Here is a 115,343-nt window from a genome sequence, read left to right as displayed (position 1 = left end):
AGATTTTCTGATGGACTTAGTTTACTTTTGGATGAGCCAAATTCTGTACTGATTGAAGTCGGAGCAGGGAAAACCTTGAGTACTTTTGCCCGTCGTAATAGTAATAAAAAGGGAGAACAAACAGTAGTAAATCTTGTGAGGCATCCTGAGGAAGCAGCACACGATGTGGAATATCTCCTAAATAGGATCGGTATACTGTGGTGCGCAGGTATAAATATTAACTGGAAACAATTATACTCAGGTCAAAGAAGAATGCGTGTTTCACTGCCTACATATCCATTTAATGCTCAAAAGTTCAGAATAGACGGGATGCCTATTGATGTTGCCGGTATTATGGATACATCTAAAAAGATGGATTTCTCAGATTGGTTTTACACACCGACCTGGAAAACATGTGAATTACAAAGCAATGTGAAAAAAATAAGTAAATCAAATTGGATGTTGTTTGCAGATAGATGTGGATTGATAAATGACATCGTAGATTGTTTACAAAGCGATGGCCATAATATCACTGTAGTTAGAATCGGTACAGAATTCAAGAAGCTGGATGATGGTGTATACACAATTGATCCAGAGCAGGCGAGCCATTATAAAGTGCTATTGAATGAGCTAAAGAAGTCTGATGGTATGCCGGAGCATATTGTACATGCTTGGAATGTTTGTGATAATAGAGGTGCAGACAGCAGTGCGTATTCTGAATTTTCAGATGTCAAACTGCCGTTTTTCAGCATAATGTATTTGACACAAGCCATTGGAGATATATGTGATTCCCAAAAGATCAGAATGCTCATTTTATCAAATAACATGCAAAGAGTAACAGAAGCAGAATGTATTTATCCGCAAAAGAGTATGATTATTGGTTTGTGCAAAAATATACCACAGGAATATATGAATATCTGCTGCCGAAGTATTGATACAGGTAAAGTTGAAAAAGCAAAACATTTAAGAACGAAGCTTGTTCAATTAGTATATGATGAAATAATATCAAAGGTAACTGATATACTTGTTGCTTACCGTGGAGGACTACGTTTCGTAGAGGCATATGACTGTATAGAAATGGATAGAAATAGTGTTGCCGATAAACGTTTGAAAGATAAAGGAGTTTATCTTATTACCGGTGGTACAGGGGGAATCGGATTAGTTATAGCAGAATATCTTGCAGAGAAAGTACAAGGGAAGCTTATATTGACCGGTAGAACTCCTATGCCGGATAAAAGTCTTTGGAAAAGCTGGCTAACCGAACATGATGAGCATGATGAAACCAGTCAGAAAATCCGAAAAATCCACAAGCTTGAGGAGCTTGGCTCAGAAATTCTGGTAGTTGCTGCTGATGTTGCGGATTATGAACAGATGAAGAGGGCACTTAAAGAGGCTGAGGAGAAAATCGGAGCTGTAAACGGCATAATACATGCTGCAGGTGTATCCGGTATTGGCCCTATACAATCAAAAACAAAGGAATCAGTATATAAGGTTTTTGAATCAAAAGTTATAGGTACATTGAATTTAAATAATTTGATGGCAGAACGGAAAATGGATTTCTTTATTATATGTTCTTCTATGGCATCTATAGTCAGTGCAGCGGGACAGTCCGATTATGCAAGTGCGAATGCTTTTATTGACGGTTTTGTAAAATACAAGAATCTGGAGGCTAATGAAACATTCACAGCGTGTATTAACTGGGATAGCTGGAGTGGCGCAGGTATGACTGTAAAGGCTGCGAAACAGTATGATTACCTCTCATTAGACAAGGAATTGGAGACAGCGATAAGCCCCGAGGAAGGAAAGCTGGCGTTTGAAAAGGTACTAGGCGGTTTAGAGACTCAGATACTTGTAACTACCAAGAGCCTATGGGCACAGATAGAAAAAATATATAGGTCATCTGACTTAGTGAGAATCATATCTGAGGGAGATCAAAACCCACAGGAACACTCAAGGCCTGAACTCAGTGTGGAATATGCTGCACCAACCAATGAAGCAGAGGAAAAACTGGCATGTATGTGGGCTGAGGTATTGGGAATTGGGCAGATAGGAATATATGATAATTTTAGCGAGCTTGGAGGAGACTCATTAACCGCTATCGCTCTTATGTCTAAAATACAAAAGGAATTCGCCGTTGATATTACAGAGATTTTTGAGTACCCAACTATTGCTGAATTGGCTAAAAGAATTTCGACAAATAGCAACAGCTTGAAATCAAGAATAGAAGAAGCAAAATTAGAGCTTCGTAATTATCATGAGCGTCAGGATTACACGATGGTAAGTTTGAAGACTGATTGGGACGAATATTTACAAAAATGCAATCATTATTCAAAAATTAATATTGAAGAGATCATGAACTATAAAAATGTTCTCTTGCTTGGTAGTACAGGGTATCTAGGCATTTACCTGTTAAAAGAGCTTTTAGATAATACATCTGCAAATATTTATACAGTCATAAGGGCAGAGAGCCTGAAAAAGGCTGTAAAAAGACTTAATGACAAAATGAGCTTCTACTTCGGAGATGATGTATTTGATAAGTATAAAAATAGAATCAAGGTTTTAAAGGGAGAGATATCTGAAGAAAACTTCGGATTAAATACTGAGGAGTATCATGAATTAACTAACACTGTAGATTGTGTGATTAATTCTGCGGCTAAGGTTGCACATTACGGAAAATATGAAGAGTTTTATAAGATAAATGTAGAAGCTGTAAGCAGAGTAATTGATTTTGCCCGGATTGGGTTGCAGAAGGATATACACCATATTTCTACAAAGGCGGTATCACTCGGAAAAATTGATGGTAAGGACAGTGCTATGTTTACAGAATATGATTTCGATTTAGGCCAAAGGATTAAAAATTATTATGTTGAGACCAAGAAAAAAGCTGAATTACTTATTGTCCAGGCCAGAAAAACCGGAATAAATGCTAATATTTACAGAGTAGGAGATATTGCGTTTGATTCACGCAATGGTAAGTTCCAGGAAAATATTGAGCAGAACTTTGTATATTTATTAATACGTTCACTTATATCAATAGGATATGCTCCCGAATTGGACATGGAATTCTTTGATTTTGCTTTCGTGGATTATGTAAGCAAAGCTGTAGTCATGTTGCTTACGAGAAAGATCTTGAAAAATGAGGTATTCCATATCGTCAATCCAATCAAGGTAAGCCTCAAGGAATTTTTAGATGCTGCTCCTCACATGGGTGTGGAATTGAGGGGTTTGGAGCTTAACAGATTCATGGATTATTTATTCGAGAATTATGACAATGATGAAATAAAAACTTATATAGAAGATTTTATTATACATTCGCATGTGTTGGAAAGTAAGGAGCATACCAGCTTTGTATTTGGAACAAAAAAGACAACTGACTTGCTGGGTAATATGGGCTTTGTATGGACAAAGCCAACACGAAATCAACTAAAAATGATGTTTGAATACGGGAAAAGAGTAGGATTTTTTAAATAATGAGTCTTTATTTTATATTTAATTAAGGAGGAAAAGAGAGAATGAAAACAAATTTGTATTACTTTTCAGGTACGGGGAATTCATTGGATATTGCCAGAAATCTGGCAAATGAGTTAGGAGACACCCAGATCAACGCTATTGCAAATGCCGTTAAGGGGGAAGGGGAAGAGATTGTAGGTGATATTATAGGAATTATATTTCCCGTCTATTGGTATGGAATGCCACTATTAGTTCTTGATTTTATTAAAAAAGTTAAAAGGGCTAAGTATATTTTCATTATAGCAACATACGGAGATGATTCCGGAAGCATATTAACTCAATCCAGAGACGTCTTAAAGAATTGCGGACTGAGTCTTGGGGCTGCATTTTTAATAAAAATGCCTGAGAATTATACTCCAATGTATCAACTGATTTCTGAGAAAGAACAAAAGGAGTTGTTTGAGGCAAAGGCCCAAGAAATTAAGCAAATATCGGAAATAATCAAGAAAAGGAAAGTAATAGAGGTAACACCAAAGTTCTTTGTGTATGATCTGTTTTATAAAATGGTATACAAAATATACTCACCAAAGTTTAAAAAATTAGATAAAAAGTTTTGGGTGGACAGTAATTGTAATAGCTGTAAAGTATGTATGAAGGTTTGTCCTGTATCAAATATTGACTGGGCCAATGAAAAGCCTAAATGGAAGAATGCTTGCCAGCAATGCTTTGCATGCTTTCATTGGTGCCCTAAAGAGGCGATACAATTTGGAGGAAAGACCAAGGGCAGAAAGAGATACAGGAATCCAAACGTTAAAATGGAGGATTTTTTTATACATGATTGATATTTTTCAAGTAAAATGAGATTTTCAGTGAAATAATCAGTTACATAAGGGCGGAGTGATTATTTATTATGGCATCAATTTTTAAATTATACAATGTGACAAAAGAGTATTTAATGGGTGAGGTTTCAGTAAAAGCACTGAATTCAGCGACCTTTGATATTCCTAAAGGTGAATTTGTTGTGGTTTTGGGACCAAGTGGATCTGGTAAAAGTACTTTGCTAAATATTCTTGGAGGAATGGATACCCCAACTTCCGGGAAGGTGCTTTTTGACGATGTGGATATTTCAGAATATGATGAAAAGCAACTTACATTATTCAGAAGGAATAAAATAGGATTTATATTCCAATTTTATAATCTCATGCCAAACCTTACGGCTAAAGAAAATGTAGAACTTGCTACTGAAATATCTGTAAATCCATTAGACATAGATGAGGTTTTAGAGCAGGTAGGGCTGGGGGGGAAAGGTAGGTATTTCCCTTCTCAAATGAGTGGAGGAGAGCAGCAGAGGGTCGCTATCGCCAGAGCTGTGGCAAAAAATCCGGATGTATTATTGTGTGATGAGCCCACCGGTGCTTTGGATTATGCTACAGGAATTAAGGTTCTGGACTTATTACAGAGCATTAACAGACAGACAAGGAAAACCATTATTATTATTACACATAATCAGCCTATTGCACAGATGGCGAATAAAGTGATAAAAATGCGAAGCGGAGAAGTGCTAAATATATCATCTAATAACAATCCTATTTCTTCGGATCAGATTGTGTGGTAAAGGAGGGTGTATGAGCAAACTAACTCGCATGTTGCTTAGGGATATAAAAAAATTCAAAGGACAGTTTTTAGCTGCAACTGCTGTTGTCTTTGTAGGCATTACATTATTCGCAGCAACATTTATGTCATATAAAAATTTAGAGAATTCAATGAATTTTTATTATGAAAAGGGAAACTTTTTAGATTATTATGCTGAAGCGCAAAGTATTACTGCAAATGAAGTTGAACAGGTTAAGAGAATCAAGGGTGTAAAAAATGCTGCCGGAAGGATTAGTACAGAAATTGGTGCGGACATTGGTGATAACAATAGAGTAACGCTTAGGCTTGTAGCACTCCCTGATGATAGGCAACCGGATATCAATAAGGTATTTCCTGTTTCAGGGGGATACTTAAGTCCTGATATACAAAATACATGTCTGATAAACAAAAAATTTGCAGAATTCCATAATTTAAAAAAAGGAGATACAATTAAGTGCGTAATAAATAAACATATACATGAGTATATAATACATGGAATTGATGAAAACCCAGAATTTATTTTCATAGTGAGATCAGAGGCTTCAGTCTTTCCGGTGAGAGGCGAATTTGGGATCATATATGTGAAAGAATCTACGGCAAGAAATGTACTTGGATATAATGATACTTTCAACCAGTTGCATGTCACATTCCAAGCCGGTGTTGATCAGAATATTTTGATAAATCAAATTGAAAAGATACTAGAACCTTGTGGGTTTAGCTATGGAGTTAAAAGAGAGGATCACCTTAGCCATAAGCTGCTGAGTGATGATATTGAAATTCTTAAGGAAGTAGGGTTCCTATTCCCGGTATTATTTCTTACCGTTGCAGCTATGATTATCTATGTAATGCAGAAGAAAATAATTTATACTCAAAGAACCTTGATAGGCGTTATGAAGGCATTTGGTTATAATAATGGGAGAATACTTAGGCATTATTTGAAGGTATCGGTGTTAATAGGGTTATTTGGCTCAATTCCAGCTATTTTTGCAGGATATTATCTTAGTATTGCAATAACGGTTCTATATAATGAGATGGTGAGAATACAGACATTATTTATTCAAATGTACTGGGAGGTTGTATCAATTGGTGCTGGATTTGCACTGCTATTCTGTATCCTTGCAGGATATAATTCTGTAAAAGGAATCTTGAAAATCCAGCCGGCGCAGGCTATGCGCTCAGAAGCACCTATCGTCGGGAGAAAAATATTTTTGGAGCGTATTGAAGTTTTTTGGAACAGTCTGTCTTTTGGGTGGAAAATGAGTGTAAGAAATATTCTAAGAAACCGCTCAAGAGCTTTGTTTACTGTGCTAGGCTTTGTATTAACTATTATGTTGTTTATGGTATCCAACTTCTTTACTGGCTCAGTAAATTATTTTTTAAATAAACATTTTTTTATAGATCAGAATTATGATTATAAGCTTGAATTCTCAATGCCGGCTTCTTACTATGATGTGATGGAATTAAGAACAGTTGATGGGGTAAAAAAAGTTGAGCCTTTGTTGGAAGTCGCTATAGACATTAGTAAGGGATGGCGAAAAGAAAAAGTTATCTTAACAGGAATTGGCCCAGACTATGATTATTTTAAGTTAACAGATGATGATGATAATGAAATAACATCGTCATGTTGTACGTTTTGCAGAAAGCGGGCGGGACAAGGCTTTAGGAAATACCTTTAAATTAAATTCATCTGATTTCCAGCCCTTTTCTTTGTAATACACTATTTTCTCTATGATGTCTTTAAGAAGGATATTTTTTTCTTTTGGCTCTTGCAGACCAGGGTATACATCTAAAACATTCTGTATTTCCTGGAATTGCCCGGCAACATTTTGTTGCTGTTGGAGTTTTTCCATTTCATCGTCGCACGCATTTATGGCAGTTTGGACTTCCGTTGTTCTCAGTGAGATATAGTTTGAGCGTTCCGCAAAAGTCGCGGAGTCATATACTCCTTGTTCCAATAAATCAAACGTCCGCAGCCTCTGTGTCTCAAGCGTCTTAAGCTCCTTCTCCAACAATGACTTATTGTTTTCGAGTGGCCTAAGGTCTGTTTTTTCTCTAACTGCCTCCTCTAGCGCGGATGTTTTGATACCAGACATATATTCCTGTAGTATTGCAATAACCGCATTTTCAACAGACTCGAATTTATTACTTTTTACACCACATTTGCTCTCGCACACTAAATGTGGGGCACTGTCCCCGTACGGCCTACGTTTCATTTTGCTACCGCATACCCCACATATTACAAGTCCAGCCAGAGGATTAACTATACCGTTTACAAGCTGGTAAGGAACATGGTACCGACTTGCCAGAATATCTTGGGCCTTATCGTATAATTCCTGTTCAACTATAGGCACGTGCTTCCCGTCAGACACGATCCAATCGCTCTTATTGCGAGTATAAGTATCCTTCTTTTTGTCAGGGGATTTTGATTTGCGAATGCATTTTTTCTTCCAGACTACTTTTCCTATATATACTGGATTTTTGAGAAAATTTGAAATAGTTGTCCTTTCCCATTTGCCCCCGGTATAAGACTTTATACCAAGCAAGTTAAGCTCTGATGCAATTTTACTACAGCCCATATGCTTATTGACATACCAGTCAAAAAGCATCCTGATAACCTCCGATTGCTCAGGGTTAGGAACTAAAGTTCTGGTGTTTTTATTTATCTTGGTTACATCATACCCGTATGGAGGCCTGGTTGCAATGTAATTACCCTCTTCAACAGAGCGAATTCTGCCCCCTTGCATACGTCGGTTAATCATTTTATATTCCTTGCGGCTCATGAATGCTTCAAATTCGCTGTACTCCTCGTCAAATTCATCGTTGAGGTCGTATGTTTTTTTGGGGGTTATTATCTTTACCCCGGCCCTTTTAAAGGTCTTGAGTATAATACCCTGCTCTTCCATATCGCCACGGCCTAGCCGCTGTATGTCCATAACAAGTACGGCCTCACACTGTTTTTGTTCGACATCCTTAAGAAGTTCCAACATTGCGGGGCGAAAAAATAATTCCTCTCCCGACACTAATTCCTCATGTATGTTTGCAACAAAGTAGCCGCGCTCTTTTACGATTTTTAATAAAGCCCTCCTGTGCCTTGCAAGCGTTTCACCTTCGCCGAGCTTTTTTTCCAATTCCTCGTCTGCACGGGATTTCCTCAAATAAATATCAATTTTCACTCACTCACTCACCTTATGTCGAATATAGTCGATTTATCTTGACAAAAGCAAATTTAAGTAATATTATAATAATATCTACGTTACATTTTTAAGGGGCGATTTCCTCCATTGGGTTGCCCCCTCTTTCTATCATCTGCTGGTTAATTACGTCCTTTACCGGATATTGACTTAGGCAGTTTTGGCTGATAAAAAGCCCACCAGCTTGCCGAAGATGCTACTACAGTTGCAATTAAAATTAGGAAGCTAGAACAAATAATTAGTGCATTAAGACGGTAGGCCATTTTACCTTTAACTTTGAACCCAAGCTCCTTTTTAAGTTTCACACAATCACCCCCAGTAAAAGTATACACCACACGCTCTGCCAAATCTATGTAAAGTCGGCTTTTTGAATAATTTTTTTTATATCATCTACTAGGCCGTCTGAAGCCCCTTCTGCTATAGCTTTGGACAATAGTGATTCGGCGTGGTTTTTTATGTCATCAGAAAAATGCGACAAGTATATTATGTTGTTGCAATATATGCGACGAGATATCTCATAAAGAAGTAATGCTGTAAGAAAAGGGATAGTAAAAAGTGCAATACATACTAAAAGTGCGTACACGGGAGGCGTACCCGCGAGTATTTTGTCGAACATAATAAACTTGCCAGCAATGATTACAAATATGGTATTAAAAGACAATATTGACACGGTAAGAACCTTGTTCTTTGTGCAACTCCATATTACATCAAAAACATCTACAGTTATAACGCCTTGCGTGGTCTTTATTTCATGGCCTCTCCATTTTACATATGCCATATATGCAAAAAAGTATTGCACTATTCTTTCAGGGATTGTCGCGAGCGCGGCCATCAATATGTTTGAATTTATGCTTGCTAGAGTTAGCCTTGATGAATATATTATAATATTTACGCATAGCAGTTCTGAGGATGCGAATAATACAGTCCCAAATAAAACTGACATAACCCCGTTTTTCCATGAAACTTTAGCCATCAAAGATATGATGACGGTATTAATTATAACACCCAGTATGATTATTATGCTACTGTCCATGCTGGGGAAAAGCCTTAATGTGTTCGAAATCAAGCTTGGTACTAATATAGCCCATAAAAATAACCCTCCCTTATTGTTGAAAAGATTATATGCTTTTAAAAATCTCACAAACATAAGCACCAAAAATATCTGCTCTGGCACAGAAATTATTGATATCCTTAAAATATAGTCTATCACATTCATTTTTTAAAACCTCCATTGTTATTAAAATCCAATCCTTGCAGGTCTATCGAAAACTTAACTCTTTTCAATAAATGCGTGGGGATTTCTTTAAATAAATTATAAGCAAACACTATGTAGGGCTTGCTTTCGGGCCGAGTCACCCAATCAATTATCTCGTTATCTATACTAGTGTCTATGCTAGTGTCTATATCATCTACGTTACCCATGCATTCTTTGCTGCTCACTGAGCTGCGGGAGAAAAATTCCCCCATGTCTATGCCAAAAGCGTTTACGATTTTTTGCATCGAATCCAAACTCGGAGTTTTTTTACCAGACTCAATATCAGATATTGCAGCCGCCGAAAGCTTTGCTCTTCTTGCTAATTCTGCTGGTTTCCAGCCTTTTTGTTCCCTTAATTGTATTATAAGTTTTCTTGCTTCTTCCAGAATATTTCACCTCCGTTCAGTGTTAACTACTGCTTATATTAATAATAGCAGATAACAAGAAAAAGTCAACGGATTTTTCACATAATGGAAAATAAAACACAAAAAACACCTTCGCCGGAGTTGAGAAAAAAGAAGTCATATAGTAGTATGTAAGCAGAGGCTTACACAGTTAATCAATACCAAAGAGGGGGGAGTCCGTAAAATGCAAGGAGGAGGCAAATATACTAGCACAGAAACATTTAAGAGGTTTGCGAATAGAAATGTTAGCGACTGCGACACATTTCGAGACAAATTGATGTGCGCCCGTGTTAACTACAGTAAAGGCAAAGGAGCAAAAAAAGGGCTAAGTCTTCGCGCGGCAGCAAAAAAAATAGGAGTTACGTCCGTATATTTAAGACAGATTGAAATGGGGGAGAGAAAGGTTCCTAACGCTGTAATTATACATAATATAGAAGCCCTGTATGGGTTTGAACAGGGATATCTTGCAAAACTGTTGTCAAGCGAACAAAAGGTAGACAACAAAGGGGCATAGGAATTAGTAAACAAGCTTTTGCAATATTAATATATTGTAATAGTTATGGCGAGGTGGTTGTATGACGTCTATTAAAAAACACATAGGGAAAATCGAGGTTGAGATTATCCCCCCTGACATCACTGAAGAGGAGAACGAGGAAAGACTACGCAAAATTGAATCTACTTTAGGAATTCTCACTAAAAGAAAAATCGCTCTAAGCTACAAGTAAAAATTTTAATCAGCAAAAAGACAAGCCCCGCACCACTATCGGCAAGGACACATGAAGATAGTACAGGGGGGTGAAGCGGGACTCAGGTCTGCACAAATTAATCATAACCCAAAACTAAAAAACGAAAGGAAGATGTAAGCATGAAATCTACTGGTATTGTAAGAAAAGTTGACGAGGTGGGCAGGGTGGTACTGCCCATAGAACTCAGGAGGGTACTCGACATTGCAGAGAAAGACGCGCTGGCAATCTACGTTGACGGTCCCGCGATTATTCTCAAGAAATATGAGCCTGCATGTATATTCTGCGGGGAAGCAAAGGAGGTAATAGATTTTAAGGGCAAAAACGTATGCCCCGGATGCATGAAAGAATTGAAACGGTAAGCAAAAGCAAGAAAGGAGGCCCCCAATGGCCAAAGGCGTGGCAAGACCATTCAAGTATTGCAAATGCGGAACGCTCTGCGCGACTGGTTACTGCTCCGAATGCAGGGCCAGAGACGCAACGGTAAAAACAATAGCAGCCCGTGAGCGCATGGACAGAGCTGCTGTAGGTAGCGGCTCCTCCAAGAAGTCAAACAAAAAATCCAAAATAAAAAAGGAGAGATAAATTTATGTTCACAGAGAAACATTTAAGCCAAATCAAAGACTCGCTCAAAACCGCAAACGACAAGCTGTGTGCGGAGGCTCTATTCATGAACGATGCCCACCGGGAATTCTACATAATGAATATCCAGAAAACCAACAGCTTTAGCGATCCATACCGCAAAGCCCTGTTTTACGCCCTCGGGCTCACAGCCGAAACCCGGAACAACATTAATAGTCTTTATGATTTTGCAGATAACGCCATTGACTTCGACGGACTTAATAGGCCGTGGCAAACCGGCACAAGCGCAAAGGTTACGAAATTAGCCTTTAACCTCTACAACGGATTTTGTGGAGACTTAGGGGGTGAGCCTATCGACTACCCGAGCGACTATACCCCATACAACCTGTTTGGCAACGAGTTAATGAACTGGATGTTCGAGGCCGTCAAGCTCCTGTACCCGTGCTACAACAACAGAGGCCCGCTTTATAGTGCGTCTTATTAAGGAGGCAGCATGTACAAGAAAAAGAAGCCCCCAAAAATGAGCTGCCCCATATGCGGCTCCACCCCGGACATTAACACTGAATGGGTCCACTGCCCCCAACACTCCGCGCCGGTATGTATGCACCATTGCTACTGGGGCAACTGCGAGTTTTACAACATGGCCGCATCCAAAGAGTTCAGCCTGACGCGCTGTACATACAGGAAGGACATGGAAAACTCTCAAGAAAAAACCGCAGCAGCAGCCCTTCCGGAAGCAAGAAAGGAGGTCCCGGCCAAGAAAATGGCATAAAAAAGCACATTACTAACAACCGACTCAAGGAAACAGTAATGCGCTCCTAACAACAAGGCTTTGTCTCTGCCTATAGCAATATTTTAACATACGGCAGAGGCAAAGTCAAAAAAATACCTATTTTTAAGGGGGCTTGAGGACTTGTAATAGGTATTATCTTATCAACCATACCCTCCAAATAAAATAGGCAAACAATTGTTCTTAGACAATTTAATAGAGAAGGATAAAGAATCCGAAGGGGACAATGCCCAATGCCGTATCGAGAAAAAAGAATCTATAGCGGACAAATGTTAGAAGTTGAAATATACCCAATATCCCCTAAGCAAAAAAAACAGCCTCGGGGGAAAAAAGAAAAAGCTTCTACCCTGAAGCAAAAAAACCTGAACGATAAGAACGCAAAAAAACATCTTATCAGGTTAATCAATACAAATTTTACGGATAAGGATCTGGCGGTGCATCTTACATATACAAGTGAGGAACTCCCCAGGTCCGAGGAAGAGGCAAGAAAAGACATAGCCAATTATATCCGGAGGGTAAAGCACTACCGCAAGAAAAACAATCTTCCTTCCCTGAAATACATAGCAGTATTTGAGTACAAGGAAAAAGCTTCAGGGGGAAGAGAAGGCAAGGAGCCCCCGGTCAGGATGCACCACCATGTAATAATGTCAAGCATGGACCGGGATGCAGCAGAGCAGCTTTGGGGGAAGGGCCGGGCGAATGCGGATAGGCTAAAGGCAGACGAATATGGATATGAAGGATTAGCCCGGTACATAACAAAAGATCCCCAAGGCTCAAAGAGGTGGGTACAGTCCAAAAACCTTGACCAGCCTACTGTTAAAATAAACAACCATAAATACAGCAAGCGCAAGGTTGAGGTATTGGCAAGGACTCCCGATGACAGGCAGCTCTTCGAAAGACTGTACCCTGGCTACATCCTCAATGACTGCATATCCCAAGTCAACGACATAACGGCAGGCACGCATCTATACATCAGGATGCGGAAATTACAGATTTAAAACTGATAGCCGCAACAAGCGAAGGAGGAAGCATGAAAATAGGGTTAATAGATGTTGACGGGCATAACTTCCCGAACCTACCAATTATGAAATTATCAGCTTGGCATAAAAGCCGGGGGGATACCGTTGAATGGTGGATGGCTCTCAACAAATATGACATTGTCTACAAAAGCAAGGTATTCGACTTCGCTCCTGATATAAATACGGTAATACAAGCAGATCAAATTATTGAAGGTGGTACCGGATATAACCTGAAAGGCAAGCTCCCGGAAGAGGTAGAGCATATTATGCCAGACTACTCCCTATACCCTATGTACAAAGAAGCATATGGATTTCTTACGCGCGGCTGTCCAAGAAACTGCGGCTTCTGCATTGTGTCTGAAAAAGAAGGATTATGCTCGAAGCAAGTAGCAGACCTTTCCGAGTTTTGGACGGGGCAAAAAACAATTAAGCTCCTCGATCCTAACCTCCTAGCCTGCACCGAGCATGAAAAACTATTGAAGCAGCTCATAAATAGCAGGGCAAAGATTGACTTTACACAGGGGCTGGACGCAAGGCTGCTAAATCCGGATAACGCAAAGCTGATAAGCGAAATAAAAATAAACATGCTCCACTTTGCATGGGACAGCGTGGAGGACAATATAACCCCGTATATGCTTTGGCATTTCAAGAAGCTTTCCGGGCTAAACGAGAGGAAACTCGGGGTTTACGTCCTTACCAACTACAACAGCACACTCGAAGAGGACTTATACAGGATATACCGGTTAAGGGAGCTGGGGTACGACCCATACGTAATGGTTTACAACAAGACTGAGGCACCTAAGCAAATTAGGCACCTGCAGCGGTGGGTCAACAATAAATGGGTTTGGAGAACCTGCGAACGATTCGAGGACTTCAATACAAAACTGGCATAGAGGGGAGGTCACTCATGATAAACGAAAAACAGCTAAAACAATCTTGGCGAGGCAAAGTCAACAATGCCCAAGGACTTTTATTTGAAAACAGCATAAAGGCAGCCTGCCAGACTTACCGGAACCGGGGCATTGCAGAAATAGACAAAACACCCGAGCCCTTCAGGGTAACAAAGAAACACCCAAACGGAGAATTTACAGGCCGGTTCACCGCCCCGGCACAGCCTGACTTCCAAGGGACACTTTCCGAGGGCCGGTCTATTGTATTTGAAGCCAAATACACCACAACGGACCGAATGAAAAGGGATGTACTGACAACCGAGCAAATGGACGTGCTGGAATACCACCGTAAGCTTGGAGCCCTTACTGCGGTCTGTGCAGGTATTCAAGACAGACACTATTTCATTCCCTGGACCAGATGGCGGGACATGAAGCTTCATTATGGCAGGCAATACGTAACGCAGGCGGATGTGGAAAAGTACCGGGTGAGATTTACAGGAGCAGTAATGTTTCTGGACTATATACACCCGCAATCCAACTAACGAAAGGAGAATATGCATGCGTAAAAAAAGATGGAGAGCATTTGAGCTAGATGACATGTGTACGGTGGCAGCGAGAAGCTGGCAGGAAGCGGCAGAGTGGTTCATGAAGGAATGCGGTCTGGAGCGGGATGATATCAACTACCCGCCACCCGAGGTAGACATGAAAAGGCAGTACATGTCGTACACAATAAGACTCATACCGACAAAAAGACGGAGAAGGGCCACAGCCTATACTCTGGTCCCTTATGAAGGCTACCCTTGTGTAGATATACCACTAAAGAGGGCCTTGAGGTACGAACTCCGGAAAAACAAACCCCAAAAACCATTTATTCTAGCGGTATACCCATAAAACCAAACCCCAAAAAAAATAAACGAAAGCGAGGCAAATAAAATGCGAACAACATCTATTATAAACCTTAAGGGAGGGGTAGCAAAAACAATCACAGCAGCAAACATGGCACACATACTTGCAACGGTACATAACAAAAAAGTCCTGCTTATAGACAACGATAAGCAGGGCAACTCCTCCAAGCTTTACAACCTGCACAGCTATGACAGACAGGGAGTAGCGGATATCCTGACTACCCGCAACCCCTGCATGGAAGAAATTATTATACCTACCCAATACGAAAACCTAAACCTCATCCCCTGTAACATGACCCTGCTTAAAGCAAACCTTCAGGTAATGCTTGACACGACACGTCCCCAGCAAACACGCTTTAAGACAGCTCTCCGCTCCATAGCGAGCAATTATGACTATTGCATTATAGACAATGCGCCCGACATCAACATCAGCACCATAAATGCCTTGGTAGCCTCCGACGACATAATAATCCCTATTAAAATAGACAAGTTCGCATTTGACGGGCTTGCAGAGCTTAAGGAGCAGATTGATAACACCAAGGAGGACTTAAACCCGGAGCTTAACCTTAAGGGCTGCTTGATTACCTCCTACCAAAACAACGATGTAAATCGGCAGGGGGAGGAGTGGCTTAAGAATCAAAAGGAATACCCCGTCTTTAACACCCATATACGTCGCACCGAGAAGGTGGATGAAAGCACCTTTGCGGCAATGCCTATATTGGAGTACTCAAAGCGGAGCGGCGCGGCCCTCGACTACATTAAGCTTGTCGAAGAATACCTAGGCAAATAAAGTTGTCCGAAAAGTTGTCCAATTCGGACACATTCGGACACAACAAAAAAGGGGGAAAGTATATGGGGAAATTTAACCTTAATCAATTATTAAGCAATGCTTCATTGAACGACAATATGGCACAAGCAGGTCAGACAGGCCGGGAGCCAAAGAAAGCAAATAAAAGTAAGCAGCCGGGAAGCGGGATTATTCCAATAAGCGTTTATGACCTTATACCTTCAGAAGATAACTTTTACTCAATGCGCCAGATAGACGAACTTAAAACGGCGATTGAGCTTGCCGGAGGAGTAAAGCAAAATCTCAACGTTACCCCGCTCCCGAACGGTAAATACAAAGTGCTTGCAGGACACCGCCGCCGCCTTGCCTCCCTCGCCCTTGTAGAAGAGGGGAAGCGGGAATATGAATTTATCCCCTGCAGCATTGAGTCATCGGAAGAGGACGCGGCACTGCAGAAAATTAGGGAAGAGCTTTTGATTATACTAACCAATTCGCAAAGAGAAAAAACGGACTGGGATAAGGTAGAGGAAGTAAGGCGATTAAGAAGTGTGCTGGAGCGGTATAAGGAAAAAGCAAAGCTTCCGGGCCGCGTCCGTGAAATTATAGCAGACACATTAAACACATCGTCTACTCAGGTCGGGAGAATGGACGCAATATCAAGCAATCTTTCCCCTGAGTTTAAAGAAGAGCTGAAGCAAAGCAATGTCAACATCTCCACCGCTTACGAACTCTCCGGCCTCCCAGAGGAAAAGCAGCAGCAGGCCTACCAAGAATACAAAGATAAAGGAAGCCTATCTATCCAAGCCGTCAAAGACATAAAGGCTCAGAAAGAAGGGAAGGAGAAGCAGCCCCGGCAGCAGCCCCAAGCCCAAGACCAACCACAGCCGCAGCAACCAACACCAAAAGAGCAGGCTCCGAAGCGGGAAGAGCAGCACCCGGAAGCGGTCCCTATACCTCAAAACCCAAAGCCGCTAAAAATATATGTCTGCTCCCCATACGGCGGGAAGGAAGAAAACTACCTTAAGGCAGTCGAATACTGCAAGCATGTAGCAGCACAAGGACATATACCCTTTGCAAGCCATGTCATGCTGCACGGCATATTAAATGACAATGGGGAGCGGGATAAAGGCATTACCGCAGGGTTTGAAATGGTTAAATTATCAGATGAAATATGGACCTTTGGGGAAACAATCACTCCCGGCATGGCGGCAGAAATTGACCTCGCGCAAAGGCTGGGAAAGCTGGTATATAAAAAATTTATTGAGGAGGATTAGACAATGGAAAGACTGGCTACTTTAGAAGGCACGGTTATTTTACCCTTAAGAGAATATGAGGCTTTAAAGCAGGAAGCTGAGAAATTGGAAGAGCTGCGAAGAGATATCTCCAAATGCTCAGAAGTTGAAGTTACTGGGACGGAGGATTCACTGGAAGGAACAACGACAGAAATAACAGTCGATAAAGCAAAAATACTTGCAATAGCCGCGGATTATTCCCTGTGGGGCCATTCTGACCTTGACTGGTTAGACACTGCAGATGCTGTGGTTACACTAAAAGAACCAGAAGAACCCAACAGAATAACGGAACTACTAAAGAACATAGCAGACCTGCAGGAAGCGGGAATGCTTAAAACTCTCGAAATGCTTGCTGTCGAAAACCCGAATTTAGACAGCATATCCGAGCTTAATGAAATCATAGCGGAGGAAATGTCTTATTGGGATGATGAGGGAGGGGGCTTATGATTGACTGCATAACCAGAAAAGATATGAAATTTGGCGGCTATTTCATACCTGCAAGGAGCAAAGGCGTGATAATAAATAAGCCGCAATACGATAAAGTTGTCCCCGGCCTGAACCTTTTAATATCGATCTCCCTGTACAACATGCGCACCGAGGAGGAGCGCAAAGAGGGAGTACCTCTGTCCCATGTAGAGAGGCGGAACGAACTTGAGAGCATGGACGGAAGCAGCAGCGCGAGGATGATCGGCATTGTCGTATGTGCAGACGGCAACCAGGTCTACATAGACGGAGGCCATAAATTCTACGAAGATGCCCACCTGACAGGGCGGCAAATTGAAAGAATTCTCGGTCAAATACCTCCGGGGCTACATACAGACGAATACAGGAAGGATTACAAAATCAGACATGTTATAGACTACATGGAAAACGACTTTGCGGAGTGGGTTGGCCTCAACTGTGAGTTTAAGCCCCTGACAAAGCAAGACATAGAAAACGGAGAGGGCTTTGACGGAGCTGCACCGGGAGACAGAGTACTATCAGACGCAGGGCTGGAGGCATTTTTCTCAAAGCAGCGCGAGCATCAGAACAAGCTTGAAGCGGCCACGGGGTTTACATATGGCTTCAAGGGCGGTCTTATTTGGGATTAAGGGGAGGAGATTAGAGATATGGAAAAACCGATCCTGTTTTCTACAAGCATGGTAAAAGCGATATTAGCCGGACGCAAGACGCTAACACGGAGAATTATCAAGCGAGTACCACCGGAAACACATAGGTTTGAGGAAATGGATGATGGGACCTTTGAGGCATACTGGGGAGGATACGCGCCAGACATACCGGCCTTTATAGATGGATGTACCCGAATGAAGTTTAGGCCTTATTGCCTTCCGGGGGATATCTTGTGGGTAAAGGAAACTTGGCATTACGAAACCCACATGCATGATCTGACTGCAGGTGAACCCGACCTGCCAAGCGGGAGATATTCACATCGGTATATCTACAGGGCCAGCAATCCGGTTTACCCGGTTGACGTCGGAGTTGCAGAGCATGGCTGGCGACCTTCCATCCATATGCCGCGTGAAGCAGCTCGGATATTACTCAAAGTTACTGACGTTAGCGCGGAACGCCTGCAGGACATAACAGAGGAGGAAGCAAGGCGTGAGGGAGCCGTAAAAACATACCCATATACCTGCCCGGTGACAGGAAAAACAGCGCATATGCAGGATGACAATGGCACTTTTCGGGATGGATTTGCTTGCATATGGGACAGTCTCAACGCAGCTCGCGGATTTGGATGGGACACAAACCCGTGGGTATGGGTTATTGAATTTGAGCGGGAAGGAGTGAAGTAACAATGTTCATACATTGCAGGAACTCGGACTGCATCAACTATCTTGAAGATAGCTGCATGATAAATCTTAACGGGGATGTTGTACATTTCAATGAATACGGAAACTGCGAAGACTTTGCGCAAGGTACCAACGATGCATACGAGCTAATGGAGGAAGCTGCACTTGAAGAGGCTAATCGGGAAGCGGGTGATAACAATGACTAAACTTGGACGCTGCCGATACTGCAGCGAAGCAATAATAGCCAACTATCCCGAAGATGCTACAGAGGAAGAAAAAACAGCACTGGCAACAAGCCTTTGCTCTTGTTCGTGGGCAAAAAGAGAAGTAGGACGGAAGCGGGAAATAGAGAGGGCAAAGGAGCGGGTACAGCAGCTCTTCGGGACAGATGCCAAGAAAGTGGGGTTTGAGCCTATAGCAAAAGAGGAAATACATAATCTCCTGAATGGGCTTATTGAATTAATCTCAAATGACATTATCAAGGGGGGGGCTATCCAGATAGACGGGATAACAAAGGCCAAGATATCAGTTTCGGCTAAAGGCAAAATCAACATCGAGCGGGTACAGACCACCAAGTATAAGCTTGAGGCCTGATTCAAAGCGCGGAGGTAAACATGGAAATTGAACTTTTTTACACAGAGGAAGAAAGAGAAGAACGAATATTCCAGTGGCTTGAGAGGCTGGATGTTATTGCGGAAAGCTACGGAAAGCCGACAGCAATAAACGTATACCGCAAGAGTCGGAGAATCACGGCGGTATTCAAGGAGGGGGCAGCGTAATGTACATAAGCTATGAAGATCTTACAATAGAACAAAACAAGGATCTGGATTACAAAATAGCTGAAGCAGTTAAAGCCATAGCAGCAGCACTAAAAGTATGCAGGCACAGGTGCGCTCTTGCCTTCAGCGGTGGCAAGGACAGCACGGTATTATGGCACATAATAAGGACGCACTTCCCTGAGACGGTTGATCGCCTTGTAGTCATATACGGAAACACCGGGATAGAGTATCCGGAATGCCTTAAGTTCTCACGCCAACTACCAAAGGACTGGAAGTGTAACTTCTGCGAAGCCACACCACTTAAAACAGAATGCCCGTGCTATAAATACAAAGCCCAGCAAGAGATCCTTCAGCATGTCATAAACCAAAAGCAACTTAACTGGATATTGAAAGAGGATGGGAAGCTTAAAAGCACGGCGACGCTGGAGGCCATGTGTCCGCCGCACCTGCAGGAGAAGTTTGAGCGGGAGCGGCTTATCTGGCCCGAAGGCACAACAAAATCATACTGGTGGTGTACTGATCAATACGGCTGGCCGCTATTAGGCAAAGCATTTTCAAGACTCAAAGCCCACCGCATAAATATAGACTGCTTCCTCCGGTATTCAAAAAGCCAGAGCGAGGACGCAAAGCTTCTTGCATACTATGAGATTCTTAGTGAGGTCAAAATCTCACAGGCCTGCTGCGATATCCTGAAAAAAGAGCCAAGCGAAAAAGTACAGGCAGACTATGACGTTGATGTAATATTCAAAGGTTTAATGGCGGCTGAATCCCGCTCCCGGCAGACAAATTTCATATCAAGAGGGTACCTGTTCAAATCCAGCAGGCCGCACCTTGAAAAGTCAGGCGATCCGTTCTGGCATTGTAATCCTATAAGCATTTGGACGGATGATGATATATGGAAATACATTCACCGGTTCAATGTGCCTTACTCAACTTTGTATGACATGGGCTGGACGGATGCAGACGGCAAATTTCACAAAATTAAGCGCAATGGCTGCATGGGATGTGGTACAGACCTCTTATTCCAAAATAACCATATGGCAATGTTACGCCGTACCCATCAAAAGCAATGGGAGGCCATAATGCGTAAGGGCATGGCGGCGGAGATACAGAAACTCCAAATAGCGAAAAGAAACGGTCAGCCCTCCCTCTTCGACGTACTACAGACAACGGAAGAGCTGCTTGATACAAGGCCCTGCATCTTTGACAGGGTAGATAGGCTGGTACTGAAGGATGACACTTGGATAGAAGCGGAGCCAGACTTTGATCCGGATTCGGATGAAATAGATATAGCATCCTAAAAATCGAGTCGGAAGGAGGAGTTTATATTAGTTATTTTGGACCATGCCCTGAATGTGAAGGGAGCCTTTACCTTGAAAGCATCGTGCCGGATTGGGATGATACAGGGGAGCATGAAAGCTATATCTTGAGATGCAGCATCTGCGACTATTCCGAGGATGCAGACTGGTACGATGGAGAATCCGAGGAATGATGTATTTCAAAGAACGGAAAAATATGAAAGGAGCTTTTAGATGATTGAATCTATAGACATAAACAAAATTTACCCGCATCCGAATAATCCCCGCAAAGACTTAGGGGATCTTTACGAGCTTGCGGAAAGCATAAAGGGTAAGGGCATACTGCAAAACTTAACGGTAGTTCCGCGTCCGGAAGCGGGTACCTATACCGCAATAATCGGACACCGCCGCCTTGCCGCAGCAAAGCTGGCAGGACTGACGGAAGTCCCCTGTGTCATAGCCGACATGGATGAAAAGGATCAGGTCGCGACGATGCTCCTTGAGAACATGCAGCGGAATGACCTTACAATTTGGGAGCAGGCCCAAGGCATGCAGTTAATGCTTGACCTCGGGGAAACGGTTAACGACATATCTCAAAAAACAGGGTTTTCCTACTCGACCGTCCGCCGCCGTGTCAAGCTGCTGGAACTGGACAGTGACAAGCTCAAGGCATCGGTCGAGCGAGGAGCTACCCTGATGGACTACGCGGAATTGGATAAGATCCAAGATGTTGACCTAAAAAATAAAGTCCTTGACAAAATCGGGACGCCCAATTTCAAATGGGAACTTCAGCAAGCAGTAGACGGAGAAAAAAGAGAAGCGAATATTGCACTAACAATATCCCAATTAGAAAAATTCGCAACACAGGTCAATAACAGCGCAGGGCTACAGCAGGTAAAAACCTATTACACCTCTGCCGGCAACAACCCCGAAGTTACTGCCCCCGATGATACCGACACCGTGGAATACTTTTTTGAGGCATCAAAACACGGTTACATCACGCTCTACAAAAAAGGATCACAGACAGCGGCCAGTGCATCCAGCACAGAAGCCGAGGATGAAAAATATGAGAATGAAAAATATAAAGAACGGCAACAGCGGAGTACTGCATTGGGCGAAATAACAAAGAGGGCATATCAGCTCAGACGGACTTTCGTCAAAGAAATTTCAAGCACAAAAGCAAAAAAGAACACGGCAATCATAATTGAATACCTGTTTAGGGCTATAATGCGGGACTGCATCGAGTATACTGAGGATTTCGGCGATATCCTTAACATTAAGGTTGAAACGGGGGAATATGGCGAATGGAGCTTTGAAAGCATTGCCGAACAGGTAAAGACTCAGCCGGAGCGCAGCCTGCTTATTGCCGTATACACAGCATTTGACTCTCCTCACTATAAATACTACAACTATTTTAATCAATACGAAGAGGATGAGGAGCTTAACACGGTCTATGACTTCCTCGAAAAATTCGGTTACGAATTATCCGATGAGGAGCGGGCCATGCGCGATGGAACCCACGAGCTGCTTGAGAAAAATGATAACACTGAGGGTGAGTAAATGGGATTGAAGCGTAACTGGACATACGAAGAGGAGGCCTACCTCTCGGATAACTGGGGACGCATGTCTGTACCCAGCCTTATGAAAAAACTGGACCGCTCACAGAACGCCATAATGATGCACGTCCAACGACTGGGGTTATCGGCCTTTTTAGAAAGCGGGGAATACATCACTTTAAATCAGCTCCTTCAGGCGGTGACTGGCTCTAAGGCCAGCTACTCATACAAGATGAAAAGCTGGGTAAAAAACAGAGGACTCCCTGTACATGATAAGCGCAATAATCAATGCACTTGGCGGGTTGTTTACATAGACGAGTTTTGGAAATGGGCCGAAAAAAATAGGGGCTTCATAGATTTTTCAAAAATGGAGCCTCTCATACTCGGCAAGGAACCAGCATGGGTAGCCGAACAGAGGAAGAGGGACTTTCAGGCCCATGCCATCCAAAGAAAAGATCCGTGGACTCCCGAGGAAGATGCTCGCCTGAAAGACTACCTCAAGCAATTCAAATATGGGCATGCGGAACTTTCAAGGATGCTGGGACGTTCATCCGGAGCAATCCAACGCCGGATATGCGACCTGAAGCTAAAAGAGAGGCCTTTAAAAGCAGATAATCACAAGTCGTGGGAAGATAAGCATTTTCAAACTCTTGCAGATATGATTCGTGCTGGTTGCAGCTATGGGGCAATAGGTGAAGCTCTCGGGAAATCAGAAAAGGCCGTCCGGGGCAGGGTATTTGACTTCTACCGCACCGAGGATACCGACAAGGTACGCAAGATGCTTGGTAATGGTCCTTGGGGAACCGGCAAGCCGGAGTTAACGACATTTGAAGCCAGACGGCGTGTCCCTGTAAAAAAGGATTTGGCGAGATTCGCTGAGTTGCTGCTAATCAGGCGTAACCAGCTTGGATATGAACCATACTGGCAGCGGCACATGTGTATGAAATGGCATGACATTAAAGGCTGCACCGCAGGCTGTGCAAATTGCGATGAATGTACTGAGTTTGAGAGAATTAAACCTCAATACTGTGTGCGTTGCGGAGGCACCTTTTTTGAGCAGGAGCAGAATAAAATTTGTGGGCCGTGCAGAATAGCCCGGAAAAAGCAGCACCAAAAGAAATGGCGTGCTTTGCACCAACAAAAACAACACTGAAGATGGAGGGTAACCATGAAAAAGAGGAACTGCAGAAAGACAGAGGCCGAGCGGCAGGCGCATGAAACGGCTGTTAAGCTCCGCAAAATGACCGATGGGCAGATATGCGAATTTATCAATGGCACCTTTGACAGCGGTGTACAGGAAGGAATACGCCAGAGCAGTAAAAAGGCAAGTGCTACGGTAGACACCGCTGTTCATGATGCAGCAATAGCCGCCAAAAAATATGAATACGAAGATATGATGCTGAGAATTAAAGACATAAAAGGTATTGGAGCTGCGACTATTGCCAAGATAACAGAAGCTTTCCGGGACAAGAGCGGGAAGCGGGAAAACGGAAGCGGGATCATAAAGGGGGAGATGTAATGGAGCGTACAAACAAAAACGAAAGTCCTTTAGATATAACTTGCCGACTTTATGTGGCATGCGAAAAACTTAAAGAGGCTCTGAAAGAATACAAAGACACCGGGCTGACTCCGGAAGAGATACGATATGTCAGAAACAATTATACATTAAACAAGTGGGAGAACGTGCCGGACGAAGAATTAAAAAAGATTCTTAGCAGGGCAATGCAAAGCAGCTACGGGGTGACGCTTGAGCAGGTGCAGGAACTTGCCAAAGCCAAAGAGGAAGGTAGGATCATACTGCTGCCGGTGCCGATTGGAGGGACTATCTTTGTGCCGTACAAATATAAAGATGTTGACGGCACAATTGAATCAGGCATCGAGGAAGCAAAGCTCTCCGGGTACGTCAAAGAGGGCGACAAGGAATTCTACACCACTTATGATGAACGCGGTTGTAATGATTATGAGCCAGGAAGCTTCTATCTGACAAGAGAAGAGGCGGAGCCAGCACTGGTAGACTTAGAAGCGGAAGAATACGGGAGCGAGGCAGAGGAAGGGAAGTGCCGAGTATGCGGTTGCACTTGGAATACGCCATGCGAAGGGGGCTGTTACTGGGTAGAAGACGATCTGTGCAGCAAGTGCGCGGAAGAAATGGAGGATATATGACTGGATATGAACAATTTGTATCGTCCTGCCCTAAACTTAAGCCGGGGAAAATTGCGAGACTTTGGGAGCTTAAAATAGACAGAAATATTGAAAATTTAACTGTCTTTTGCCGTGAATTTTTGGCGCAGAAAGGTTTTGAATTTACAGGTACAGCCAGAGAAGAAAACGGCGGAATTAATGCAGTTTTTAACAATTCTTTTATGTTTGCCGGGGCCTGTCAAGATGGCGAAAAACTGGCAATCCGCTTAATACAGTTATGATGCAGGTGGGCGGAAGAAATGGAGGCGAAAGGCATATGAAAGCAAACAGCAATACTCAGGGCGGAGATATTAGAATCCGCATGAAACAGAATGTCAGGCCAGAACTTATAATCTTTGCAAAGCCCGGAACTGTCCTCAAGGCAGGCATGATATATCAAGCAATATCAAACCGGCGCGGAGCGATAAGTGGACTTTGTGATAACGGGGAATATCCTGGTGTCAGGCCGGGGGAATTTGAATTTGTTGAAGCACCAGAATGGGTGCTAAAGATATGGAGTAAGCATGAGGAGGAAAGCCAATGAAAAACAAAAGCAGTACAAAGAAACCCAAAGAAAAAGAAATTGATCCTTCGCTGCTCCGACCCTTCACCATCGACACAGATATCTTAATCTTACAGCTAATGGTAGAGGATAAGGCAACACCCAAGCAAACAGCATTGTTCCTCGGGAGAGATGTAGAGCAGGTCGAGGAGCATATTAATTTCCTGCAGAGTAGCGGGAGAGCAAATATAATACATAAATACCTCATGGGTCACAAGGGGGTATATGCAAGAAGGTATGCCAAAATGAAGCGGGTTGAAAGGGCAAAGGCTACAGGATAAGGAGGCCGTATGGATAAGACAAAGGATTTACGACAGATTCATAGTTTAAAGAAAGAAATAGAGCTGCTTAAAAAACAAATAGACGGGTGCTGGGGAAGGGAATTAACAGATCCTGTTACCGACTCCGTAACCGGGTCTTATCCTGAATTCCCATATATAGAACACGTTATAAAAGTAACCGGAATGACGGACGGAGGGTATATCAAGAAAGTAAGCAGGCTCAAGAAACAATTAACCAGAAGGCTTGCGGAGCTTATGGATAAGGTTGAGGCTGCTAATGAGTACATAGCGGGGGTAGACGATAGTGAGGTAAGAATGATATTGCAATGCAGGTATATCAATGGGATGACATGGGAGCAGATAGAAGCGGAGCTTGGGATAAATTACAGGACAGCACAGCGTAAATTCAGTAATTGGCAGAAAAATAAAAAGTGTCGTTGATTGTCGCGGTATTCCTGTGTTATTATTAAGATGAAAATTCATGTTAAGTTCTCCTTTCGGCCTTCGGATAAAACTGAGGGCTTATTATTTTGGGTTTGAAACTTTAACTGTGGATTAATAACTTTAACTGTGGTATAGTAAACCATAATTTAGTTTGGAGGTTATATTATGCATAATTTAGCATTTAGAGCATGGGATAAGAAAAACAAGCGTATGTTTTATGCTGGTTCCTTAAGTGGTGTTGGCGATTTCTATATGGCACAACATAAAGATGATATAAATTTCTATGAGCGTTTTCTAATTGACTACGAATGGACCCGAAGCACTGGAATTGAGAGTTACAATCGTAAGACAATATTTGAGAACGACATAGTAAAAGATGATACAAACATATATGTAGTTCGGTTTGGCAACTATAAGGCAAATAACAATCGCATATATAACAATGAGGTAGCCTACGGATTCTACATTGAGTCTCTTTCCCATAAGGGGGTAATAGACCACGCTACAAGGATTGAATATTATGAGGTTATCGGTAATATCTACGAGAACCCAGAATTCTTGGAGGATAAATAAGCAATGAACCAACTTAACCTGCCAGAATTCAAATTAAGTTCTCCTTTCGGCCTTCGGATAAAACCGGGGGCTTATTATTTTTAACAATTATGAGAACTGTCCAGAATTAATAAACCTGAGACGGTTTTTTTATATTTAAAATTGGAGGCACATATGAAAATTAAAGATATTCAAAGCAGGGACTTTTACCCACCGCCGAGGCCACAAAAACCAGAAGATAAGACGGCATATGTATTTCGATACAGAAGCGGCCCATACATTATCGTGGCAGCGCATAACACCAAGGAAGTGCTTGCAGAATGTTACACGAAGCTTGGATTGAAGCGGAGGACTAAGAAGCTGGAAGCGGCAGGCTGGCACCTAGAAGCTGCATAAGAAGGATTGGGAACGATGTATACCATACATAGGCGTTCGGCACCACTTGTCAATCTAACTGGTAGGTACTTCCAGAGTTTGGGAAGCCTTGCGGTGCTGGCGAACCCCAAGAAAGGCCTAGATACAAACTCAAAAATTTAGTTTCGTTTCCGATCACTTTACATAAAAAAGGAGGTTTGCAACATGACTAAAATGCCCGGTAATATTGAGCTTATTGACATTTCTATGCTTAAACCGTATGAGAGAAATTCCCGCACTCATTCGGAAAGCCAATTGCAGAAGATTGCAGACTCAATAAAAGAATTTGGTTTCACTAACCCGGTGCTTATTGACAATGATAACAGCATAATCGCCGGACACGGCAGAGTGATAGCAGCAGGACTGCTTAAAATGGATAGGGTGCCGTGCATCCGGATTGGCTACATGACAAAAGCTCAGAAAAAAGCATACATAATAGCCGACAACAAACTTGCCGAGCAGGCCGGATGGGATGAAGAGTTACTTAGGATTGAACTGGGGGAATTAAACAGTTTGGATTATGATATTGGGGTAATTGGATTGTCCGAAGGAGAGATAAAAAAGCTTCTTGAACCTCCAGAGAAAAAAGAACCATCCTCCAACGTTAAGAAAAAGAAAAATGACTCGGTATTCATATGCCCACACTGCGGGAAAGAGATAGATGGAAAAATAACACTGACAGCGGGTGAGTGACTATGGCAAACGGAGCCCTATACAGTACCTCGGTAATTGCAAAGCTTTTTAATGTAACCGAACGGACTATTAACAACCTTACTAAGGATGGCATAATAACAAGAGCGGAGAGGGGCAAGTACGATCTTGTTCCTACTGTGCAGGCGTATGTTAAATACCTTCAGGAAAAGGCGTTCGGAAAAAACGTTGCATCGGGCGATTATCACAGCGAAAAGACGGCCCATGAAAGAATTAAACGTCAGATGGCAGAACTGACACTGGCGAAAATGAAAGCCGAGCTGCTTGATGCATATATTGTTGAACGGGTTATGTCGGAAATGAATGTGGGAATTCGGAACAAAATACTGTCTATACCGCAGAAACTAGCTCCAAAACTGACGAATATAGGGGAAAGCAGTGAGATATATGATGTATTAAACAATGAATTACGGGAGGTGCTTACGGAACTATCGGAGTATGACCCGGCGCAATTTATAGAGGGTGAGGGATTTGAGGTCGGAAACTAAGATACTTAGGCGAGCATATAAATTACTTGCCCCACCACCTGACTTAAAAATCAGCGAATGGGCAGAAGAAAACATGGTGTTATCCAGAGAGTATGCCGGAGAACCCGGCAAATACCATGTTGACAGGGCACCGTACCAGCGGGAAATGATGGACTCCGTATGCGACCCAAAAATTCAAAAGACTGTGTTTATGACATCCAGCCAGATAGGGAAAAACACTATAATAAATAACGTTATAGGGTACTACATTGATGTAGACCCTGGACCCATGATCATAGTTGAACCTACGCTGAATTTTGCAAAGGATTACTCCAAAAGAAGGCTTGCACCGATGATACGGGATGTTAAGGTGCTTTCTCAAAAAGTGTCCGATGAAAAAAGTCGTGACTCGGACAACACGATATTGATGAAAACCTTTCCCGGAGGTTTCCTGACACTGATTGGAGCAAATGCCCCCCGTGAGCTGGCAGGAAGGCCCATAAGAATAATACTGGCAGATGAAATTGACGGGTACTGCGACAGTGCCGGAAAAGAAGGAGATCCCCTGATGCTGATTGAAAAAAGGGCGATCACCTTCTGGAATAAGAAATTTATATATGTTTCGACCCCGCTCATAAAAGGGGCTTCCAGAATAGAAGAGGAATACGAAAAGGGCACCCAAGAGGAATGGAGAGTTGAATGTCCTCACTGCGGGGGCTTTTTTTATATTCTTTTTAAGGATATTCGGTTTAAATACAACAAGTACAAGCGCAAGAACAGGACCGTATATGAAGTACTGGAAGTAAAATGGCGTTGCCCTGCGTGCATGGAAGAATACCCAGAACACACAATGAAAAGGCAGCCTGCAAAGTGGGAGGCAAATAACCCTGAAGCGGAAGGGATAAGGAGCTTCAAAGTAAATGCGTTTTCTTCCCCGTGGTATAAGTGGAAGGACATAATAAAAGAATTCCTTGAATCTAAGGATGATCCTGAGAAACTGAAAGTGTTCACCAACACCGTACTGGGAGAGTCGTGGGAAGACATAGGGGACATTGAAGACGAGGACTTCCTGGTAAACCGCAGGGAGGAGTATGAGGCGGACTTGCCTGACGGGGTATTACTCCTGACATGCGGAGTTGATACCCAAATTGATAGGTTTGAATATGAAATTGTGGGGTGGGGAAGATTTGAGGAAAGCTGGGGAATAGAAAAAGGCCATATTTGGGGAAGTCCGGATGAAGAATCTACTCAGGAAAGGCTCATAGACAAAATAACTCAGGTATGGAGATTTGCCGATGGCAAGGGATTGACTGCAGCAATAACCTTCGTGGACTCGGGAGGGCCTTTCCCCAAGAAGATATATAAATTCTGCAAAAAAAATGAGAGCAAAAGAGTTTTTGCAATAAAAGGTAGAGGCAATGCGGGTGTACCGTTTACAGACCTTCCGAAAAGGACAAAGGCGGAAAAAGCTCTGCTATTTATTCTTGGAGTCGATGAAGGCAAGGCAAGCATAATGTACAGCCTTAAGATTCAGGAAGTGGGACCAAGGTATTGCCATTTCCCCAAGGACGAAAAGAGAGGATACAACAGAGAATATTTCAGGGGACTGCTCTCTGAAAAGATGGTGCCCCGTAAAAAGGACGGGAGAATAAAGTTAGCATGGGAGAAGGTGAGGACGGATGTCGGGAATGAGCCTCTTGACTGCAGGAACTATGCACTTGCGGCACAAAGATTCCTGAACGTGGACTTTGACGCGCTGGAAAAACGGTTAAAAGCCCTGCCGCCGAGAGTACAAAACACTGCAGGCAAACAGCAAAACAAGCCCCAAAAACGCTCTGGCTGCGTAAAAAAAGGGATGGAATTTTAAGAAAACTGTACAAATTTATAAAAAATTAATTAAAAAGTTGGTGATACATATGTCGGTTTGGACGCTGGAAGAGGCAAAAGCACACCTCAAGGTGTGGCTTGAGGCCGAAATCGCAGTTGCAACGGTGCAAAGCTACCAGATGGGGTCAAAAAGACTTGACAAGGCGGATCTTGCACAGATAAGAGAACAAGTAAAGTTCTGGAAGAATGAAATACGGGAAATTCAAAACAGGGGAAAACGTAAGGTTTTCAGGATTACACCCAGAGATTTATAAGGCAGGTGATGAAGATTGGATATTGCAAAGGTGAGGCTTGAGGAAGCCAAAGCAAAACAGCTTGAAGCTAGGGCAAGAATAGAACAGGCCAAGGCCAGCAGGGAATTGGCGAAAATCAAATCAGATATCTGGGGGACATTTAAAAATTCCGGATATTCTGAAGGTGGGGCCAGCAGGGTGAAAAAATCAATGAGGGGATGGACTGCAAACAGCAAAACCCCTCTTGAGGATATAGACTACAACCTTGACATGCTCCGGCAGCGATCCCGTGATTTATGGATGTCGGCACCGCTCGCCACATCAGCCATTAAGGCAAACAGGACTAATGTTGTCGGTCCGGGCCTGAAGCTTAAAAGTAGAATTGATTACGCATACCTTGGCCTAACAAAGGAACAGGCTGACGAATGGGAGACCAATACGGAGAGAGAATTTGAATTGTGGGGCGGGAAGGTGTGGTGTGACTCCGCACGCATGAATAACTTCAATGAACTTCAACAGCTTGGCCTTGTATCCTGGTTAATGAACGGTGACGGGTTTGCCCTTATAAAGCAGGAAGAACCTACGGTGTGGATGCCGTATGGACTTAGAATACACCTTATCGAAGCCGACAGGGTAAACAACCCTGACTATCAGACGGGAAGCAATGTAAAAGCCAAGAATGGGAACCGGATATATAACGGTGTTGAAATAGATGATAACGGGGCGGTAACTGCGTATTACATATGCAACCAATATCCCAATTCATACATAGGTACAAATAAGAGAGAATGGACAAGAGTGGAGAAATTCGGCAAGCTTACAGGCAATCCAAACATACTGCACCTTATGGAGCAGGAACGTTGCGAGCAGTACCGGGGAGTGCCGTATCTGGCTCCGGTAATAGAGGCTCTAAAGCAGATAAGCCGGTATACCGAGGCCGAAATAATGGCAGCGGTTGTGCAGGCATATTTCACTGTATTTATTAAAAAAGAGCTTCCTCAAAACGGTACGGAAATTGCGCTTGCAAACTCTATCCTCGAGGAAGATCTCGTTGATACAGATCCCAATTCTTATGAGATGGGAGCCGGGAGTGTAAATGTGCTTAACCCCGGAGAGGATGTTGAATTCGGAGATCCATCCCGGCCCTCTAGTGGGTTTGACGCATTTATGACCGCAATGGCGAAATACATAGGTGCGGCTCTGGAAATACCGTTTGAGCTGCTTACAAAATCGTTTATGGCTTCGTATTCAGCCAGTCGGGCGGCTCTTTTGGAGGCATGGAAGGGCTTTAGAATGCGCCGGACATGGTTTGCAAATGACTTTTGCCAGCCCGTATATGAAATATGGCTTGCGGAAGCTGTTGCGAGGGGAAGAATTGCAGCTCCCGGCTTTTTTAACGACCCGTCAAGAAGGGAGGCGTGGTGCAAAGCAGACTGGAACGGTCCGGCACCTGGGCAAATTGACCCTGTAAAAGAAGTTACAGCGGCGATTATGAGAATAAACGAGGGGATTTCCACTCGCGAGAAGGAAACCATTGAACTGACCGGGGGGGACTGGGATAAAAACATTATTCAGGTGTTGAGAGAAAACAGCCTGTTAAACCAGATGCGGGAAAACGGAGAGCAAAGCGGGGAAGGAAGAATGCAAACCGAAAACAGTTTATCCGCCGCGATAATAAACAAAATTGCGGAATACGTGGTTAAAGATATGATGAAAGGAGAAAAAGACGATGCCTAAATTTTGGAGCTTTAAAAATATTGCAGCTGACCAGGGAGAGGAAGAAATTGAATTAAGGATTGAAGGAGAAATCACTGATGATGACTACGCATGGCTTTACGAATGGTTTGGCATATCGGCTGCTTTGCCCAATGCATTCCGTGAAGAGCTTGCACAATATAAGGGTAAGAACATAACCGTATGGATCAATAGTTATGGAGGAAGTGTTTTTGCAGCAGCTGGTATGTATAACGCCTTAATGGAGCATAAAAAGACGGGAGCCAAAATCATAACCAAATCTGACAGCAAGGTAATGAGTGCAGCAACAATCCCGTATATGGTAGGCGATGAGAGATTTATGGGGCCTGTGGATATATTTATGATGCATAATCCGTTAACTGAGGTATACGGCTATGCCTCGGATTTGCGCAAAGCGGCGGATGTACTTGACGAAATCAAAGAGACCATCATAAACGCTTATCAGCTCGGCACTGGCAGATCCAGAGCGAAGATATCCGCTATGATGGATGATGAAACCTATATGAGTGCCAGAACAGCAGTAAAAGAAGGGTTTGCCACGGATATGCTTTATGGCGACAAGCAGCAAGCATCTCCGGCGGAGGAAGTAATGAATCTAGGTTATAGGCGCATACTTGCAATCCAGAATTCAGCCAATGAGTCAATTAAGAAATTTTTTGAGTTACCAGATGTAAAGCTTAGTGCAAAGCAGGAGGAAGCTCCCAAGCCGAACCCTGATGCAAATAAAACGAATAATTCAGAAGGGAATGATCTTATGCCTCCAAAAAACATTGAAGAGCTTAAAAACACATACCCCGACATGGTAAAACAGGTTGAGGATGCAGCCAGGGAGGAAGGCGCGAAAAACGAGAGACAAAGGATTCAGGACATTGAGAAAATAGCAAAAAATATGGTTCCCGAATTAGTCAACAAAGCAAAATTTGAGGAACCTATTGACGCGAGGGAACTGGCATTTAAAGCATTGCAGGATGATGCCGGGAAAGGGCAGCAGTACCTCAATAATGCCCTGAAGGATGCAAAAGATTCCGGAGCTGGTGACGTGACAGCGCAGCCAAATACACAGCAGACGGAGCAGGGGAAAAAGGAAGCGGAGGACAAGGCCGCAGAAGGTACGGCCAACGCCATAAACAAAAGGAGGGGAATTAAATAGTGGAAAACTTATATGGGAAAATAGGCCAAACAACGCCGGACAACCTGATTGCAGGGCATGAAATACCTATACTTACAACAGGAATTACCTTGGAAAAGAATCAGGGAACAATTCTGCGTGGCACGGTGCTTGGAACTGTTACAGCCACAGGAGCAGCAAAGCTGGTTGACAAATCCGCGTCCGACGGGACGGAGAAGGCAGACTGTATTTTAACGGACAATATTGACACCGGCGACGGAAGCGAGGCAGAGAACATTACAGCCGAGGCGTATATCACCGGGGTATTTAACAAGAATGCCCTTATTTTCGGCGAAACTGATACCGCAGCAGATCATGAACTTAGGCTCCGGGAGCTGGGTATTTACCTAAAAGAAAACATAGGATGGGAGGAATAATAAAATGCCCGATAACGTTATAAGCCTCTATAGTACCAGGACCATGCTTCAGGCAATAAACATAATGAAGCCGGTCCATACATTTTTAAGGGACACATTTTTCCCCGGCACACAGACTTTCCTGACGGAAAATGTTGACGTGGATTTTAAAAAAGGCAAAAGAAAAATGGCTCCGTTTGTTGCCCCTCGTGTTGGGGGAATTGTTGTAGACAGGCAGGGATTTGAAACCAGAACATTCAAGTTCTCAAGAGTTGCACCGCAGAGAATCCTCACAAAAGATGATTTGAATACCAGATCGATGGGGGAGGCTATTTACAGCACAAGGACACCCGATGAAAGAGCACAGGAGCTGCTTGCCGGGGACATTATTGAGCTTGACGATATGATTACGAGCAGGGAGGAATGGATGTGCAGGGAGCTGCTCTTTACGGGGAAAGTAACCATGAAGGAAATGACCGAAAACGGCAAGCACATCGACAAAGTGGTCGATTATAACTTTACAAACAAGGAAATCTTAACAGGCGGCGAACTGTGGACAGATCCCGGCTCCGATCCCATTGGATATCTGGGAGAAAAAAGGCTTGAGGTTATCCAGAAAACGGGGAAGGCTCCAACCATTTGCATCATGGCTTCCGATGTCAGCAAAACCTTTATTAATCATGAAAAGGTGCAGAAAATAATGAACCTTTTAAGGATAAACATTGGAGTCATAGAGCCTTCCGTGAAATCCCCTGCCCTAACCTACATAGGGAGAATATCCGAGCTGGACCTGGAGCTTTACAGCTACGATGAATGGTTTTTAGATGATGATGATACAGAGCAGCCTATGATACCGGAGAAAACCATATTACTGGGTACGACGGGCATGAACAAGCGTTACTACGGTGCCATTACCCAGATGGAAAACGGCACATTTGTTACTTATGAAGGTACAAGGATACCTAAGGTATGGTCGGATGAAGAAAACGAGGTAAGGAAAATAAGGCTGTCTTCAAGGCCGTTACCTGTACCGGAAGATATTGACTCTTGGTATGTAGCGGTTGTCAAATAGGGAGGGCATATGATAAAGGTTAAAAATTTTAAAGTCCGACACGATGGCAAAACCTATACAAAGGGCGAAACCATACCGGGCCTTTCCCAGAAGGAAGAGGCCCGGCTTGTATCTGAGGACTTCGCTGAATACATTCTGCATAACTGCGAAGAGGAAGATAATAGTCAAGCCGGAGACGACGATCCAAGCGAGCAGGGAGCAGAGGAAGCAAGGCAGGCGAACGTGGCAGAAAACAGTCAGGCCAAAGAAGAGAAGGAGGAAGAGGACGGAGTGGAGTATGCTAGGGAACAGGAAGCTGTCGACATACAGTTTAACCCTGATGAGTACATACAAATGGGGAATGAAGCCTCAAAAGACCGCCCCAAACCTGCCGGGAGTAATACACGGAATGCGGCGGCGAGAAGTGCCGCGCCTAAACCCAGTAAGCCCGCCAAAAAGCCTGTGGGAGGCAGTGGCTCTAAGCCCACTAAAAAAACCGGGAAGGTGATTGAATGTTAAACTTCAAGGATATACTCCGATCTGATTTGAAAGTTTTTTTTAATCCCGCCGAATTTTCGGAGCCGCACGAAATAAACGGCAGGACGCTCAACGTTGTAATTGACAATGATCGGCTTATGCAGCGCAGTAAAAAAGAGTTTGACGGAATAAGCATAGGAGAAATCCTGTACTATGTAGCCGCAGAGGAATATGGAGAACCTCCGGGAGTGGATGAAGTCCAGATTTTTGACCGTAAAAAGATGCAGGTCTTTGACGTGAGGGCGGATGCCGGGGTATATGAAATAATTCTCAGGAGGAACGAGTAATGCCTAGAGATAATATCCGCATCGACACGAGGCAGTTAAACAATATCGGAAGGCAATTAAGAGGACTGGAAAGAGAAATGCCCGGAGCTGCCGCCTCTGCATTAAACAGGACAGTGGACTACATAAATACACAGGTGGGGCGGATAGTAACACAAGAGTATTCAATTAAAACCACAACGGTAAAAAAGACAATAAAAAAACACAAGGCAAGAAGAGGGGAATTATCGGCAAAGCTTGTTTCACAAGGACACCTCCTGTCACTTGCCAATTTCCCGTTTTCCCCCAAAAGCCCCGGCACGAAAAGAAAAGTAAAAGTCAAGATAAAAAAGCAAGGAGGTAGAAAAACAGTAAATACCTCCCCGAGTGCATTCGTTCAAAACATGAACAATTCCCTTAACGTGTTCATGAGGGTGGGGGAGGAAAGGAAGCCCATAGTTGTACTGCGGACACTGTCAATTCCTCAAATGATAGGGAATGAAGATATTAATCGGCAAATACAGAGGGATGCACAGGCAAAGCTAAGTGAGCGTATAGAGCATGAAGTGCAAAGAAGGCTAAACAGGATAAGAGGGTGAAGCCATGACGGACAATATAATTATTGAAGCGTTACAAAAGTTCCTACAGGAAAGGGTGGCCAATAAAATTAAGCTGCAGACACCAGCCAAGAATATAGACACATATGATCTGGTGCATCCGGCTGTGCATGTTGGCTGGATACCGCCCAAGCTTCCGGAAAACATTAGTCCCGAGAGTCAGGTAACAGACATACCATGCATAATTGTTGGAATGGATGAGGGAGAGGATGACGGAGACAGCGCAAGCCTAAATATAAGGCTGTCCTTCGTGACTTTCAGTGAAGGGCTGGTAAAAGACGGGAAGCTTTATCCTAATTATGAGGGATACAAAGACCTAATAAACCTCATTGCCCTGGCTAGGAGGGAGCTTTCGGCTGCTGCTGTGATTGAAGACGTAACCAGCATACAACGTCCCTTTAAATGGGGGATGTACAAAGACCAGCCCGCACCTTACTGGTACGGGTGGATGACCTTTTCTGTAGCCTGTGCAGTTATGGGTTACATATCAGGTTTGACAGAACAATATGAGTAAAGGATGGTGAAATAATGGCATATTTACATGGAGTATATGGAGAGCAGATCCCTACTCAGGACAGTCTGCCGCCTTCCGGGGTGGCAACGCTCCCTGTGTATGTGGGGACTGCTCCTGGTGCAGGCGTAAGTGGCATCACAGTAATAAACAAACCTGTACTGGTTAACAGTTTTGATGATGCAAAAGGCATAGTGGGATATAGTGATGACTGGGAAACATACACCCTTTGCGAAGCGGTGTACGCACATTTCAGAAACAAATTAGGACCCATTGGCCCCATAATACTAATAAACGTACTTGACCCTGATATACACACCGAAGAAAATCCGGCAACCGAAACGGATATAGTTGGGGGAATAGATGCAGACGGCAAGAGGACAGGACTTGCATGTGTTGATCTGGTATATCAGGCATACAATATGATACCAACTATAATTGCAGCTCCGGGCTGGAGCCATAAGTCGGCGGTCGAGGCTGCTCTTTTAGAGAAATGCCAGAAGATAAACGGACACTGGGATGCGATATGTGTTACCGACATAGACAGCTCGGCGGCTAAAACTATAGGGGCGGCAAAAACGTGGAAACAAACTAATGCGTATACCTCCAAACTTGAGAAGGCATGCTGGCCTAAAGTGAAAAGCGGTAGCAATACCTTCTGGCTTTCCACAATGGCGGTTGTCAGAATGCAGCAGACTGATTATGCAAATGACAGTATACCCTATGAAAGTCCCTCAAATAAACCTATAGACATCACAGGGGCAATATTGAGCGATGGAAGCACTGTTGACTTTGATGAAATACAGGCAAACGACTTAAACAGCGAGGGCATTACAACGGTTACATACAGGTCTGGCACATGGGTTCTATGGGGACCGCATAATGGAAACTATAAAAGTGGCGCAGAGATTGACCCAAGGGATAAATTTGACTGCAACATCCGCATGATGGCATACCTGACAAACTCATTCCAACAGAATTACATGTCCGATGTTGACCAGCCCCTGAACAGGTCTAAGGTTGACACTATACTGAACGATGCTCAGGTATGGCTTAACGGCCTTGTCGGGGATGGCAAAATGCTGTATGGAAAAATTGACTTCAACGAGTCAAGCAACCCCATATCAAGCATTATCGAAGGCGATTTTGTATTTGATATACAGACCACCACCACGCCACCGGGCAAGAGCCTAACCTTCAGGGTTCAGTACACAACTCAGGGCATTGAAATGCTATACGGGGGGAGTGAAGGATAATGAAGATAAGCAACAAAACAATAGACTATAGGCTTAAAGCGGATGACCAGAACGGGACAATGCATCTGATAGACGATGCTGCTGATTTGCAGCTTCCCTCAATTGAAAAGCCGACCGACACCATAAAAGGAGCAGGTATACTTGGGGAAATAGACCTCCCTGCATACGGCCAGGTTGGGAGCATGACCTTCACAGTTAACAGCCGTGCAGACAGTGCAAAATATTCCATGCTGTCCAGACCGGGGCCGATAAAGTTTGAGGCCGTATGGGTTAATGATACCTTTGACTCAAGCGGTATGAGCATGAAAACGCAAAGCAACAAGGTTTTTATGACTGGGTTCAACAAAAAATATGACCCCGGCAAGGTTGAAGTTGGAGGGACTGCAGACGGGTCAAGTGAGTTTGAGATTGTATACTACAGAAAAATAGTCAATGGGATAGAAACCTTCTTAATTGACAAGCTCAACGGTAAGTATGTGGTGAATGGAAAAGATTATATGGAAAGCATAAGAGCAGCTCTTGCATAGGGCTGCTTTAAATATTTGGATGGAGGATGAGGACATGGAAATATTAAAGCTGTTAAAGCCCGTAATGATAAACGGCGTGGAGGTAAAAGATCTCAAGTATGATTTTGATAATATGACGGCACAGGACAAATTGAATGCAGGCAAGGCATACAAAAAAGCCGGGGGAGTAATAACCGTTCAGGAGCTGGATAGCGACTATCACCTGTACATATTTGCGGAGGCAGCAGCAAAAGCCAACGCGGATATCGATCAGACAGACATACTGTTGATAAGCGCGAGGGATGCCGCAAAAGCGGAAAAGCTGGTGCGGAGTTTTTTCTTCTTAGATTCGGAGGATACATTGCTGACAAGTATATCCGAAGAGCAGTAGCACAAGTAACGGCTAATACATCGTCCACCAGAAACGAATGCATGAACATGCCTCTGGTGGACTTTGTTGAATTCTATGAGGACTTGGCAGATGAGGCCGAAAAAACCAATAAGAAATACAAGAAAGACGGGTGAGTGTGTTGGCTGCAAACAGAAGGGAACTTGAAGCATTAATAATACTTGCGGGAAGGATCGATCCCTCCCTGCGTGATGCGCTAAGACGTGCGCAAGGGGATATGGACAGAACCTCATCAGGAATGTCCAGATTTGCAGCCGGCACAGCTAAAATTGTAGGTGGGGTGGTAAAGTCTGCGGCCTTATTGGGAGGAGCCATTACAATAGGGCTGGGTGCGGCGGCAAAGCAGGGAATAGCATTAGCCTCCAATCTGGAAGAGGTGCAAAACGTCGTTGACGTGACCTTTGGAAAGAGTGCCGGGCAGATTAACGAATGGTCAAAGCAGACTCTGAAGATCTTCGGGCTGTCGGAATTAGCGGCAAAGCAGTACACTGGAACATTGGGAGCAATGATGAAAAGCAGCGGACTGTCAGGAGACGCTGTTGTTACCATGTCGAAAAATTTAACGGGATTGTCAGGAGATCTCGCTTCATTCCATAATTTAGATACGGAAAAGGCCTTTGAGAAAATCAGGTCGGGGATATCAGGAGAAACCGAACCGCTTAAACAGCTCGGCATAAATATGTCCGTTGCAAACATGGAGGCGTTTGCATTATCTAAGGGCATAAAAACCTCATACCAGAACATGGATCAGGCATCGCAGACAGCGCTTAGATATGCATACCTAATGGATGTATCCAAGGATGCGCAGGGGGACTTTGCAAGGACGCAGGAGGGGTATGCAAACCAAACAAGGCTTTGGGAAGAAAATTTGAAGCAGGCATCGGGGGCGTTAATGAAGTCGTTTTTACCAGCTCTGACTGAGGCCAGAAAATCCGCAAACCAACATTTGGGGAAAATAATTTCAAAGCTGGACGAATTCAACGGTTATATAGAAAAGGGCGCAAAGCCAATGGAGGCGTTTGGAAATGTGTTTGACGGTATATTTGGGAAGGGTAAATTCGATGGAATACTTCAGGCGGTGAAGCCTGTATTTAAGGAGTTCCAAACAAACTTTATGTTTATAGCAAGTGAGGGCAAAAAGATATTTGATGAATTGTCCCCGTCAGTAATAGAACTTGCCAAAACTATCGGCCCCTTATTTGGAAAAGCTTTTAATGTAGTGACAAAAACCATTTACCCGGCAATAAGAAAAATACAATCCGGATTTGTCGAGTTCTTAATCCCTCAAATTAAAAAATCTGTAGATTTCATACGTACTACTGTCATGCCTCCTCTTACCAAGGTGTTTAATTTTATCGCTGATGTAGTTATTCCGAAAGTAGTTGATTCGGTGGAAAAGTGGATGCCAAAAATACAGGAAGTCATTGGAAAAGCCGTTGACTTTGTGATATTTTACGGCGGAATGCTTAAAGACCAGTTTGACATATACTGGCCTTACATTAAAGACACTGTTGTTACGGCCATAGACGTGATAAGTGGTGTTATTGACGGGCTATTAACAACCTTGTCAGGTGTCATCGACTTTGTAAAAGGCGTATTTTCGGGAGACTGGGAACTGGCATGGAAGGGGGTTGAGCAAATATTCGGCGGAATTGGCGATGCGCTGGATGCAATATTTAAAGGCGCAATAAACGGAATAATTAATGCTGCGAATTTCTTCATACGGAATTTTGGAAAGATACAGATTGATATACCAGAGTGGATTCCTGTTGTAGGTGGTAAGCACATAGGTTTTCAAATCCCTGAAATTCCAACCTTTGCTCGCGGGGGTTTTGCAAATCGGCCGTCGGTATTTGGAGAAGCAGGACTTGAGGCCGCCATACCTATTAAGTATAAGGACCCGAGGAGTCTATCACTCCTGAATCAGACCGCCAGAGCAATAGGAGTGGAGTCGGCAGGGAGCGGAAATCAGATACATTTTACCTATGCGCCGGTTATCAATGGAGGGAAGAAAGCTGAAATTGAGGCACTTTTAGATGCAGACAAAGAAAGGTTTAAGGCATGGCTTGAAGAGTTTTTCATGGATGAAGGGAGGGTGAAATTTGGCTGAGTATTACGAATACACAACGCTTCAGGGGGATACATTTGACATGGTTGCGTTGGATTTTTACAACGAAGAGTCTTATGCCTCCGTAATAATTCAGGCAAATCCAGCGCATTGCAAGACAATTATATTTGATGCAGGAGTAACGCTTAAAATACCCATTATCGAAGAAAAAGCACAGGAAACCCTGCCCCCGTGGAAGAGGTGATATGCATATGCGGGTAATATACGAAGGAAGGGACATAACGGGTGCTGTGCAAATTAGAAAGGCAGACATAACAGACAACGCCGGAGGAATTGCAGACAGCCTGGAGCTGAAGCTTGCAGACACAGAGGGTCTATGGAGCAAGTGGAAGCCACAGAAAGGCAATAAAATTGAAGTTATAGAGAAGGGCTTTTCTTCTGGACAGATGTTTATTGACTACATACAGCAGGACAGGGGAGGCATGAGGATGAAGGCTCTGCCGATTCCGTTGAATGCCAAGTCCAGTAATACAAAAGCATGGGAAAGCGTGAGGTTTCTGGAGCTGGCCTCCGAGATTTCCGGCAAGTACGGCTTTGAGCTTGAGGTCTACGGCTTGGAAAATTGGCTATACGAAAGAGTCGATCAGATTGACCGGACAGACTTTGAGTTTCTTGCATGGAGGTGCGTGCTTGAGGGATATGCCCTAAAGCTATGCGGCCAGAAGGTTGTTATATATAGTCAAAAGCAGTATGAGGCAAAGGAGCCGACCAGAACAGTAAATCTTGAAAAGTTTGACGGGGATTTTGATTTCAGTTCCGTTTCCATAGGACTATACAGCTCCTGCAACATTACATATGCTGCACAGACAGGCCCCATATCATATACCTTCAAACCTTCGGCGGCTTCGGTGGGTTCAGTGCTTAAGCCCAAAATGTATGTTAATAATCAAGCTGAGGCTGAGAGGTTTGCAAAAAACCTCTTAAGGGCAGAGAATAAAAAAGAACATACCGGAAGAATACAAATGGAACTGGACACGGGGCTCGCCGCCGGATGCAATATCAACATAGCCGGCATTGGGCTTGCTGACGGAAAATATTTTGTCGAGCAGGCTACGCACATGCTTGCAAGCGAAAAAACAATTTTGAAATTAAGAAGGCCATTGGAGGGATATTAATGGTACTAAAAGGCAGGATATCGACAGTTGATAATTATAATCGAAAGGCAAGGGTTGTATTTGAGGACCGGGATAATGGCATTACCCCCGAAATAACAATCGCACGTGATATCGGCAGCTTAAATATAAATGACATGGTAGCAGTAGTTGTTTTCTCTGATAATATGACTGACGGCCTGATAATATCAAGGTTTTAAGGGGGGCGGTTACACATGCCCATAGCGGTTTTTGCAAATAAATCATTTCAGGTAAGCAACCGTAAGCTGTACACTTTTAATGAATTTACCACGGGTGGGGCTTTGCAGACAGAAAAGCAGGATGTTGCAGGGAAGAAACCAAGCACATATATAAAGGGTTCTGATCTGGATACTATGAGCTTTAATGTGCCGCTTGATAATTCATTCGGAATGGATGTGCGGGAGGAATATGAAAGCTGGAAAACAATAAAAGATGCCAGAAAAGCGTACACCTTCATCTTGGGGAATAAGCCATTTGGGACAAATAAATGGCTGCTTACAAGTGTAGCTCTAAGCGATACTACCATTGACAAAAAAGGGAATATCATTAAAGGAAAATTGCAGCTCCAATTCGACGAATATGTGAGGGCGGGGAGTGCAAGTGCCTCAAAGTCATCAAGCAAGAAGAGCGCAAAAGGAGTGTCGGCGGGTGATAAAAGTATTCTGGATGCGCTGATAAGCGGGGAAGATAAGGCCGCACAAAAGCGTACAAATACCAATGCCTCGATAGCGGCTGCAGCAGGTATAAAAAAATAAGGGATTGATTTTATGCAGGTTACAATAGAAATGTCCGGAATACAGATAAACTGGACAGCTAAAGGAAATGAAAGGATTACACAGAACATAATCAACTTACTAAATACACGCAAATATGAAGTGGCATATGACCGTACTCTTGGATTGTCAGGTGCTTTTATAGACATGCCGCTGGATCGTGCAATTGCCGAGACGACAGCAGAAATATATGACCTGATATCATCAAGGGAGCCAAGGGCCGAATTGATAGAGGTGTTGCATACCGGGATAGATGAAGACGGTAATATGCAGTTTAAGGTGGTGGTTGAAATATGAGTAATATAAATTTTGTAACGGTGGATTCACAGAGCATTCAGAATCAGTTAATTACTGATTTTGAAGCGGCTCTCGGAGAAACGTTGTATCCGGCTGACGAACGCAGGCTCTTCCTGCTCCAGATGATCCCCGTCATTGTGGGGCTGAAAAACGATATAAACGAGACGGGTCGCAGCAACCTTTTAAGATATGCCACAGGTGACAAGCTGGATGAAATGGGAGAATTCTATTCCACTCAGCGTTTACCCGCCACGAAAGCAAAAGCAACCGTCAAGGTGACATTATCGGCCGCACAGGGAGCAAATGTTATAGTCCCTGAAGGCACAAGGGTAACGCCTGATGGGCAGTTATATTTTGCGGTCAGCAGCAGCCTGATCATACCAACGGGGACAATACAGGGTGAAGCTGTTATCGAGGCCACTGAGGGAGGAAAAGAGCATAATGGGTTTGCGCCTGGGCAGATAAAAACAATAGTCGATCCTATACCGTATGTGGCAAACATTATCAACACAAGCACAAGCAGCGGAGGGGCAGACGTTGAGGATGATAACAGCTACCGCGAAAGAATAAGGCTTGCGCCCGAAAGCTATTCTGTTGCTGGCCCCGAAGGTGCATATGTCTACTGGGCAAAAACAGCCAGCGTAAACATTGATGATGTTTCAGTCACATCCCCGTCCCCCGGAGTCGTAAAAATAGCGATACTTATGCAGAACGGAGAAATACCCTCACCTGAAGTAATAAGCGCGGTGGAGGCTGCGGTAAACTCCAAGGACAGAAGGCCGCTGACAGATAATGTTCAGGTGCTGGCACCTGAGGAGGTGGCCTATAATATAAACCTCACATATTACATCAGCCGGGAAAGACAGACTGAGGAAACAGTAATAAGGGATGCAATTGAAGGTAGTAACGGTGCGATAGTCCAATATCATAAATGGCAGTCGGGCAAACTGGGAAGGGAAATTAATCCGGATTATCTGAGGCAGCTTATGCTGAACGGGGGAGCTTACAGGATAGATATAACGAGCCCGGCTTGGACAGAGGTACAGGCGGGCGAGGTTGCGACGCAAGGCATTGCTACTATTAACTATGGAGGGCTTGTATGATTAACCTTGAAAACATAAATCTATTGGACTTGCAATCCTCACAAATGAAAAAAGACCCAACCACAATAGCCTTATGCGCTGCTCTTGCGCCGCATTTCCGACAGCTTGCAAAAGAGGTAAGGCTATGCCTGATATATTCCCGAATATATGAACTGGATGAAACTACACTGGATGAGCTAGCCTGGCAGATGCATATAGACTGGTATGATGCTAATGCAACGCTCCAGCAAAAAAGAGAGTTAGTAAAAACCGCAATCCTGATTCATAGAACCCGAGGAACGCCCTATGCAGTAGAAGAGCTGATTAAAACATATTTTGGTGACGGGTATATACAGGAATGGCCATTATACGGCGGGGAGCCGTACATGTTTAAGGTGGTAACCAGCAACCCATCTGTTACAGACTATCAGGCGGCGCAATTCAGGAAAGTCCTTGGATATGCAAAGAATATACGGTCGCACCTTGAAGAAATTATCATAGTATTGACCGGGGAAATGGAACTGTATTTCGGGAGTGCCGTACATACCGGAGACTATATCCAAATAAGGCAGGTGATGTGATATGAGCGTTTTTGGAGGTATGATTTCAACCAACCGGGGAAGGCTTTTGCAAGCTAAAGCGCAAACGGGGGTTGAGTTGCACTTCACACGAATAGCTGTAGGGGATGGGGCATTAGGAGGCACATCAATACTGGAATTAAATGCCCTGAAGAACGAAGTAAAATCCCTTGAAATTAAGAAGTTAAAAGTGCTGCCGGAAGGCAATGCGGTAGCCGGAACTGCCCTGCTAAACACTGATCTAGCCAGTGGGTTTTACTGGCGTGAATTGGGACTGTTTGCACAGGACCCGGATGCAGGGGAGGTATTGTACTGCTACGGTAACGCCGGAACTAATGCTGAATATATCCCTGCAGGCGGTGGACCGGATATAAAGGAAAAGATAATTGACATTATAACCATTATAGGTAATGCGTCCAATGTTACGGCTACTATAAACCAATCCCTTGTGTATGCAAGCCAGCAGGACATACAGCACCTGCAAACACAAATTGACAGCATAGACATAGCCGGGACGGCAATAACCGTTAACCAGTCCCAAGTACCGACAAGTCCGGGGAATGGAAATATATCAAATTTATTTAGCTGGATTGCAAATAGGATAAAGACAATAACAGGAAGGGATAACTGGTGGGAAGCCCCCGCAATAACATTAGAAGGCCTAGCAAATAAACAAAATTTAAATGCATTCCTTGACATTGATACCTCCGATCCGCGCTGGACCGGAAGTAAAAAGGCGGATGCAAACTGTTGGAACGGGTGGAGCATATACGCTAATACATCAACATCAGCAACCGTACAATTAGCACAGATTACTATAGATACATTGCGGTTTTGCGATTATGTATTGATAGTAACACTATGCTCTTCCAACATAACTTTTACAACAAACGCCATACAGGTTAGCGTACAAAAAAATGAGTCAGGCACATATACAACCATAGCAACAAGCACTTTTAAAGCGTCGGATTTTTCAGGCGCGTATAAATACAAAAGCTTCCGAATGAACCTTGACTACAAAGGCCCCAAAGCAACGAACAATCAACTTAGAATAGTTATGCAGTTGCTGCCTCAAACGTCCGTTTACGAAGTGCGTATGGAAAGCTTAATAATAATGCCGGTTGGCCTTGGAACTTATATATAGCGGGGAGGTGAATCAAGAATGTCTTTTGCAAAAGGAAATTTGCCCTCTGCGCAGGATTTTATAAGTCTGAAAGCAAGGGTAAAAACTGAAATGCAACGTCGCAACGGGTACGGAGATTTAAGCACTTATGCTGGAGCGGCATACGATTATGCAATTGCCCCTAAAAAGGGGGAGATCCCGAGAACTGAGCATTTTAATAGAATCCGGGACGTACAAGCAAGCATTTCTGATCCGGGCATGGGCAGCGTAAAGCCGGGAGCCATGCTTCAGGACATGACCATACTTGAGGCAAAACAAACAGTTTTTGAGGCAAAGTCAAGGAGCGCAACCTCTGGCAATGACTGCAGCGCAATGTGCAGCGGCATGTGTGTAACGGCCTGCACAACAACATGTACGGGCACATGCACTGGGAGCTGTACTAACACTTGCACGGGCACCTGTAGCGGGACCTGCTCCGGATGCAGCGGCACTTGCAGCGGAGGCTGTACAGGTTGCGGTAGTGGCTGTAGCGGAGGTTGTACTGGTTGCGGCAGCGGCTGCAGTGGTGGGTGCACCGGCTGCGGGAGTGGCTGCAGTGGAAGCTGCTCCGGGAGCTGTACCGGTGGATGCACCGGCTGTGGAACTGACTGCGGGAGCGGGTGCTTTTATAGTTGCAAAAATAGTTGTTCTGGCTGCGGCAGCGGTTGTAGTGGAGCAGTAATGTAAAGAAGGAGGATAAAAAATTATGGCAAGTATAAAAGACATTGAATTTATTTTACTTACGGCGGATGTGGCAACAGAGCTAGACAACAGCAGCAGCATATCCAAGGAAAAGATCCTTGAGTGCAAAACCTTTTTAGAGGGCACCAATTATAAGGGCGATATGCTAAAATATGCCCCTGAGTTGATACTGCTGCCCGTAAAGGACTATCTCAGGAATAAAGTTAAAGTCAATGCAATCACGAAACAGACAGCACTTGATACTTTTTCAGAGATAGCAAACAAGGTCCATGACAATTTATATCCTGTTAACACAACATTTATAGTAAGCTTCTTCGAGTACTCCCTTGAGGAGGACAAAACCCCAATCAATGAAGCTATTAACATGCTCGAAAAGTGTACAGCAGATGGGCCAATTAACAATATATATTACGAAATCGACTATAACAGGGTGTTGCTAAGAATGTATTTGTCCCTCATGACGGATGAATGCATGAGTGAAATAAAAAGGCTCTCGACAGAGCTTAAGAGGCTAATACCCTTACGGAGTCAAATCGACGCTGAATTGGGGGCGGAGGTATGAAAAGAATAGTACCTATACCCGGAGAAGTTATAAATTATATCCAGCGGCTGGACTATGAAGCACTTGGATATAGAAGCCTTATAAAATCCGTAGTACTTGGAGAAGAGCAAAAATTAAGCAATGCCTATTATGCCAATCTGATAGAAAAACATCAGGAGAAAATTACTGAATTTCAATTGGCTATGCAGGAGCTGCGGGAGGAATATACGCCAGAAGAATACAGAAGCATTATAACGGAAATGACAGTTGATTACAGCGGAGGGTGTCTGATATTCAGCCCTGCTGCTAAATGCAATAAAAATATTTGCAAGGAGAAAAACGATGGTACGCAGTAAAATACAAGGTTTCCAAGATATTTACCCTCTCATGTACCCTGAACTGCAATGCACAAATATAAGCGCAGTTGAAAACGTGACATTTATTGTTACATGGGATTGTTCGCTTCGGTGCAAATACTGCTATGAAGGGAACAAGGACACGCAACACAGGATGTCACTTGAAACAGCAAAAAGAGCAGTAGATTTCCTTTTTGAAGAGGACAGGAAACATGAATACATAGGCAGCAATCCCAATTCAGCAATCATATTGGAGTTTATTGGGGGAGAGCCACTTCTTGAAACAGACCTGATTGACAGCACCATAGAATATTTTAGACATAAGGCTTTACAGGAGCGTCATAGATGGGCACTGCACCACATGATATCCATATCCACCAATGGTGTAAATTACGAAACATCACGGGTGCAACGTTTTGTAGAGAAGTACAAAGAACGCCTGAGCATATCCATAAGTATAGACGGCAACAAGCAGCTCCATGATAGCTGCCGGGTATTTCCTAATGGCTCCGGCAGTTATGACGTGGTGGAAAGTGCCTTTAAACTGTACCTTAAGCAAAGCGGACACCGAACCACAAAGCTTACTATCGCACCGGATAATGTCATGCATTTGTCTGAAGCCTGCACTCACTTATACGAAATGGGGCTTCAAGACATTCTGAGCAATTGCGTTTATGAAAAAGGCTGGACCGTGGAACACGCAAGAACCCTGTACAAGGAAATGAAAAAGCTGGCCGATTATCTCCTTCAGGATAACAGGTATGAGAGGTATACCAATAGCCTGTTTGATGAACTTATCGGGCACCCAATGCCGGAGGAGGATAACCAAAACTGGTGCGGAGGTACCGGGAAAATGCTGGCTATAGATAATGAGGGCTTGGTGTATCCCTGCTTAAGATATACTCCATTGTCCTTACGGGCTGGGCTCAAGCCTATAGTTATTGGAGATATACATACAGGCATAGCCACAACCGCCAAGCATAAAGAGGATATAAATTGCCTTAAATGCATAACCCGCAAAAGCCAGTCAACGCAACAATGCTTTGCTTGCCCCATTGCTTCCGGGTGTGCGTGGTGCAGTGCGTACAACTACGAAGAGGCCGGTACCCCGAATAAGAGAGTAACCTACATATGCGTTATGCATCAGGCGCGGGTGCTTGCAAACATATATTACTGGAATAAATTATATAAACAACTGGACATGGATAAACAGTTTAAAAATCACGTACCGGAGCAATGGGCCATGGATATTGCGGGAAAGATGAATTTACAAAGCTAAAACAGGCATAAAGAGAGCTGCCTTTCTGATTTTTGGCAGCTCTCTTTATTATATGAAAGGAAGTGAGGGAGATGAGCGAATATGTAAGCAAAGAGGTTTGTACAGAAAAGCACAAATCGGCAGATGACAAGATGGAAACTGCGGAAAGGAGATTAAACGACCATGCAGGCAGGATAAAAACAATTGAACAGGCACTGGTATTATTGACGAAAATGGCAGAGGACACGAAGAAAAAGGACTTTTTTGATAAGGTTCTTATTTTTTGCGTACTGGTAATGGTAATTGTGGTTGGGGCCATTGTGTTAGGCCCTGAGATTACCGGTAAAATGTTAGGAGGAATTTAATATGAACTATCTTGAGCATCTTAAGGCTAATTGGAGGGTTGCGCTCCATGGTCTTAATGACTTTGCGGAGCATTTTTTGCATGGACTATTACCGTGCGTTAAAGGGGATCATACACAACCAAAAAAAGGAGGATAAAAGTACATGTTAGACATAATGATTGACGCAGGCCACGGCGGGAGTGATCCCGGAGCGGTAGGCCCGACAAGTTTAAAGGAAAAGGATATAACATTAAAGCTTGCCAATAAGGCAGGCGCATTACTTAAGCAGCAGGGTATAAGCATAGCTCATACCCGTACCACAGACGTATTTGTCGGGCTGTCAGACAGAGCAGTTATAGCCAACAGCGCAGCCGCAAAATATTTTTTGAGCATCCACATAAATAGCTCCGGCAGCTCCGCCTCTACCGGCACTGAGACATACGCGCTTGCTGCAGGCGGGGAGGGTGAGAAGCTTGCAAAAGCTATGCAGCAGAGCCTTGTTAAGAGCATAGGACTGACCGACAGAGGAGTGAAGTTTGCTAACTTTGCGGTACTCCGGGAAACAAAAATGCCCGCTGCACTCGTTGAGGTATGCTTTATAAACAATCCCAACGAAGAGGCACTTCTAAGGAATGAGGCCTTTTTAGACAAGGCTGCGCTGGGCATAGCAAAGGGAGCAGCAGCTTTTTTAGGCATAAGCTGGAAGGACGGAGGAGAACAAAAGAATCTCACCCCTATAATGGGAGCCTCCCAATTGCACACCTCGCAAATGATATCATATGCCGTAAAAGGCAACGGCAGCCCCAAGCTCCCCAACTGCCCATTAGAAGAGCTGGCGGGCCTTTTTGCCGAGGAGGCGGAAATTGAGGGCGTAAGGGCTGATGTGGCGTGGGCACAGAGCCTTAAGGAAACGGGATACTTCAAGTACGGGGGCATCGTGCTGCCGGAACAGAATAACTATGCCGGCATAGGAGCCTTAAACGGGAACAGGCAGGGGCAGGCTGCAAGCTTTGACAGCCCAAGGATAGGAGTAAGGGCACAGATACAGCACCTTAAGGCATATGCAAGCACGGAGGCTTTAAAGCAGGAGCTTGTAGATCCCAGATTCGGTCTGGTAAAAAGAGGCTCCGCAAGGTATGTTGAGTGGCTGGGGTATGAGGATAATCCCAACGGGGTAGGCTGGGCATACCCCGGAAGGGGCTACGGAGGGGGTATAATGAATATTTTAAATGCCATGTCAAATGAGCCCGTCACACCCGGAACATCTGAAAACAGCAACATCCCCGTATGGCAGAGGGAGGGCCTTGAAAAGCTTGTTGCAAAGGGAATTATCCAAACTCCCGGCTACTGGACGGACAAAATGGATCAGCCCATTACAGTGGGAGAGGTTATAGGGATACTTGGGAAAATGGTTGATTAGGAGGGCGATAATATGGAAGGAATTCAGGAAATCTTAACTCAAACAATGGTTAATATAGCACTGGCCTTGCTGTCTCTGCTGTTTGCCTATGTGGCGGCAGCGGTAAACAGGCTGACACAGAAAGCAAAAGCGGAGGTACAACAGCTCGAAAACGCAGAGCAAAGGATACTGCTACTGGATGCAATAGACGATGTTGAAACCCTCACAGCAAAAACAGTAGCACAGATAGAGCAGACAGCAGCAAAAGAGCTGAGGGAGGCCGTGAAGGACGGTAAGGTTGATAAGTCGGAGCTTACCGCACTGTCGGAGAGGGCATACACCGAAATAATGGCAGCCTTAACGCCTGAGTGCAAGTCCCTTATAGATAAGAACTTTGGAAGCTTCTCGGACTATCTTGCAAAAACCATTGAAGCAAAGGTGTTGGAGCTTAAAAATAGATGATTAAAAAAATAAAAAGGAAGTTGAAGCGAAAAATAAAACGTATAAAGATTAAAATTATAATCAATAAGCGGATTATTTTATGCAGGAATGTCAACAGCGAAAACTACCTCAGTTGCGTCAACTGCAGACGCTTTCAACGATGCCACAGAAAGTACCTTGAAAAAGTAAAATGGATTGTATAAAGCTTACATCAGTAAAATAAATAAAAAATAGGAGGATATAAAAACAATGAATAAGGTTGAATTAAGCGGAATTTTAAATTTTAAAGCAGAAGAGGACATTTTGACATCTACCATAGCAAATGTAGATGTTATAGGCACATTGGAGAGGTATGCTGGCCGAAAGGTTATACTAATCATAGAAGAGATGGAAGAGTAGTCCTTTAAAGCTTCTACGCTTTTAGAAGGGAACCTCAAAATGCACTTGACATGCAGCAGGATTATTCCTGCTTTTATTATGTAAATTTTAGAGAGCTTGCCGGATAGCCACCGGCCCCTCTCTTTTTTAATTTTAGAGAGGAGAATTAAAGTTAAAAGGCGCAATGTGCATAAGGTTGGATATCACATCCAGCCTTTGTTTTTTTACTCACGGGTATTTACACTTAAGTATTTGATATGGCCTGCAAAGATATTGTCGGTTTGGAAGGGCTGTATTTAAAAAAGGAACCCTGAAGCAAATTGGAGCATAGCCCCGGCTCATTCGTCGAAATTTTTAGCATTACCGCGCGCTACACAGTTACATTCAAAACACACAATCAAAGGAGATGCAGATAATGAATAGTTTTATTAGTTGGATAGGCGGTAAGAATTATCTTAAGAAACAAATAGTAAGCAGATTCCCGGACAGCATAGGCCGATATATAGAAGTATTCGGTGGAGCTGCTTGGGTACTTTTCTACAAGGACCGCCATGCAGAGATGGAGGTCTACAACGACTACAACAGTGACCTTGTTAACCTGTTCCGGTGTGTCAAATTTCACAGGCCCGAGCTGCAGCGTGAACTTTCAGGAACGCTAAATTCCCGGGAACTGTTTGAGGACTTTAAAGCGCAATACAAAATAAGAGGCATGACGGACATACAGAGAGCTGCCCGATTCTTCATGCTAATTAAAAGCAGCTATGGCAGCAATCAGAGACAGTTCGGCTGCGTAAAGAAAAACATACGCGTCATGTCAGAGTATCTGGAGAGGATCGAAGAGAGACTGTCCGGCGTAATTATTGAAAACAAAAGCTTTGAAAACCTGATTAAAGTATACGATAAGCCGGACGCGCTCCTGTACCTTGACCCACCTTATTATGGCACAGAGAAATATTATCAGGTACAGTTCGCGAAAGAGGACCATATGCGGCTAAATGCGGTACTTAAGAATGTAAAGGGCAAGTTCCTACTATCTTATAATGACTGTGAATACATAAGAGAGCTGTATCGGGATTTCGGAATAGAGGAAATACAGAGAAGCAACAACCTTGTTAGCCGGTACGAAAGCAATAAGGTATACAAGGAGTTACTGATAAGCAATTACTAACAATTGACACTTTGTAGAAATTAATGTAAAATACAGTATATAACTCACCGAACCACAACATACTATAATGTATTGAAATTTTTAAGTGACATTTATCTAGTGCTGAACCGTAACATTTAATGTAAAAAAATAAGCCTGCTGCTTTCTTGCGGTCAGGCTTATTTTTTTAGGACTATCCGCTCTAGCGCCGCAATGAGTTCTTGATTAAGATTTCAGCGGCCTTCGACTTGTCCTGAATCATCCTGAGGTAATCAAGAGCTTGTTCATACCTCCCGTTCTTAAGCGATTCTGAAACTCGGTCTACTCGGGACTTGATATATTCAGTTTCCCAAGTTTGGCTAAATTCTCTCATATCCATATTCATATTCATATCCTCACATTTTTTATTTTATTCTGCACCATGCCTCTGCCCTTTGCACAAGGGCTTCGGTTGGATAGTTGCTGTACGTATGCGCTATACAGGCATCGTACTCCACGCGGTCAAAGAGCATTTCCCTTTGTCTTTCTATTGCTTTTTGGAGCCGCGCCGAAAAGTCAGTCGAAAGCCCGACGTAGCGCATAACCTCAAGCACTCCTGTTGCTGCGTCCACAAGAAACACTGTTAGAGCAAAGCCAAGTCCCGGACTAAGTGGCTGAAACTCAAAGGCAGGGGAGAGGTGTACGCTATAAGGAGCATCCATATACCCCATTCCTGCAAATTTGAATAGCATGAAGATACACGGCTGCTTTTCGTAAAATCCCAGCTCAAACTTGCCTGCCCTAACAGACTCAATTTCCTTTTTGGACGGCTTCTGCAGGTACAATTCCAACGCTGCGCCTGAAGCCCCGAATGAAAACTTAGGTGCTTCAGGGTAGCTTGTTTTCCCGGGCCAAAACAATTGACCTACCTCAAACTTTTGCATAATCTCCTTAACCTCCTTAAAATACTCTTTCGCCCTTTTCTATCTTTTCTTTCATTATTTCAAGCGCCTTATCCACTAGGCGCGTCTTTGGTATACCCGTCGACTTTGCATACTCTGCCAAGAAATCATGTGATTCTTTCGACAGAGTAAGCGTAATATCCTTCCTGTTTTTCAAATCTTTCCTTCCCATTACAAAGCTCCTTTTTTATTTTTATTTACACGCTCAATTAGCACAGATAACCTTTTGGGGTTTAATTCTGTGCCAACAAATTTTTTCCCATTTTCATAAGCATGTAATCCAACGAGGCCACGTCCCATACAGAGATCCCCTATTATATTATAATCCTCATTAGCGCATACCCATTGGATTATGTTTTCCTCATCCATGTAATCCAGTTTAGGCGCGGACTTTTTGCGGCTACCGCGAATTACATAGCATATTTTGTCTTTGCTATGGTAATAGGTACTATTATAAAAAGTCACATGCTTGTAGATCCTTCTCATTTCTATAATAAAATCAGCAATATGTTGCTTTCCAACCTCCACATAGCATGTTTTCGGATCTACATCTACTATACACTCAAATAGCCGATGATAAAAACTTTCAAAGGTTTCAGATCTGAGAGGCTCATCTGCTTTTGAATAGAATGTATTTAAGTTTCCAAGATTCCAAGGGGGATCTGTGAACATCATATCGGCCTGATACATAAACTTAGGCAGGGGATCAAAAATATCATGAACCTTTACCATACTGCCGTCAGGGAACTTATATCCTTGCTCCGGTATCGGATATCTCAAGTACGCTCCTCCGTAGTCCCAATTAGGCATTTTCCTCTACCTCCTGCATTATCCAAGACTTTGAATAAATTTGATTTTTAAACAGCTCTGCTATTCCAGTAATTTGCTTGAGGCGGTACACTTCTTCCATTTCCATTCCAAGATGCTTAGAAATCTCTTCGTCAGATGCGCCCTGATTAATCAGGGCCTGAACCAAGTCTCCCATAAGCTCAACCTGATGAACTCCTCTAGCGCGATTAAACTGTACAGTTGCCTCCATCCTTTGTTGCGGAGTATGATCCTGCACTATGATCGGGATATATTCTGCATCAAGCCACATGTTTAAAATAGTATCCCGATGAAATCCGTCCTCTACAACAAATTTCCCGGTATCCTCATCCCAAGCCGTTACTACTGCGTAGCAAAAGCCGTTTCTTAATATGGATGTTTCAAGCAATTTCATATTATTATCCGGCACATGATTAGGGTTGTAATTGTTTGCGACAACAAGTTCCTTGGGCACCAGCATGGGACACATCACAGGGAGAGTAACTTCCCCCTTCTTTGTTTTGATTTTTGGAAAGTCAGGAACGGTAAAAACTCCATACTCTGTCTGATATTCTCTCACAACAATTCCCTCCATTTTTTTATTGTTTCTTCCCGCGGGTCAGGCCCATTATCAATCGGGAGGTTATTTTCATAATCATTAAGTATGAGCTGCCTGCACTGCTGCCTTGAAACATATTCATTATCAAATTGCCTTGAAAACCTCCTGATAAAGATAGGTTTTTTGCTCTCGTCCGGATATGTCTCAAGCAAGAAGTTCCTGTATCCCCTCCAAGATTTATAATTCTTAGGAAGCTTCCTGACCTTCAACATTGCATTTTCTTTGCCGTAAATATGTCCAACACTTATTCCCTGCACGCGCTTTAAAAGCTTATCATATGTCTTAGGTTCAAACTCTGGAAGCTCCACCAATGCCTTGAAGCTTTTTTCGTGGATTAAACTAGACACCCTTATTTCCTGCATCCCCATGCCTTTCTTGTACATATAGTCATATATTTTGGAATACCTAACTTTATTATCATATATAAACTTCCATATATCATGAAAGTTCCAGTCGTACAAGGGATAAAAGGTCACGTTGTTGTTTATCATCTTTGTGGCCCAGTAAATATCCTTATACCCTGGATTTTTAGATACTGCCCTCCACCTGTTGGGACTTTCTGTGGCACGTAATCCCACTAAGAACGCAGTACCTTGTCTGTAATTGTTAAAGTTCTCTATTGCATCGTAAAAGCCGAAACCCTTGTTTTTATCCCTTACGGTTTCCTTATCACGATCCCAAGGTTTGTGTTGTATGCTGTCTGGTTCCTTTGCGCGCATCCATATTTTATGTTTTCCTGCCTCCCAACACTTTAATTGCCCATCCTTAAATGATGTGGCATTAGTGAGATTGAACTCTATCTGAAACCATAATTTTATCGTATTCTCCGGGTACAGTCCCATAATCCAGCGTACCTGTTCTATGGTGCTTTGATAGACAACCTCTTCATCGAGAAAAAAGATACCTATTTTCCGGCCTCTTCTATGCGCTTCTTGAAGTGCTAAATACGCCAAAACAGTACTATCCTTGCCACCGGAAATAGAAACGCATATGTTTTCAAATTCATCAAAAATATATGCTATGCGTTCCCGCATGGAAATGTCTACAGTTTTATTTATATAAACTTGCTTTAGCATATATAGCATCCAGCCTCCCTTTCCACTGCATGAAGTCGCTTGTAATTACGCTGTCTATGGGCAGCGTTGTACTGATATATTTTACTTTGCCGCAGCCTGATACTTTAAGGAAATCGTTAAAGCTTAACCTCCTGTAATGCATATCAAGCACGATATAGTTGCCTTGTTTATCTATGTCTGCATATGTAAGCACGTTGTCCAGCTTAAACCGTTTATTCCTGGCCACATATATTTTATCCGGGGTAATTGCCGATTTCTTTAAGTCACCGGCAAGGAGCTGCAAGGTACGAGGTATAGTATCAGGGTCTTTCTGCCCCAATTCATCAAAAAGCTTCTCTTTCTTTTTCTCATACTTTTCCCGGTCTTTAGATGATACCTCAACATTAGCGCAGCTAAGGTATATCTTAAATGGTTTGGTTTTTATATCCTCTGTCTGCAGATATATATAGTCAAAAGAATTTCCGTGAAACTTTCCTTTATTCTCAAAATCAAAAAGGATCATCATATCATCTTTTGTGTCGATAATAGGGAAGAATTCAAATATAATCTTATGGGGAGTTTGATTAAGGTAGTGGTGAGCGCAATTATACGTCAAGTCGCTCCTGTTTTTAGTTCGCATACAGCCGTCCATGATTATCAGACTACTTTCCCCAATTTCCTCTAAAAGCCTATAGAAAAACTTGTACATGATTATATCCGAGTATTCGATATACTCAATTTCCTTATCCGTCCTATATTTGGGCTGAAAGTGCTTAAAATAGAAGCAATATATCTTCTTAATATTGTTTCTGGATAAATAATCGTCAAGTACAGACTGTTTCTCCCGTTTGTTCAATCCTATCCGTATCATAACCTTTCTCCTCTATTCCATCAATCCATTTTGATAGCCCCCGCCCGTTGCGAAGCTCATCCTTAAATGAATCTGACAGCGACTCCTTTCTCCATAAGTTCTTAAGTATTCGTGTGTCAATCTTGCTCCTTGCGCATATGTCAAATAAATTAACCTCTTTATCTTGGCCTATACGGTGTATCCTGTCCTCAGACTGTGACCGAGTAGCCCAGTTAAAGTCATTGGAATAGTATACAGAGTTATTGCAAAACTGAAGATTAAGGCCATATCCCCCACAGGTTTTATTTGCAAGAAGAAAATTTGCTGTATCTCTGAACCTTTCCAGCTGCTTATACCTGCTTTTTAACCCTATGCCGCCGTGGAACTCAGTTATAACTTCCGGGCTAAAAGCCTGTGTTAATACCTGCTTTATTTCATCTATTTCGTGCTTATACTTGCACCAAACGATGACCTTTTCGTTCTCGAAAGAATTCAAAACCTCAAGCAGCGTTTGTATTCTTGGATTATCATGAGGATTATCAAAAAAAGGTTTACTTATAAGGGGATTAATACGCAGTACATGCTTCCCGCTGCATATAAGCTGTAAGCCTGTAAACAGTTTATAAATCGTTGTACTATCAAACTCATCAACATTTGACAGTAGCATATCTTTAGTTTCCTCATAGTGCTGTGCCTGCTCCTGTGTTAGCGAAAAGCTTCTTTGCATATACCGCTTTTCAGGAAGTGCAAGGCATTCTTTTTTAGTAACCGTATAAGTATAAGGCTCTATTTTCCTAGACAAGTAGTCAACGTTAAGACACCTCCTTGGCCTCCCATATTCGTCGTATTCAATATGGTTTGCCGCAAAGCTCCAAAAACTATTATAACCCAAAATCCTTTTGTCTAAGATATACCACTGGGCAAATAAGTCAGCCTCGCTTTTACTAACCGGAGTGCCGTTTAATATTATCCTATATGGACACAACTCTGCAAGCCTTTCAATTCTGCGTGTTCGTTTGGCAAAATGATTCTTTGCCAAATCACTCTCGTCCACAACAAGATACGACTTTGTTTTTGCCGCCATATCCAGTAATTTGAAATAGAGACGATCCGACTGGGAAAGACTCTCTATCCCATATATATGAATTATACTTGCATCGCTGATGTGGCCAGAAATATTAAACTGCATATCCTCCTTAACCGAACAGGGGCATAACCATATAACGTTATTTATTTTACCTTTCAACAGCCTATTATATATAAGCTGCAACGCTATTCTTGTTTTGCCGGTACCTGGTTCCATATATAAAGCCCCCACCTTAATCGGACTAAGCTTTCCGACTGCCGGTACTTGGTGAGGGAGAAGTGTAGTATTAAATTCCATATTGGTTGCAAAATTTAGCGAGTATTACATTAGGCAACTCACCTTTTAACTCCTTGCATATCCTTTTTGCTCCATCTAAAATACTTTCTTCAGGAGGGATATACCCTTCTACAAGTACACTTAAAAAACTTGTTTCTTCTTCGTTCAAATCCTGAACAGACAAGTAATGTCCTTCTCCCTGAGAATGCAAATATATATTAACTGGATAAGGCCACGCGTTAGTTTTTATATCAAAATCAATCTCCATTATTCCTTCCCCTCCTCTGAATGATAGTTTGGGTATCCCCAGCCCAGTGCCTTAAAATATTCCTCATACTCCCAGCCCAGCTCTTCGGCTGCGCTAAAAATACAATCCCTATAATCCGGGCTAAATTCGGCTTGTGGTCCGTAAGTTTCCATCAGCTCCTTTTCCAACCCATTTATATAAGCTGCAAAAACTTCCATCCCCTGCTCTCCTAATTCCACTAACTCATCCTGTGTTTTATAATTCCTTTCCAATTCATCCATCATCTCAAAACAACTCCTTTTTATATCTTATCAAACGACTCCTGTAAGTCGCCGATTATATTTTCAAGTCTCAGCACACGTGAGCGGAGATGAGGGTTTTGTCTAGCATAATCAAAATCTTTTCGCAAACTTTCGATATCTTCATATCGTTGGGCAAGCTCATACTCCGCATCTTCGAGCTTCATCTTGGCTATTATCTTTTTTATGTTCGTGTGCCAGTAGTCCCTCCAAATGTATCCGTTCCCGGCATCTTCTGCATAATGTAGGATATACCCAACCCCCCCATTGACGTGCTTACAATCTCCATCGGACAGCAACTCGACAGCCACATGCCCATAGTTTTTGCTGTACTTGCAAAACAAGTTGTCGCTTAAGGCTTGGAGGACGGTTCTTTTATCCTCCACACTAAGAGTTTCTAACGTTTCAATCAATTCCGGCAACATATCTTTTGCCGTTTCTTTTAATAAATCACTCATAATACCCTCCACAGCCCGGAGCCTTAACGCTCCTGCGGCTTAATTATCCTTTAAGTCATCCAGCACGTCCGCGCTGGATGCAAGTATTTCCCTCAAGCCGTCCTTTGCCTCTGGCTCCGGAACCTTGACAGGCTCCACAACCTCCGCAGCAGCCATAACCCTTTTCTCGTTTTCAACAATCTCCAGCGCACCAGGAGAAAATTGAAAATCAAACAGCCTTGCAAATTCCTCGACCTCTGCATAATAGCGAGGCTTTATAACTACGCAAGGACTGGACCATGCAGACTGTGGCAGTTTTCGGGCAGTAGAATACAGTTTGTCATCCCTCCCGTCCCAAGATATAGCCAACCATCCCTGATAAGTGCCTTTGGTCTTGCAAGACACCCACCGCTTGCACTCAGGAAGGTAAGTACCGTTAACTGCCTTTTCCCGTGCCTCGGCATTATTGATCAAAACGGGAAATCCGGCATTCAAAATCTTATTGCCAATCTCTGCAGCCCTATCTATTGCGGTGCCGGTCTTATAACTCATGGTACGCCTCCGTGCTCCGCTCGACCAGTCATACCCCAGTCCCTTGCAAATGGCTATTATCCGGTCGTCCTTTTTTGAGATGACAGACACCCTGCTATCCTCGATCCTTACCTCAACATATGCCTCTTCAGTAGCATTCTCAGGACGCAGTATATGCTTCTCCTGAGCCTCTTTCTCTGCTTTCTTTTCTTTTTCCTCCTCAGCTTTTATTTCCGCCTCCATTTCCGGAGGCATCATGGCTGCGGCTATTACCATCAGTTCCCGGCCTGTACTGTCGCGGTGGTCTATCCACCACTTTGCTTCGGTTGTTTGAAACAACTTTTCATACGTTTCAATGCCCTTTTCGTTTAAGCGCGGAAGCATATCCGCAAGTATTTTGTACTTTTCAAGCCGGATTTTTAAAGCCCATGTTACCTGCTTTTCACTGCCTGTAAGCTGAGGCAAATTAGCCTTTTCGCTTGCTTTCTGTTCCTGCTGCTTCTTATATTCCTTATAGCAGTCTGGGCACATTCCAAACTTTGTTCCTTCCTTTTCTCTCCAATACTTTTTAGTGCTGGAAAGAGATGATGCTGTATATGTTTCGCGGCAATAAGTCTTGCCGCAGTCCTCGCAGATAAAACTCATATTCATAATTTTTACCTCCTCCTTATAACTTACTATATATAAATATTACCACTAAACACACTGTACGTCAAGTGTAAATAGTAAAAATATTTACATATAAGTTTATTTATTTTGGGAGTTTGTGCATAATATTTACAAATATATAGGAGGCAGCCACATGAAGATGTTAGGCAGACTGATAGCGGCAGGGGTTATATTAGCAATCATATTTATTCCGGGAGTGTCTCAGGCGCTTACAAATGCGGCAGGAGATATATTCTGGCATATAGGTAAGGCGTTTTCTGATATAGTCATGAATGCAATAAACAAATAAAAAATAGCGTCACAAATCCAAACTCATGTTGAAATATATTGGTAATGCATGTATAATAATGTGGAAAAATATTTCACATATGGGAGGTTAAAAATGACGGAGCAAACAAAAACAAAGAAGCCTATCACTAAAAAGTGGTGGTTTTGGGTAATCATTGTTGTGGTAGCTATAGGTGTAATTGCAAATTTGGGCGGGAACAAAGACAAGGATATGGCTGCATCTAATCCAACAGGCCGGGTTCAAGGTTCAACCAACCAAGAAACTTCTACTCCTCCAACTGAGGGGGACAAAGAAAAGCAGCAGCCGGAGCAAAAACCCGAGCAAACAATTGATGTTACTGTTACCGCTGAAGAACTGGCAAAGGCGTATGACGATAACGAAGTAAAAGGGAATCAGCTCTACAAGAATAAGCTTGCCGAGATAACTGGCAAAATTGACAGCATAGGGGAGGTATTGGGACAGACTTATATTGTGCTTAGTGCCGAGGAGGATTTTGCAGTAACTCAAGTGCAATGCAATTTTAAAGACAAGGACGAGATAGCTAAAATCGCGGAAATGAGCAAAGGGGACGAGGTTACTGTAGTAGGTACAATAGACGGCAAATCCCTCAATGTAAGCGTAAACAAGTGCAAATTTAAGTAAGGCAAGACGAAAGGCCCGGAGGTTATTCGGGCCTTTTACTTACGTACAACATGATGATGTTATTGAGATAACACCTTCTAAAGAAGGAATTTTAATCTCCAGTTTGGTAGCAAAAAAGCTGGATATAAAGGTCGGGGATACAGTTATTATTGAAACACCATTTGATAAAGTAAGGAAAGCTAAAAACCGGTTAATTGTTACAGGTATAGTAAAAAAATATATGGGAAATAACTGCTATTTACCTATTACCAGTATGGGGGATATCCTCAAAGAAGGGGTATACGCGACAGGTGCTGTAGTTAAAAGTGATACCGGTATGTTTGAAAAGGCTAAGAGAGAATTACTTAAAATTCGTGGAATTAAGATGCTACAAAGTCGTATAGAAGAATATGAAAATTCTCTGCAGATGTTTGATATTGTATATCTTTTTGTGGCCATTATGATTATATTTGGAAGTATTATGGGATTTGCGAGTATATTTAACTCAACTGTAATTAATATAATGGAAAGGCGAAGAGAACTGGCGTCTCTTAAAGTATTAGGATATACAAAGGCTGAGATTGAAAAGTTATTGATGAGGGAAAGTGTTATTCTGGGTGTTATATCATTAGCTCCGGGAGCTATCCTAGGCAGGTTGCTATGTGAATTATTTGCGGAGCAATTTAGTACTGATGTGTTAGTGATACCTGCTATCGTAAAAATTAGTACTTACATAATATCTTTTATAAGTATTTTTGTGTTCATCATTTTAGCTCAAAAGGCAAATGAAAAAAATATATTTGGTCTTGATATAGTAGAAGTATTAAAGAATAAAGAAGGATAACGGGAGGATTTATATGTCAAAAGTGAGACTTAAGGCAGTAATTACAATTAGTGCTGTAACTGTAATTATATTTGGTGTTATTTTCTTATACGGAGAATTAAATGCCGTGGGTGTAAACGTACATGTAGCAAGTCCGGGAGAATTGATGGAGTATGTTGAAGTCCGGGGTAAAGTTGAGCTGGATTCCAAAGAAAAAATATACAGCAAAGTTGACGGAAGGATTAAATCCGTATTGGTTAAGGAAGGAGAACGTGTTGGAACTGGTGACGAACTCGCACAAATAGATGTAGACGATCTCGAGCTATCCATAAAAAAAGCTCAAGCAGCGTATGAAGAAACTAACAGTAAGCTTGGAGAGCTAAGAAGAAGTATAGAATCTGAAGAGGTTACAATTGCAAAAGCTAAAATGGATCAGGCAGGGGTTGCAGTCAGGACAGCAAGGGAAAGCTACAATTATAAAGAAGATTTACTTCAGAAGACACGTGCTTTGTTAAAAGATGGCGCTGTATCACAGCAGGATGTTAAGCAGCTAGAGTTAGATTTTGAGACAAGCAAAAATTTGTTGGATGCTGCGGAACATGAGTATACTATTGCCGAACAGAATTATAAACTTTTAAGTAAAGGTATAAAGAAAGAAAGCATTGATTCTGTTCAAGCAGCTGTAGAACAGTCAAAGCTCCAAATTCAGGAACTTAGCAACCAGCTTGGGAGAGTTGATATAAGGCCAAATATAAATGGTGTCGTTATTCAAAAAAATATTGACGTAAATTCATCTGTTCAATCTGGATTTCTCCTCTTTGAGGTGGGAGATTACAATTCCGCATATATAAAGGCTAATGTTTTAACGGATGATGTGGGTAAAATTGAAATAGGACAAAAGGCTGTTATTAGCGGTGAGTTATTAAGCAAGAAGGAAATTGACGGGGTAGTTTATTATATTGCGCCAAAGGCCGAAACATCAGTATCCTCAATTGGTGTTGAACAGCAAAGGATCGAAATAAGAGTTAAATTTGATAATAGTAAATTTAATTTTAGGCCTGGATACGGTGTTGATGTTAAAGTTATTACGAGTGAAAAGCAATCAGTATTATATGTACCAAATAAATCCGTTTTTGATTCGGAAGGTAAAGATAGTGTATTTATTGTTAAAGGAAATGAACTTGAGCTGAAGAATGTCGAGAAAGGAATAGAGAATAAGGATTATATTGAAGTTGTTAACGGGATAAATGACGGGGAAAAGGTTGTTGCTGATCCAAACAGTACTTTGAAGCTTGGTACAAAGGTGAAAATTAAATGAGTTACCTTTTATTCAAGATTTAATTAAATGTAAGTATCTTCAACGCAAAAGCTTTGCCGCTATATATAATATTTTTATGAAAAATGCAAATATGCCTCCCGTTTTTTAATGAATCTTATCTTTTTGATTAAAATGCTGGACAGGCACCTTTTAAAAGTAGTAAAATAATTTTATCTTTAAGCAGCCGGGTTCACCCGGCTATTATTGTTAAAAATGCCATTATTAGCTTTAATTATAGAAAGTGAGGCCTTTTAAAATATGAAAAGTGATATTGTAAAAAAAGGGGTGGAGAGAGCCCCTCACAGGTCGCTTTTTAAGGCGATGGGTTATACCGATGAGGAGATAAGCAGACCTCTTATCGGAGTGGTAAACTCAAAAAGTGAAATCGTTCCCGGGCATATACATTTAGATAATATTGCAGAGGCTGTTAAAGCGGGAATAAGGATGGCGGGGGGTACTCCTGTCGAGTTTGGTGCAATAGGGGTTTGCGACGGTATAGCGATGGGGCATACCGGAATGAAATACTCCCTTGCCACAAGAGAGCTGATAGCTGATTCATGCGAGGCAATGGGCCTGGCACACAGCTTTGACGGTATGGTGTTCATACCCAACTGCGATAAAATCGTACCCGGAATGCTTATGGCCGCTGCAAGGATAAATGTTCCCGCAATAGTTATAAGCGGAGGGCCTATGCTGTCGGTACAGCGCAACGGAAGGCAGCTGGATTTTAACAGCATGATGGAGGCTGTGGGTGCTTTTAAGGCGGGTAAGATTACACAAGAGGAAATATGTGATTTGGAGGACCATGCCTGTCCGGGCTGCGGCTCCTGCTCGGGAATGTTTACCGCCAACTCAATGAACTGTCTTACGGAGGTTCTGGGGATGGGGCTGCCCGGCAACGGAACGATACCTGCCGTTTATGCCGAGAGAATAAGGCTTGCAAAGACTGCCGGCATGAAAATAATGGAGCTGGTTGAAAAGGATATAAAGCCCTCCGATATTCTCACGCATGAGGCTTTCCACAATGCACTGGCTGTTGATATGGCTCTTGGCTGCTCGACAAATTCCGTGCTGCATCTTCCTGCAATAGCAAACGAGGCGGGAGTAGAAATAAACCTTGATATTATAAACGAAATAAGCGGCAAGGTTCCCAACCTTTGCAAGCTTTCACCGGCAGGACCCCACCATGTTCAGGATCTCTATGCTGCAGGCGGTGTGCAGGCTGTAATAAAGGAATTGTGCAAAAAGGATTTGATTCATACCGGCCTGCTGACGGTGACGGGAAAAACAGTGGGTGAAAATATAGAAAAGGTAAGAGTTCTTGACAATGAGGTAATAAGGGATATAGACAGCCCGTACAGCCAAACGGGAGGAATTGCGGTGCTGAGAGGAAATATTGCCTCTGACGGAGCCGTGGTAAAGCGTTCTGCCGTTGCACAGGAAATGCTTGTGCACAGAGGCCCCGCCAGAGTATTTGACTGTGAGGATGAGGCAATAGATGCCATATATAACGGCAAAATTTCTAAGGGCGATGTAATTATAATACGCTACGAAGGGCCAAAGGGAGGCCCGGGGATGAGAGAAATGCTGGGGCCTACATCGGCAATTGCCGGAATGGGTCTTGACCGGGATGTGGCGCTCATAACCGACGGGCGTTTTTCAGGAGCGTCAAGGGGTGCGTCCATCGGGCATGTTTCTCCCGAGGCAATGGAGGGCGGAACTATAGCGGCTGTCAGAGAAGGAGATATAATAAGTATTGACATTCCTTCAGGAAAGCTGAATGTGGAGTTGCCGGAGGATGTTTTAAAGGAAAGAATGCTGGAATGGAAGGCTCCCCAGCCTAAAATAACCAAGGGTTATCTGGGCAGATATGCAAAGCTTGTAACATCGGCGAGTACGGGAGCAGTGCTTAAAAACAATTGACGAGGAACAGTTTGTATGGAGGTTGTATAAAATGAAGCTTAATGGATCGGATATATTTGTTGAGTGCTTGAAGGAGCAGGGTGTAGATACGGTGTTCGGCTTTCCCGGGGGTGCGGTGCTGAATATATATGATGCATTATATAAAGCCCGGGACGAGATAAGGCATGTCCTTACATCTCATGAGCAGGGTGCTGCTCATGCTGCGGACGGGTATGCGAGGGCTACCGGGAAAACAGGGGTGTGCATTGCAACCTCCGGGCCGGGAGCCACCAATCTTGTAACGGGGATTGCCACGGCTTATATGGATTCTGTGCCAATGGTGGCTTTTACGGGTCAGGTTGCCACTCCTCTTCTTGGGAAGGATTCCTTTCAGGAGGTGGACATAACTGGAATAACAATGCCTATAACAAAGCACAATTTTATAGTGAAGGATGTAACAAAGCTTGCGGATACAATAAGGAGAGCCTTTGCTATTGCCTGTGAGGGCCGCCCGGGGCCTGTGCTTGTGGATATATGCAAGGATGTGTCTGCTGCTTTTGCCGAGTTTGAGAGCAAGCCTCCCAAAAAGCCAAGAAGTGCTCCTTCAGGTGTTTCCGAAAAGGATATTGAACAGGCCGCCGAAGCTATAAACAATTCAAAGCAGCCGATAATCCTCTCAGGAGGGGGTGTTTCCATAGCGGGGGCAAGCCAGGAGGTGCTGGAGCTGTCGGGGAAGGCCGGCATACCTGTTGCTACTACCCTTATGGGCTTAGGCTCCTTTCCCGGAACACATGAGCTGTTTACGGGGCTTGTTGGAATGCACGGAAGCAGAACCTCAAACATGGCTGTGTCGGAAGCGGATTTGTTCATTGCGATAGGCGCAAGATTCAGCGACAGGGTCATAAGCAACGTGAAAAAATTTGCTCCCAATGCCGAGATAATGCATATTGACATAGATCCTGCGGAAATCGGCAAAAACATTGTTGTGCGATATCCTCTTACGGGAAACATAAAAAAGATATTAAAGGCCTTAAACGCCAAAGTGAAAAAAAGGGATTATTCGGCCTGGAACAAAAAGATAGATGAATGGAAGGTCAGCTATCCTTTGAAATATATCAAGGATGAGGTGCTGAGGCCGCATTATATAGTTGAAAGAATATATGAGCTGACAAAAGGTGAGTCCATAATAACAACAGAGGTAGGGCAGAACCAGCTTTGGGCCGCCCAGTTTTACAAATATACCGCTCCCAGGCAGTTCATTTCCTCAGGAGGGCTGGGTACGATGGGCTACGGGCTTGGGGCGTGCATAGGGGCTCAGATGGGAAGGCCGGATAAAAAGGTTATAAACATAGCTGGTGACGGAAGCTTCAGAATGAACTGCACTGAGATAGCAACCGCCGTGGAATACAAGCTGCCGATAATAATTGCCATATTAAATAACGGGGTACTTGGTATGGTGAGGCAGTGGCAGGATCTCTTTTACGAAAAACGGTATTCGGCGACAAGCATTGACAGGGGAACTGATTTTGTGGCTCTGGCTGAGGCCTTCGGTGCGAAAGGGATAAGGGTAACCAAGCCTGATGAGGTGGATGCTGCGCTGACAGAAGCACTGGCTTCAGAGGATACGCCCGTGCTGATAGATTTCCAGATTGACAAGGACGACAAGGTATTTCCCATTGTCCCTCCGGGAGCGCCTATTTACGAATTGATAGATTAATACGGATGAAATTTTCACTTAAAAGGCTCCGCGCGATTCAAGAAATTGAAGGCGCGGAGCTTTGATTATGCTCAGTTATATCTATATCTTTATGGTGCAAAAATATTTACATTTAGATACTATAAGTATATAATATACAAAACAATATATAATATTACATTTTATAAAGAAGGTAGATTGTGAATAAGATTTTAGCAGATTTCATTGACAAGTATGCACTTTATATGCTTCATAGAAAAAGAAGCTCTTTCTGGCAATTTAAAAACAGTATAGAAGAAACCGAATATTTCGATGTGTTCTACAGCAGCCCTGATCTACCTGATATAAAATTTCAAGAAAAAGATCAGCTTAATGGCTATAGCATGGGAAGATATAGCTTTAAAAGCCAGATGAGTACAGTTGACATATGTAACATAAATTCATCAGGGCTTTATTATAGGAGTAATGAAGGCAAAAACTCAGTTAATGTAATTTGCATAAATGGATGGAGATCTTCGAGCCACAAAAAATTGCAGAGCATATATCTGAAGGAATTTATGAAGCTAAACTACAACATATACTTTGTGACTTTACCTTATCATATGGAGCGGAACTCCAGCCATGCATTATATGACGGGGAATTTATGATAAGCGCCGATATAGACAGGACGTTACTTGCCATAAAGCAAGCTGTTTTGGATACCAGAGCCCTAATAAGATGGATAAAGGATAAAAATGGAGAAGTTATTTTAATCGGATTAAGCTTAGGTGGACTGATTTCAAACCTCATTGGTGTAACTGAAAGAAAAGTTGATAAGCTGGTTTCTATATTTTATGCAAATAATTTATCATATACCATATGGGATACAATTCCGGGAAGGTATATCAAAGCAGACTTTGAAAAGCACGGCTTTACATATGAAGAATTAAAAAGAAAATGGCAAATAATTAATCCCAGCAATTTTACACCTGTTATTCGTAAGGATAATATTCTTTTACTAACTGCCATATACGATAAATATGTACACAAAAAGGATTCAGATATTTTGTGGGAAGCATGGGGAAGGCCCCAAAGAGTATTAATGAATTGCGGCCACTCTGGAATAGTCCTGTGCAGAGAGAATATTCGTAACAGTTCTGTTTCTTTTATACGGGACTTAAGGAAATGAGATGAGCTTGTGCTATGATTTGGCTTGTATTAGCGTTATGGACAATATCAATTATTTTAATAATAACTGACTATAAAACAGAAACTACCCGGTGGGCAAGTGCAGTGGCGTTTTTTTCCGGGGTGGGGGGATTCGCTGTCATATGGGAAGAAAATATAATCCCATTTGTTTTAAAGTATAAGATGCCATAAATAACACAATGTTACAATATAAATTGACTTATGTTTGGGAAATAGTATAATTAGACATATCTTAAAAGTAATTCATATCACAAGGGAAATATTTAATATGGTTAAAATAAACTGGTTCGTGTGTCTTTGTGGGATTTTAATGTTCACTTTAATTGCGGCACTTAACACATATATAAACTATTTAGGGGAAATAGAAAGAGTATCGGAGGGCTTTTACAACAATTTTTCTGTCAGATTTAAGTCGGATAGCTTTTCTGATACTGAGGGACTAAGTAAACTAAAGGATTTATACGATAATGTGAATATGAAGAAATTTGTATTATATGATATAACGGATACTAATAATGGGCTAGGCGGTTTTGTAGGCGTATTGTCAAAAAATTATTCGGATTTTCCCAAATTGCAGGCTGGAAGGTATTTTAAGGAGGATGATTTTTTCCATGGCTCGCGGGTGGCTGTGATTGGAAGCAACTTTATCAATAGGGCATATTTCAATAATAATGAGAGGTACGTTGACTTGTTAGGAGCGACATATAAGGTAATCGGCATATTTCAGGCATATAAGGGTGCTTCGATAAACTCTGCGGTTTATTATAATTTAGATAGCAAAAACCCGGGCGGTAAAATATTTATTTTAGATGCCAGAGATGTCAAAAGCGTTGCTCGGCAAATTAGCATCATGGAAAACAGTATAAAACTACAGAAAATAAATGCTTCCTCTAACAGCATTAACCGTTTTTTTCATTATGACAGGTATACATATATCCTATTAGTTTTTATTATTATGTTTATACTTGCTTTAAGCAGTATAAAGGTCTATTTTGTACTTCGGCTGCAAAAAGATTTTATACTGGTTTTTAATCTGCTTGGCTTACGCATAAAAGAAATTTTATATAAATGCTTTTTGAATTTCTTTTGTTCAGAGGCCATATCCATATTAGCCTTTTTAATTCTCAATACTATGGTCATGCAGACGTTATCGTCAGGCATGTGGGAATATTACAGCATTTCCCAGACTCTGTTTTACGGGCTTATTATGATCATATTTACAATTTTACTTGAACTTACGCTTGTTTTGCATTTTTTGAAGAGAGACAAAGAGACAACGGGGGAAAAAATAAATGAAAAGAATGTTTATACTTAATTTTTGTTCAAATCCTGTAAAGTCTGTTCTTATGCTGATTTTTCTTATGATTTCCTTCAGTGTGCTGAATACGGCCATGTATATAAATGACAAATACGGTGAGATGACGCAGGAGCTTAGAAGTGATACAGCTTTAGTAGATGTTTGCATTGATATCTATAGCGGCTTTGGAGACCTGTATAAGGATGAAGGAGGCCTGAACAGGCTGAAGATGATGTACAAAAAACTTGCATCCTCCGATTTGTTCAGGTACTACGAAATATATACACAGTTTATGTATGTACTAAACTATGATGGTCCGCCGGAATTCAAATATGGGTATGATGCAGGATACGATGAGGATAACCTGTTGGATACTCCAAAAGGCAAAGTAAGAGCGTCAAGAATAAACTGTGTTCAGGTGAGCAAAAACTGTTTTGATATATACAATATGAAGCTTCTAAACGGAAGATATTTTTCAGATAAGGATTATTTATACACATCAGAGAAGCCGCTGCCTGTTATAATGGGGTATGAATACAGGGACTACTACAAAATAGGGGATGTGCTTAAAGGGGACTATATAGCAAAGAAGCTTGATCTGGAGATTGTGGGATTCCTTAAAAAGGACAGTCATATAAGGAAGGGCGAGGCGTTACTGTATCTTGACAGGTATATTGTCATGCCGATTTTTGAATGTACGGAAGAACCGTCAGACCTCGATGAAAGAGTATTTCAGGTAAGGCACTACGCTAATAAGACGAGCGGTTATCTCAAGCTTATGAAAGGTACTGTTATTGGAGAGGTTCCGGGAATTATAAACTCTATTAGCGCATCCTGCGGACTTGACAATTACTCTGTCTGGCATATTCCATATTCCTTGAAGGTTGACTTCCTTACCTTAAGCAATGAGTACATGGCGGCAGGACTCAAATATCTGGGCTATATCCTTATGGCTGTATTTTTTATTCTATTTATAATACTGTTTATAAAAAGTGTAAGAGCGCAGACAAAAATATTCGCGGCATATATTATTTCAGGTGCCTCACTGAAAAGCATACAGCATTATTTACTGCTTGAAATATCTATATTTATACTAACTGCCAATATAGTTGGAGTACTTGTCACGACAGCTATTTTCAGATTGCCTTACTATAGTATATATCTGCTTTTTGTCAGCATACTGCTGCTCGGGATAATTGCCTTAATAATTGTCAGGACGGCAAACAGCGGAAGTATATCACAGCTTTTATTGGAGGAAAATAAAAATGTTGATTAAATTAAGCGGAATTAAAAAAACATACTCGCACCGTCGCAGAAGCAGAAATGTGTTAACAGACGTGTCCATGGAAATATTACGGGGGGAAATGATCGCCGTTATGGGAGCAAGCGGAAGCGGGAAGTCAACACTTCTGAATATACTTGGAGGGCTTGATTTCCCCGACAGCGGTTCATATTGTTATAACGGCAAGGAAATTATGACCGGCAAGCAGGCCGACTTGAGGCTGTTCAGGAGGGAGCATATAGGTATTGTACCGCAAAGCCTCTTATTAATTAATCAGATAAGTGCTTATAAGAATATTGCCCTCCCTCTTGAGATACGAAAAGAAAAACATATCCGGGAGAAGATAGAATCAGTTTCAAAGATGCTGAGGATAGAGGAGCTTATTGGTAAAAAGCCGGGGAAGCTATCTGTAGGAGAATGCCAGAGGGTTGCAATAGCACGTGCAGTTATTGCACAACCTGAGTTAATTTTGGCAGATGAACCGACAAGCGCGTTGGATCAGGACTCGAGAGATATTGTAGCAGAACTTTTCAGCAGGCTGTGCAGCACCGGGACAACAATTATTATTGTGACGCATGATCATGGACTGGCAGAAAAATGCGGAAGGAGTCTGTCTCTTAAATGCGGTATTCTGCATTAATGAGACATGCTTGCATTTCCCCTTTATTTCCATTTATTTTAAATATCTTGACAGAAGTTTAAAAGTGTGATAAATTATTATTTGCTTCGCGTAGGTCTTTTTTTTATGTCTAAAATAAGAATAATTTAAATATCGGTATTTAGGACCGGAAGCTGGAGGTGTTAAGAAATGAGAGTGAAGATCACTTTGGCATGTGCCGATTGCAAGCAAAGGAATTACAGCACAAAGAAGAACAAAAAGAACGATCCCGACAGGCTGGAAATGAAGAAATACTGCAAATTTTGCCATAAGCATACTGCTCACAAAGAAACAAAATAATATGCTTTAGACTATAATATTCTTTATGGATTCATTGCTACTTTAAACATATGGTCAAAATGGTTATGTACGTGAGGACAATTAAGAATAAAAAAACGAGGATGTGTTAATATGGCAGAAGAGGTAAAGGTCTCTAAATTTGGGCTTATGCGCAAAAAAGCGGTAAGGTTCTTTAAAGAAGTAAGAAACGAGTTGAAAAAGGTTATCTGGCCAAGCAGGACACAGTTGATAAACAACACAGTTACTGTTTTAACGTGTTGCTTGATAGTGGGGCTTATGATCTGGATAGTGGATTTTGGCCTGACTCTGGCGGTAGATACGTTTTTAACAGGGAAATAAAGGAGGACATTGAGCTGGAATGATTATTGGTGATATGTCTGAGGATGCCAAATGGTATGTGGTGCATACATACTCAGGGTATGAAAACAAGGTTAAGGCTAACCTTGAAAAAATAGTTGAAAACAGAAGTATGCAGGAGTATGTACTTGATATTGTTGTTCCCATGGAGGAGCAGATTGAAATCAAGGACGGAAAAAAGAAGGCAACCTTAAAAAAGGTCTTCCCTGGATATGTACTGGTTAAAATGATAATGACGGATGAATCCTGGTATATAATAAGAAACACCCGAGGGGTTACCGGCTTTGTAGGGCCGGGCTCTAAGCCTGTTCCTCTGACTGAGGAGGAGGTTAAAATAATGGGTGTGGAGGAGTTTATGCCTACGGTGGATTATGCGGTGGGAGACAACGTAATGGTTATTTCCGGTCCGCTTGAGAATTTCCCCGGCATTGTGGAAGAAATAAACATGGAAAAGAAGAAGGTTCGTGTTTCAGTATCTATGTTCGGGAGGGAAACCCCTGTCGAGCTGGAGCTTGTGCAAATACGAAAGATGTAGGCCGCAAGGCGGGCGGAAGGGTAATGGATTAGTAAACTAACCCTTGTGCCTATTTATATAAATATTGGGAGGTGGATTATAATGGCAAAGAAAATTTCAGGCTATGTAAAGCTTCAGATTCCTGCGGGGAAGGCAACTCCGGCTCCACCGGTTGGACCAGCTTTAGGACAGCACGGCGTAAACATAATGGGATTTTGCAAGGAGTTTAACGAAAGAACTGCCAAGGATGCCGGTTTGATAATTCCGGTAGTTATTACGGTGTATGCGGACAGATCTTTTTCTTTTATAACAAAAACTCCGCCTGCAGCAGTTCTGCTTAAAAAGGCATGTAAAATTGAAAGCGGTTCAGGAAAGCCTAACAAAGAAAAGGTAGCTAAGATATCAAAGGCAGAGGTTATGAAGATAGCAGAGCTTAAAATGCCCGACTTAAACGCGGCAAGCATTGAGGCTGCGGCAAGCATGATAGCAGGTACCGCAAGAAGCATGGGAATAGTTGTTGAGGAGTAGGCGTAAGTTTGTTGGCTAAAGTTGTGTGGGAGGGATAAAATCCCGTATATTTTACCACGAAGGAGATGAATAAAATGTTTAGAGGAAAGAAATATGTTGAAAGTGCTAAGCTTGTTGAAAGCTTAAAATTATATGATCCCACTGAGGCTATGGAGCTTGTGCAGAAGACTGCAAAGGCAAAATTTGACGAAACCGTAGAGGTTCATCTCAAGATGGGTGTTGACTCAAGACATGCCGATCAGCAGGTCAGAGGTGCCGTTGTGCTCCCTCACGGTACAGGTAAAAAGGTGCGAGTGCTGGTGTTTGCAAAGGGAGATAAAGCAAAAGAGGCTGAGGTGGCAGGTGCAGAGTTTGTCGGAGCTGAGGACATGGTAGCCAAGATCCAGAATGAAAACTGGTTTGAGTATGACGTTGTTGTGGCAACCCCTGATATGATGGGTGTTGTGGGAAGACTCGGTAAGGTGCTGGGGCCCAAAGGACTTATGCCAAACCCCAAGGCCGGTACTGTTACTATGGATGTTGCAAAGGCTATTGCAGACATTAAAGCCGGTAAAATAGAATATAGGCTTGACAAGACAAATATTATACATTGCCCGGTAGGAAAGGTGTCCTTTGGAACCGAAAAGCTTCTGGACAATTTCCGTGTCCTGATTGATGCGGTAGTAAAGGCAAAGCCTGCTGCGGCAAAGGGCCAATATTTGAGAAGTGTTGTTGTAGCTTCTACAATGGGCCCCGGAGTAAAGATCAATCCTCAGAGGGTTGCGGAATAAAACTTTTGAAAAAAATCCTTTACAAACAAGAGGTTTTCATATAATATATTGCAGTATGCAATTGAATATTTGTATTAGTTGCCATAGACAGCAGGTTGAGTGCCAATCCGCATTCAATAACTGGTTACTTAGAGTTAACCGGCCTGCCGAGGTGAAGCTGGTTTTAGTATGAGTATAGCTACTACTATCCCTTCATATGTCTATGTGCGTATGAAGGGTTTTTTGATTTAATAAAGTGCTTTAATAAAGCTTTATTAAAGCTTTTAAGAAGGAGGTGACTTTTTTGCCAAGTGAAAAAATTCTTGAACAAAAAAAGGAAGTAGTCAGTGGATTATCAAAGAAAATCAAGGAAGCCAAGGCTATGGTATTTGCAGACTACAGAGGACTTACGGTGGAGCAGGATACCGAGCTTAGGAATGCTCTTAGAAAAGCAGGCGTTGAGTATAAGGTTGTTAAAAACACCCTGACCAGGTTTGCTGCAAAGGAAAATGGCCTGGAAGGTCTTGAACCTTTTTTAAAGGGACCTACCGCAATGGCTGTCAGCAATACCGACCCTGTAGCTCCCGCCAAGGTGCTGGCTGAGTATGTAAAGAAGTATGAAAAGCTGGAATTAAAGGTTGGAGTTGTTGAAGGAAAGATTATAGATGAAAAGGGCATTAATGCTCTTGCAGAGCTTCCTTCTAGGGAGGTTCTCATCGCTAAGGTTCTGGGCGGCTTTAATGCTCCGATATCGGGCTTGGTAAATGTTTTGAATGGAAACATCAGAGGTCTGGTGGTAGCGTTGAATGCGATAGCAGAGCAGAAGAATGCATAGGCAGGTATTTTTGATTGTTGCAAGGAAATAAAATTATAAAATTTAGATTATTATTGGAGGTATATTTAAATGGCTAGTGAAAAGGTTACTAAATTGATTGAAGACGTTAAGGCATTGACTGTATTGGAATTATCGGAGCTTGTAAAGGCTCTTGAAGAAGAATTCGGAGTATCCGCTGCGGCTCCCGTAGCTGTAGCGGCAGCACCTGCGGCAGGAGGAGCGGCAGCACCTGCTGAGGAAGAAAAGACTGAATTCAACGTAATCTTAAAGGAAGTTGGAGCAGACAAGATTAAGGTTATTAAGGTTGTTAGAGAAGTAACCGGTCTTGGATTAAAAGAGGCAAAGGACGTAGTAGACGGAGCGCCTAAGACAGTAAAGGAAAATGTTCCTAAGGAAGAGGCTGCTTCAATAGAAGCAAAGTTCAAGGAAGTAGGAGCAACAGTAGAGATTAAATAATTAAGGCATAAAAAACTCCCTTTGAATTCAAAGGGAGTTTTTTTATTAAAATAAAAATGTTGACAAGTTGAAATGCCTATGTTAAAATTATAAACTGCGTTATAATCTCAATATGTAATGTAAGACAAAACTAAATTTGCCAGCTTTATAAAAAATGAAAAGCAAAGTAATTTATCTAAAGAGATTATAACATATGAGAATAATTAAGACAATAATTGTTAATAATATTTTAATAGCTACATAATAATCTAAAATTAGTATATGTACTTTGAAAAATTTTATACAAAAACATATTATATAGGATGCAATAAAGATTTTACAAGCATAGAGGATATAATTGCTTACAGAAATTTTTAATAGCATCGAAAAGACGCCTTGTGGGGAAATGTCTCATGGGTATGTCATCAGGCGCTTTTCGAAAGATGTATTCCTTACGGGTCAAAAAAATTTCTTCCATCAAATTATATCCTCTATGTAAAATCCTTATTGCTAAGGATATTAATTAGAGAGCGGCAATTAGGACATATTCATCATACAGAGATATTGGACGGATTTCAATGGGCTTTTGTACATAAGATGTGGGTTAAATAACGCTTTTTTTATCTTTATAAAATAATGTAAGCTGCTAAATGAGTTTGAAGTTTATTTGAGGCTTTGCGGTAAATACTGCGGCAGGCTTTTTAAATTCAATCCTGAGAGAGGCCAAATTCATTTAAAAGTATTTTATTTAACTTTAGTCAAAAGCCTTAAAAATATAAAAAGAAATGCTTTAGCAAGAAATGCTTTAACAAAGAATGCTCTAACAAAAAATGCCTTGACACATTTTGATTAAATACTTCCGGAGCTTTTAAGCGTTTGTCTCAATAAGTCCGGAGGAGGACAGATTTAAGGAAGCTAGTTGAAGGTTTTACAGAAAAGTCATAACATATGAGGTGATATTTATGGTACATCCCGTGCGTGTAGGTAGAAATATTCGAATGAGCTATTCCAAAATCGATGAAGTGCTTGATATGCCTAATCTTATCGAGGTGCAGAAAAATTCCTACAAGTGGTTCCTTGAAGAGGGATTGAGAGAGGTCTTCAGGGATGTTTCTCCTATAACTGACTATACAGGAAATTTGATTTTAGAGATTATTGATTACTCTTTGGACGATAATCCTAAATACAGCGTTGAAGAGTGCAAGGAAAGGGATGCAACTTATTCCGCTCCGTTAAAGGCCAAGGTAAGGCTTATCAATAAGGAAACAGGCGAAGTAAAGGAGCAGGAAATATTCATGGGTGATTTCCCGCTGATGACCGACAACGGAACCTTTGTAATAAATGGTGCCGAAAGGGTTATTGTCAGCCAGCTGGTTAGATCTCCCGGAGTCTATTATTCAATGAAGTTTGATAGAATCGGTAAAAAGCTTTTTTCAAATACCGTTATACCTAACAGGGGTGCATGGCTGGAATATGAAAGTGATTCAAATGATGTACTGTCGGTAAGAATAGACAGGACCAGAAAGCTGCCGTTGACAGTAATCGTCAGGGCATTGGGCTATGGAACAGATCTTGAAATAACGCAATTGCTTGGAGAGGATGAGACTATCCTTGCCACAATTCAAAAGGACAATGCAAAGACAGAGGAAGAGGGACTGCTGGAAATATATAAAAGGCTTAGGCCGGGAGAGCCTCCTACAGTCGAAAGCGCGCGTTCCCTTTTAAACAGCCTGTTTTTTGATCCTAAAAGATATGATCTGGGAAGGTTCGGAGTATTTAAATTCAATAAGAAGCTTGCTCTGTCGGCGAGGATTAACGGCCACAGATCTGCTGAGAATATTGTAGATCCCCGTACGGGTGAAATCATTCATCAGGAAGGCGAGATTATTACCAGAGAAAAAGCGGCGCAAGTTCAAAATTCTGGTGTAAATTCGGTTTATCTTGATATAGAAGGAAAGAAAGTAAAGGTAATAGGAAATAAAAGAGTTGATTTAAAGGAGTTTGTTGACTTTGACTTGGGCGATTTCAAAATATCCGAGAAGGTAAGGCATGATGTCCTTGTCAAAATCCTTGAGGAGAATAACAGCCCGGAAGAAATAAAGACGGCTTTAAAAGAGAGAATTGATGAGCTCATACCAAAAAATATTACGGTAGACGATATAATTTCTTCCATTAACTATATAATCAATTTAAACTATGGCATAGGCACGGTAGACGATATAGACCACTTAGGCAACAGAAGGCTGCGTTCGGTGGGCGAGCTTTTGCAGAACCAGTTCAGAATAGGTCTTGCAAGAATGGAAAGAGTCGTAAGAGAAAGAATGACGATTCAGGATATCGACATAGTTACGCCTCAGGCATTAATTAATATAAGGCCGGTTGCAGCGGCGATCAAGGAGTTTTTTGGAAGCAGCCAGCTTTCACAGTTTATGGATCAGACTAATCCCCTTGCCGAGCTGACTCACAAGAGAAGGCTTAGCGCTCTTGGGCCGGGGGGCTTAAGCAGAGAAAGGGCGGGCTTTGAGGTTCGCGACGTGCATCACTCTCACTATGGGCGTATGTGCCCCATAGAGACACCTGAAGGTCCTAATATAGGACTTATAGGCTCTCTCAGCACCTATGCCAGAATAAATGAGTATGGCTTTATTGAAGCGCCCTACAGAAGGGTTGACAAGCATAATGGAGTGGTTACCGAGGAAATAATATACCTGACGGCAGATGAAGAGGATCAGTTTATGGTGGCTCAGGCAAACGAGCCACTTGATGAGGATGGAAGGTTTGCTTCCAAGAAGGTTCCCGCAAGATACAAGGAAGAAATACTTGAGGTGGAGTCAACAAAAATAGACTTTATGGATGTATCCCCCAAGCAGCTTGTTTCGGTAGCGACAGCTATGATACCATTCCTTGAGAACGATGACGCCAACAGGGCGTTGATGGGCTCCAACATGCAGCGTCAGGCTGTGCCTCTCATAAAGGCGGATTCCCCTATAATAGGCACAGGAATAGAATACAAGGCCTCGAGGGATTCGGGAGTGGTTGTTCTTGCTAAAAACCCGGGTACTGTAGAAAAGGTATCCGCCAATGAAATAACTATAAGGAAAAAGGATGGGAAAAAAGACACATATAAGCTTCTTAAGTACATGCGCTCAAATCAGGGAACGTGTATAAATCAAAGACCTATTGTCAAAAAGGACGAAATAGTCGATAAAGGAGATGTAATAGCCGACGGCCCTTCCACAGACAAGGGTGAGATAGCTCTGGGAAAAAACATACTGATAGGCTTTATGACATGGGAAGGGTATAATTACGAGGACGCTATCCTTATAAGTGAAAAGCTGGTGAGAGAAGATGTATTCACCTCAATACATATAGAGGAATATGAATCTGAGGCAAGAGACACCAAGCTGGGGCCTGAAGAAATTACCAGAGATATCCCCAACGTCAGTGAAGAGGCGTTGAAGGATCTCGATGACAGGGGAATTATAAGAATAGGTGCCGAGGTAAGATCGGGTGACATACTGGTTGGAAAGGTAACCCCCAAGGGAGAGACCGAGCTTACGGCAGAGGAGAGGCTGCTGAGGGCCATATTCGGCGAAAAGGCAAGAGAGGTAAGGGATACCTCCCTTCGCGTGCCAAATGGTGAGGCTGGTATAATTGTAGATGTAAAGGTGTTCACAAGAGAAAACGGAGATGAGCTGCCACCGGGAGTAAATCAGCTTGTAAGGGTGTATATAGCACAGAAAAGGAAGATTTCTGTGGGAGACAAGATGGCGGGAAGGCACGGAAACAAGGGTGTTATTTCAAGAATACTGCCCGAAGAGGATATGCCCTTCCTTCCTGACGGTACGCCGCTTGAGATAGTCTTAAACCCTCTTGGAGTTCCTTCGCGTATGAATATCGGACAGGTGCTGGAGGTTCATTTGGGCTATGCCGCAAAGGCTCTGGGCTGGAAAATTGCAACCCCTGTATTTGACGGAGCTACGGAAAATGATATAGTTGAGACTTTGAAAAAGGCAGGTCTGGACGCCGACGGAAAGACGGTGCTTTATGACGGAAGAACGGGAGAGCCGTTTGACAACAGGGTAACAGTAGGGTATATGTATATTCTCAAGCTTGCACACCTTGTTGACGACAAAATTCACGCCCGCTCCACAGGCCCGTATTCACTGGTTACCCAGCAGCCTTTAGGAGGTAAGGCGCAGTTTGGAGGACAGAGATTTGGAGAGATGGAGGTATGGGCTCTTGAGGCATACGGTGCTGCCTATACCTTGCAGGAGATTCTCACCGTTAAGTCCGATGATGTTGTCGGAAGGGTAAAAACCTATGAAGCGATTGTTAAAGGGGAAAATGTACCCGAGCCTGGTATACCCGAGTCATTTAAGGTTCTTATAAAGGAGCTTCAGAGTTTGGCATTGGATGTTAAGGTTTACTCTGAGGAGCAGGAGGAAATCACAATAAAGGAATCTGTGGAAGACGAGCTTGAGGAGCTTAACGTCAATATAGAGGGCCGTGAGGACGAGACTGCATTAAATGACTATGATGAGCTGGGCGATGAAATTCTTGAAGAAGAGATTGATATAGATGACTTTGACCTGGGAGATTTGAACACCGGAGAGAGTCTTGACGATGGACTTAGCGATGATATTTTTGCAGATGAGGATGATTTTGAAGACGATTTAAGTGATGATGAATTTTAATGAAGGGAGACAGAAGCCGTGTTTGAACTGAACAATTTTGATTCAATAAGAATTGGTTTGGCTTCTCCGGAAAAGATCAGGGAATGGTCAAAGGGTGAGGTTAAGAAGCCTGAAACTATTAACTATAGAACTTTAAAGCCTGAACGGGACGGCCTTTTTTGCGAAAGAATATTCGGGCCTCAAAAGGATTGGGAATGCCATTGCGGAAAGTATAAGAGAATAAGATATAAGGGGATAGTCTGCGATAGATGCGGAGTTGAGGTTACCCGCTCAAAGGTAAGGCGTGAAAGAATGGGGCATATAGAGCTGGCAGCTCCCGTATCCCATATATGGTACTTCAAGGGAATACCCAGCAGAATGGGGCTTATACTGGATATGTCCCCCAGGGCACTGGAAAAAATATTGTATTTTGCATCCTATGTAGTAATAGATCCGGGACAAACGCCTTTGTCGAAGAAGCAGATTCTCTCTGAGAAGGAGTACAGGGATAGTGTAGACAAGTTTGGACATAAGTTTAAAGCCGGAATGGGAGCGGAGGCAATAAAAGAGCTTCTTATGGAGATTGAGCTTGAGAATCTTTCAAGAGAGCTCAGAGCAGAGCTTAATGATGCCTCGGGACAAAAGAGGATAAGATCCATAAAGAGGCTTGAGGTTGTAGAGGCGTTCAGGCTGTCGGGAAACAGGCCGGAGTGGATGATTCTTGATGTTGTTCCCGTTATACCTCCCGAGCTTCGCCCTATGGTGCAGTTGGATGGAGGTCGGTTTGCCACTTCGGATTTAAATGACCTTTACAGAAGAGTTATAAACAGAAATAACCGTTTGAAGAGGCTTCTTGATCTGGGGGCTCCCGATATAATTGTGAGAAACGAAAAAAGAATGCTTCAGGAAGCTGTGGATGCTTTAATAGATAACGGCAGAAGAGGGAGACCGGTAACAGGCCCCGGAAACAGGCCGCTTAAATCCTTGTCGGACATGTTAAAGGGAAAGCAGGGGCGCTTCCGCCAGAACCTCTTAGGAAAGCGTGTTGACTATTCGGGGCGTTCGGTTATAGTTGTGGGTCCGGAGCTTAAGATATTTCAGTGCGGGCTTCCCAAGGAAATGGCGGTGGAGCTGTTTAAGCCCTTTGTAATGAAAAAGCTTGTAAACGACGGTCTTGCACACAATATTAAAAGTGCAAAGAGAATGGTTGAAAGAGTAAGAAATGAAGTGTGGGACGTACTGGAGGAGGTAATAAAGGAGCACCCTGTGCTTTTAAACCGTGCGCCTACCCTTCACAGACTGGGTATTCAGGCGTTTGAGCCGGTGCTGGTTGAGGGAAGGGCTCTAAAGCTTCATCCTCTGGTATGCTCTGCATATAATGCCGACTTTGACGGAGACCAGATGGCTGTTCATGTCCCTTTATCGGCCGAATCACAGTCAGAAGCCAGATTTCTTATGCTTTCGGCAAACAACCTGCTGGCGCCTAAGGATGGAAAGCCCATAACAGTGCCGACTCAGGACATGGTTTTGGGAAGCTACTATCTCACGATAGACAGAGACGGAATGCCGGGAGAAGGAAAGGTGTTTGCATCCATGGACGAAGCTCTTATGGCTTATGACAGCAAATGTGTGCATCTCCAGGCTAAAATAAAGATAAGAAAGACCAAAATAATTGACGGAAAGCCTGTTTCCAAAATTATAGACGCTACTGTGGGAAGACTTATATTTAACGAAGCAATACCTCAGGATTTAGGCTATATCGACAGATCCGATCCCGACAAGCTTTTTGATCTGGAGGTTGCATTCCTTGTGGGGAAAAAAGAGCTGGGAAAAATAATAGACAAGTGCATAAGGGTTCACGGCACAACTGAAACCGCTATTGTACTTGACAGGATAAAGTCCTTAGGCTTTAAATATTCCACAAGAGGGGCTATAACCATAAGTGTATCCGACATGGTTATTCCTGAAGTAAAGTCACGCTTCCTCAAGGAAACGGGAGACAAAATAGAAAATATCTCAAGGCAGTATAAGAGAGGGCTTATTTCGGACGAAGAGAGAAGAAACTCTGTTATAAGCGCGTGGACGGAAACGGTTGAAAATATTACTACGGCACTGATAAATAATTTGGATAAATTGAATCCGCTGTACATGATGTCCAACTCCGGTGCAAGGGGTAACATAAATCAGATTAAGCAGCTTGCCGGAATGAGAGGACTTATGGCGGATACCTCGGGTAAGACAATAGAGATTCCCATAAAATCCAATTTCCGCGAGGGCTTAAACGTATTAGAGTTTTTCATATCTACTCACGGCGCAAGAAAAGGGCTTGCAGATACAGCACTCAGAACGGCAGACTCAGGTTATCTTACCCGCCGCCTTGTTGATGTAAGCCAGGATGTGATAGTAAGAGAGCTTGACTGCGGCACAAGAAAGGGTATTGATGTATTTGATATAAAGGACGGAACCGAGGTAATTGAAGGACTTCATGAGAGGCTTATCGGAAGGTATACGTCTGAAAATATCCTTCATCCCGAAACGGGAGAGGTGCTTATTGAAGCCGGCAAAATGATAAAGGACAGGGAAGCGGAGAGGGTTGTAAAGGCCGGTATCAAAAAAATCAAAATCAGGTCGGTGCTTACCTGCCATTCTGAGTTTGGCGTATGCGCAAGGTGCTACGGGGCGAATTTGGCTACAGGAGAAGAATGCAACGTAGGAGAGGCAGTGGGAATTATAGCCGCTCAATCAATCGGTGAGCCGGGGACGCAGCTTACAATGAGAACCTTCCATACAGGAGGTGTTGCCGGAGACGATATCACTCAAGGTCTTCCCCGTGTAGAAGAGCTTTTTGAGGCAAGAAAGCCTAAGGGACTTGCAATAATATCAGAGCTTAACGGCACTGTAAAAATAAGCGAAACCAAAAAGAAGAGAGAGGTTATAGTGACCTCTGAGGACGGAGAAGCAAAGAACTATCTCATTCCTTACGGATCAAGGATAAAGGTTGTGGACGGAGATACTGTTGAAGCCGGAGATGAGCTGACGGAGGGCTCGGTAAATCCTCACGACATACTCAAAATAAAAGGTGTGAATGCCGTTCAGGCGTACCTTCTTCAGGAGGTTCAAAGGGTATACAGGCTGCAGGGGGTTGACATTAATGATAAGCATATAGAGGTTATCGTAAGACAGATGATGAGAAAAATTAAGGTAGACGATGCCGGAGATACCAATCTTCTTCCCGGAAGCCTGGTGGATATGTTTGATTTTGATGCTGAAAATGCAAAGATGGGAGCTGAAGGGCTTAGAACCGCGGCAGGCAAAAGAACCCTGCTGGGTATAACAAAGGCATCCCTTGCGACGGAATCCTTCCTGTCGGCGGCATCCTTCCAGGAAACAACAAGGGTATTGACCGAGGCCGCCATTAAGGGTAAAATAGATCCGCTGGTGGGATTAAAGGAAAATGTAATAATAGGCAAGCTGATACCTGCCGGTACGGGCATGAGCAGATATAAAGACATTAATATCAGTACTGTTATAGAATAATGATTAAGATTAAAAAGAGCTTGGCCCGTACAGCGGGCCGCTTTTTTTACTCTTGACAAATTTACGGTAGCGGTGATAAAATATTTCAGTGTGTAAATTTGGGTTTTGATATTTGTCCAAGCTGAATATTGTAAATAGACATAGTAAAATTGAGCATTGTATTTCTCTATACATTATTTGTTTCTGAATTTTTATTTCTTGTTGTGAATTTATGGAGGGTAAAGAGTGCTTGAGATTTTAAAAGGCAGTAATAAAACTATAGGAATAAAGCAGACATTAAGGGCGGTTGAGCTTGGAAAGGCTAAGACTGTTTTTATTGCGGATGATGCGGAAGAAAAGGTGGTAGCGGGCTTAAAAGAGCTATGCCTTGCAGGCTCGGTTGAAATAGTCTCTGTAGAAAGCATGAAGGTGCTGGGCAGGGCTTGCGGGATCGATGTCGGAGCGGCAGCGGTAGGGCTTCTTAAGGATGCCTGACAGGTTTTAAATAAGTTAATGAATTTAGTGCTTTTGCATTAAATTTTTTATAAAGCATATTTTTTTTAGAGAAAAGGAGGTGAAAAAAGGAATGCCGACGTTTAATCAGTTGGTTAGAAAGGGAAGAAAGGTAATTGAGCAAAAGTCCACTGCTCCTGCTTTGCAGAAGGGGTTTAATTCTCTTAGAAAGCAGTCTATAGATTTAAGCTCGCCCCAAAAGAGAGGTGTTTGCACTGTCGTTAAGACTACTACACCTAAGAAGCCGAACTCAGCCTTGAGAAAGGTTGCAAGGGTGCGCTTAACAAACTCAATAGAGGTGACTGCCTATATTCCGGGTATAGGACACAACCTTCAGGAGCACAGTGTGGTTCTGATAAGGGGAGGAAGGGTTAAGGATCTTCCCGGTGTAAGATACCACATAGTAAGGGGAACTCTTGATACCGCAGGTGTGGCAAAGAGAATGCAGAGCCGCTCTAAATACGGTGCAAAGAGGCCGAAGGCTGGTGCAGCCAAAAAGTAATCATATGACGTGTATAGCACGAAATATGCAGGCCTTGCATAAGGCGAATTTAATTTAAGGTGCTAAGTACGTTATTTAAATATAAATTATTTTTATAGCAAGTACAAAAGTGCCGTCGGTTGGCAAAAATTGCTTTGCTTTAATCGAGTACCTTATGGTGACGGTGGTGCAAAAGGAATCTTCCCATTTAAAGGGACATAGCCTTTGCAGCATTGAATATATCATGAAAAGGAGGGAAGAAAGGTGCCAAGAAAGGGATATATAGCAAAAAGAGATGTATTGCCCGATCCTATATACAATGACAAGGTTGTGACTAAGCTTGTCAATAATATAATGATGGACGGCAAAAAGGGTGTGGCTCAGAAGATATGCTACGATGCATTTGACATAATAAAAGAAAAAACAGGCAAGGATCCTCTCGAGGTGTTTGAACAGGCTATGAATAATATTATGCCTGTGCTTGAGGTAAAGGCCAGAAGAGTCGGTGGCGCGACATATCAGGTTCCAATGGAGGTAAGGCCTGAAAGAAGGCAGGCATTGGGCTTAAGATGGTTAACTTCTTATTCTCGCGCAAGAGGAGAAAGAACTATGAAGGAGAGACTTGCCGGAGAGATAATGGACGCTACCAACAACCTGGGCGGAGCCTACAAGAAGAAGGAAGATACTCACAAAATGGCCGAGGCTAATAAGGCCTTCGCACATTACAGGTGGTAAAATCCCGTGCGGATTTGATTAAATGATTAATTATTAACTGAAATACAAATAATATAGTCGGCTGCTTTATACTGGCCTGCTATACATTTAAATGAATTGGACTATCGTAAGTTTGAAAGGAGGGTAAGAATGCCCAGGCAATTTAGTTTGGATAATACAAGAAATATTGGTATAATGGCCCATATAGATGCCGGTAAGACAACAACTACTGAGCGTATCCTGTTTTATACGGGAAGGGTTCATAAGATAGGTGAAGTTCACGAAGGCGCAGCTACCATGGACTGGATGGAGCAGGAGCAGGAAAGGGGTATAACCATAACCTCTGCCGCTACGACAGCTCAATGGAAGGGCAATAGGATCAATATTATAGACACGCCGGGGCACGTTGACTTTACGGTTGAAGTTGAGAGATCTCTTCGCGTTCTCGATGGTTCAGTAACGCTTTTCTGTGCAAAGGGAGGGGTAGAGCCCCAGTCTGAAACGGTTTGGAGACAGGCCGATAAGTATGGTGTCCCCCGTATTGCATTTGTAAATAAAATGGATATTATGGGAGCAGATTTTTATAATTGTATAAACATGATGAAGGACAGGCTTCAAGCCAATGCTGTCCCCATTCAATTGCCTATTGGTAAGGAAGAATTTTACCAGGGAATAGTTGATCTTGTTACAATGAAGGCTCTTTTGTTTAAGGATGATCTGGGAAAGGTTATTGAGGAAGCCCCTATTCCTGACGACATGAAGGACGATGCTGAAAAGTATCGCAACATTTTAGTGGAAGCGGTTGCTGAGCAGGATGAAGAATTAATGATGAAATATCTCGAAGGCGAGGAGCTGACCGAGGAGGACATACGTGTAGGTATCAGAAAGGCTACAATAGACGTTAAGATTATACCGGTAACATGCGGTTCCGCATATAAGAATAAAGGTGTTCAGCAGCTGCTGGATGCTGTTATAGCTTATATGCCTTCTCCGCTGGACATACCTGCTATAAAGGGTGTTGCCATGGATGGAGAGGAGGAAATGGAAAGGCCTCCTGTGGATGACGGCCCGTTTGCGGCGCTGGCTTTCAAAATTATGGCTGACCCCTATGTCGGCAAGCTGTGCTTCTTTAGGGTTTATTCGGGTAAGCTTGGTGCAGGGTCATACGTGCTGAATTCCACAAAAAACAAGAGGGAAAGAATAGGGCGTATGCTTCAGATGCATGCAAATCACAGGGAGGAGCTTGACATGGTTTACTCCGGAGATATTGCTGCTGCCGTAGGCTTGAAGGATACCACTACAGGTGATACGCTGTGTGATGAAAGCAGCCCTGTAATACTTGAATCTATGGAATTCCCTGAGCCCGTTATATCCGTTGCCGTAGAGCCGAAAACAAAGGCGGGACAGGAGAAGATGGGCATTGCGCTGCAAAAGCTTGCAGAGGAAGATCCTACCTTCAGGGTTCATACAGATCAGGAGACAGGCCAGACTATTATTTCAGGGATGGGAGAGCTTCACCTTGAGATCATAGTTGACCGTATGCTGAGGGAGTTTAAGGTTGAGGCCAATGTTGGAAATCCTCAGGTTTCATATAAGGAAACCATCAGGAAGCCTGTAAAATCCGAAGGCAAGTTTGTAAGGCAGTCGGGAGGTAGAGGACAGTACGGGCATTGTGTACTTGAAATTGAGCCTAGGGAACCCGGTGCAGGATATGAATTCATCAATAAAATTGTTGGAGGAGCTGTTCCTAAGGAATATATAGGGCCTATTGACGCAGGTATACAGGATGCTATGAATAATGGTGTCCTTGGAGGCTATCAGGTGGTTGACGTAAAGGTTACACTTGTTGATGGTTCTTACCATGAGGTTGACTCATCTGAAATGGCGTTTAAAATTGCGGGTTCAATGGGCTTTAAGGAAGGCTGCCGCAAGGCAAGCCCCGTATTGCTTGAGCCTATAATGAAGGTTGATGTACAAGTGCCTGAGGAGTACATGGGTGATGTTATGGGAGACCTTAACTCAAGAAGAGGCAGGATTGAAGGCATGGAGGCAAGGTCAGGAGCACAGAATATCAGGGCTCATGTTCCAATGTCCGAGATGTTCGGATATGCTACCGTGCTTCGTTCAAGGACTCAGGGAAGAGGAACCTTCTCAATGCAGACAAGTCACTTTGAGGAAGTTCCCAAAAGCATTCAGGAAGGTGTGCTCAGCAATAAAGAGTCAAAGTAAGTGCATTATTAATATAATAATAAATTAGTCTACCATACCGAATATACTTATATGCTTATATAAGGGAGGGTATTGGGAGGCTCTAAAAAGGGAGGAGAATTTATAAATGGCAAAGGCTAAATTTGAAAGGAATAAACCCCACGTCAACATTGGGACGATAGGTCACGTTGACCATGGTAAGACTTCATTAACAGCAGCTATCACAAAGGTTCTTGGATTCTTGGGAAAGGCTGAGTATAAGGCATATGACCAGATTGACGCAGCTCCTGAGGAAAGAGAAAGAGGTATCACAATTTCAACAGCTCACGTTGAATATGAGACAGACTTAAGGCACTATGCTCACGTTGACTGCCCCGGCCACGCCGACTATGTTAAAAACATGATCACCGGTGCTGCTCAGATGGACGGAGCAATACTTGTTGTATCCGCTGCCGACGGCCCGATGCCCCAGACAAGAGAGCATATACTTCTCTCACGTCAGGTTGGCGTTCCCCACATAGTTGTATTCCTTAACAAATGCGATATGGTTGACGACGAGGAATTGATTGAGCTTGTTGAGATGGAATTAAGAGAGCTTTTGAGTGCTTATGAGTTTGACGGTGACAATATACCCATCATAAGAGGCTCGGCATTGGTTGCTCTTGAATCCACTTCAAAGGATGTTAACGCTCCTGAATACCAGCCTATAATGAACCTTATGACAGAGGTTGACAAATATATACCCACACCTGAAAGACCCGTTGACAAGCCGTTTATTATGCCTGTAGAGGATGTATTCTCAATCACCGGCCGTGGAACTGTTGCTACCGGAAGGGTTGAAAAGGGTACAATAAAGGTTGGAGAAGAGGTTGAAGTTGTAGGACTTATGGAGGCTCCCAGAAAGACCGTTGTTACTGGTGTTGAAATGTTCAGGAAGCTTCTTGATCAGGCCGTTGCAGGTGACAACATAGGTGCTCTTTTAAGAGGTATTCAGAGAAATGAAATCGAAAGAGGACAGGTTTTGGCTAAGCCGGGTTCAATCAAGCCTCACACTCATTTTAAGAGTCAGGTTTACGTTTTGACTAAAGAAGAGGGCGGAAGACATACTCCTTTCTTCAATGGCTACAGACCTCAGTTCTATTTCAGAACTACTGACGTTACAGGCGTTGCTGAGCTTCCTCAGGGTACTGAGATGTGTATGCCCGGCGACCACATTGCAATGACTATCAAGCTTATAACTCCTATAGCTATGGATGAAGGCTTGAGATTTGCTATCCGTGAAGGCGGAAGAACAGTAGGTTCGGGTACTGTTACCGAGATAATTGCCTAATAGCTGTACAGACCTTTAAAGACAAGGAGGTATATACCTCCTTGTCTTTTTAGATCGTAAAAACTTGTTTAAGTAATAGTTGTATGGGAATATATATTAGCAGGTTCTGAAAGGAGAGTGTAATATGCTTGAGATAAAAAAGAATGTTTACTGGGTAGGAATAAAGGATTGGGAGCTTAGGCGTTTTCACGGGCATGAGTTGTCTACGCACAGGGGCTCAAGCTACAATTCATACCTTATTAAGGATGATAAGACGGTGCTTGTGGATACTGTATGGAATCCTTACAAGGAGGAGTTTGTTGAAAATTTGCAGAAGCATACGCCGCTGGATAAGATAGACGCAATTGTCATAAACCATATTGAGCCCGACCATGGAGGAAGTCTCGGATATCTTATGGAGAGAATTCCTGATGTTCCCATATACTGTACTAAAAACGGTGCGGAGATTATAAAGAAGCATTTTCATAAGGCCTGGAATTTTAATATCGTTAAGACGGGCGATTCCTTGAGGCTGGGAGAGTATGAGCTGGTTTTTGTGGAAATGCAGATGCTTCACTGGCCCGACAGTATGCTTACTTATGTTAAGGGGGCGGCCCTTGCTCTTTCTAATGATGCATTCGGACAGCACTATTCGGCGGCCTCTATGTTCAATGATGAGATTGACTGCTGTGAGCTTTACCAGGAAGCCCTTAAATATTATGCCAATATACTTACGCCCTTCAGTGCTCTTGCAAAGAAAAAGATAGAGCAAATAAAGGCTATGGAGCTGCCGATAGAAATGATTGCCCCAAGCCATGGTGTTATATGGAGGGACAACCCCTTGCAGATAATAGAAAAGTATTATGAGTGGTCTAAGGATTATAATGAGGGAGCTGTTGTAATTATTTACGATACCATGTATGATGCTACCAAAGCTATGGCGGAGGCTATAGGAGAGGGCCTGCTGCAAAGCGGAATAAAGTTTAAGCTTTATCATGCCGCCACCTCGGACAGGAGCGATTTGATTACGGAGATATTCAAGGCAAAAGGCGTAATAGTGGGGAGTTGCACGGTAAACAATATTGTGTTGCGTGCAATAGCATCTCTTTTAGATGATATTAAGGGCCTCAAGTTTAAGAATAAGGTGGGTGCGGGCTTCGGAAGCTATGGATGGAGCGGAGAGGCACCTAAAATAATAGCCGCTAAGCTTGAAGAAGCGGGATTAAAGGTTGTACAGCCTCCTCTGGCCTTCAGATACACTCCTACGGAGGAAGAGCTGGCTCAGTGTGTGGAATTTGGGAGGAGCTTTGCAGAAAGCATAAAATAGACGTTTTACGATATAAACCCTTTTGTGCAGTCGGCAAAGGGGTTTTTAAATTGTCCTTAAAGCTATATAGGATGCGATAAAGATTTTACAAACATAGAGGATATAATTGCTTACAGAAATTTTTAATAGCAACGAAAAGACGCCTTGCGGGGAAATGTCTCACAGGTATGTCATCAGGCGCTTTTCTTAGAGGTATTCCTTACGGGTCAAAAAAATTTCTTCCATCAAGTTATATCCTCCATGTAAAATCTTTATCGCTACATATATAATAAATAATTCCTTTATATAAATTTCCATGTATGTTATTCTATAGATATAAGACGAGCGAAAGGCGGTGCTCTTATAATGAGGGGTAAGGCCAAGGAAATTATTGCCATATCAATAATATTAATAATCGCTGTGTCCTTAAGTATGCCTTCATATTTGAAGGAGAGAAAAACATACAAGGCGGCGGTTAAGAAGGAGAGTAAGGCAGAAGTTGGGGCAAAGCTTCAGCAAGCGGAGGAATGGATGGTGTCGTCTCCTGCGGAGCAGGGGATGGATAAGGATATTTTGGATAAAGCGGGTGAAATGGTTGGGAAAACAGCCGCCTACAGCCTTATTGTAATAAGGCACGGGAATATCGTAATGGAGAGATACTATAACGGCGCAGGAATGGATGATGCCAACAATGTATTTTCCGTAACTAAAAGCTTTATGTCGGCACTTGTGGGAATTGCTGCCGACAAGGGCTTTATAAAGAATATAGACCAAAGAATTTCGGAGTATATTCCCGAGTATTATCAAAATCAGAGGTATTCCGATAAGAAGCAAATTACCATAAGGCATTTGCTGACAATGACTCCCGGCTTTTGCGAGGATCTCGGCAAATGGATTGCAAGTGATGACTGGGTAAGGCATACGCTGGAGCTCTCCCTTAAGTATGAGCCGGGAGAGAGGTTTCAATATGCAAATTCGGCTTCACACCTGTTGTCGGTTATTTTGACGAAGGCCACTAAAACAAGCACGCTTGATTTTGCGGAGAAGCATCTTTTTAATCCCTTAAACATAGAAGGCATACGATGGGCCTCCGATCCGCAAGGGTACTATACGGGATATGCCAATATGCATATAAGACCAAGAGATATGGCTAAGTTTGGGCTTATGTATCTAAACGGAGGAATGTTTAACGGCAGGCAGGTAGTGCCGCGGAAATGGGTCGAGGAATCTACACGCAAGCAAGTGGAGACAGATCCTAAAAGGACGGCAAACACAACAGCAGGGTACGGCTTTAAATGGTGGACCGGTGAGGAGAACGGATATTATGTCTATGTAGCCTCGGGATACGGGGGACAAAACATATGCGTTATACCCGAGCTTGATATTGTGGCTGTGACAACCTCAATGCCGTATGGGGAGAGAGCCTTCAGTGATGAGGACAGAGCAAGGCTGATTAGAGAGTTTATAATACCCTCTGTTTTAAAAAAATAAAGACTGAATCGGGGGATAGCCGTATGGAGCTGGAGCAGGTCAGGGACTTAAGCAAGAGAATTAAGAATAATATTTCAAGGGTTATAGTGGGAAAGGATAATGTAATAGAGCTTGTGCTGGTTTGTCTTTTTTGCTCGGGGCATATTCTTTTGGAGGATGTTCCGGGAGTAGGAAAAACGGTGCTTGCCAAATGCCTGGCAAGATCTATAAAATGCAGCTTTAAAAGAATACAGTTTACACCCGACCTGCTGCCTTCGGATTTGACGGGAGTAAACTTTTTTAACCAGAAGCAGGGAGAGTTCGTTTTCAGAGCAGGCCCCATATTCTCAAACATAGTTTTGGCGGATGAAATAAACAGGGCAACGCCCAGAACCCAGTCCAGCCTTTTAGAGTGCATGGAAGAGGGGCAGGTTACCGTAGATGGTGACACCAGAGCATTAGAGAGCCCCTTTATGGTTATAGCAACACAGAACCCCATAGAGACTCAAGGTACATTTTCACTGCCGGAGGCCCAGCTTGACAGGTTTTATATGAGGCTTAGAATGGGCTATCCCTCCAGTGAAGAGGCAAAGGCTATTCTGGACAGATTTCAGCTTGGCAGCCCTGCAAAGGACATACCGCCTGTTGCGGACATTGAAGAGATTGTGGACGCACAAAATTCCTTCAGTGGGGTAATTGTTTCTGAGAATGTAAAGAATTATATAATCAATATAATTGAAATGACAAGAAACCATGATAAAATTTTATTAGGCGTTAGTCCAAGGGGAAGCCTGGCACTGATGAGAGCATCTCAGGTTATGGCAGTGCTTAAGGGACGTGATTTTGTCACACCTCATGATGTAAAAGAGGCTGCGGTACCTGTTCTTTCTCACAGGCTCATTTTGAAGGGACATGCTGCCTTAACGGCAAGATATTCTGCGGAGGATGCTGTTTCTGATATTCTGGGCAGCGTTTCCGTTCCTACGGAAGAACTGCCTGTCGGTTAAAAGGCACGAGATCAAAATGGAGAGCTGATATATGGAAGTTATAGCTTTAATAGCAATTGTTTTTATTGCCATAGGTCTTCAGAGACATATTTTTAACAGGTATGGTGCGTACAAGCTGGAATACCTCTGCACATTCAGTGCTTCGGAGGCCTATGAGGGGCAGGAGCTTTGTCTTGTGGAAACGTTATATAATAGAAAACTGCTTCCCGTGCCGTGGCTTAAGGTTGACATCCATTCATCAAAATGGCTGGATTTTGCAGGGACAAGGTCTGTTATAACGCAGGAGGACAGGAGGGTTACAAGCAGCTTTTTACTAAAAAGCCATCAAAAAATAACCAGGCATTGGAAGGTTATCTGTCTTAAAAGAGGAGTGTTCACTACAAAAAACGTAACACTTATATGGGGAGATCTTTTGGGAATGGGAAGCTCCTCCGAAGCGGTGGAGGTAAACGCTGTGCTGGTAGTGTACCCCGGCATAATTGATCTCAATTCGGTATTTATCCCGGTAAATTGCCTTCAGGGGGATGCGGTAATAAAGAGATGGATAATGGATGACCCATTTATAGTGTCTGGGACAAGAGAGTATACTGAAGCTGATTCTATGAACAGGATACACTGGCAGTCTTCCGCAAGACAGGGAAGGCTGATGGTAAGAAAAAATGATTTTACTTGCCGTATGGGGATTACAGCAATATTAAATATGCAATCGGGAGAATTTGAGCATGATACGGTACTCGACAAGGGCAAGATCGAGCTGGGAATCAAGACGGCTGCTACGCTGCTGGACAGTGCGCTTAAAATGGGGATGACGGCAAGGCTTGCTGTCAATGGCTGTATTGAAGGAGATGAGGGTACTGTATTTACTAAAGAGGCAGGAGGCAGAGAGCATATATTTCAGCTTTTAAAGCTTTTGGCAGGGCTAAGGCTGGAAAACAAAAAGGATTTTGAATCTTTTTTAGCGGAAAGCAGCGATGTGATTATGAACAATCAGATATTTATAATAACATGCTATATAAATGAGGAAATTTGCAGAATTTCAGACATTATGAGAAGAAATGGAAACAGAGTGCTTTTTTTAGTTCTGGATGAGTGGATTCAGGAGGACATAGTGCCACGGGGAGTAGATGCATATATTCTTGGAGGTGAGCGTTAAATGCAGAACCGCGTAAGAAGTACGCTGCTCCGGCTTGCGGAGCTTACAGGCTTGTATTCATTAGTATATCCGGGATTTATGCTGCTAAGACATGCCGTATTTGGAGCCGGAGGTGTTGTGGCAGAGCTCATATTCAGCCTCTGCGTGTTCTTTGCGGGAGTTTTTGCCGGAAGATATATCATAAGGGATAAATGTGCTTTTGCCCAAAGGCTGCTGAAAAATCCACTGATTGATTTTATATGGGAGGGCAACGCCGGCATAAGGGCGGCTACAACAATAGCGGCATATTCTACCTCTGTTGTCCCCGTGTGTGTCGTCTCTGCATTGTATTGGAATGCCGGAGCGGCCCGGACGATATTTGCATGTGTTTTTACACTGCTATTCTATTGCACCTGCATTAAGCTTAGCAATTACGAGCCGGGCAGCATATTGAGCAGGGCAAGCTTTTATCCCGGACTTATTCTAACGGCCTTTTATATATTTATCTGCACATATTTTAAGAGCTATGCGCTTTACGGCACATTGCTTTTCATATTTGCACTTATATTTATGATGATGTCCTTCATAGTACAAAATCAATCGGAGCTTGATTATGTGTTTATTAAAAAGACCTCTCATTCCGCTCCCGTACCTGATAAAATAAGGAGCTATAACCTTGCGGCAGTACTATTGTTTTTTGCCGCCGTCATTTTACTTATAAATCTTAAAGGAATTGTTGTGAGCATCATTAAAGCCTTGCAGCAAGTGATTGGATGGGTCGCTAGCGCCGTTTCGGATTTTTTGTCTATGATAATGCCTTACGGCACCCAACATCAAGACCCCGCACAACAAATGCAGTACCCTGCCTTTCCTGAAAGTGAAGCCCAAAACCCCATATGGGGATTAATAACGGATATAGTGCAGTATTTTGTTTTGCTTTATATTATATATAAGATTTCTCCGCATATGTTTTCCGCGCTGAAAAAAGCTGCGGCTTCATTCTCGGAATGGGTAAAAAGGCTTTTGAAGGTCAACTCCCAAAACGAGCCGCAAAGCAGGCAGGATTGCTATTATGATGAGATAGAGCCTATTGCGGAAGATGAGAGGAGTACATTGCGAAGGGCTGATAAAAGGCTGACAATAAACATAAAAAGGGACTTGAAAAAAATTAAAGACCCGGTTCGGAAGGTAAGATATATATATTATGCCATTCTTTGTACCATATTTAAGAAGAACAGGGCATTAAGCAAGAGCGATACAACCGAGGAAATATATGATAAAATAAAGGACTGTAAAGAAATGGTGCATTATGTAAGAGAGGCCACGGAAGTTTATGACAGGGTTCGCTATGGAATGCAGATACCTCAAAAGAATGAAACGGATTTGCTGGAGGATGGATTATACAGGCTGTTCGAAATTAAGAAATTGTAGGAATTGCCTGTGAGTATAAAAGCATGTGTTACCTGTTATTCCATATAAAACAATTGAAATTCAAGAGCTTAAAAGGTATAATTGTAACAATTATAGTCCGAGCATATGCTGCGGCAAAGCTTTTATATCTGGAATTTGCTTGCCGGGTGATTAAGGCGGTTTGTGCCGGAGATAATTTATACCGCATTGCTCTATAGATACGCAAATGTTTATTTGTAATAAAAACGAGGGGATGGTCAAATGTCAGAATCAAAAAAGATTATTAAGAAGCAGGTGCTTCCGCTCTTGCCTCTAAGGGGATTGACAGTATTTCCCTATATGACGCTGCCCTTTGATGTAGGCAGAGCAAAATCCATAAAGGCTTTGGAAGAGGCAATGATAAATAATCAGCTCATACTGCTTGTAACACAGAAGGATGCAAGAAATGATTCTCCGGTGGAGGATGATATATATACCGTAGGCACAATATCTAAGGTAAAACAAATGTTGAAGCTTCCCGGAGATACAATAAGGGTTCTTGTTGAGGGCATAAGCAGGGCTGAGATAGGTGAGTTTACGCAAACCGAGCCGTTTTTTATGGCGGAGGTTGTTGAAAAGATTTATAATTACGATCAGGACGACGATATCGAAATGGAGGCCTTAAAGAGAGAGGTAATATCTACCTTTGAGGATTATGTAAAATTAAGCAGCAAGACGCCGGCCGATATTATAATGTCTGTAAGTACCATTGAAAATCAGGGACAATTGGCGGATATAATTACGTCGAATCTGGTGTTGAAGGTGGAACAAAAACAGGATATATTAAATGAATTTAACCCCAAGGCGAGATTGGAAAAGCTTTTGGAGATATTGCTAAAGGAAATTGAAATACTTGAGGTTGAGAAGAACATAAGTGCAAAGGTCAGAAAGCAGATAGATAAAATGCAAAAGGAATACTATTTGCGCGAACAGCTTAAGGCTATACAAAACGAGCTTGGGGATAAGGACGGGATAGCCGGCGAGGTTGAGGAGTACAAGGAGAAGCTGGCAAAGGCAGACCTTCCCGAAGAGGCCGAAAAAAAAGTGATGAAGGAATTGGATCGCTTAATTAAAATGCCTCCGGGGTCTGCTGAGGGATCAGTCATAAGGACATATCTGGAATGGATTTTCGACCTTCCATGGAATAATAGCACAGAAGAAATTATTGATTTAGACAGGGCACAGGACATACTTGACGATGATCACTACGGCCTTGAAAAGGTAAAGGAGAGAATAGTAGAGTACCTTGCCATAAGAAAGATGAAAAATACTCTAAAGGGTCCTATTTTATGCCTTGTGGGGCCACCGGGAGTGGGAAAGACATCTATTGCAAAGTCGATAGCCAGGGCATTGAACAGGAACTATGTGAGGATGTCTCTGGGAGGAGTAAAGGATGAATCCGAAATCAGAGGGCACAGGCGCACATATGTAGGCTCCATGCCCGGAAGAATAATAGCGGCATTAAAGCAGGCGGGCTCTAAAAACCCTTTGATACTTCTTGATGAAATAGATAAAATGAGCAGTGATTTCAGGGGAGACCCTGCTTCAGCCATGCTGGAGGTTCTGGACGGCGAACAGAATTTTGCGTTCAGGGATCATTACATGGAGCTTGCTTTTGATCTTTCCGACGTTATGTTTTTAACCACCGCGAACACCCTTGACACAATACCACGGCCTCTTTTGGACAGGATGGAGATTATACACCTTACCAGCTATACCGAGGAGGAGAAGGTAAATATAGCAATGAAATACCTGGTTCCCAAGCAGATGAAGGCCCATGGCCTCAAAAAGAGCAATATGACTATAGATAGGCAGACGGCAAGGGATATTATAACCTTTTATACGAGGGAAGCGGGAGTCAGAAACCTTGAAAGGGAAATCGCGACAGTATGCAGAAAGGTTGTTAAAAGCCTGGTTTCTGAAAACAAGAAGTCGATGAAGGTATCGTCTAAAAATATAGAGAAGCTTCTCGGCACTAAAAAATACAGATATGATAAGGCCAATGAAGCAGACGAGGTCGGTATTGCCACAGGACTGGCATGGACACCTGTGGGAGGAGATACTCTCTTTATAGAAGTAAATCTGATGGAGGGAAGCGGCAAGCTCGATTTAACAGGCCAGCTGGGTGATGTTATGAAGGAGTCCGCCAAAGCTGCGGTAAGCTTTATCCGTTCAAGGGCGGAGCAGTTTGGAATAGACATGGAGTTTCACAGCAAGTATGACATACACATTCATGTCCCGGAGGGAGCTATTCCAAAGGACGGCCCGTCGGCGGGAATAACCTTGGCTACTGCTATGGTTTCAGCCCTGACGGGGATGCCTGTAAAGAAAAATGTGGCTATGACGGGCGAAATCACATTAAGAGGCAGGGTTCTGCCGATAGGAGGACTCAAGGAAAAGGTTCTGGCAGCGCACCGGGCGGGGATCAATACAATTATTATACCTTTAGATAATGAAAAGGATATTGAGGATATACCCGAAAATGTCAGACAGGAATTGAAATTTGTTATTGCGTCGGATATGGACACCGTATTGAACATGGCTCTGGTTAAAATAAGGAATAAAAAGACTCATAAGGGTGTGAACAGCCGGGAGAAGGACATAATTCTTGCCGATGAGGTGCCGGTTGCAGAGCCGGGGGATCGAGGCGTGAGTATAATAGAGCAATAGGTGAAATAAAAAATTTATAAATATAAGAAAAAAGCAGGAAAGAAGCATATTTCTCCTTTCCTGCTTTTTTTAATATTTTTGATTAATATAGCTGTCAATCAGCGATTTTCTTTGGGCATGTGAAAAGACATTCTCGTATATGAGCATGTTCAGAAGACTTTGACTGGTGGAGTGAAGTATTATATCGTCATGCTCCTTTAAAACTATCTCGAAAAGGCGGTTTTTCAGATTGGGCGACTTAACCTTTACGAAATAGGCCTCTATATTTTGGAAATCCAGTAGCTTAACAAGCTTTTCGGTTACACGGTCTTTCTTTGAGTAATAATGGTTTGAAAGCTCTAAAAAATCGCTCCTCCACTCATTTCTTTTTGCTGTATTGTGAGCCCGCTTTTGATAATATTTTGCCAGTACATTGTAATACTGATAGTTATATATCGCCTTTTTAACATTGTCTATTTTTTCAAAGGGCTTGATATCCAGCGCATTTATGCACGCATAATTTTCTTCTATAAATTCATCCTTGCTTAAGTCCCCCTTTGAATATTGCTCTATAAGACACTGCCTCCTTTTGAGAAATTGATCGAATTTATTTAGAACCATTTTAATCAGTCCATTCTTTGTAATGGGTATATTCATAGCCTATTTTTATACTAAAATAAATATGTGAAAAAGTAAAGTGCTTATTAATGGCGGAAATTATATATTATTATATCAAATCTATATAAAAATTTTACAGAAATGAAAAAGACACAGGAAATAATAAGGCGGCTCGTAATCAGGATATCTGGCGGGGCAGAGGCAGACAAGGTAAAGAGCGTACATTAAAAGCTAGCAATAGCTCTATAGATTACTTAAAAATAATTGCTTAATATTTCTACAGCGTTGTATTCAATCAGCTTTGTGCCGTATTCATTTAAAAACCCTTCATAAAAGCTTGCATTGGAGACTTTATTTCCATATTCGCTTATTATAACCTCAAACATCTTTGTGTTTGTCACTGTAAAATTACTCCTTGTAAGCATAAGGTAGTAGGCGTTTTTGTACTTGTACAAGGAGCTTTCTCCTGAGTACATGGAGCTTACCTTTTTGCTTAAAGAGCATAAATCATCAAAGCTGTCAAAGGAGTATACCAATAGCGTTGAGTATACTCTTCGGTTTTTCCTTTTAACCTTAAGCTCATTTTTCCTGAATCTGTTTTTAATGTATTTTTGTATTGATTCAAAGTCTCCGTCCTGATCGCCTTTTGTTATGGTAACAACAAAGCCCTCGTCAGAGTCGGGGAGAGCCTCTATATACAGTTGTGAGTCGGTTGTGTTAAATCCGAACTGCACCTCTGCCTGTTCCATCATATCCCAGAATAATTCCTGAGCAGCAGGAGAATTATAGTTTAAGGAAGTTAAATCAATATTGCGCTCTTCCAGATCACTTAATGAAATTGTTATTTTTATTTCACTGTCGCTTATTTTTTCTATTTTCATTTATCCTCACCACAATCTAAATCTTTTTTAGGTACACAGGCATTTGGATTGATTAGCTGTAAAAGCAATAGACATATTCACTTCATAGTAAGCATTTTATATTTTAAGGTGACCGCCTTCTTTAATATATTATACTAATTTATATATAAAAAGAGAAGTATTAAAATTTTAACAATAAATATTTATTGCCATAATGCTTGGGAAATCAGAGAATATTGCATACATTTCTACCGATACCGGGTTCTTCATGTCGTATTTGAAGGCTTATGTGAGCCGTATTGCATTATACTGTAGCAGATTACCTTACAAAGAAATAATAGCTATATTAGATTAATTGATTTCCTCAAATACTAAAAAGAATAAGTATGAAAAAAGGAGGAGAAGATGTTGGAAATTGAAGAAAGAAATGCTGAAGAGGTTAACAGTACAAAATCCTCGGATATTATATATAATGCCGGCAAGGACTTTTACAAGGGCATGGGAGGAGAGCTGCGTTTTAAAGCTGAAGGGCTTTTTAAAAAAGCCAAGGAGAAGGGTATTTCAATTGAGGACATTGATATATGCCCAGCAAAAGAAAATCAGGCTGAGTTTCCGGGGATAGGCTCTGTAGATTTGCCTGCCTTTATTATAAAGGTAAGGGGAAGAGACATAAAAAGCGGGCAGATAGTGGTAGACGGAAAACAGATTGACTACTACAATATATATCAAGCCTATGTGGCGAATAGAATTGAGGATAAAAATATTGTAAGGGATGAAAGGGGAAAAATTATCCGTGAAGACAGCCGCCCTAAAATAAGGCATGAGACGGAGCTATTTTTAACAGAGTGGGAAAGGTTTGAGATAGGGAAAAAAATTGTTGAGGACAAGGAGTTTGGTCTGGAAAAGACAATTACAGGAGCATGTGACAGGGTTATAAGAAAGCTTATGGGCGAAAACGACTGGTTGAGCCAGGGAGAGGCGAGACAGCTTGAGGAGGAATTTAACAATGTGCAGCAAAGAATAGCCGATGAGCGCAGGAAAAGATCCTCCGGGACAGAAGGGGGGCTTGATGTGCGTATAGCGGGAGTGTCTAAAAAAGCTACCGAAAGGCAGATAAATTATTTGAAGGCCCGGATAAAAAATGCCGGAGCAGACCCTGATAATGAGATGTTTATGAGGGAGGTAATAAAACAGAGTGGATTTGATGCCGATGACATCGGTAATTTAAGTACGGGAGAAATGAGCAAAATTATTGATAGCGTAAATATCGTAATTCCAAAAGCAAAAGAGGCGTTTTTAAAACAAAAAGCTCCGGGTAATTATAATAATTAGGCTGCTTTATTTAAAAAAATTGCCGCAAGGAAAAGAACACTATCGATAAATCACTAAATTTTCCTTATCTTGTTGAAAAGGCGTTACTGTAAAGTTATAATAGGGATTGATAACACAAATAAACGTAATTTTATTATTAAAGTGGAGATGATATGAAGCAAATTATTCTGGCCTCGGCTTCTCCGAGACGTGTAGAGCTGATGAAACAGCTTGGAACTGAATTTGAGGTTATTCCGTCGAATGTGGAAGAGACTGTTGATGCTTCACTGATGCCGCATGAGACGGCAAAGAAGCTGGCTTTGGAAAAAGCCTCCGATGTTGCGGGCAAACATGGAAGGGGTGCGCTGGTTATAGGCGCCGACACCATTGTAGTAAGCAGCGGAATAATGGGAAAGCCTCGAGACGAGGTTCATGCATTTGAAATGCTTAAGGCGCTGCAGGGCGGATGGCATGAAGTAATTACAGGCATTGCCGTAATAGATTCTTTAGACATGAGGCTGGAAAATGACTATGTGGCAACCCGGGTGAAAATGATACGCATGAGTAATGAAATGATACGCTCATATATTGCCACAAAGGAACCTATGGATAAGGCAGGCGCTTATGGAATACAGGGAATGGGTGCAGTCATTGTTGAAAAAATTGAAGGATGTTATTTTAACGTAGTAGGACTTCCGCTAATGCGCCTCAGCTCTATGCTTAGAAGCTTTGGAGTGAAAATATTGGAGTGATTGGCGGGAGGGTTATATGAGTAAGATTGGGCAAAGCGTAACAATGAAAAAATTACCGGTTTGTGAGAGGCCTTATGAAAAGCTTGAGGGATACGGGCCGGAAATGCTGTCCAATGCGGAACTTCTGGCAATAATAATTAAGACGGGAACCAGAAATGAAACCTCTGTCTCTCTGGCTCAAAAGATAATTATGCAGCTTGAGGACAGCAGTATTACATCGCTTCATGGGCTTTCCCTTGAGCAGCTAAGGAATATCAGAGGTATAGGCAAGGTTAAAGCCATACAAATAAAAGCCATGCTGGAATTCTCAAAGAGAATGGCATCTGCCTTTATTACCGATAGAAAAAAGGAGGTCAATTCTCCCGGGGACATAAGCAGTCTTCTTATGGAAGAGATGAGGCATTTGAAAAAAGAAGTATTTAAGGTTGTTTTGATGAATTCAAAAAACAGGATCATACGGCATGTTAACGTTTCGGTAGGCAGCCTTACAGCCTCAATTGTACACCCGAGAGAGGTATTCTGTGAAGCTGTGAAGGCGGGCTGCTCCGGTATTATATTTGCTCATAATCATCCCAGCGGGGACCCTGAGCCAAGCCAGGAGGATGTGGAAACTACCGGCAGGCTGATTGCCGGAGGTAATATATTGGGTATAAGGGTTTTGGATCACATTATAATTGGAGACGGAAGATATGTAAGCTTAAAAGAAAGGGGCCTGATGTAGTCAGGCATAATGGATTTACAGGAGGAGATTATACTAATGAGCTTATTTTCAAGGGATATAGGAATAGATTTAGGAACAGCAAACACCTTGGTGCATCTTAAGGGAAAGGGAATTGTTTTAAGAGAGCCTTCTGTAGTTGCTATAAATAAAAAGTCGAATAACATTCTGGCTGTAGGAGATTCCGCAAAAGAAATGATTGGAAGAACTCCTGGGAATATTGTTGCAATAAGACCTATGAAGGATGGTGTGATAGCCGATTTTGACATTACTCAGAGTATGCTGAAATACTTCATAAGAAAGGCAATGTCAAAGGGTGTGCTGGGTAAGCCGCGTGTAGTTATATGCGTACCCTCCGGCGTTACCGAGGTTGAAAAAAGAGCTGTCGAGGAAGCAACGCTTCAGGCAGGGGCAAGGGAGGCATATCTTATTGAGGAACCTATGGCTGCGGCCATTGGAGCAAATCTTCCTGTAGAGGAGCCCTCCGGCAGTATGGTTGTTGATATTGGAGGAGGAACCAGCGAGGTAGCGGTTATTTCCCTTGGAGGTATTGTCACAAGCAAGTCATTGCGTATAGCAGGGGATGAGTTGGACGAGGCTATTGTGCATTATGTTAAAAAAGAATATAATTTAATGATAGGAGAAAGAACGGCTGAAGAGATAAAGGTGGTAATAGGCTCTGCATATCCCAAGCCCAAGGAGGAAGCCATCCAAATAAGAGGAAGAGACTTGATAACGGGTCTTCCCAAGAACATTTCCATTACATCTTCTGAGATCATGGAGGCGTTAAAGGAGCCTGTTAATGCCATAGTGGACGCCATAAAATTTACACTGGAGAAAACGCCGCCCGAGCTGGCTTCGGATGTCATGGATCGAGGCATTATGCTAACAGGAGGAGGGGCGCTTTTAAGCGGACTGGATAAGCTTATAAAGGAAGAGACGGGTATGCCGGTTTCAATAGCTGAAAGGCCTCTTGATTGTGTTGTGCTTGGTTCGGGAAAAGTATTGGAGGAAATTGAGGTGCTGAAGAAGGTTTTGATTTCTCCCAAAAGGTTGAGGTAGTAACCGCTAATTTATTTAAGGGGTAATGCAAAGCTTTGTATGGAAGGGAGATTTAACTTTGTTGCTGCGCTTGCTTAAAAACAAAGTTCTTATATTAATAGCTGTAACCCTGTCAATATTTATTGTTATGGGGCTTTCTGCCGGAGAGAGCAGAAAAACGGCATATATAGGCAATGCGTTAAATGTGCCGCTGTCTCCTTTGCAAAGTTTTTTTTCTTTTATAGGTGATAATATTGAAGGAACGTTTATATTTTTTAGAGATATGAAGAGCATGGAAGAGGAAAATAAAGAGCTTAAAGCAGAGATAGACAGGCTTGAAAATGAGAACAGAAGCCTTTTGAGGTACCGGGAGGAGAACAAGAGCTTAAGAGAGGCGCTTGACCTTAAGAATCAGTTTAATGACTATAAGTCTATAGGTGGGAATATCATAGCGAAGGATGCGGGCAACTGGTTTAATGTGTTTACTATAGATAGGGGAAGCAATGAAGGAATTACTGAAAATTCTCCCGTTATTACAAGCAAGGGACTCATAGGAAGTGTAATAGAGGCGGCGCCGTTTTCTTCCAAGGTATTGTCTATTATTGATGTAGATAGCACCGTAAGTGCCGTAATATCTAAATCCACCGATATAGTAAAGGTTAGAGGTGATCTTAAGCTTAAGGATCAGGGACTTTGCAGGATGGACTACATACCGGCAGAGCTTGAGCTTGAAATAGGGGATACTGTTGAAACCACGGGCTTGGGAGGAATTTTCCCCAGAGGGATTTTAATAGGCACCGTGAAGGAAATACGGCAGGAGGCAAATGAGCTTGACAGGTATGCGGTAATTGAGCCTGCCGCGGATTTTAAAAGGCTTCAGGAGGTATTTGTTTTAAAGAGTAAGTATAATAATGCCGGGAAAGCGTCAAACGGTGAAATTAAATGAGAGTAACTGTATTAATCTATAGTGCTTGTATCACTCTGCTTATATTGATACAATCTACTGTTTTAGACTATATAAAGGTATTTAACGTTAAGCCTAATTTGCTTATAGTAGCTGTTATTACAGTTGCATTGCTAAGAGGAAATGTTGAGGGAGCTGTTGTAGGCTTTGTGCTGGGCTTGCTGCAGGATGCTTCATCGGGGAAAATACTGGGGTTTTATTCTTTGCTCGGAATGTATCTGGGCCTAATTGTAGGTTCTGTAAACAAAAGGCTGTATAGAGAGAATTTCTTTGTAATGATTTTTTTTACATTTATATCCTCTATATTATACGAAGAGACAGTGTACATACTTTTGACAATTTCTAAAGGCAACATTGATTTTGTTTACTCATTAAAAAATATCGTTTTTCCCGAAGCTGTTTACAATAGCGTGGCATCAATCCTGATATATATAATTGTTATAAAAATCAACAAAAAGATTGAAGGAGCAGCGAAGTCATCCAGAAAATATTGAAAATACTGAAGTGTCCTGATTGCCGGATATGAATTCCGTTATAGGACACTATATAAATTAGTATGCAAACTATCTGAAAAGAATGTAAAATAATTTTCGGAGGAATAATTTCCCCGGAATACGTGACCGCGCTACAATTTAGGCTAACTAAAGTCACAAGCGTCTTCTACAGGTATACATGCTTCTGTAGTTAGAGTAGAAATTATTCTGGAGGATATTATTTTACATCCTCCGTTATCCGATATGCAAAAGTCTAAATTATATAAATTGATTGTAGTATTACATTGCATGGGAGTTGTGATGAATGAGTGAGGCTAATGTTACTTTTAGAGCTACTGTAAACGGACTGGTTATTATATTAAGAGAAGAGGACAGTTTTGACGATATATATAATCAGATGGAAAAAAAGGTTATGTCGGCAGGAAAATTTTTTAAAGGGGCCTCTCTTGATGTTAAATACAGAGGGAGAAAGCTTGATGATTCTGAAAAGGATAAAATCAAGGAGATTATGGTGACCAGAACGGGAGCCCAGATTAAAAGCTTTGAGGAGGACACCGACATCCCTTCCCCAATACAGAAGGGCTCGGGGGCGGAGCAAAATAGAATCAAGCTCAGGAAATATTTTTTCAAGGGAATTAATGAGGGGATTGCAAAATTTTACAGGGGAACGGTGCGTTCGGGGCAGCTTATCAGCTTTGACGGCAATCTGGTAATAATAGGAGATGTAAATCCCGGAGGGGAAATAATTGCCACAGGAAATGTAATTGTTATGGGCTCCTTAAGAGGCATTGTACATGCGGGGGCTGACGGCAACAAGGAGGCTGTGGTGGTGGCCTTTAATCTTCAGCCTATGCAGCTTAGAATAGCCGATGTAATAACCCGCCCTCCTGATGAAAAGGAAAGCAGAAATGCTTTGTCCCCGGAGCTGGCATTTGTTAAGGATGACATGGTATACATAGAGACTTTTTTACCTCAGAGATAGGCAGGGATTGAAGCTGTGCTTATATGGGCGGACAATGGATAATTGACAAAACGTTAAAACAAATATATATTTTAGATATATATTTGTTGAATTGAATTTCTTAAATTTGATAGTATGTTCCTAATTGAATTACTGTAGGGGGTAAGCATTAATGGGAGAGGTCTTGGTAATAACTTCAGGCAAAGGTGGGGTAGGTAAAACTACTACTACTGCAAATATAGGTACGGGTCTGGCATTGTCCGGCAAAAAGGTTGTGCTCATCGATACCGATATAGGGCTTAGGAATCTGGATGTTGTAATGGGTCTTGAAAACAGAATAGTATATGATCTGGTGGATGTTATTGAGGGAACCTGCAGAATAAAGCAGGCACTGATAAAGGACAAGCGGTATGAGGGGCTCTATCTTCTGCCTGCCGCGCAGACCAGAGATAAAACTGCGGTTTCACCTGAACAGATGATAAAGCTGTGCGATGAGCTTAAGCAGGAGTTTGACTTTATACTGGTTGACTGCCCCGCAGGAATAGAGCAGGGCTTTAAGAATGCTATCGCAGGGGCGACAAAGGCTATTGTTGTTACTACTCCCGAGGTTTCCGCAGTAAGAGACGCAGACAGAATTATCGGGCTGCTTGAGGCCAATGAGCTCAGGAACCCTAAGCTGCTTGTGAACAGGGTAAGGATAGATATGGTAAAGCGCGGGGATATGATGAACATTGACGACATTATAGACATACTTGCCATTGACCTTATAGGGGTGGTGCCGGATGATGAAAAGATTGTCGTTTCCACCAATAAGGGCGAACCTGCGGTCACAGACAGTAAATCTCTTGCCGGACAGGCATACAGGAACATAACTAAAAGGATACTGGGAGAAGATGTTCCAATGCTTGATCTTGAGGCAGACGAAGGGTTTGTATTTAAATTAAAAAAGCTGTTCGGGTTAAAAACTACTTAAGGAGGAGAGATATGCTTCTTGATTTATCAAAACTGTTTGGAAGGTCTAAAAATTCTAAAGAGGTTGCTAAAGAAAGGCTGAAGTTAGTGCTTATCCATGATAGAGCAAATGTTTCTCCTCAGTTTCTTGAAATGGTTAAGGGTGAAATAATTAAAGTAATATCAAACTATATGGATATAGATGAGAATGAGCTGGATATACAGCTTACGAGGACAAAGAGCGAAGACGGAGACAGGACTGTTCCCGCCCTTGTGGCCAATATACCTATAAAAAAGGTTAAAGACAGCGGCAAATAGACTTATAATACTATAAAAATCGCTTCTCTTTTAGATTAAAGAGAAGCGATTTTTATTTTAAACCTTTATAGGATGCAATAAAGATTTTACAAACATAGAGGATATAATTGCTTACAGAAATTTTTAACTACAACGAAAAGACGCCTTGCGGGGAAATGTCTCACGGGTATGTCATCAGGCGCTTTTCTTAGAGGTATTCCTTACGGGTCAAAAAAATTTCTTTCATCAAATTATATCCTCCATGTAAAATCTTTATTGCTAAATATATATAATAAAAATTTCTCTGGAGCATATAATTTACAAAGAAAAATCGGCGTATTTTGCGCTGCTGCAAATATCTTAAAATATTAAGATACTTTTAAATACTGGGGAATAAACAAGAGAAGTGGGTGTTGCGTTTATGGAGGATATTGTGTCAAGACCGAAGTATTCACGTCACAATGTATCAAGGAGAAAAAGGAGAAACAATATACAGGGGGACAGCCGTATAGCGGATAAATTGCTGGGACAGATTATCGTATGCGTTGCATTGCTCATAGCAGTGGGAGCTTTTAAGAGCATTGACACTCCGGCAACAAATTTTTTGACTGACAAGATAAAAAATGAAATATCAAGGGATATTGAGCCAAAGGCTATTTATAACAAAGCAGAGCAATTGTTGAGCTATGCGCTGGAAAAGGTATGGGGCACGCAGCTGCAGCCGGAAAAAAATAGTACGGACGATGAGCCCGGTGAGGAAATTGACAATGCCTCACTTCCTTATGAGGGTGATAAGGGTGCCTATGCCGAAGGAGAACTAAAAGGGGCCTCAGGGGAGGCGACGGGGGAGGAATATATGAGTGACGGCGAGCTGGTGAGCTTTATAAAATCCAGGCACCAATTCGTTGTTCCGGTTGCCGGTGCTTTGACATCCGGCTTTGGTGACAGAGTCCATCCTGTAACGGGGGAAAATGAATTCCATACAGGGATAGATATAGAGGCAGAAATCGGTGAGCCCATAAAAGCCGCTCTTGACGGAAAGGTAATAGAGGCGGAAAGCTCCGATACATATGGGAACTATATCAAAATACAGCATGAGGATGATATTACAACAATGTACGGGCATTGCTCAAAGCTTATGGCGGAAGAGGGACAGGATGTAAAAAAGGGAAATGTAATAGCAAGCGCGGGCGATACGGGGATATCGGCGGGCGCTCATTTGCACTTTGAGGTGTGGAAGGGCGGAAAGGCGTTAAATCCTGAGGAATTTGTAAAGGTTCCGTCTGAGTGAAAAAGAATGTTTCAGTAAAAATAAGGAATGTTGATATATCTGTAAACCTGTTGTTTTTTTTGGTAATGCCGATACCGGCCTTATGTGGATATGTATGGGAATTTGCCGCTGTCTTTGCAAGTGCGCTGGCGCATGAAGCGGGGCATATTGCCGTCGCCTGTCTGCTTGGGGCGGGGATCAGTTCCATAAGAATACTGCCGGTGGGTCTAAATGCGGAGATAGATGAATCAGGCTTGTGCAAATATAAAAAGCTGGCAATATATGTGGCAGGACCTCTTGTCAATATAGCTATCGGTCTCCTGCTGCATTTTATTAGCTTTTATCTTCCGTATGCATGGTGGACAAAATTTTTTGCTATGGTTAATTTATATCTGGCTGTTTTTAATCTGCTTCCCGTGCTGCCTCTGGACGGGGGGAGGGTATTGGAGAGCATTATGTCTGAAAGAGTTGGATTTATTTTAACGGAGAGGTATGTTAAGGTCTTTACGCTTGTGCTGGCTTCAATCATATCATTACTGGGAATTGTGCAAATTCTGGGCGAGGATCACCGGTTCAACTTGGTCCTTATTGGAATATACATTTTTTTATGTCTGAAATCAGGCAAAATGGAGGCCGGAATGGTAAATATCAAAAACATGCTTTACAGACGGTCAAGGTTTTTAAATAAAGGAGTATACCCTGCAAGAAACCTGGCGGTTATTAAAAGCCTGCGCGTCAGTGAAGCAATAAGAAGCATGGACTTTGACAGGTTTCACATAATACATGTGCTGGATAACGGCTTAAATATTGTAGGAGAGCTAACTGAGCACCATGTACTGGAGGCAATGATTAAGCACAGCCCCGACATCACCTTTGAAGAATTGCTTGCAATGATGCGCCAAGGAGAGTTCTAGGAAAACAGGAGCAATATTACACTATAAAGGACATTTATAGTGTAATATTGTATCATTCTGTAAATACTTTAATCTCGTAATCATGTTCAGACAGCTTACGCCAGCCCCGCACTTACAAGGATCTCTTTAGTTGACTTGGGCCTGTTCATTGTATATAAATGAATTCCGGGGGCCCCGTAAGCTATAAGATCACGGATCTGCTCCGCTGCATATTCAATTCCCGCCTTTCTTAAATCCTCGGGATTGTCTGCGTATTTGTCCATCATGACAACCAGCTTTGCAGGAATGGAGCATCCGCTTTTGGCAGTCATAACCTTTATGTTGCTATTAAATATGGGCATTATGCCTGGGATAATGGGGCAATTTATGCCTTTGGACTCCGCCTTATCCAGAAAATCATAAAACAGCCTGTTGTCAAAAAAGAACTGGGTTAAAAGAAAATCTGTCCCCTCATCCACCTTTAGCTTGAGATTTAGCAAATCCTCTTTTAAAAGTCTGCACTCGGGATGTCCCTCAAGGTATGCGGCTGCCGCAATACAAAAGTTGTTTTTTCCGCGTATATGGCGTATAAGCTCACTTGCGTGGCGGTATATGTTTTTACTGAAATCAAAGTCAGGCTGGTTTTGAGGCGGATCGCCCCTGAGCGCCAGTACGTTTTCAAGTCCCTCATCCAGCATCTCATCCAGCATTTTGTCTATTTCCTCATAAGAGTGGCCAACACAGGTAAAATGTGCCATGCTCTCTATTCCATACTCTTTTTTTGCCCTTGAAGCAATTTCAATTGTCCTCCCCTTTTGGCTGCCTCCCGCACCGTAGGTAACGCTTATATAATCAGGATTTAAAGCCTTGAACTTCTCCAGAGAGCTTAAAATGTTCTCTAAGGGAACGTCGGGCTTTGGCGGAAATATTTCAAAGGCTATAACGGGCTTTTTTGATTTTAACAAATCTATTATTTTCATCTTAAATCTCCAATTCCGGCACATATTAATTGTCAGTGCCGTTATTCTTAAAAGCATATGGATAACAAGCTTTGATATTTAATTATATGCTTGCAGATATAAAAATACAAATTAATTATATCACAGAATTAAATACAGTCAAGTACAGTTAAAGCACAATTAAATACACAAATATATAAAAAGAATATAAGAAATATTTAAATGCAAAAAAAGCTGTTGATGTATTGTATCTTTTCCTGTACAATATTGTATTGTAGAACGGTATTGCGGACAAGCTTGGGAATAGCGAAGGTGTAATTTCGGTATTCCTTAGAATTATTATAAGGATTGTCAGTCTTAAGAGGCAGACAGTGCTTTAATTGTTTTTTCGATACCCTCTACACGGGTATTTTTTTATTACTCTTGCAAGAGGGGCGGATAAAAGTCTTCTCAAATGTTCGTAGGGCTGCGAGTTTGTGTGAGGGTGCCGCTGCTTACTTGGAAGCAATTCTGTGTAAAAAGGGGTGAAAGCATGTTTCTGGGTATACCTGATTCGGGAATTTGGAGTGCATATATTCTTTGCATTTTAAGCGCACTGGCCTGTGTTATTTATGGCCTGTACAACTGGAATAAGGAGTCGGATTAAGCTCGGCATTCGGCTATTTAAGCTGTACGCTGTCTCAAAATGAAGGGACAGCCGGTAAATTACGGTCAGGGACTTGTTGTTTGGGATAGGAGAAAGGTCAAATATCCTGGAAATGCATGCTCCTTTAAGATTGGGCCCTTTTTAAGGTATAAGTAAAAGGGCAATTAAATTTTTAAGGAGGTCAGTTATGTCTTTTTACACGGTAGCTGTAGTAATTGTATATCTTTTTATAACCGCCTGTCTGGGGTATCTGGGATTTAAGCACACAAAAACTTCACAGGATTATCTGATTGCGGGGAGAAAAACTCATCCTGTCATAATGGCACTTTCATATGGGGCCACATTTATAAGCACTTCTGCAATAGTAGGATTTGGAGGCCTTGCCGCTAATATGGGAATGGGTCTTTTGTGGCTTACCTTTCTGAATGTATTCGTAGGAATTTTTATTGCTTTTATTGTGTTTGGCAAAAGAACAAGGAAAATGGGGCAGACCCTCGATGCCCATACCTTTCCCGAGCTTTTGGGAAAGAGGTTTGAATCAAAGTTCATACAGGGCTTTGCGGCTTCTATTATTTTTATATTTATGCCCATTTACGCGGCGGGAGTTATAAAGGGAGGCGCAAATTTCATACAGACATATTTTGGGATTTCATATCATATATCCCTTCTGGCTTTTGTTGCCATAGTGGCGGTATATGTATGGATGGGAGGAATGAAGGGGGTAATGTATACAGACGCTCTTCAGGGCTGCATCATGTTTATAGCAATGATGGCGCTTCTGGTGGTTGCATATGTCAGCTTAGGGGGTGTAGGACAGGCGCACAGCCAGCTTACACAACTGTATGGCAATCCCGATATACAAAATGATATATCCGGAGCGATTAAGCAGGGATTTCAGGGATGGACATCCATGCCCAAATCCGGGTCACCTATGTGGTGGAGCCTTGTATCTACAATTGTAATGGGAGTGGGAATAGGTGTGCTGGCTCAGCCTCAGCTTGCGGTAAGGTTTATGACTGTAAAGAGCAACAGGGAGTTGAACAGGGCAATGTTGTCGGGAGGGGTATTCATACTTGTTATGACGGGTGTTGCCTTTATAGTAGGCTCACTGTCTAATGTTCTTCTCTACAGGGATACCGGCATGATTGCCATAAAAGCGGCGAATGGCGTAAACGACAATATTATACCTCTGTTTATAAGCAATTATATACCTAAATGGTTTGGAGCGGTATTTCTGATGTCGATGCTCGCCGCCGCTATGTCCACCTTGAGCTCGCAGTTCCATACTATGGGAACGGCAGCGGGAAGAGATATATATGAAAAAAGCCTTGGGAAAAAAGGAAATACTGTTTTAATAACAAGGGGAGGCATGGCGGTTGTCATAATTATAAGCACGCTGCTTGCGTGGATGGCCAGCGGTCTTCCGGTGGCGGACGGTATCATAGCCAAGTTTACCACTATGTTTTTTGAATTGACCACGGCGGCGTTTCTACCTATCTATGTAAGTGCCCTTTATATAAAAAGTATGCCCAGAATAGCGGCGTCATGGGGCATGGTAGCGGGAGCGGCGGCATGGTTTTTCTGGACATTTTTTATACATTCAAATGCCTCGATAATGCAGTTATGCAATTTGATATCAGGAAAGGGCACATTGGTTGCCGACACTTCCTTAAAGAGCTTGTCTATGATAGGAACCACCTTTGTCGCGCTTCCTGTGTCTGTAGCTGTAACATTTGCCGTATGGGCTGCGGTATCTTTGCGTAAAAGACATGACATGCAAATCTCCCATGTCGAAAAATGCTTTGAAGGGATATAAGCTAAATTACACATTTTGGCCTGATATTGATAAATAATTGACACAGAATAAATTAAATATTAAAATAATGATGTAGAGATTTAATTCTTGGCATTAAAATTAAGACGGATTGCCTTGTAAATTCTAGGACAAAGGAAATTTGTCTTTTTTTTTGATAAAATAAATTGGGCAAAGTATCGCCTATATAGGATGCGATAAAGATTTTACAAACATAGAGGATATAATTGCTTACAGAAATTTTTAATAGCAACGAAAAGATGAATTTGGGGGAAATGTCTCTAGGGCTCGAGCATAAATTCACTTTTCTTAGATGTATTCCTTACGGGTCAAAAAAATTTCCTCCATCAAACTATATCCTCCATGTAAAATCTTTATCGCTATATATAGTATGTTTTATCAAAATTATAAAGCTTTGTAAGAGCTTATTAAACGCAGTGATAAGGGGGTTGTTTGCATGTTTAAAATAGTAAGGAAGGAAGTTTTGAATCCTTCTGTAAAGTTAATGGAGATAGAGGCTCCATATGTGGCAAAAAAAGCCCAGCCCGGACAATTTATAATATTCAGGATAGACGACGCAGGGGAAAGAATACCGTTAACCATTGCTGATTATGACCGGGAAAAAGGCACTGTCACAATAATATTTCAGGAAGTGGGAAAAAGCACAAAAAGGCTGGGAGCCATGGAGGCGGGAGATTCTATTCTGGATTTCGTAGGGCCTTTAGGAGTTGCATCGCATTTTGACGGTTTGAAAAAGGTTGCGGTAATAGGCGGCGGTCTGGGAACTGCAATTGCCTATCCTCAAGCTAAGCATCTCCACAGCATGGGAGTAGAGGTTGATTCGATAGTGGGCTTTAGGAATAAGGAGCTCATAATACTTGAAAAGGAAATGGCGGCTGCAAGCAGCAGGCTGTTTATAGCTACTGACGACGGCTCGAACGGTAACAAGGGATTTGTTACCGATATATTAAAGAGGCTTATTGAAGATGGGAATAAGTATGATATGGTTATTGCCATCGGTCCGTTGATAATGATGAAGGTGGTAAGTAATCTCACTAAGCAATATGGAATTAAGACTATTGTAAGTATGAATCCTGTTATGATAGACGGGACGGGCATGTGTGGGGGCTGCCGTGTTACCGTTGGCGGGAAAACCAAATTTGCATGTGTTGACGGCCCGGACTTTGACGGACATGAGGTGGATTTTGACGAGGCAATGAGAAGACAGTCCATGTACAAATCCGAGGAAAAGATAAGCAATGAAAAGCATGAGTGCAGATTAGGGGGTGAGGTAAATGCCTAACATGTCTTTGGAAAAGGTGTCTATGCCTGAGCAGGACCCTAATGTAAGGAATAAGAATTTTCTGGAGGTTGCTCTTGGATATACCGAGGATATGGCAAGGGAAGAGGCGCAAAGGTGCCTGCAGTGCAAAAGTAAGCCTTGCGTGCAGGGCTGCCCAGTAAATGTGCAAATACCGGAGTTTATAAAATTGGTGGCCGAAGGGAATTTTGAAGAGGCATATAACAAGATAAGAGAGACAAACAGCCTCCCTGCCGTGTGCGGGAGAGTATGTCCACAGGAGAGTCAATGCGAGCAGCTTTGTGTCAGGGCGAAGAAGGGAGAGCCGGTAGCAATAGGCAGGCTGGAAAGGTATGTTGCCGACTGGAACATGAGAAACGGAAAGTCTAAGACGGAAGACATTAAAAAGCTTAACAAAAAGGTGGCTGTAGTAGGCTCAGGGCCTGCGGGGCTTACCTGCGCGGGGGATTTGGCAAAAATGGGCTATGACGTGACTATTTTTGAAGCGTTTCATACCCCCGGGGGAGTTCTGATGTATGGTATTCCTGAGTTCAGGCTGCCTAAGGATCTGGTGCAAAGCGAGATTGAAACGGTAGTCAAGCTGGGCGTTGAAATAAGGACGAATATGGTAATAGGCAAGGTGTTATCGTTAGATGAGCTTTATGACGAGGGCTACGAGGCAATATTTATAGGATCGGGCGCCGGACTTCCCAGCTTTATGGGTATACCGGGTGAAAACCTTAACGGAGTGTATTCCGCCAATGAGTTTTTGACAAGGATAAATCTCATGAAGGCGTACAAATTCCCCGATTGTGACACACCTGTCAAGGTGGGCGAAAATGTGGCTGTTGTAGGCGGGGGAAATGTTGCTATGGATGCTGCCAGAAGCGCTAAAAGACTTGGAGCCAGAAATGTATATATAGTATACAGGCGTTCCGAGGCGGAAATGCCCGCAAGGCTTGAAGAGGTGCATCATGCAAAAGAGGAAGGCATAAATTTTAGGCTGCTCAATAATCCCACTAAAATTATAGGTACTGACGACGGCTGGGTAAAAGGGATGGAATGTGTGGAGATGGAATTGGGAGAGCCGGACAGCTCAGGCAGAAGGAGGCCGGTTGCAAAAAAAGGCTCCGAGTATGTACTTGATGTGGAAACTGTAATCATTGCCATAGGCCAGAGCCCAAATCCATTGATCAAGGCTACGACTCCCGGCCTTGAAACCCAGAAATGGGGCGGGATTATTGCTGATGAGGAGACAGGGGCAACGAGCAGGGAAGGTGTATATGCGGGAGGGGATGCCGTTACGGGAGCGGCTACCGTAATACTTGCAATGGGAGCCGGGAAAAAGGCGGCTAAGGCTATTGACGAGTATATAAGGAGCAAGGGGTAAATATACTATATATAGGATGCAATAAAGATTTTACAAACATGGAGGATATAATTGCTTACAGAAATTTTTAACTACAACGAAAAGACGCCTTGCGGGGAAATGTCTCACGGGTATGTCATCAGGCGCTTTTCTTAGATGTATTCCTTACGGGTCAAAAAAATTTCTTCCATCAAACTATATCCCCCATGTAAAATCTTTATTGCTAAATGTATAAAATAAATTCGGGTGATTATATGCTTATATTAAATATAAAGACAGTATCAAGGACATGCATGACGGATATCACATCGCAGGTACAGGATTTGGTAAGCCGGAGCGGAGCCCGGTCGGGACTGTGTACGGTGTTTGTACCTCATACGACAGCGGGAATAACCATCAATGAGAACGCCGATCCCGATGTGGTTTCGGACATGCTTGGAGAGGTTAACAGAATTGTGCGCTTTGACGGCAATTATTCACATGCGGAGGGTAATTCCGCAGCCCATATAAAGGCCAGCATGTTTGGATTTTCAGTACAGGTTATTATTGAAGACGGAAGGCTGCAGCTCGGGACATGGCAGGGAATTTATTTTTGTGAATTTGACGGCCCCAGAAACAGGAAGGTTTATGTAAAGATTATTGAAGCTTAAGGCTTGTGCCGGAGAAAAATACACCCGCAAGCATCCTCGAAGTCAGCTTACTCTTATTTAAGAGTACCTGTGCAGGGGATGTTTGCATTTTTTTAACTAAAAACAGTGGCAATATGGTACCTGTCTTTAGGAGTAAAAAGAGAAAAATGGTGCTAAACCTCAAAATGCGTAGTTTAGCATCATTTTTATTTGTGAGTCATTAAGAAAGTAATT

General features: G+C 42.5%; 132 protein-coding genes and 1 other annotated feature (1 of these 133 running past the window's edge). Of the genes, 114 read left to right on the top strand and 18 right to left on the bottom strand.

Going from position 1 to position 115,343, the window contains the following annotated elements; all coding sequences use genetic code 11:
- The 4 genes from DFR58_RS00645 to DFR58_RS00630 all read left to right on the top strand — a co-directional run.
- A protein-coding gene (locus DFR58_RS00645) for a type I polyketide synthase (RefSeq protein ID WP_114295879.1) crosses the window boundary here: on the top strand, positions 1-3,450 show its 3' portion. It extends 10,752 nt beyond the left edge of the window; the window shows 3,450 of its 14,202 coding nt (coding positions 10,753-14,202); its start codon lies beyond the left edge, outside the window; its stop codon occupies positions 3,448-3,450.
- Between the two features lie 41 nt (positions 3,451-3,491).
- On the top strand, positions 3,492-4,271 hold the full coding sequence (locus DFR58_RS00640; RefSeq protein WP_114295878.1) for an EFR1 family ferrodoxin: 780 nt from the start codon (positions 3,492-3,494) through the stop codon (positions 4,269-4,271).
- Positions 4,272-4,339: 68 nt separating this feature from the next.
- Positions 4,340-5,044 (top strand): ABC transporter ATP-binding protein, encoded by a 705-nt coding sequence (locus tag DFR58_RS00635; protein ID WP_114295877.1) that lies wholly within the window; start codon positions 4,340-4,342, stop codon positions 5,042-5,044.
- A gap of 10 nt (positions 5,045-5,054) precedes the next feature.
- Positions 5,055-6,737, top strand: a complete 1,683-nt coding sequence (locus DFR58_RS00630) for an ABC transporter permease (RefSeq protein ID WP_114295876.1) — start codon at positions 5,055-5,057, stop codon at positions 6,735-6,737.
- On the opposite strand, the gene DFR58_RS00625 is transcribed toward DFR58_RS00630, so the two are convergent.
- The 4 genes from DFR58_RS00625 to DFR58_RS00610 form a co-directional block, all read right to left on the bottom strand.
- Positions 6,681-8,234 (bottom strand): recombinase family protein, encoded by a 1,554-nt coding sequence (locus DFR58_RS00625; protein WP_114295875.1) that lies wholly within the window; start codon positions 8,232-8,234, stop codon positions 6,681-6,683. The genes DFR58_RS00630 and DFR58_RS00625 overlap by 57 nt on opposite strands.
- A 140-nt stretch (positions 8,235-8,374) precedes the next feature.
- A complete protein-coding gene (locus DFR58_RS00620; protein ID WP_242987343.1) occupies positions 8,375-8,557 on the bottom strand; it encodes a cyclic lactone autoinducer peptide in 183 nt (60 codons plus the stop codon).
- Positions 8,558-8,601: 44 nt separating this feature from the next.
- Positions 8,602-9,468 carry a hypothetical protein gene (locus tag DFR58_RS00615; RefSeq protein ID WP_114295874.1) on the bottom strand — a complete coding sequence of 289 codons (867 nt, stop codon included), beginning with the start codon at positions 9,466-9,468 and terminating at the stop codon, positions 8,602-8,604.
- Complete coding sequence (locus tag DFR58_RS00610) at positions 9,465-9,869, bottom strand: helix-turn-helix domain-containing protein (RefSeq protein WP_278278792.1); 405 nt, start codon at positions 9,867-9,869, stop codon at positions 9,465-9,467. Before DFR58_RS00610 ends, DFR58_RS00615 begins: the two co-directional genes overlap by 4 nt.
- Positions 9,870-10,095: 226 nt before the next feature.
- Here DFR58_RS00610 and DFR58_RS00605 point away from each other — a divergent pair, with 226 nt between their 5' ends.
- The 63 genes from DFR58_RS00605 (at position 10,096) to DFR58_RS00315 (ending at position 52,243) form a co-directional block, all read left to right on the top strand.
- Positions 10,096-10,425 carry a helix-turn-helix domain-containing protein gene (locus DFR58_RS00605; RefSeq protein ID WP_114295872.1) on the top strand — a complete coding sequence of 110 codons (330 nt, stop codon included), beginning with the start codon at positions 10,096-10,098 and terminating at the stop codon, positions 10,423-10,425.
- A gap of 61 nt (positions 10,426-10,486) precedes the next feature.
- Positions 10,487-10,636, top strand: coding sequence for a hypothetical protein (locus tag DFR58_RS21710; protein ID WP_170137975.1), 150 nt, complete (start codon positions 10,487-10,489; stop codon positions 10,634-10,636).
- A gap of 140 nt (positions 10,637-10,776) precedes the next feature.
- Positions 10,777-11,016, top strand: a complete 240-nt coding sequence (locus tag DFR58_RS00600; RefSeq protein ID WP_114295871.1) for an AbrB/MazE/SpoVT family DNA-binding domain-containing protein — start codon at positions 10,777-10,779, stop codon at positions 11,014-11,016.
- Between the two features lie 25 nt (positions 11,017-11,041).
- Positions 11,042-11,239 (top strand): hypothetical protein, encoded by a 198-nt coding sequence (locus DFR58_RS00595; RefSeq protein WP_114295870.1) that lies wholly within the window; start codon positions 11,042-11,044, stop codon positions 11,237-11,239.
- Positions 11,240-11,243: 4 nt separating this feature from the next.
- Positions 11,244-11,720, top strand: coding sequence for a DUF6075 family protein (locus DFR58_RS00590; protein WP_114295869.1), 477 nt, complete (start codon positions 11,244-11,246; stop codon positions 11,718-11,720).
- A gap of 9 nt (positions 11,721-11,729) precedes the next feature.
- The gene (locus DFR58_RS00585) at positions 11,730-12,008 is read left to right on the top strand and encodes a hypothetical protein (RefSeq protein ID WP_114295868.1); all 279 of its coding nucleotides are present in this window, start codon (positions 11,730-11,732) and stop codon (positions 12,006-12,008) included.
- 251 nt (positions 12,009-12,259) lie between these two features.
- Entirely contained in the window at positions 12,260-13,024 is a 765-nt protein-coding gene (locus tag DFR58_RS00580; RefSeq protein ID WP_114295867.1) for a rolling circle replication-associated protein, read from the top strand.
- A gap of 32 nt (positions 13,025-13,056) precedes the next feature.
- Complete coding sequence (locus DFR58_RS00575) at positions 13,057-13,938, top strand: radical SAM protein (protein ID WP_114295866.1); 882 nt, start codon at positions 13,057-13,059, stop codon at positions 13,936-13,938.
- A gap of 14 nt (positions 13,939-13,952) precedes the next feature.
- Positions 13,953-14,477, top strand: a complete 525-nt coding sequence (locus tag DFR58_RS00570) for a Holliday junction resolvase RecU (protein ID WP_114295865.1) — start codon at positions 13,953-13,955, stop codon at positions 14,475-14,477.
- 16 nt (positions 14,478-14,493) lie between these two features.
- A complete protein-coding gene (locus DFR58_RS00565; protein ID WP_114295864.1) occupies positions 14,494-14,826 on the top strand; it encodes a hypothetical protein in 333 nt (110 codons plus the stop codon).
- Between the two features lie 42 nt (positions 14,827-14,868).
- Positions 14,869-15,630: a ParA family protein gene (locus DFR58_RS00560; protein ID WP_114295863.1), complete on the top strand. Its 762-nt coding sequence runs from the start codon at positions 14,869-14,871 to the stop codon at positions 15,628-15,630.
- Between the two features lie 62 nt (positions 15,631-15,692).
- Positions 15,693-16,901, top strand: a complete 1,209-nt coding sequence (locus DFR58_RS00555) for a ParB/RepB/Spo0J family partition protein (protein WP_114295862.1) — start codon at positions 15,693-15,695, stop codon at positions 16,899-16,901.
- Between the two features lie 3 nt (positions 16,902-16,904).
- Positions 16,905-17,366, top strand: a complete 462-nt coding sequence (locus tag DFR58_RS00550; protein ID WP_114295861.1) for a hypothetical protein — start codon at positions 16,905-16,907, stop codon at positions 17,364-17,366.
- On the top strand, positions 17,363-18,010 hold the full coding sequence (locus DFR58_RS00545; RefSeq protein ID WP_114295860.1) for a hypothetical protein: 648 nt from the start codon (positions 17,363-17,365) through the stop codon (positions 18,008-18,010). The genes DFR58_RS00550 and DFR58_RS00545 overlap by 4 nt, the downstream gene beginning before the upstream one ends.
- An 18-nt stretch (positions 18,011-18,028) precedes the next feature.
- Positions 18,029-18,712 carry a hypothetical protein gene (locus DFR58_RS00540; protein ID WP_114295859.1) on the top strand — a complete coding sequence of 228 codons (684 nt, stop codon included), beginning with the start codon at positions 18,029-18,031 and terminating at the stop codon, positions 18,710-18,712.
- A gap of 2 nt (positions 18,713-18,714) precedes the next feature.
- Complete coding sequence (locus DFR58_RS00535; RefSeq protein ID WP_114295858.1) at positions 18,715-18,915, top strand: hypothetical protein; 201 nt, start codon at positions 18,715-18,717, stop codon at positions 18,913-18,915.
- Positions 18,908-19,303 (top strand): hypothetical protein, encoded by a 396-nt coding sequence (locus DFR58_RS00530; RefSeq protein ID WP_114295857.1) that lies wholly within the window; start codon positions 18,908-18,910, stop codon positions 19,301-19,303. The genes DFR58_RS00535 and DFR58_RS00530 overlap by 8 nt, the downstream gene beginning before the upstream one ends.
- A 20-nt stretch (positions 19,304-19,323) precedes the next feature.
- Positions 19,324-19,488: a hypothetical protein gene (locus DFR58_RS21705; protein WP_170137974.1), complete on the top strand. Its 165-nt coding sequence runs from the start codon at positions 19,324-19,326 to the stop codon at positions 19,486-19,488.
- Positions 19,488-20,789, top strand: coding sequence for a phosphoadenosine phosphosulfate reductase family protein (locus DFR58_RS00525; RefSeq protein ID WP_114295856.1), 1,302 nt, complete (start codon positions 19,488-19,490; stop codon positions 20,787-20,789). The genes DFR58_RS21705 and DFR58_RS00525 overlap by 1 nt, the downstream gene beginning before the upstream one ends.
- 231 nt (positions 20,790-21,020) lie before the next feature.
- Positions 21,021-22,346 carry a ParB/RepB/Spo0J family partition protein gene (locus DFR58_RS00520; RefSeq protein ID WP_114295855.1) on the top strand — a complete coding sequence of 442 codons (1,326 nt, stop codon included), beginning with the start codon at positions 21,021-21,023 and terminating at the stop codon, positions 22,344-22,346.
- Positions 22,347-23,495 (top strand): hypothetical protein, encoded by a 1,149-nt coding sequence (locus DFR58_RS00515; protein ID WP_114295854.1) that lies wholly within the window; start codon positions 22,347-22,349, stop codon positions 23,493-23,495.
- Positions 23,496-23,510: 15 nt separating this feature from the next.
- On the top strand, positions 23,511-23,861 hold the full coding sequence (locus DFR58_RS00510; RefSeq protein ID WP_114295853.1) for a hypothetical protein: 351 nt from the start codon (positions 23,511-23,513) through the stop codon (positions 23,859-23,861).
- Entirely contained in the window at positions 23,861-24,505 is a 645-nt protein-coding gene (locus DFR58_RS00505) for a hypothetical protein (protein ID WP_114295852.1), read from the top strand. Before DFR58_RS00510 ends, DFR58_RS00505 begins: the two co-directional genes overlap by 1 nt.
- Entirely contained in the window at positions 24,502-24,765 is a 264-nt protein-coding gene (locus tag DFR58_RS00500) for a hypothetical protein (RefSeq protein WP_114295851.1), read from the top strand. The genes DFR58_RS00505 and DFR58_RS00500 overlap by 4 nt, the downstream gene beginning before the upstream one ends.
- Positions 24,766-24,800: 35 nt before the next feature.
- Positions 24,801-25,067: a hypothetical protein gene (locus tag DFR58_RS00495; protein ID WP_147273126.1), complete on the top strand. Its 267-nt coding sequence runs from the start codon at positions 24,801-24,803 to the stop codon at positions 25,065-25,067.
- Positions 25,064-25,366 (top strand): hypothetical protein, encoded by a 303-nt coding sequence (locus DFR58_RS00490; protein WP_114295849.1) that lies wholly within the window; start codon positions 25,064-25,066, stop codon positions 25,364-25,366. The genes DFR58_RS00495 and DFR58_RS00490 overlap by 4 nt, the downstream gene beginning before the upstream one ends.
- 9 nt (positions 25,367-25,375) lie before the next feature.
- Positions 25,376-25,807: an RNA polymerase subunit sigma-24 gene (locus tag DFR58_RS00485; protein WP_114295848.1), complete on the top strand. Its 432-nt coding sequence runs from the start codon at positions 25,376-25,378 to the stop codon at positions 25,805-25,807.
- 168 nt (positions 25,808-25,975) lie between these two features.
- Positions 25,976-26,383, top strand: a complete 408-nt coding sequence (locus DFR58_RS00480; RefSeq protein ID WP_114295847.1) for a YopX family protein — start codon at positions 25,976-25,978, stop codon at positions 26,381-26,383.
- Between the two features lie 153 nt (positions 26,384-26,536).
- Positions 26,537-26,758 (top strand): hypothetical protein, encoded by a 222-nt coding sequence (locus DFR58_RS00475; RefSeq protein WP_114295846.1) that lies wholly within the window; start codon positions 26,537-26,539, stop codon positions 26,756-26,758.
- A 183-nt stretch (positions 26,759-26,941) separates the two neighbouring features.
- Positions 26,942-27,469 carry a ParB/Srx family N-terminal domain-containing protein gene (locus tag DFR58_RS00470; RefSeq protein ID WP_114295845.1) on the top strand — a complete coding sequence of 176 codons (528 nt, stop codon included), beginning with the start codon at positions 26,942-26,944 and terminating at the stop codon, positions 27,467-27,469.
- Positions 27,470-27,471: 2 nt separating this feature from the next.
- Positions 27,472-27,975, top strand: coding sequence for a hypothetical protein (locus tag DFR58_RS00465; protein WP_114295844.1), 504 nt, complete (start codon positions 27,472-27,474; stop codon positions 27,973-27,975).
- Positions 27,959-29,821, top strand: coding sequence for a phage terminase large subunit family protein (locus DFR58_RS00460; protein WP_242987341.1), 1,863 nt, complete (start codon positions 27,959-27,961; stop codon positions 29,819-29,821). Before DFR58_RS00465 ends, DFR58_RS00460 begins: the two co-directional genes overlap by 17 nt.
- A 49-nt stretch (positions 29,822-29,870) precedes the next feature.
- On the top strand, positions 29,871-30,095 hold the full coding sequence (locus DFR58_RS00455; RefSeq protein WP_114295843.1) for a DUF6148 family protein: 225 nt from the start codon (positions 29,871-29,873) through the stop codon (positions 30,093-30,095).
- A 15-nt stretch (positions 30,096-30,110) separates the two neighbouring features.
- Entirely contained in the window at positions 30,111-31,811 is a 1,701-nt protein-coding gene (locus DFR58_RS00450) for a phage portal protein (protein ID WP_242987340.1), read from the top strand.
- Complete coding sequence (locus DFR58_RS00445) at positions 31,804-32,979, top strand: head maturation protease, ClpP-related (protein ID WP_114295842.1); 1,176 nt, start codon at positions 31,804-31,806, stop codon at positions 32,977-32,979. Before DFR58_RS00450 ends, DFR58_RS00445 begins: the two co-directional genes overlap by 8 nt.
- Positions 32,979-33,374, top strand: a complete 396-nt coding sequence (locus tag DFR58_RS00440) for a head decoration protein (protein WP_242987339.1) — start codon at positions 32,979-32,981, stop codon at positions 33,372-33,374. Before DFR58_RS00445 ends, DFR58_RS00440 begins: the two co-directional genes overlap by 1 nt.
- Before the next feature lie 4 nt (positions 33,375-33,378).
- Entirely contained in the window at positions 33,379-34,425 is a 1,047-nt protein-coding gene (locus DFR58_RS00435) for a major capsid protein (RefSeq protein WP_114295840.1), read from the top strand.
- A 9-nt stretch (positions 34,426-34,434) separates the two neighbouring features.
- Positions 34,435-34,923 carry a hypothetical protein gene (locus DFR58_RS00430; protein WP_114295839.1) on the top strand — a complete coding sequence of 163 codons (489 nt, stop codon included), beginning with the start codon at positions 34,435-34,437 and terminating at the stop codon, positions 34,921-34,923.
- Positions 34,917-35,228, top strand: coding sequence for a hypothetical protein (locus DFR58_RS00425; protein WP_114295838.1), 312 nt, complete (start codon positions 34,917-34,919; stop codon positions 35,226-35,228). Before DFR58_RS00430 ends, DFR58_RS00425 begins: the two co-directional genes overlap by 7 nt.
- Entirely contained in the window at positions 35,228-35,803 is a 576-nt protein-coding gene (locus DFR58_RS00420) for a phage tail protein (RefSeq protein WP_114295837.1), read from the top strand. Before DFR58_RS00425 ends, DFR58_RS00420 begins: the two co-directional genes overlap by 1 nt.
- A gap of 4 nt (positions 35,804-35,807) precedes the next feature.
- Positions 35,808-36,335 carry a hypothetical protein gene (locus tag DFR58_RS00415; protein WP_114295836.1) on the top strand — a complete coding sequence of 176 codons (528 nt, stop codon included), beginning with the start codon at positions 35,808-35,810 and terminating at the stop codon, positions 36,333-36,335.
- 14 nt (positions 36,336-36,349) lie between these two features.
- The gene (locus DFR58_RS00410; RefSeq protein ID WP_114295835.1) at positions 36,350-37,588 is read left to right on the top strand and encodes a phage tail sheath family protein; all 1,239 of its coding nucleotides are present in this window, start codon (positions 36,350-36,352) and stop codon (positions 37,586-37,588) included.
- Positions 37,588-38,115 (top strand): phage major tail tube protein, encoded by a 528-nt coding sequence (locus DFR58_RS00405; protein ID WP_114295834.1) that lies wholly within the window; start codon positions 37,588-37,590, stop codon positions 38,113-38,115. Before DFR58_RS00410 ends, DFR58_RS00405 begins: the two co-directional genes overlap by 1 nt.
- Positions 38,116-38,149: 34 nt before the next feature.
- On the top strand, positions 38,150-38,485 hold the full coding sequence (locus DFR58_RS00400; protein ID WP_114295833.1) for a hypothetical protein: 336 nt from the start codon (positions 38,150-38,152) through the stop codon (positions 38,483-38,485).
- Between the two features lie 130 nt (positions 38,486-38,615).
- Positions 38,616-40,613, top strand: coding sequence for a phage tail protein (locus DFR58_RS00395; protein WP_147273125.1), 1,998 nt, complete (start codon positions 38,616-38,618; stop codon positions 40,611-40,613).
- Positions 40,606-40,815, top strand: coding sequence for a tail protein X (locus tag DFR58_RS00390; RefSeq protein WP_114295831.1), 210 nt, complete (start codon positions 40,606-40,608; stop codon positions 40,813-40,815). Before DFR58_RS00395 ends, DFR58_RS00390 begins: the two co-directional genes overlap by 8 nt.
- Before the next feature lie 7 nt (positions 40,816-40,822).
- Positions 40,823-41,746, top strand: coding sequence for a phage late control D family protein (locus DFR58_RS00385; protein ID WP_147273124.1), 924 nt, complete (start codon positions 40,823-40,825; stop codon positions 41,744-41,746).
- Positions 41,746-41,943 carry a hypothetical protein gene (locus DFR58_RS00380; protein WP_114295829.1) on the top strand — a complete coding sequence of 66 codons (198 nt, stop codon included), beginning with the start codon at positions 41,746-41,748 and terminating at the stop codon, positions 41,941-41,943. Before DFR58_RS00385 ends, DFR58_RS00380 begins: the two co-directional genes overlap by 1 nt.
- Positions 41,944-41,958: 15 nt before the next feature.
- Entirely contained in the window at positions 41,959-42,519 is a 561-nt protein-coding gene (locus tag DFR58_RS00375; RefSeq protein ID WP_114295828.1) for a phage tail protein, read from the top strand.
- Between the two features lie 12 nt (positions 42,520-42,531).
- Positions 42,532-42,834, top strand: coding sequence for a hypothetical protein (locus DFR58_RS00370; protein WP_114295827.1), 303 nt, complete (start codon positions 42,532-42,534; stop codon positions 42,832-42,834).
- Complete coding sequence (locus DFR58_RS00365) at positions 42,831-43,937, top strand: baseplate assembly protein (protein ID WP_114295826.1); 1,107 nt, start codon at positions 42,831-42,833, stop codon at positions 43,935-43,937. Before DFR58_RS00370 ends, DFR58_RS00365 begins: the two co-directional genes overlap by 4 nt.
- On the top strand, positions 43,934-44,497 hold the full coding sequence (locus DFR58_RS00360; RefSeq protein WP_242987338.1) for a phage tail protein I: 564 nt from the start codon (positions 43,934-43,936) through the stop codon (positions 44,495-44,497). Before DFR58_RS00365 ends, DFR58_RS00360 begins: the two co-directional genes overlap by 4 nt.
- Position 44,498: 1 nt before the next feature.
- Complete coding sequence (locus DFR58_RS00355; protein WP_114295825.1) at positions 44,499-45,638, top strand: phage tail-collar fiber domain-containing protein; 1,140 nt, start codon at positions 44,499-44,501, stop codon at positions 45,636-45,638.
- Positions 45,639-46,137: 499 nt separating this feature from the next.
- Positions 46,138-46,338, top strand: a complete 201-nt coding sequence (locus DFR58_RS21660) for a hypothetical protein (protein ID WP_147273123.1) — start codon at positions 46,138-46,140, stop codon at positions 46,336-46,338.
- 24 nt (positions 46,339-46,362) lie between these two features.
- Positions 46,363-46,920, top strand: a complete 558-nt coding sequence (locus DFR58_RS00345; RefSeq protein ID WP_114295823.1) for a hypothetical protein — start codon at positions 46,363-46,365, stop codon at positions 46,918-46,920.
- On the top strand, positions 46,917-47,255 hold the full coding sequence (locus DFR58_RS00340; RefSeq protein WP_114295822.1) for a hypothetical protein: 339 nt from the start codon (positions 46,917-46,919) through the stop codon (positions 47,253-47,255). The genes DFR58_RS00345 and DFR58_RS00340 overlap by 4 nt, the downstream gene beginning before the upstream one ends.
- Positions 47,242-48,534, top strand: a complete 1,293-nt coding sequence (locus tag DFR58_RS00335) for a radical SAM peptide maturase, CXXX-repeat target family (RefSeq protein ID WP_114295821.1) — start codon at positions 47,242-47,244, stop codon at positions 48,532-48,534. Before DFR58_RS00340 ends, DFR58_RS00335 begins: the two co-directional genes overlap by 14 nt.
- Positions 48,535-48,605: 71 nt before the next feature.
- Complete coding sequence (locus tag DFR58_RS00330; RefSeq protein ID WP_114295820.1) at positions 48,606-48,878, top strand: hypothetical protein; 273 nt, start codon at positions 48,606-48,608, stop codon at positions 48,876-48,878.
- Position 48,879: 1 nt separating this feature from the next.
- A complete protein-coding gene (locus DFR58_RS22460; protein ID WP_278278790.1) occupies positions 48,880-49,014 on the top strand; it encodes a hypothetical protein in 135 nt (44 codons plus the stop codon).
- Between the two features lie 6 nt (positions 49,015-49,020).
- A complete protein-coding gene (locus DFR58_RS00325; RefSeq protein ID WP_170137972.1) occupies positions 49,021-50,277 on the top strand; it encodes an N-acetylmuramoyl-L-alanine amidase in 1,257 nt (418 codons plus the stop codon).
- Positions 50,278-50,289: 12 nt separating this feature from the next.
- Positions 50,290-50,718, top strand: coding sequence for a hypothetical protein (locus DFR58_RS00320; protein ID WP_114295819.1), 429 nt, complete (start codon positions 50,290-50,292; stop codon positions 50,716-50,718).
- Positions 50,719-50,946: 228 nt separating this feature from the next.
- Entirely contained in the window at positions 50,947-51,096 is a 150-nt protein-coding gene (locus tag DFR58_RS21700) for a hypothetical protein (protein ID WP_170137971.1), read from the top strand.
- A gap of 394 nt (positions 51,097-51,490) precedes the next feature.
- Positions 51,491-52,243, top strand: a complete 753-nt coding sequence (locus DFR58_RS00315) for a DNA adenine methylase (protein ID WP_114295818.1) — start codon at positions 51,491-51,493, stop codon at positions 52,241-52,243.
- A 383-nt stretch (positions 52,244-52,626) separates the two neighbouring features.
- Here the strand turns inward: DFR58_RS00315 and DFR58_RS00305 are convergent, their stop codons facing one another.
- From DFR58_RS00305 to DFR58_RS00255, 11 genes are all read right to left on the bottom strand, one after another.
- Positions 52,627-53,145, bottom strand: coding sequence for a hypothetical protein (locus DFR58_RS00305; protein WP_114295816.1), 519 nt, complete (start codon positions 53,143-53,145; stop codon positions 52,627-52,629).
- Positions 53,146-53,161: 16 nt separating this feature from the next.
- Positions 53,162-53,335 carry a ribbon-helix-helix domain-containing protein gene (locus tag DFR58_RS00300; protein WP_114295815.1) on the bottom strand — a complete coding sequence of 58 codons (174 nt, stop codon included), beginning with the start codon at positions 53,333-53,335 and terminating at the stop codon, positions 53,162-53,164.
- Positions 53,335-53,973 carry a hypothetical protein gene (locus tag DFR58_RS00295; protein ID WP_114295814.1) on the bottom strand — a complete coding sequence of 213 codons (639 nt, stop codon included), beginning with the start codon at positions 53,971-53,973 and terminating at the stop codon, positions 53,335-53,337. Before DFR58_RS00295 ends, DFR58_RS00300 begins: the two co-directional genes overlap by 1 nt.
- Positions 53,966-54,550 carry a ParB N-terminal domain-containing protein gene (locus tag DFR58_RS00290; RefSeq protein ID WP_242987337.1) on the bottom strand — a complete coding sequence of 195 codons (585 nt, stop codon included), beginning with the start codon at positions 54,548-54,550 and terminating at the stop codon, positions 53,966-53,968. The genes DFR58_RS00295 and DFR58_RS00290 overlap by 8 nt, the downstream gene beginning before the upstream one ends.
- Positions 54,547-55,623 carry a phosphoadenosine phosphosulfate reductase domain-containing protein gene (locus DFR58_RS00285; protein ID WP_278278791.1) on the bottom strand — a complete coding sequence of 359 codons (1,077 nt, stop codon included), beginning with the start codon at positions 55,621-55,623 and terminating at the stop codon, positions 54,547-54,549. The genes DFR58_RS00290 and DFR58_RS00285 overlap by 4 nt, the downstream gene beginning before the upstream one ends.
- Positions 55,624-55,639: 16 nt before the next feature.
- On the bottom strand, positions 55,640-56,515 hold the full coding sequence (locus DFR58_RS00280) for a hypothetical protein (protein ID WP_114295811.1): 876 nt from the start codon (positions 56,513-56,515) through the stop codon (positions 55,640-55,642).
- Entirely contained in the window at positions 56,469-57,797 is a 1,329-nt protein-coding gene (locus DFR58_RS00275) for a helicase-related protein (RefSeq protein WP_170137970.1), read from the bottom strand. Before DFR58_RS00275 ends, DFR58_RS00280 begins: the two co-directional genes overlap by 47 nt.
- Positions 57,798-57,867: 70 nt before the next feature.
- Positions 57,868-58,125: a hypothetical protein gene (locus DFR58_RS00270; protein WP_114295809.1), complete on the bottom strand. Its 258-nt coding sequence runs from the start codon at positions 58,123-58,125 to the stop codon at positions 57,868-57,870.
- Positions 58,125-58,388: a hypothetical protein gene (locus DFR58_RS00265; RefSeq protein WP_114295808.1), complete on the bottom strand. Its 264-nt coding sequence runs from the start codon at positions 58,386-58,388 to the stop codon at positions 58,125-58,127. The genes DFR58_RS00270 and DFR58_RS00265 overlap by 1 nt, the downstream gene beginning before the upstream one ends.
- A 17-nt stretch (positions 58,389-58,405) precedes the next feature.
- Positions 58,406-58,861 (bottom strand): hypothetical protein, encoded by a 456-nt coding sequence (locus DFR58_RS00260; protein WP_114295807.1) that lies wholly within the window; start codon positions 58,859-58,861, stop codon positions 58,406-58,408.
- A gap of 39 nt (positions 58,862-58,900) precedes the next feature.
- Positions 58,901-60,022, bottom strand: coding sequence for a hypothetical protein (locus DFR58_RS00255; RefSeq protein ID WP_114295806.1), 1,122 nt, complete (start codon positions 60,020-60,022; stop codon positions 58,901-58,903).
- 151 nt (positions 60,023-60,173) lie between these two features.
- On the opposite strand from DFR58_RS00255, the gene DFR58_RS21695 reads away from it, so the two are divergent.
- The 31 genes from DFR58_RS21695 to lon all read left to right on the top strand — a co-directional run bounded on the left by DFR58_RS21695 (position 60,174) and on the right by lon (position 97,284).
- Entirely contained in the window at positions 60,174-60,329 is a 156-nt protein-coding gene (locus DFR58_RS21695; protein ID WP_170137969.1) for a hypothetical protein, read from the top strand.
- Positions 60,330-60,422: 93 nt separating this feature from the next.
- Entirely contained in the window at positions 60,423-60,971 is a 549-nt protein-coding gene (locus DFR58_RS00250; RefSeq protein ID WP_114295805.1) for an OB-fold protein, read from the top strand.
- A 103-nt stretch (positions 60,972-61,074) separates the two neighbouring features.
- The gene (locus DFR58_RS00245; RefSeq protein ID WP_114295804.1) at positions 61,075-61,794 is read left to right on the top strand and encodes an ABC transporter permease; all 720 of its coding nucleotides are present in this window, start codon (positions 61,075-61,077) and stop codon (positions 61,792-61,794) included.
- 13 nt (positions 61,795-61,807) lie between these two features.
- Positions 61,808-63,091, top strand: coding sequence for an efflux RND transporter periplasmic adaptor subunit (locus DFR58_RS00240; RefSeq protein WP_114295803.1), 1,284 nt, complete (start codon positions 61,808-61,810; stop codon positions 63,089-63,091).
- A gap of 258 nt (positions 63,092-63,349) precedes the next feature.
- Complete coding sequence (ilvD, locus tag DFR58_RS00235) at positions 63,350-65,014, top strand: dihydroxy-acid dehydratase (RefSeq protein WP_114295802.1); 1,665 nt, start codon at positions 63,350-63,352, stop codon at positions 65,012-65,014.
- A gap of 31 nt (positions 65,015-65,045) precedes the next feature.
- On the top strand, positions 65,046-66,710 hold the full coding sequence (gene ilvB / locus DFR58_RS00230; protein WP_114295801.1) for a biosynthetic-type acetolactate synthase large subunit: 1,665 nt from the start codon (positions 65,046-65,048) through the stop codon (positions 66,708-66,710).
- A gap of 179 nt (positions 66,711-66,889) precedes the next feature.
- Positions 66,890-67,858, top strand: a complete 969-nt coding sequence (locus DFR58_RS00225; protein ID WP_207659086.1) for an alpha/beta fold hydrolase — start codon at positions 66,890-66,892, stop codon at positions 67,856-67,858.
- Between the two features lie 14 nt (positions 67,859-67,872).
- Positions 67,873-68,049, top strand: a complete 177-nt coding sequence (locus DFR58_RS22080; RefSeq protein ID WP_207659085.1) for a hypothetical protein — start codon at positions 67,873-67,875, stop codon at positions 68,047-68,049.
- 139 nt (positions 68,050-68,188) lie between these two features.
- A complete protein-coding gene (locus DFR58_RS00220; RefSeq protein ID WP_170137968.1) occupies positions 68,189-69,193 on the top strand; it encodes an ABC transporter permease in 1,005 nt (334 codons plus the stop codon).
- A complete protein-coding gene (locus DFR58_RS00215) occupies positions 69,171-70,451 on the top strand; it encodes a hypothetical protein (RefSeq protein ID WP_114295799.1) in 1,281 nt (426 codons plus the stop codon). The genes DFR58_RS00220 and DFR58_RS00215 overlap by 23 nt, the downstream gene beginning before the upstream one ends.
- Positions 70,441-71,097: an ABC transporter ATP-binding protein gene (locus DFR58_RS00210; RefSeq protein WP_114295798.1), complete on the top strand. Its 657-nt coding sequence runs from the start codon at positions 70,441-70,443 to the stop codon at positions 71,095-71,097. The genes DFR58_RS00215 and DFR58_RS00210 overlap by 11 nt, the downstream gene beginning before the upstream one ends.
- Positions 71,098-71,265: 168 nt before the next feature.
- Positions 71,266-71,415, top strand: coding sequence for a 50S ribosomal protein L33 (gene rpmG, locus DFR58_RS00205; protein ID WP_114295797.1), 150 nt, complete (start codon positions 71,266-71,268; stop codon positions 71,413-71,415).
- Positions 71,416-71,526: 111 nt separating this feature from the next.
- Positions 71,527-71,754, top strand: a complete 228-nt coding sequence (secE, locus tag DFR58_RS00200) for a preprotein translocase subunit SecE (RefSeq protein ID WP_114295796.1) — start codon at positions 71,527-71,529, stop codon at positions 71,752-71,754.
- 34 nt (positions 71,755-71,788) lie between these two features.
- On the top strand, positions 71,789-72,307 hold the full coding sequence (gene nusG, locus DFR58_RS00195) for a transcription termination/antitermination protein NusG (protein ID WP_114296045.1): 519 nt from the start codon (positions 71,789-71,791) through the stop codon (positions 72,305-72,307).
- 81 nt (positions 72,308-72,388) lie between these two features.
- Positions 72,389-72,814: a 50S ribosomal protein L11 gene (gene rplK / locus DFR58_RS00190; RefSeq protein WP_114295795.1), complete on the top strand. Its 426-nt coding sequence runs from the start codon at positions 72,389-72,391 to the stop codon at positions 72,812-72,814.
- Positions 72,815-72,888: 74 nt separating this feature from the next.
- The gene (rplA, locus tag DFR58_RS00185; protein ID WP_114295794.1) at positions 72,889-73,584 is read left to right on the top strand and encodes a 50S ribosomal protein L1; all 696 of its coding nucleotides are present in this window, start codon (positions 72,889-72,891) and stop codon (positions 73,582-73,584) included.
- A 63-nt stretch (positions 73,585-73,647) separates the two neighbouring features.
- Positions 73,648-73,817, top strand: a sequence feature (ribosomal protein L10 leader region).
- Positions 73,818-73,867: 50 nt separating this feature from the next.
- Positions 73,868-74,398, top strand: a complete 531-nt coding sequence (gene rplJ, locus DFR58_RS00180) for a 50S ribosomal protein L10 (protein ID WP_114295793.1) — start codon at positions 73,868-73,870, stop codon at positions 74,396-74,398.
- Between the two features lie 69 nt (positions 74,399-74,467).
- Entirely contained in the window at positions 74,468-74,854 is a 387-nt protein-coding gene (gene rplL, locus DFR58_RS00175; RefSeq protein WP_114295792.1) for a 50S ribosomal protein L7/L12, read from the top strand.
- A 941-nt stretch (positions 74,855-75,795) separates the two neighbouring features.
- Positions 75,796-79,530 carry a DNA-directed RNA polymerase subunit beta gene (gene rpoB / locus DFR58_RS00165; RefSeq protein ID WP_114295790.1) on the top strand — a complete coding sequence of 1,245 codons (3,735 nt, stop codon included), beginning with the start codon at positions 75,796-75,798 and terminating at the stop codon, positions 79,528-79,530.
- An 18-nt stretch (positions 79,531-79,548) separates the two neighbouring features.
- Complete coding sequence (rpoC, locus tag DFR58_RS00160; protein ID WP_114295789.1) at positions 79,549-83,046, top strand: DNA-directed RNA polymerase subunit beta'; 3,498 nt, start codon at positions 79,549-79,551, stop codon at positions 83,044-83,046.
- A gap of 225 nt (positions 83,047-83,271) precedes the next feature.
- Positions 83,272-83,520 carry a ribosomal L7Ae/L30e/S12e/Gadd45 family protein gene (locus tag DFR58_RS00155; protein WP_114295788.1) on the top strand — a complete coding sequence of 83 codons (249 nt, stop codon included), beginning with the start codon at positions 83,272-83,274 and terminating at the stop codon, positions 83,518-83,520.
- 91 nt (positions 83,521-83,611) lie between these two features.
- Positions 83,612-84,040 carry a 30S ribosomal protein S12 gene (gene rpsL / locus DFR58_RS00150; protein ID WP_114295787.1) on the top strand — a complete coding sequence of 143 codons (429 nt, stop codon included), beginning with the start codon at positions 83,612-83,614 and terminating at the stop codon, positions 84,038-84,040.
- 243 nt (positions 84,041-84,283) lie between these two features.
- Positions 84,284-84,754, top strand: a complete 471-nt coding sequence (rpsG, locus tag DFR58_RS00145) for a 30S ribosomal protein S7 (RefSeq protein ID WP_114295786.1) — start codon at positions 84,284-84,286, stop codon at positions 84,752-84,754.
- 129 nt (positions 84,755-84,883) lie between these two features.
- Positions 84,884-86,962 carry an elongation factor G gene (fusA, locus tag DFR58_RS00140; protein WP_114295785.1) on the top strand — a complete coding sequence of 693 codons (2,079 nt, stop codon included), beginning with the start codon at positions 84,884-84,886 and terminating at the stop codon, positions 86,960-86,962.
- A 106-nt stretch (positions 86,963-87,068) separates the two neighbouring features.
- Positions 87,069-88,271, top strand: a complete 1,203-nt coding sequence (gene tuf / locus DFR58_RS00135) for an elongation factor Tu (protein WP_114295784.1) — start codon at positions 87,069-87,071, stop codon at positions 88,269-88,271.
- A gap of 124 nt (positions 88,272-88,395) precedes the next feature.
- The gene (locus DFR58_RS00130; RefSeq protein ID WP_114295783.1) at positions 88,396-89,577 is read left to right on the top strand and encodes an oxygen-binding di-iron domain-containing protein; all 1,182 of its coding nucleotides are present in this window, start codon (positions 88,396-88,398) and stop codon (positions 89,575-89,577) included.
- Positions 89,578-89,922: 345 nt separating this feature from the next.
- Positions 89,923-91,047 carry a serine hydrolase domain-containing protein gene (locus DFR58_RS00125; protein ID WP_114295782.1) on the top strand — a complete coding sequence of 375 codons (1,125 nt, stop codon included), beginning with the start codon at positions 89,923-89,925 and terminating at the stop codon, positions 91,045-91,047.
- A 23-nt stretch (positions 91,048-91,070) separates the two neighbouring features.
- The gene (locus DFR58_RS00120; protein ID WP_114295781.1) at positions 91,071-92,033 is read left to right on the top strand and encodes an AAA family ATPase; all 963 of its coding nucleotides are present in this window, start codon (positions 91,071-91,073) and stop codon (positions 92,031-92,033) included.
- Between the two features lie 31 nt (positions 92,034-92,064).
- Positions 92,065-93,186: a DUF58 domain-containing protein gene (locus tag DFR58_RS00115; protein WP_114295780.1), complete on the top strand. Its 1,122-nt coding sequence runs from the start codon at positions 92,065-92,067 to the stop codon at positions 93,184-93,186.
- Positions 93,187-94,596, top strand: a complete 1,410-nt coding sequence (locus DFR58_RS00110) for a hypothetical protein (protein WP_114295779.1) — start codon at positions 93,187-93,189, stop codon at positions 94,594-94,596. It abuts the gene before it with no gap.
- 240 nt (positions 94,597-94,836) lie between these two features.
- A complete protein-coding gene (gene lon, locus DFR58_RS00105) occupies positions 94,837-97,284 on the top strand; it encodes an endopeptidase La (RefSeq protein ID WP_114295778.1) in 2,448 nt (815 codons plus the stop codon).
- A gap of 69 nt (positions 97,285-97,353) precedes the next feature.
- On the opposite strand, the gene DFR58_RS00100 is transcribed toward lon, so the two are convergent.
- Together DFR58_RS00100 and DFR58_RS00095 are read right to left on the bottom strand one after the other, a co-directional pair.
- The gene (locus DFR58_RS00100) at positions 97,354-97,920 is read right to left on the bottom strand and encodes a DUF6648 family protein (RefSeq protein ID WP_114295777.1); all 567 of its coding nucleotides are present in this window, start codon (positions 97,918-97,920) and stop codon (positions 97,354-97,356) included.
- 215 nt (positions 97,921-98,135) lie between these two features.
- On the bottom strand, positions 98,136-98,762 hold the full coding sequence (locus DFR58_RS00095) for an adaptor protein MecA (RefSeq protein WP_114295776.1): 627 nt from the start codon (positions 98,760-98,762) through the stop codon (positions 98,136-98,138).
- A gap of 384 nt (positions 98,763-99,146) precedes the next feature.
- Here DFR58_RS00095 and DFR58_RS00090 point away from each other — a divergent pair, with 384 nt between their 5' ends.
- The 11 genes from DFR58_RS00090 (at position 99,147) to DFR58_RS00040 (ending at position 108,414) form a co-directional block, all read left to right on the top strand.
- The gene (locus DFR58_RS00090; protein ID WP_114295775.1) at positions 99,147-100,073 is read left to right on the top strand and encodes a hypothetical protein; all 927 of its coding nucleotides are present in this window, start codon (positions 99,147-99,149) and stop codon (positions 100,071-100,073) included.
- 152 nt (positions 100,074-100,225) lie between these two features.
- The gene (locus DFR58_RS00085; RefSeq protein ID WP_114295774.1) at positions 100,226-100,804 is read left to right on the top strand and encodes a Maf family protein; all 579 of its coding nucleotides are present in this window, start codon (positions 100,226-100,228) and stop codon (positions 100,802-100,804) included.
- Positions 100,805-100,820: 16 nt separating this feature from the next.
- Positions 100,821-101,525 (top strand): RadC family protein, encoded by a 705-nt coding sequence (gene radC, locus DFR58_RS00080; RefSeq protein ID WP_114295773.1) that lies wholly within the window; start codon positions 100,821-100,823, stop codon positions 101,523-101,525.
- 36 nt (positions 101,526-101,561) lie between these two features.
- The gene (locus tag DFR58_RS00075; protein ID WP_114295772.1) at positions 101,562-102,584 is read left to right on the top strand and encodes a rod shape-determining protein; all 1,023 of its coding nucleotides are present in this window, start codon (positions 101,562-101,564) and stop codon (positions 102,582-102,584) included.
- Positions 102,585-102,642: 58 nt separating this feature from the next.
- Positions 102,643-103,509, top strand: coding sequence for a rod shape-determining protein MreC (mreC, locus tag DFR58_RS00070; protein ID WP_242987335.1), 867 nt, complete (start codon positions 102,643-102,645; stop codon positions 103,507-103,509).
- Positions 103,506-104,021: a rod shape-determining protein MreD gene (mreD, locus tag DFR58_RS00065; RefSeq protein WP_114295771.1), complete on the top strand. Its 516-nt coding sequence runs from the start codon at positions 103,506-103,508 to the stop codon at positions 104,019-104,021. The genes mreC and mreD overlap by 4 nt, the downstream gene beginning before the upstream one ends.
- Positions 104,022-104,325: 304 nt before the next feature.
- Positions 104,326-105,003 (top strand): septum site-determining protein MinC, encoded by a 678-nt coding sequence (gene minC, locus DFR58_RS00060; protein ID WP_114295770.1) that lies wholly within the window; start codon positions 104,326-104,328, stop codon positions 105,001-105,003.
- A 151-nt stretch (positions 105,004-105,154) separates the two neighbouring features.
- A complete protein-coding gene (gene minD / locus DFR58_RS00055; RefSeq protein WP_114295769.1) occupies positions 105,155-105,955 on the top strand; it encodes a septum site-determining protein MinD in 801 nt (266 codons plus the stop codon).
- Positions 105,956-105,966: 11 nt separating this feature from the next.
- Entirely contained in the window at positions 105,967-106,251 is a 285-nt protein-coding gene (gene minE, locus DFR58_RS00050; RefSeq protein ID WP_114295768.1) for a cell division topological specificity factor MinE, read from the top strand.
- A 400-nt stretch (positions 106,252-106,651) separates the two neighbouring features.
- Positions 106,652-107,521, top strand: coding sequence for a M23 family metallopeptidase (locus tag DFR58_RS00045; RefSeq protein ID WP_114295767.1), 870 nt, complete (start codon positions 106,652-106,654; stop codon positions 107,519-107,521).
- A complete protein-coding gene (locus tag DFR58_RS00040; protein WP_114295766.1) occupies positions 107,518-108,414 on the top strand; it encodes a site-2 protease family protein in 897 nt (298 codons plus the stop codon). Before DFR58_RS00045 ends, DFR58_RS00040 begins: the two co-directional genes overlap by 4 nt.
- 95 nt (positions 108,415-108,509) lie before the next feature.
- On the opposite strand, the gene metF is transcribed toward DFR58_RS00040, so the two are convergent.
- Entirely contained in the window at positions 108,510-109,373 is an 864-nt protein-coding gene (metF, locus tag DFR58_RS00035; RefSeq protein WP_114295765.1) for a methylenetetrahydrofolate reductase [NAD(P)H], read from the bottom strand.
- A 433-nt stretch (positions 109,374-109,806) separates the two neighbouring features.
- Here metF and DFR58_RS22075 point away from each other — a divergent pair, with 433 nt between their 5' ends.
- The 5 genes from DFR58_RS22075 to DFR58_RS00005 all read left to right on the top strand — a co-directional run bounded on the left by DFR58_RS22075 (position 109,807) and on the right by DFR58_RS00005 (position 115,130).
- Positions 109,807-109,998, top strand: a complete 192-nt coding sequence (locus DFR58_RS22075) for a symporter small accessory protein (RefSeq protein ID WP_114295764.1) — start codon at positions 109,807-109,809, stop codon at positions 109,996-109,998.
- A 187-nt stretch (positions 109,999-110,185) separates the two neighbouring features.
- Positions 110,186-111,814, top strand: coding sequence for a sodium:solute symporter family protein (locus DFR58_RS00025; protein ID WP_114295763.1), 1,629 nt, complete (start codon positions 110,186-110,188; stop codon positions 111,812-111,814).
- A gap of 454 nt (positions 111,815-112,268) precedes the next feature.
- Complete coding sequence (locus tag DFR58_RS00015; protein WP_114295761.1) at positions 112,269-113,114, top strand: sulfide/dihydroorotate dehydrogenase-like FAD/NAD-binding protein; 846 nt, start codon at positions 112,269-112,271, stop codon at positions 113,112-113,114.
- On the top strand, positions 113,107-114,501 hold the full coding sequence (gene gltA / locus DFR58_RS00010) for an NADPH-dependent glutamate synthase (protein ID WP_114295760.1): 1,395 nt from the start codon (positions 113,107-113,109) through the stop codon (positions 114,499-114,501). Before DFR58_RS00015 ends, gltA begins: the two co-directional genes overlap by 8 nt.
- A 233-nt stretch (positions 114,502-114,734) precedes the next feature.
- Positions 114,735-115,130, top strand: coding sequence for a secondary thiamine-phosphate synthase enzyme YjbQ (locus tag DFR58_RS00005; protein ID WP_114295759.1), 396 nt, complete (start codon positions 114,735-114,737; stop codon positions 115,128-115,130).
- Positions 115,131-115,343: the final 213 nt, after the last annotated feature.

The organism is Anaerobacterium chartisolvens, from assembly GCF_003337415.1.
Taxonomy (GTDB): domain Bacteria; phylum Bacillota; class Clostridia; order Acetivibrionales; family DSM-27016; genus Anaerobacterium; species Anaerobacterium chartisolvens.
This window is presented reverse-complemented; position numbering and strand designations above follow the sequence as displayed.

Bases quoted from the DNA above. Each gene is read 5' to 3' on its own strand.
- DFR58_RS00640 (WP_114295878.1), top strand. From the start codon at position 3,492: ATGAAAACAAATTTGTATTACTTTTCAGGTACGGGGAATTCATTGGAT.
- DFR58_RS00635 (WP_114295877.1), top strand. From the start codon at position 4,340: ATGGCATCAATTTTTAAATTATACAATGTGACAAAAGAGTATTTAATG.
- DFR58_RS00630 (WP_114295876.1), top strand. From the start codon at position 5,055: ATGAGCAAACTAACTCGCATGTTGCTTAGGGATATAAAAAAATTCAAA.
- DFR58_RS00615 (WP_114295874.1), bottom strand. From the start codon at position 9,468: ATGAATGTGATAGACTATATTTTAAGGATATCAATAATTTCTGTGCCA.
- DFR58_RS00605 (WP_114295872.1), top strand. From the start codon at position 10,096: ATGCAAGGAGGAGGCAAATATACTAGCACAGAAACATTTAAGAGGTTT.
- DFR58_RS21710 (WP_170137975.1), top strand. From the start codon at position 10,487: ATGACGTCTATTAAAAAACACATAGGGAAAATCGAGGTTGAGATTATC.
- DFR58_RS00600 (WP_114295871.1), top strand. From the start codon at position 10,777: ATGAAATCTACTGGTATTGTAAGAAAAGTTGACGAGGTGGGCAGGGTG.
- DFR58_RS00595 (WP_114295870.1), top strand. From the start codon at position 11,042: ATGGCCAAAGGCGTGGCAAGACCATTCAAGTATTGCAAATGCGGAACG.
- DFR58_RS00590 (WP_114295869.1), top strand. From the start codon at position 11,244: ATGTTCACAGAGAAACATTTAAGCCAAATCAAAGACTCGCTCAAAACC.
- DFR58_RS00585 (WP_114295868.1), top strand. From the start codon at position 11,730: ATGTACAAGAAAAAGAAGCCCCCAAAAATGAGCTGCCCCATATGCGGC.
- DFR58_RS00580 (WP_114295867.1), top strand. From the start codon at position 12,260: ATGCCGTATCGAGAAAAAAGAATCTATAGCGGACAAATGTTAGAAGTT.
- DFR58_RS00575 (WP_114295866.1), top strand. From the start codon at position 13,057: ATGAAAATAGGGTTAATAGATGTTGACGGGCATAACTTCCCGAACCTA.
- DFR58_RS00570 (WP_114295865.1), top strand. From the start codon at position 13,953: ATGATAAACGAAAAACAGCTAAAACAATCTTGGCGAGGCAAAGTCAAC.
- DFR58_RS00565 (WP_114295864.1), top strand. From the start codon at position 14,494: ATGCGTAAAAAAAGATGGAGAGCATTTGAGCTAGATGACATGTGTACG.
- DFR58_RS00560 (WP_114295863.1), top strand. From the start codon at position 14,869: ATGCGAACAACATCTATTATAAACCTTAAGGGAGGGGTAGCAAAAACA.
- DFR58_RS00555 (WP_114295862.1), top strand. From the start codon at position 15,693: ATGGGGAAATTTAACCTTAATCAATTATTAAGCAATGCTTCATTGAAC.
- DFR58_RS00550 (WP_114295861.1), top strand. From the start codon at position 16,905: ATGGAAAGACTGGCTACTTTAGAAGGCACGGTTATTTTACCCTTAAGA.
- DFR58_RS00545 (WP_114295860.1), top strand. From the start codon at position 17,363: ATGATTGACTGCATAACCAGAAAAGATATGAAATTTGGCGGCTATTTC.
- DFR58_RS00540 (WP_114295859.1), top strand. From the start codon at position 18,029: ATGGAAAAACCGATCCTGTTTTCTACAAGCATGGTAAAAGCGATATTA.
- DFR58_RS00535 (WP_114295858.1), top strand. From the start codon at position 18,715: ATGTTCATACATTGCAGGAACTCGGACTGCATCAACTATCTTGAAGAT.
- DFR58_RS00530 (WP_114295857.1), top strand. From the start codon at position 18,908: ATGACTAAACTTGGACGCTGCCGATACTGCAGCGAAGCAATAATAGCC.
- DFR58_RS21705 (WP_170137974.1), top strand. From the start codon at position 19,324: ATGGAAATTGAACTTTTTTACACAGAGGAAGAAAGAGAAGAACGAATA.
- DFR58_RS00525 (WP_114295856.1), top strand. From the start codon at position 19,488: ATGTACATAAGCTATGAAGATCTTACAATAGAACAAAACAAGGATCTG.
- DFR58_RS00520 (WP_114295855.1), top strand. From the start codon at position 21,021: ATGATTGAATCTATAGACATAAACAAAATTTACCCGCATCCGAATAAT.
- DFR58_RS00515 (WP_114295854.1), top strand. From the start codon at position 22,347: ATGGGATTGAAGCGTAACTGGACATACGAAGAGGAGGCCTACCTCTCG.
- DFR58_RS00510 (WP_114295853.1), top strand. From the start codon at position 23,511: ATGAAAAAGAGGAACTGCAGAAAGACAGAGGCCGAGCGGCAGGCGCAT.
- DFR58_RS00505 (WP_114295852.1), top strand. From the start codon at position 23,861: ATGGAGCGTACAAACAAAAACGAAAGTCCTTTAGATATAACTTGCCGA.
- DFR58_RS00500 (WP_114295851.1), top strand. From the start codon at position 24,502: ATGACTGGATATGAACAATTTGTATCGTCCTGCCCTAAACTTAAGCCG.
- DFR58_RS00495 (WP_147273126.1), top strand. From the start codon at position 24,801: ATGAAAGCAAACAGCAATACTCAGGGCGGAGATATTAGAATCCGCATG.
- DFR58_RS00490 (WP_114295849.1), top strand. From the start codon at position 25,064: ATGAAAAACAAAAGCAGTACAAAGAAACCCAAAGAAAAAGAAATTGAT.
- DFR58_RS00485 (WP_114295848.1), top strand. From the start codon at position 25,376: ATGGATAAGACAAAGGATTTACGACAGATTCATAGTTTAAAGAAAGAA.
- DFR58_RS00480 (WP_114295847.1), top strand. From the start codon at position 25,976: ATGCATAATTTAGCATTTAGAGCATGGGATAAGAAAAACAAGCGTATG.
- DFR58_RS00475 (WP_114295846.1), top strand. From the start codon at position 26,537: ATGAAAATTAAAGATATTCAAAGCAGGGACTTTTACCCACCGCCGAGG.
- DFR58_RS00470 (WP_114295845.1), top strand. From the start codon at position 26,942: ATGACTAAAATGCCCGGTAATATTGAGCTTATTGACATTTCTATGCTT.
- DFR58_RS00465 (WP_114295844.1), top strand. From the start codon at position 27,472: ATGGCAAACGGAGCCCTATACAGTACCTCGGTAATTGCAAAGCTTTTT.
- DFR58_RS00455 (WP_114295843.1), top strand. From the start codon at position 29,871: ATGTCGGTTTGGACGCTGGAAGAGGCAAAAGCACACCTCAAGGTGTGG.
- DFR58_RS00445 (WP_114295842.1), top strand. From the start codon at position 31,804: ATGCCTAAATTTTGGAGCTTTAAAAATATTGCAGCTGACCAGGGAGAG.
- DFR58_RS00435 (WP_114295840.1), top strand. From the start codon at position 33,379: ATGCCCGATAACGTTATAAGCCTCTATAGTACCAGGACCATGCTTCAG.
- DFR58_RS00430 (WP_114295839.1), top strand. From the start codon at position 34,435: ATGATAAAGGTTAAAAATTTTAAAGTCCGACACGATGGCAAAACCTAT.
- DFR58_RS00425 (WP_114295838.1), top strand. From the start codon at position 34,917: ATGTTAAACTTCAAGGATATACTCCGATCTGATTTGAAAGTTTTTTTT.
- DFR58_RS00420 (WP_114295837.1), top strand. From the start codon at position 35,228: ATGCCTAGAGATAATATCCGCATCGACACGAGGCAGTTAAACAATATC.
- DFR58_RS00415 (WP_114295836.1), top strand. From the start codon at position 35,808: ATGACGGACAATATAATTATTGAAGCGTTACAAAAGTTCCTACAGGAA.
- DFR58_RS00410 (WP_114295835.1), top strand. From the start codon at position 36,350: ATGGCATATTTACATGGAGTATATGGAGAGCAGATCCCTACTCAGGAC.
- DFR58_RS00405 (WP_114295834.1), top strand. From the start codon at position 37,588: ATGAAGATAAGCAACAAAACAATAGACTATAGGCTTAAAGCGGATGAC.
- DFR58_RS00400 (WP_114295833.1), top strand. From the start codon at position 38,150: ATGGAAATATTAAAGCTGTTAAAGCCCGTAATGATAAACGGCGTGGAG.
- DFR58_RS00385 (WP_147273124.1), top strand. From the start codon at position 40,823: ATGCGGGTAATATACGAAGGAAGGGACATAACGGGTGCTGTGCAAATT.
- DFR58_RS00380 (WP_114295829.1), top strand. From the start codon at position 41,746: ATGGTACTAAAAGGCAGGATATCGACAGTTGATAATTATAATCGAAAG.
- DFR58_RS00375 (WP_114295828.1), top strand. From the start codon at position 41,959: ATGCCCATAGCGGTTTTTGCAAATAAATCATTTCAGGTAAGCAACCGT.
- DFR58_RS00370 (WP_114295827.1), top strand. From the start codon at position 42,532: ATGCAGGTTACAATAGAAATGTCCGGAATACAGATAAACTGGACAGCT.
- DFR58_RS00365 (WP_114295826.1), top strand. From the start codon at position 42,831: ATGAGTAATATAAATTTTGTAACGGTGGATTCACAGAGCATTCAGAAT.
- DFR58_RS00360 (WP_242987338.1), top strand. From the start codon at position 43,934: ATGATTAACCTTGAAAACATAAATCTATTGGACTTGCAATCCTCACAA.
- DFR58_RS00355 (WP_114295825.1), top strand. From the start codon at position 44,499: ATGAGCGTTTTTGGAGGTATGATTTCAACCAACCGGGGAAGGCTTTTG.
- DFR58_RS00345 (WP_114295823.1), top strand. From the start codon at position 46,363: ATGGCAAGTATAAAAGACATTGAATTTATTTTACTTACGGCGGATGTG.
- DFR58_RS00340 (WP_114295822.1), top strand. From the start codon at position 46,917: ATGAAAAGAATAGTACCTATACCCGGAGAAGTTATAAATTATATCCAG.
- DFR58_RS00335 (WP_114295821.1), top strand. From the start codon at position 47,242: ATGGTACGCAGTAAAATACAAGGTTTCCAAGATATTTACCCTCTCATG.
- DFR58_RS00330 (WP_114295820.1), top strand. From the start codon at position 48,606: ATGAGCGAATATGTAAGCAAAGAGGTTTGTACAGAAAAGCACAAATCG.
- DFR58_RS22460 (WP_278278790.1), top strand. From the start codon at position 48,880: ATGAACTATCTTGAGCATCTTAAGGCTAATTGGAGGGTTGCGCTCCAT.
- DFR58_RS00325 (WP_170137972.1), top strand. From the start codon at position 49,021: ATGTTAGACATAATGATTGACGCAGGCCACGGCGGGAGTGATCCCGGA.
- DFR58_RS00320 (WP_114295819.1), top strand. From the start codon at position 50,290: ATGGAAGGAATTCAGGAAATCTTAACTCAAACAATGGTTAATATAGCA.
- DFR58_RS21700 (WP_170137971.1), top strand. From the start codon at position 50,947: ATGAATAAGGTTGAATTAAGCGGAATTTTAAATTTTAAAGCAGAAGAG.
- DFR58_RS00315 (WP_114295818.1), top strand. From the start codon at position 51,491: ATGAATAGTTTTATTAGTTGGATAGGCGGTAAGAATTATCTTAAGAAA.
- DFR58_RS00305 (WP_114295816.1), bottom strand. From the start codon at position 53,145: ATGCAAAAGTTTGAGGTAGGTCAATTGTTTTGGCCCGGGAAAACAAGC.
- DFR58_RS00300 (WP_114295815.1), bottom strand. From the start codon at position 53,335: ATGGGAAGGAAAGATTTGAAAAACAGGAAGGATATTACGCTTACTCTG.
- DFR58_RS00295 (WP_114295814.1), bottom strand. From the start codon at position 53,973: ATGCCTAATTGGGACTACGGAGGAGCGTACTTGAGATATCCGATACCG.
- DFR58_RS00285 (WP_278278791.1), bottom strand. From the start codon at position 55,623: ATGCGGGAACGCATAGCATATATTTTTGATGAATTTGAAAACATATGC.
- DFR58_RS00280 (WP_114295811.1), bottom strand. From the start codon at position 56,515: ATGATACGGATAGGATTGAACAAACGGGAGAAACAGTCTGTACTTGAC.
- DFR58_RS00275 (WP_170137970.1), bottom strand. From the start codon at position 57,797: ATGGAACCAGGTACCGGCAAAACAAGAATAGCGTTGCAGCTTATATAT.
- DFR58_RS00270 (WP_114295809.1), bottom strand. From the start codon at position 58,125: ATGGAGATTGATTTTGATATAAAAACTAACGCGTGGCCTTATCCAGTT.
- DFR58_RS00265 (WP_114295808.1), bottom strand. From the start codon at position 58,388: ATGATGGATGAATTGGAAAGGAATTATAAAACACAGGATGAGTTAGTG.
- DFR58_RS00260 (WP_114295807.1), bottom strand. From the start codon at position 58,861: ATGAGTGATTTATTAAAAGAAACGGCAAAAGATATGTTGCCGGAATTG.
- DFR58_RS00255 (WP_114295806.1), bottom strand. From the start codon at position 60,022: ATGAATATGAGTTTTATCTGCGAGGACTGCGGCAAGACTTATTGCCGC.
- DFR58_RS21695 (WP_170137969.1), top strand. From the start codon at position 60,174: ATGAAGATGTTAGGCAGACTGATAGCGGCAGGGGTTATATTAGCAATC.
- DFR58_RS00250 (WP_114295805.1), top strand. From the start codon at position 60,423: ATGACGGAGCAAACAAAAACAAAGAAGCCTATCACTAAAAAGTGGTGG.
- DFR58_RS00240 (WP_114295803.1), top strand. From the start codon at position 61,808: ATGTCAAAAGTGAGACTTAAGGCAGTAATTACAATTAGTGCTGTAACT.
- ilvD (WP_114295802.1), top strand. From the start codon at position 63,350: ATGAAAAGTGATATTGTAAAAAAAGGGGTGGAGAGAGCCCCTCACAGG.
- ilvB (WP_114295801.1), top strand. From the start codon at position 65,046: ATGAAGCTTAATGGATCGGATATATTTGTTGAGTGCTTGAAGGAGCAG.
- DFR58_RS22080 (WP_207659085.1), top strand. From the start codon at position 67,873: ATGATTTGGCTTGTATTAGCGTTATGGACAATATCAATTATTTTAATA.
- DFR58_RS00220 (WP_170137968.1), top strand. From the start codon at position 68,189: ATGTTCACTTTAATTGCGGCACTTAACACATATATAAACTATTTAGGG.
- DFR58_RS00215 (WP_114295799.1), top strand. From the start codon at position 69,171: ATGAAAAGAATGTTTATACTTAATTTTTGTTCAAATCCTGTAAAGTCT.
- DFR58_RS00210 (WP_114295798.1), top strand. From the start codon at position 70,441: ATGTTGATTAAATTAAGCGGAATTAAAAAAACATACTCGCACCGTCGC.
- rpmG (WP_114295797.1), top strand. From the start codon at position 71,266: ATGAGAGTGAAGATCACTTTGGCATGTGCCGATTGCAAGCAAAGGAAT.
- secE (WP_114295796.1), top strand. From the start codon at position 71,527: ATGGCAGAAGAGGTAAAGGTCTCTAAATTTGGGCTTATGCGCAAAAAA.
- nusG (WP_114296045.1), top strand. From the start codon at position 71,789: ATGTCTGAGGATGCCAAATGGTATGTGGTGCATACATACTCAGGGTAT.
- rplK (WP_114295795.1), top strand. From the start codon at position 72,389: ATGGCAAAGAAAATTTCAGGCTATGTAAAGCTTCAGATTCCTGCGGGG.
- rplA (WP_114295794.1), top strand. From the start codon at position 72,889: ATGTTTAGAGGAAAGAAATATGTTGAAAGTGCTAAGCTTGTTGAAAGC.
- rplL (WP_114295792.1), top strand. From the start codon at position 74,468: ATGGCTAGTGAAAAGGTTACTAAATTGATTGAAGACGTTAAGGCATTG.
- rpoB (WP_114295790.1), top strand. From the start codon at position 75,796: ATGGTACATCCCGTGCGTGTAGGTAGAAATATTCGAATGAGCTATTCC.
- rpsL (WP_114295787.1), top strand. From the start codon at position 83,612: ATGCCGACGTTTAATCAGTTGGTTAGAAAGGGAAGAAAGGTAATTGAG.
- fusA (WP_114295785.1), top strand. From the start codon at position 84,884: ATGCCCAGGCAATTTAGTTTGGATAATACAAGAAATATTGGTATAATG.
- tuf (WP_114295784.1), top strand. From the start codon at position 87,069: ATGGCAAAGGCTAAATTTGAAAGGAATAAACCCCACGTCAACATTGGG.
- DFR58_RS00130 (WP_114295783.1), top strand. From the start codon at position 88,396: ATGCTTGAGATAAAAAAGAATGTTTACTGGGTAGGAATAAAGGATTGG.
- DFR58_RS00125 (WP_114295782.1), top strand. From the start codon at position 89,923: ATGAGGGGTAAGGCCAAGGAAATTATTGCCATATCAATAATATTAATA.
- DFR58_RS00120 (WP_114295781.1), top strand. From the start codon at position 91,071: ATGGAGCTGGAGCAGGTCAGGGACTTAAGCAAGAGAATTAAGAATAAT.
- DFR58_RS00115 (WP_114295780.1), top strand. From the start codon at position 92,065: ATGGAAGTTATAGCTTTAATAGCAATTGTTTTTATTGCCATAGGTCTT.
- DFR58_RS00110 (WP_114295779.1), top strand. From the start codon at position 93,187: ATGCAGAACCGCGTAAGAAGTACGCTGCTCCGGCTTGCGGAGCTTACA.
- lon (WP_114295778.1), top strand. From the start codon at position 94,837: ATGTCAGAATCAAAAAAGATTATTAAGAAGCAGGTGCTTCCGCTCTTG.
- DFR58_RS00100 (WP_114295777.1), bottom strand. From the start codon at position 97,920: ATGAATATACCCATTACAAAGAATGGACTGATTAAAATGGTTCTAAAT.
- DFR58_RS00095 (WP_114295776.1), bottom strand. From the start codon at position 98,762: ATGAAAATAGAAAAAATAAGCGACAGTGAAATAAAAATAACAATTTCA.
- DFR58_RS00090 (WP_114295775.1), top strand. From the start codon at position 99,147: ATGTTGGAAATTGAAGAAAGAAATGCTGAAGAGGTTAACAGTACAAAA.
- DFR58_RS00085 (WP_114295774.1), top strand. From the start codon at position 100,226: ATGAAGCAAATTATTCTGGCCTCGGCTTCTCCGAGACGTGTAGAGCTG.
- radC (WP_114295773.1), top strand. From the start codon at position 100,821: ATGAGTAAGATTGGGCAAAGCGTAACAATGAAAAAATTACCGGTTTGT.
- DFR58_RS00075 (WP_114295772.1), top strand. From the start codon at position 101,562: ATGAGCTTATTTTCAAGGGATATAGGAATAGATTTAGGAACAGCAAAC.
- mreD (WP_114295771.1), top strand. From the start codon at position 103,506: ATGAGAGTAACTGTATTAATCTATAGTGCTTGTATCACTCTGCTTATA.
- minC (WP_114295770.1), top strand. From the start codon at position 104,326: ATGAGTGAGGCTAATGTTACTTTTAGAGCTACTGTAAACGGACTGGTT.
- minD (WP_114295769.1), top strand. From the start codon at position 105,155: ATGGGAGAGGTCTTGGTAATAACTTCAGGCAAAGGTGGGGTAGGTAAA.
- minE (WP_114295768.1), top strand. From the start codon at position 105,967: ATGCTTCTTGATTTATCAAAACTGTTTGGAAGGTCTAAAAATTCTAAA.
- DFR58_RS00045 (WP_114295767.1), top strand. From the start codon at position 106,652: ATGGAGGATATTGTGTCAAGACCGAAGTATTCACGTCACAATGTATCA.
- metF (WP_114295765.1), bottom strand. From the start codon at position 109,373: ATGAAAATAATAGATTTGTTAAAATCAAAAAAGCCCGTTATAGCCTTT.
- DFR58_RS22075 (WP_114295764.1), top strand. From the start codon at position 109,807: ATGTTCGTAGGGCTGCGAGTTTGTGTGAGGGTGCCGCTGCTTACTTGG.
- DFR58_RS00025 (WP_114295763.1), top strand. From the start codon at position 110,186: ATGTCTTTTTACACGGTAGCTGTAGTAATTGTATATCTTTTTATAACC.
- DFR58_RS00015 (WP_114295761.1), top strand. From the start codon at position 112,269: ATGTTTAAAATAGTAAGGAAGGAAGTTTTGAATCCTTCTGTAAAGTTA.
- gltA (WP_114295760.1), top strand. From the start codon at position 113,107: ATGCCTAACATGTCTTTGGAAAAGGTGTCTATGCCTGAGCAGGACCCT.
- DFR58_RS00005 (WP_114295759.1), top strand. From the start codon at position 114,735: ATGCTTATATTAAATATAAAGACAGTATCAAGGACATGCATGACGGAT.